This window comes from Acidimicrobiia bacterium (genome assembly GCA_036271555.1).
Lineage (GTDB): Bacteria > Actinomycetota > Acidimicrobiia > IMCC26256 > PALSA-610 > DATBAK01.
In genome coordinates, this window is sequence record DATBAK010000077.1 from 1 (window position 1) to 89,984 (window position 89,984).

The 89,984-nt window shown below is 70.8% G+C and carries 85 protein-coding genes; 58 read left to right on the forward strand and 27 right to left on the reverse strand.

What is annotated here, in order from left to right; all coding sequences use genetic code 11:
* Positions 1-2,434 (reverse strand): choice-of-anchor D domain-containing protein (locus VH914_17395; protein HEX4492984.1); only part of this gene is annotated, 2,434 nt, incomplete at its 3' end.
* Between the two features lie 241 nt (positions 2,435-2,675).
* Here VH914_17395 and VH914_17400 point away from each other — a divergent pair.
* Complete coding sequence (locus tag VH914_17400) at positions 2,676-5,633, forward strand: AAA family ATPase (GenBank protein HEX4492985.1); 2,958 nt, start codon at positions 2,676-2,678, stop codon at positions 5,631-5,633.
* Positions 5,634-5,664: 31 nt separating this feature from the next.
* Here VH914_17400 and VH914_17405 read toward each other — a convergent pair whose 3' ends face one another.
* Positions 5,665-6,501, reverse strand: a complete 837-nt coding sequence (locus tag VH914_17405; GenBank protein HEX4492986.1) for a MerR family transcriptional regulator — start codon at positions 6,499-6,501, stop codon at positions 5,665-5,667.
* A gap of 118 nt (positions 6,502-6,619) precedes the next feature.
* On the opposite strand from VH914_17405, the gene VH914_17410 reads away from it, so the two are divergent.
* The gene (locus VH914_17410; GenBank protein HEX4492987.1) at positions 6,620-7,012 is read left to right on the forward strand and encodes a nuclear transport factor 2 family protein; all 393 of its coding nucleotides are present in this window, start codon (positions 6,620-6,622) and stop codon (positions 7,010-7,012) included.
* Positions 7,009-7,794 carry an oxidoreductase gene (locus tag VH914_17415; GenBank protein HEX4492988.1) on the forward strand — a complete coding sequence of 262 codons (786 nt, stop codon included), beginning with the start codon at positions 7,009-7,011 and terminating at the stop codon, positions 7,792-7,794. The genes VH914_17410 and VH914_17415 overlap by 4 nt, the downstream gene beginning before the upstream one ends.
* A gap of 58 nt (positions 7,795-7,852) precedes the next feature.
* Here the strand turns inward: VH914_17415 and VH914_17420 are convergent, their stop codons facing one another.
* Genes VH914_17420 through VH914_17430 form a run of 3 tightly spaced genes read right to left on the reverse strand, consistent with a single transcriptional unit; the run spans position 7,853 to position 10,568 of the window.
* Complete coding sequence (locus VH914_17420; protein ID HEX4492989.1) at positions 7,853-9,034, reverse strand: lipid-transfer protein; 1,182 nt, start codon at positions 9,032-9,034, stop codon at positions 7,853-7,855.
* Positions 9,031-9,456, reverse strand: a complete 426-nt coding sequence (locus tag VH914_17425; GenBank protein HEX4492990.1) for a Zn-ribbon domain-containing OB-fold protein — start codon at positions 9,454-9,456, stop codon at positions 9,031-9,033. Before VH914_17425 ends, VH914_17420 begins: the two co-directional genes overlap by 4 nt.
* Positions 9,444-10,568, reverse strand: coding sequence for an amidohydrolase family protein (locus tag VH914_17430; protein ID HEX4492991.1), 1,125 nt, complete (start codon positions 10,566-10,568; stop codon positions 9,444-9,446). Before VH914_17430 ends, VH914_17425 begins: the two co-directional genes overlap by 13 nt.
* A 49-nt stretch (positions 10,569-10,617) precedes the next feature.
* Here VH914_17430 and VH914_17435 point away from each other — a divergent pair, with 49 nt between their 5' ends.
* The 4 genes from VH914_17435 (at position 10,618) to VH914_17450 (ending at position 15,798) form a co-directional block, all read left to right on the forward strand.
* Entirely contained in the window at positions 10,618-12,996 is a 2,379-nt protein-coding gene (locus VH914_17435) for a CoA transferase (GenBank protein HEX4492992.1), read from the forward strand.
* Between the two features lie 40 nt (positions 12,997-13,036).
* Positions 13,037-13,684, forward strand: a complete 648-nt coding sequence (locus tag VH914_17440) for a TetR/AcrR family transcriptional regulator (GenBank protein HEX4492993.1) — start codon at positions 13,037-13,039, stop codon at positions 13,682-13,684.
* A 99-nt stretch (positions 13,685-13,783) separates the two neighbouring features.
* A complete protein-coding gene (locus VH914_17445) occupies positions 13,784-15,349 on the forward strand; it encodes an NAD(P)/FAD-dependent oxidoreductase (protein HEX4492994.1) in 1,566 nt (521 codons plus the stop codon).
* Positions 15,346-15,798, forward strand: a complete 453-nt coding sequence (locus tag VH914_17450; GenBank protein ID HEX4492995.1) for an SRPBCC family protein — start codon at positions 15,346-15,348, stop codon at positions 15,796-15,798. The genes VH914_17445 and VH914_17450 overlap by 4 nt, the downstream gene beginning before the upstream one ends.
* A gap of 17 nt (positions 15,799-15,815) precedes the next feature.
* Here VH914_17450 and VH914_17455 read toward each other — a convergent pair whose 3' ends face one another.
* A complete protein-coding gene (locus VH914_17455) occupies positions 15,816-16,910 on the reverse strand; it encodes a HAMP domain-containing sensor histidine kinase (GenBank protein ID HEX4492996.1) in 1,095 nt (364 codons plus the stop codon).
* Positions 16,907-17,584 carry a response regulator transcription factor gene (locus tag VH914_17460; protein ID HEX4492997.1) on the reverse strand — a complete coding sequence of 226 codons (678 nt, stop codon included), beginning with the start codon at positions 17,582-17,584 and terminating at the stop codon, positions 16,907-16,909. The genes VH914_17455 and VH914_17460 overlap by 4 nt, the downstream gene beginning before the upstream one ends.
* A gap of 96 nt (positions 17,585-17,680) precedes the next feature.
* Here VH914_17460 and VH914_17465 point away from each other — a divergent pair, with 96 nt between their 5' ends.
* The 10 genes from VH914_17465 to VH914_17510 all read left to right on the forward strand — a co-directional run bounded on the left by VH914_17465 (position 17,681) and on the right by VH914_17510 (position 26,753).
* Positions 17,681-18,172, forward strand: a complete 492-nt coding sequence (locus VH914_17465) for a M15 family metallopeptidase (GenBank protein ID HEX4492998.1) — start codon at positions 17,681-17,683, stop codon at positions 18,170-18,172.
* Positions 18,169-19,188: an NAD(P)-dependent oxidoreductase gene (locus VH914_17470; GenBank protein ID HEX4492999.1), complete on the forward strand. Its 1,020-nt coding sequence runs from the start codon at positions 18,169-18,171 to the stop codon at positions 19,186-19,188. Before VH914_17465 ends, VH914_17470 begins: the two co-directional genes overlap by 4 nt.
* A complete protein-coding gene (gene vanA, locus VH914_17475; protein ID HEX4493000.1) occupies positions 19,136-20,173 on the forward strand; it encodes a D-alanine--(R)-lactate ligase in 1,038 nt (345 codons plus the stop codon). Before VH914_17470 ends, vanA begins: the two co-directional genes overlap by 53 nt.
* A gap of 1 nt (position 20,174) precedes the next feature.
* Positions 20,175-20,783, forward strand: coding sequence for a D-Ala-D-Ala dipeptidase VanX (vanX, locus tag VH914_17480; protein ID HEX4493001.1), 609 nt, complete (start codon positions 20,175-20,177; stop codon positions 20,781-20,783).
* Between the two features lie 37 nt (positions 20,784-20,820).
* Positions 20,821-21,729 (forward strand): acyl-CoA thioester hydrolase/BAAT C-terminal domain-containing protein, encoded by a 909-nt coding sequence (locus tag VH914_17485; protein HEX4493002.1) that lies wholly within the window; start codon positions 20,821-20,823, stop codon positions 21,727-21,729.
* A gap of 221 nt (positions 21,730-21,950) precedes the next feature.
* Entirely contained in the window at positions 21,951-22,580 is a 630-nt protein-coding gene (locus VH914_17490; protein ID HEX4493003.1) for a hypothetical protein, read from the forward strand.
* A 322-nt stretch (positions 22,581-22,902) separates the two neighbouring features.
* Entirely contained in the window at positions 22,903-24,027 is a 1,125-nt protein-coding gene (locus tag VH914_17495; protein ID HEX4493004.1) for an acyl-CoA dehydrogenase family protein, read from the forward strand.
* Positions 24,024-24,893 (forward strand): PhnD/SsuA/transferrin family substrate-binding protein, encoded by an 870-nt coding sequence (locus tag VH914_17500; GenBank protein HEX4493005.1) that lies wholly within the window; start codon positions 24,024-24,026, stop codon positions 24,891-24,893. The genes VH914_17495 and VH914_17500 overlap by 4 nt, the downstream gene beginning before the upstream one ends.
* Positions 24,859-26,037, forward strand: a complete 1,179-nt coding sequence (locus tag VH914_17505) for a ferritin-like domain-containing protein (GenBank protein HEX4493006.1) — start codon at positions 24,859-24,861, stop codon at positions 26,035-26,037. The genes VH914_17500 and VH914_17505 overlap by 35 nt, the downstream gene beginning before the upstream one ends.
* 59 nt (positions 26,038-26,096) lie before the next feature.
* Positions 26,097-26,753: an HAD family hydrolase gene (locus VH914_17510; GenBank protein HEX4493007.1), complete on the forward strand. Its 657-nt coding sequence runs from the start codon at positions 26,097-26,099 to the stop codon at positions 26,751-26,753.
* A 21-nt stretch (positions 26,754-26,774) separates the two neighbouring features.
* Here the strand turns inward: VH914_17510 and VH914_17515 are convergent, their stop codons facing one another.
* The gene (locus VH914_17515) at positions 26,775-27,077 is read right to left on the reverse strand and encodes a hypothetical protein (protein ID HEX4493008.1); all 303 of its coding nucleotides are present in this window, start codon (positions 27,075-27,077) and stop codon (positions 26,775-26,777) included.
* 23 nt (positions 27,078-27,100) lie between these two features.
* On the opposite strand from VH914_17515, the gene VH914_17520 reads away from it, so the two are divergent.
* Positions 27,101-27,265 (forward strand): hypothetical protein, encoded by a 165-nt coding sequence (locus tag VH914_17520; protein ID HEX4493009.1) that lies wholly within the window; start codon positions 27,101-27,103, stop codon positions 27,263-27,265.
* Between the two features lie 580 nt (positions 27,266-27,845).
* Here VH914_17520 and VH914_17525 read toward each other — a convergent pair.
* Both VH914_17525 and VH914_17530 read right to left on the reverse strand, forming a co-directional pair.
* A complete protein-coding gene (locus VH914_17525; protein HEX4493010.1) occupies positions 27,846-28,310 on the reverse strand; it encodes a hypothetical protein in 465 nt (154 codons plus the stop codon).
* Between the two features lie 203 nt (positions 28,311-28,513).
* Positions 28,514-29,380 (reverse strand): helix-turn-helix transcriptional regulator, encoded by an 867-nt coding sequence (locus tag VH914_17530; GenBank protein ID HEX4493011.1) that lies wholly within the window; start codon positions 29,378-29,380, stop codon positions 28,514-28,516.
* A 100-nt stretch (positions 29,381-29,480) separates the two neighbouring features.
* On the opposite strand from VH914_17530, the gene VH914_17535 reads away from it, so the two are divergent.
* Complete coding sequence (locus tag VH914_17535) at positions 29,481-30,047, forward strand: YceI family protein (protein HEX4493012.1); 567 nt, start codon at positions 29,481-29,483, stop codon at positions 30,045-30,047.
* Between the two features lie 4 nt (positions 30,048-30,051).
* Here VH914_17535 and VH914_17540 read toward each other — a convergent pair whose 3' ends face one another.
* Positions 30,052-31,500: an AMP-binding protein gene (locus VH914_17540; protein ID HEX4493013.1), complete on the reverse strand. Its 1,449-nt coding sequence runs from the start codon at positions 31,498-31,500 to the stop codon at positions 30,052-30,054.
* 186 nt (positions 31,501-31,686) lie between these two features.
* Here VH914_17540 and VH914_17545 point away from each other — a divergent pair, with 186 nt between their 5' ends.
* The 3 genes from VH914_17545 to VH914_17555 all read left to right on the forward strand — a co-directional run bounded on the left by VH914_17545 (position 31,687) and on the right by VH914_17555 (position 34,008).
* A complete protein-coding gene (locus VH914_17545; protein ID HEX4493014.1) occupies positions 31,687-32,436 on the forward strand; it encodes a hypothetical protein in 750 nt (249 codons plus the stop codon).
* A gap of 97 nt (positions 32,437-32,533) precedes the next feature.
* Positions 32,534-33,151, forward strand: a complete 618-nt coding sequence (locus tag VH914_17550) for a GNAT family N-acetyltransferase (GenBank protein ID HEX4493015.1) — start codon at positions 32,534-32,536, stop codon at positions 33,149-33,151.
* 68 nt (positions 33,152-33,219) lie between these two features.
* Positions 33,220-34,008 (forward strand): G1 family glutamic endopeptidase, encoded by a 789-nt coding sequence (locus tag VH914_17555; GenBank protein HEX4493016.1) that lies wholly within the window; start codon positions 33,220-33,222, stop codon positions 34,006-34,008.
* Positions 34,009-34,048: 40 nt separating this feature from the next.
* Here the strand turns inward: VH914_17555 and VH914_17560 are convergent, their stop codons facing one another.
* Positions 34,049-35,248 (reverse strand): cytochrome P450, encoded by a 1,200-nt coding sequence (locus VH914_17560; GenBank protein HEX4493017.1) that lies wholly within the window; start codon positions 35,246-35,248, stop codon positions 34,049-34,051.
* 43 nt (positions 35,249-35,291) lie between these two features.
* Here VH914_17560 and VH914_17565 point away from each other — a divergent pair, with 43 nt between their 5' ends.
* The 3 genes from VH914_17565 (at position 35,292) to VH914_17575 (ending at position 37,955) form a co-directional block, all read left to right on the forward strand.
* Complete coding sequence (locus VH914_17565; GenBank protein HEX4493018.1) at positions 35,292-36,083, forward strand: enoyl-CoA hydratase/isomerase family protein; 792 nt, start codon at positions 35,292-35,294, stop codon at positions 36,081-36,083.
* 2 nt (positions 36,084-36,085) lie between these two features.
* Complete coding sequence (locus tag VH914_17570) at positions 36,086-36,970, forward strand: SDR family oxidoreductase (GenBank protein ID HEX4493019.1); 885 nt, start codon at positions 36,086-36,088, stop codon at positions 36,968-36,970.
* Positions 36,971-37,040: 70 nt separating this feature from the next.
* The gene (locus VH914_17575) at positions 37,041-37,955 is read left to right on the forward strand and encodes a glycosyltransferase (GenBank protein ID HEX4493020.1); all 915 of its coding nucleotides are present in this window, start codon (positions 37,041-37,043) and stop codon (positions 37,953-37,955) included.
* Here VH914_17575 and VH914_17580 read toward each other — a convergent pair.
* Both VH914_17580 and VH914_17585 read right to left on the reverse strand, forming a co-directional pair.
* Complete coding sequence (locus VH914_17580) at positions 37,952-38,632, reverse strand: hypothetical protein (protein HEX4493021.1); 681 nt, start codon at positions 38,630-38,632, stop codon at positions 37,952-37,954. The two genes, VH914_17575 and VH914_17580, sit on opposite strands and share 4 nt — an antisense overlap.
* Positions 38,629-39,405 (reverse strand): GGDEF domain-containing protein, encoded by a 777-nt coding sequence (locus VH914_17585; GenBank protein ID HEX4493022.1) that lies wholly within the window; start codon positions 39,403-39,405, stop codon positions 38,629-38,631. Before VH914_17585 ends, VH914_17580 begins: the two co-directional genes overlap by 4 nt.
* 367 nt (positions 39,406-39,772) lie before the next feature.
* Here VH914_17585 and argS point away from each other — a divergent pair, with 367 nt between their 5' ends.
* From argS to VH914_17610, 5 genes are all read left to right on the forward strand, one after another.
* Positions 39,773-41,428, forward strand: a complete 1,656-nt coding sequence (argS, locus tag VH914_17590; GenBank protein ID HEX4493023.1) for an arginine--tRNA ligase — start codon at positions 39,773-39,775, stop codon at positions 41,426-41,428.
* Positions 41,425-42,738 (forward strand): diaminopimelate decarboxylase, encoded by a 1,314-nt coding sequence (gene lysA, locus VH914_17595; protein ID HEX4493024.1) that lies wholly within the window; start codon positions 41,425-41,427, stop codon positions 42,736-42,738. Before argS ends, lysA begins: the two co-directional genes overlap by 4 nt.
* A 109-nt stretch (positions 42,739-42,847) precedes the next feature.
* Positions 42,848-44,125 carry a homoserine dehydrogenase gene (locus tag VH914_17600; GenBank protein ID HEX4493025.1) on the forward strand — a complete coding sequence of 426 codons (1,278 nt, stop codon included), beginning with the start codon at positions 42,848-42,850 and terminating at the stop codon, positions 44,123-44,125.
* Positions 44,126-44,180: 55 nt separating this feature from the next.
* Positions 44,181-45,233: a threonine synthase gene (gene thrC / locus VH914_17605; protein HEX4493026.1), complete on the forward strand. Its 1,053-nt coding sequence runs from the start codon at positions 44,181-44,183 to the stop codon at positions 45,231-45,233.
* Positions 45,230-46,006 carry an SDR family oxidoreductase gene (locus VH914_17610; protein HEX4493027.1) on the forward strand — a complete coding sequence of 259 codons (777 nt, stop codon included), beginning with the start codon at positions 45,230-45,232 and terminating at the stop codon, positions 46,004-46,006. Before thrC ends, VH914_17610 begins: the two co-directional genes overlap by 4 nt.
* Before the next feature lie 103 nt (positions 46,007-46,109).
* On the opposite strand, the gene VH914_17615 is transcribed toward VH914_17610, so the two are convergent.
* A complete protein-coding gene (locus tag VH914_17615) occupies positions 46,110-47,312 on the reverse strand; it encodes a PQQ-dependent sugar dehydrogenase (protein HEX4493028.1) in 1,203 nt (400 codons plus the stop codon).
* 73 nt (positions 47,313-47,385) lie between these two features.
* On the opposite strand from VH914_17615, the gene apgM reads away from it, so the two are divergent.
* The 8 genes from apgM (at position 47,386) to VH914_17655 (ending at position 54,958) form a co-directional block, all read left to right on the forward strand.
* Entirely contained in the window at positions 47,386-48,570 is a 1,185-nt protein-coding gene (gene apgM, locus VH914_17620) for a 2,3-bisphosphoglycerate-independent phosphoglycerate mutase (GenBank protein ID HEX4493029.1), read from the forward strand.
* Positions 48,571-48,882: 312 nt separating this feature from the next.
* Positions 48,883-50,646, forward strand: a complete 1,764-nt coding sequence (rho, locus tag VH914_17625; GenBank protein HEX4493030.1) for a transcription termination factor Rho — start codon at positions 48,883-48,885, stop codon at positions 50,644-50,646.
* A 33-nt stretch (positions 50,647-50,679) separates the two neighbouring features.
* Positions 50,680-50,931, forward strand: a complete 252-nt coding sequence (gene rpmE / locus VH914_17630) for a 50S ribosomal protein L31 (GenBank protein HEX4493031.1) — start codon at positions 50,680-50,682, stop codon at positions 50,929-50,931.
* Positions 50,932-50,962: 31 nt separating this feature from the next.
* Entirely contained in the window at positions 50,963-52,042 is a 1,080-nt protein-coding gene (locus VH914_17635; GenBank protein HEX4493032.1) for a hypothetical protein, read from the forward strand.
* A 60-nt stretch (positions 52,043-52,102) separates the two neighbouring features.
* Positions 52,103-52,696: a hypothetical protein gene (locus tag VH914_17640; protein HEX4493033.1), complete on the forward strand. Its 594-nt coding sequence runs from the start codon at positions 52,103-52,105 to the stop codon at positions 52,694-52,696.
* 69 nt (positions 52,697-52,765) lie between these two features.
* Positions 52,766-53,830 carry a peptide chain release factor 1 gene (gene prfA / locus VH914_17645; GenBank protein ID HEX4493034.1) on the forward strand — a complete coding sequence of 355 codons (1,065 nt, stop codon included), beginning with the start codon at positions 52,766-52,768 and terminating at the stop codon, positions 53,828-53,830.
* Positions 53,827-54,732, forward strand: coding sequence for a peptide chain release factor N(5)-glutamine methyltransferase (gene prmC, locus VH914_17650; GenBank protein HEX4493035.1), 906 nt, complete (start codon positions 53,827-53,829; stop codon positions 54,730-54,732). The genes prfA and prmC overlap by 4 nt, the downstream gene beginning before the upstream one ends.
* A 10-nt stretch (positions 54,733-54,742) precedes the next feature.
* Complete coding sequence (locus VH914_17655) at positions 54,743-54,958, forward strand: hypothetical protein (GenBank protein ID HEX4493036.1); 216 nt, start codon at positions 54,743-54,745, stop codon at positions 54,956-54,958.
* Between the two features lie 144 nt (positions 54,959-55,102).
* Here VH914_17655 and VH914_17660 read toward each other — a convergent pair whose 3' ends face one another.
* From VH914_17660 to VH914_17675, 4 genes are all read right to left on the reverse strand, one after another.
* Positions 55,103-55,498 carry a DUF983 domain-containing protein gene (locus tag VH914_17660; GenBank protein HEX4493037.1) on the reverse strand — a complete coding sequence of 132 codons (396 nt, stop codon included), beginning with the start codon at positions 55,496-55,498 and terminating at the stop codon, positions 55,103-55,105.
* Between the two features lie 17 nt (positions 55,499-55,515).
* A complete protein-coding gene (locus VH914_17665; GenBank protein HEX4493038.1) occupies positions 55,516-57,021 on the reverse strand; it encodes an acetyl-CoA acetyltransferase in 1,506 nt (501 codons plus the stop codon).
* Positions 57,018-57,827 (reverse strand): PD-(D/E)XK nuclease family protein, encoded by an 810-nt coding sequence (locus tag VH914_17670; protein HEX4493039.1) that lies wholly within the window; start codon positions 57,825-57,827, stop codon positions 57,018-57,020. The genes VH914_17665 and VH914_17670 overlap by 4 nt, the downstream gene beginning before the upstream one ends.
* A 100-nt stretch (positions 57,828-57,927) precedes the next feature.
* Positions 57,928-58,626, reverse strand: a complete 699-nt coding sequence (locus tag VH914_17675; protein HEX4493040.1) for a hypothetical protein — start codon at positions 58,624-58,626, stop codon at positions 57,928-57,930.
* A 78-nt stretch (positions 58,627-58,704) separates the two neighbouring features.
* On the opposite strand from VH914_17675, the gene VH914_17680 reads away from it, so the two are divergent.
* Positions 58,705-60,480 carry a DUF4012 domain-containing protein gene (locus VH914_17680; GenBank protein HEX4493041.1) on the forward strand — a complete coding sequence of 592 codons (1,776 nt, stop codon included), beginning with the start codon at positions 58,705-58,707 and terminating at the stop codon, positions 60,478-60,480.
* Between the two features lie 118 nt (positions 60,481-60,598).
* On the forward strand, positions 60,599-60,895 hold the full coding sequence (locus VH914_17685) for a hypothetical protein (GenBank protein HEX4493042.1): 297 nt from the start codon (positions 60,599-60,601) through the stop codon (positions 60,893-60,895).
* Positions 60,896-61,082: 187 nt separating this feature from the next.
* Here the strand turns inward: VH914_17685 and VH914_17690 are convergent, their stop codons facing one another.
* On the reverse strand, positions 61,083-62,471 hold the full coding sequence (locus VH914_17690) for an exopolysaccharide biosynthesis polyprenyl glycosylphosphotransferase (GenBank protein HEX4493043.1): 1,389 nt from the start codon (positions 62,469-62,471) through the stop codon (positions 61,083-61,085).
* Between the two features lie 380 nt (positions 62,472-62,851).
* Between VH914_17690 and VH914_17695 the strand changes: the two genes are divergently transcribed.
* Positions 62,852-64,717 (forward strand): cellulase family glycosylhydrolase, encoded by a 1,866-nt coding sequence (locus tag VH914_17695; GenBank protein ID HEX4493044.1) that lies wholly within the window; start codon positions 62,852-62,854, stop codon positions 64,715-64,717.
* Positions 64,718-64,807: 90 nt separating this feature from the next.
* Here the strand turns inward: VH914_17695 and VH914_17700 are convergent, their stop codons facing one another.
* From VH914_17700 to VH914_17710, 3 genes are all read right to left on the reverse strand, one after another.
* Positions 64,808-66,565 (reverse strand): glycosyltransferase family 4 protein, encoded by a 1,758-nt coding sequence (locus tag VH914_17700; GenBank protein HEX4493045.1) that lies wholly within the window; start codon positions 66,563-66,565, stop codon positions 64,808-64,810.
* A 5-nt stretch (positions 66,566-66,570) separates the two neighbouring features.
* Complete coding sequence (locus VH914_17705; protein ID HEX4493046.1) at positions 66,571-67,689, reverse strand: glycosyltransferase; 1,119 nt, start codon at positions 67,687-67,689, stop codon at positions 66,571-66,573.
* 118 nt (positions 67,690-67,807) lie between these two features.
* Complete coding sequence (locus tag VH914_17710; GenBank protein HEX4493047.1) at positions 67,808-69,244, reverse strand: Wzz/FepE/Etk N-terminal domain-containing protein; 1,437 nt, start codon at positions 69,242-69,244, stop codon at positions 67,808-67,810.
* 155 nt (positions 69,245-69,399) lie between these two features.
* Here VH914_17710 and VH914_17715 point away from each other — a divergent pair, with 155 nt between their 5' ends.
* Genes VH914_17715 through VH914_17725 form a run of 3 tightly spaced genes read left to right on the forward strand, consistent with a single transcriptional unit; the run spans position 69,400 to position 73,348 of the window.
* Positions 69,400-70,791 carry an O-antigen ligase family protein gene (locus VH914_17715; GenBank protein ID HEX4493048.1) on the forward strand — a complete coding sequence of 464 codons (1,392 nt, stop codon included), beginning with the start codon at positions 69,400-69,402 and terminating at the stop codon, positions 70,789-70,791.
* A complete protein-coding gene (locus tag VH914_17720; GenBank protein ID HEX4493049.1) occupies positions 70,770-71,828 on the forward strand; it encodes a glycosyltransferase family 1 protein in 1,059 nt (352 codons plus the stop codon). The genes VH914_17715 and VH914_17720 overlap by 22 nt, the downstream gene beginning before the upstream one ends.
* The gene (locus VH914_17725) at positions 71,828-73,348 is read left to right on the forward strand and encodes a glycosyltransferase family 39 protein (protein ID HEX4493050.1); all 1,521 of its coding nucleotides are present in this window, start codon (positions 71,828-71,830) and stop codon (positions 73,346-73,348) included. Before VH914_17720 ends, VH914_17725 begins: the two co-directional genes overlap by 1 nt.
* Before the next feature lie 96 nt (positions 73,349-73,444).
* On the opposite strand, the gene VH914_17730 is transcribed toward VH914_17725, so the two are convergent.
* Genes VH914_17730 through wecB form a run of 4 tightly spaced genes read right to left on the reverse strand, consistent with a single transcriptional unit; the run spans position 73,445 to position 77,339 of the window.
* The gene (locus VH914_17730) at positions 73,445-73,996 is read right to left on the reverse strand and encodes a hypothetical protein (protein ID HEX4493051.1); all 552 of its coding nucleotides are present in this window, start codon (positions 73,994-73,996) and stop codon (positions 73,445-73,447) included.
* 3 nt (positions 73,997-73,999) lie between these two features.
* The gene (locus VH914_17735; protein HEX4493052.1) at positions 74,000-74,677 is read right to left on the reverse strand and encodes a class I SAM-dependent methyltransferase; all 678 of its coding nucleotides are present in this window, start codon (positions 74,675-74,677) and stop codon (positions 74,000-74,002) included.
* Entirely contained in the window at positions 74,674-76,233 is a 1,560-nt protein-coding gene (locus VH914_17740) for a hypothetical protein (GenBank protein HEX4493053.1), read from the reverse strand. The genes VH914_17735 and VH914_17740 overlap by 4 nt, the downstream gene beginning before the upstream one ends.
* The gene (wecB, locus tag VH914_17745; protein ID HEX4493054.1) at positions 76,230-77,339 is read right to left on the reverse strand and encodes a UDP-N-acetylglucosamine 2-epimerase (non-hydrolyzing); all 1,110 of its coding nucleotides are present in this window, start codon (positions 77,337-77,339) and stop codon (positions 76,230-76,232) included. Before wecB ends, VH914_17740 begins: the two co-directional genes overlap by 4 nt.
* Positions 77,340-77,663: 324 nt before the next feature.
* On the opposite strand from wecB, the gene VH914_17750 reads away from it, so the two are divergent.
* From VH914_17750 to VH914_17815, 14 genes are all read left to right on the forward strand, one after another.
* Entirely contained in the window at positions 77,664-78,899 is a 1,236-nt protein-coding gene (locus tag VH914_17750) for a DegT/DnrJ/EryC1/StrS family aminotransferase (protein HEX4493055.1), read from the forward strand.
* Positions 78,896-79,942 carry a Gfo/Idh/MocA family oxidoreductase gene (locus tag VH914_17755; protein ID HEX4493056.1) on the forward strand — a complete coding sequence of 349 codons (1,047 nt, stop codon included), beginning with the start codon at positions 78,896-78,898 and terminating at the stop codon, positions 79,940-79,942. Before VH914_17750 ends, VH914_17755 begins: the two co-directional genes overlap by 4 nt.
* Before the next feature lie 99 nt (positions 79,943-80,041).
* A complete protein-coding gene (locus VH914_17760) occupies positions 80,042-80,677 on the forward strand; it encodes an acyltransferase (protein ID HEX4493057.1) in 636 nt (211 codons plus the stop codon).
* A 123-nt stretch (positions 80,678-80,800) separates the two neighbouring features.
* Positions 80,801-82,174: an NAD(P)/FAD-dependent oxidoreductase gene (locus VH914_17765; protein HEX4493058.1), complete on the forward strand. Its 1,374-nt coding sequence runs from the start codon at positions 80,801-80,803 to the stop codon at positions 82,172-82,174.
* A gap of 207 nt (positions 82,175-82,381) precedes the next feature.
* On the forward strand, positions 82,382-83,386 hold the full coding sequence (locus tag VH914_17770; GenBank protein ID HEX4493059.1) for a polysaccharide deacetylase family protein: 1,005 nt from the start codon (positions 82,382-82,384) through the stop codon (positions 83,384-83,386).
* Entirely contained in the window at positions 83,383-84,471 is a 1,089-nt protein-coding gene (locus VH914_17775) for a glycosyltransferase family 2 protein (protein ID HEX4493060.1), read from the forward strand. The genes VH914_17770 and VH914_17775 overlap by 4 nt, the downstream gene beginning before the upstream one ends.
* A 10-nt stretch (positions 84,472-84,481) precedes the next feature.
* On the forward strand, positions 84,482-84,937 hold the full coding sequence (rpiB, locus tag VH914_17780) for a ribose 5-phosphate isomerase B (GenBank protein ID HEX4493061.1): 456 nt from the start codon (positions 84,482-84,484) through the stop codon (positions 84,935-84,937).
* Positions 84,934-86,187: a serine hydroxymethyltransferase gene (glyA, locus tag VH914_17785; GenBank protein HEX4493062.1), complete on the forward strand. Its 1,254-nt coding sequence runs from the start codon at positions 84,934-84,936 to the stop codon at positions 86,185-86,187. Before rpiB ends, glyA begins: the two co-directional genes overlap by 4 nt.
* Positions 86,188-86,265: 78 nt before the next feature.
* On the forward strand, positions 86,266-87,498 hold the full coding sequence (locus VH914_17790) for an MraY family glycosyltransferase (GenBank protein HEX4493063.1): 1,233 nt from the start codon (positions 86,266-86,268) through the stop codon (positions 87,496-87,498).
* Positions 87,499-87,659: 161 nt separating this feature from the next.
* A complete protein-coding gene (locus tag VH914_17795) occupies positions 87,660-88,016 on the forward strand; it encodes an AtpZ/AtpI family protein (protein ID HEX4493064.1) in 357 nt (118 codons plus the stop codon).
* Complete coding sequence (locus tag VH914_17800) at positions 88,004-88,462, forward strand: hypothetical protein (protein ID HEX4493065.1); 459 nt, start codon at positions 88,004-88,006, stop codon at positions 88,460-88,462. The genes VH914_17795 and VH914_17800 overlap by 13 nt, the downstream gene beginning before the upstream one ends.
* A gap of 4 nt (positions 88,463-88,466) precedes the next feature.
* Positions 88,467-89,237, forward strand: coding sequence for a F0F1 ATP synthase subunit A (gene atpB, locus VH914_17805; GenBank protein ID HEX4493066.1), 771 nt, complete (start codon positions 88,467-88,469; stop codon positions 89,235-89,237).
* An 81-nt stretch (positions 89,238-89,318) separates the two neighbouring features.
* Positions 89,319-89,507, forward strand: a complete 189-nt coding sequence (gene atpE, locus VH914_17810) for an ATP synthase F0 subunit C (GenBank protein ID HEX4493067.1) — start codon at positions 89,319-89,321, stop codon at positions 89,505-89,507.
* An 8-nt stretch (positions 89,508-89,515) separates the two neighbouring features.
* Positions 89,516-89,984: ATP synthase F0 subunit B (locus VH914_17815; GenBank protein ID HEX4493068.1), on the forward strand; the 469-nt coding region annotated here is incomplete at its 3' end.

Genomic DNA, 89,984 nt, shown 5'->3' on the forward strand with positions numbered 1-89,984 from the left:
CGCCGCGGGCGGTCGGCGCGAACGTGACCTTCTGGTGGATCACGGCATCGGGATCGAGGGTGAGACCTTCCGACACCGGCGTCGACGTGGAGAACACGCCCGCCGGCGCCTTCGCCTTCGTGAGCGTGATCGGGATGTTGCCGGTATTCGAGATGTCGAACGCCATGGTCTTCGAATCACCGATCGCGACCTTGGCGAACGCGAGCGGGTTCGGCGTGACCTCGAGGTGACCATGGCCCGACAGCGCGCTCCCGGTGAGCGGGATCGTCGCGGCGCCGTGGTTACTCGTCACGACGAGCGAGTCGCTCGACGTTCCCGCGGTCGCGGGGTTGTAGAGGATCGACACCGTCACCGATTGCGCGGGTGTGAGCACCTGCCCGATCGAGGGAAGCCCGGTGACCGAGAACGGTGAACCCGGTGGTGTCGTCGCGGTGATCTTCTCCGGTTTCGTCCACGAATTCGCAATGTTGACCGAGAGCGTCTTCCCCCCGGCGCCGACCGCGATCGTCCCGAAGTCGATCGACGGAGGCGCGGCGAGGAGTCCTTGCGCGGTGCCATAGCCGTGCAGATCGAGCGCGTACGCGCCCGCGTCCGACGCGATCGACAGTTGCGCGGTGGTGTCGCCGGCACTCGCGGGCGCGAAGTGCACCGGTACCTCGAGCGAGTCGCCCGCGTGCAGGAGCACGGGGAGCGAGGGCGGAGTCGCGGTGAACGGCGCCGCGGTCGACACCCCGGTCACCTCGACGTCGCGCGTCGCGGTGACGACCGTGGTGAGCGTCTTGCGCGTCCCCACCTTCACGTCGCCGAACTCGAGCGAGCTGGTTTGCAGCGCGGGGGTCGCCGGTCGGCCGAAGCCGAACACGTGCCCGTCGCGCGTGCCCACGTACACGCGGCCGGAGTCGGTGGCGGGCACCGCGAACTTCGACGCGATCCCGATCGGTGACGACCACAGCAGCTGCAACACGCTGCCGCTCGGAACGGCGGCGTACGCGCGCAGCTGCCCGCCGGTTCCGGACGAGCCGGTCGACGACTCCACCCACACGATCGCGCTGCCGGGCGTCGTGCCGTCGCTCGTCACCACCGGCGAACCCGAGGTGTATCCGAACGTGCCGGCACTCGTCGCGGCCGAGCTCAGTGTCGGTACTCCCGCGCCGTCGACGCCGTAGCGCAACGCGCGCAGATAGCTCGTGTTCTCGACTGTGTAGACCCAGCCGCCTTCGCCGCCGTACACCGCGGGATGACCCCACACGCCCGCGTACGGACCCGACATCGCGAGCATGCCGTCGGTGTGGTGCGGACCCTGTTCGCGGCCACCGAGGTTGTCGCGGTCGAGGAGGAACACCCGCCCGTCCTTGCCCACCTCGACGAGGAGGTTCGGGTGCGCGGCCGTGCCGAAGTACCGCGAGGGCAGCGCAGCCGGGCCGCCGGACCCGAGGTCGGTGTCGTTCTGATCGAGGGTCGGCGCGTCGGCCGGCGAGAAGAAGTCCTTGGCGCTGAGCTTGCCGTTCGCTCCCACGGCGAGGCGCACCACCGACTCCGCGAGCGTCTTCGGTGGCGGCGAACCGGGCGCCGCCGGCGGCGACACACCGTTGCCCGTGGCGAGGATGATCCGTCCCGGACCGTCGGACACGAGCCCACCGCCCGACTGCCAGATCCCGGCCATGGAGCTCGCGTCGGCGCCGGAGCCCGCTTCGGTGCTCCACATCGCGGTGATCGCGTGCTTCGCGGTGCTCACTCCGACGACGTAGCCGCGGTACGGGTTGATGTCGCAATGCGACGCGAAGCCCGCGTACACCACGCCGCCGAGCAACAGCAGCCCCGGGCGCTGCATCGCGGTGAACGGTTGGAACGGGATCCCCGCCGTGTTGTCGGGCTTGCCCGCGATCGTGACGGGGAACCCGGCGCGTTCGCTGCCGTCGGCGACGGAGATCGCGTGCATGAACCACGTCGGCCGATTCGGGTTCTCGCCCGTGACGATCTTCGTCGTGAGATACATCGTGGCGGTCTTCGGGTCGTAGACCGGCGTCGACGTCGATCCGAGATTCGGGGTGAGGTCACCGCAGCCGATGGCCGACGCGGGGAACGGCGTGCCGAAGTCGCGTTCCCAACGGATCGCGCCGCTGATCTTGTCGATGCCGTACGCCTTCGCGTTCTCGGTGGTGACGACGACGAGGTCGCCGATCACGAGGGGCTGCGCGTAGACGGAACCATCGACCGTGGTGGAGAACAGCTGACCGAAGTCGGCGGCACCCACGTCGGCGGGCGCCAGGTTCGGCTCGGCCGGATCCCAACCGGTGCGCACTCGGTCGGCCGACACCGTCGTCTCATTGGCGCGCGCGGTGACCACCGGGGGCAGCGCGGTCACGCCGATCAGCACCGCGACCAGCACCGACAACCGGGTCACGCCGCGACGAGTGCGCCGGATTCGAGTCACCTTCGCCCTCCGCAATCGTCCCCCGCGCGGCCATCCTCGCGCCCGACCGGCGAGCCGAGCCACCGGGACGCTTCGTAGGTAGCCCCGGCGAGAGATCTGAGGAGTTCTTCCGATGCCCCGTCGCGATGGTCGGCAGATCCTGGATCCCGAGGCCGATTCGGCCTTCGATCACGGCCGATCCGTCTCCGTGATCGCGAGGTCGGGAGGGCGCGTGGCCGTCGTGCTGTGGGACGATCAAGTCGTGGACGAAGTGCCCTCCGGGACACTCGCAGGTCGGGACTCGGAGCTCGCGGTGATGGGCGCGCTGCTCGACGGGCTCGAGGCGACGGGCGCGCGGACGCTGCTCGTCGGCGGAGAGGCCGGCATCGGAAAGACCCGGTTCGTCGACGAGCTGCTGCAGCGCGCGCGAGTCGGCGGGCTGCTGACCGCGATCGGTGTCTGCACACCGTCCGAGGGCGGCGGGCTCGCGTACGGACCCATCGTCGGCGTCGTGCGGGACATCTCCCGGCGGCTCGACGCGGCAATCGTGGGGGACGCCCTCGCGTCGGCCCGGCGAGCGCTCGGCCTCGACATCGACACCTCCGATGCCGCGTCGGCCGACGGCGCGAACCGGGTTCATCTCGCCGAAGCGCTCCTCGCGTGTTGCCAATCGCTCGGAGCGCGCGGACGTGCGGTGCTCGTGTTCGAGGATCTCCACTGGGCGGACTCGACGAGCCTCGAGATGATCGACTTCCTCGCCCGGAACCTCGGCTCGAGCCCGATTCTGATCATCGCGACCTACCGCAGCGACGAGACGGACCGCGCCAGCGCGCTCGGCTCGATGCTCACGGAGCTCGTGCGTCACCGCGCGGCCTCGTGTCTCGAGCTGACCGGCCTCGATCGCGACACCACCGCGTCGCTGATGGGCGAGATTCTCGGCTCGCCACCGGAGTGGTCGCTGCTCGATGCCGTGCACGCGCGCAGCGGCGGGAATCCGTTCTACGCCGAAGAGTTGACCGCGGCGCGGGGGAGCCCGTCGCTGCCGGGAACGCTGCTCAACGTCGTGTTGCTGCGCACCGAGCGCCTGAGCGCCGACGCGCGCACGCTCGCGGCAACGGTGGCAACGGCCGGCCTCTCGATCGACCATCGCCTGTTGCCGACCGCGTGCGCGCTCGACGACCATCGGTTGCACGCCGCGACTGCAGAGGCGGTGGCCGGTCACCTCCTCGTCGTCGACGGCGGCACGCGGCTTCGGTTCCGGCACGCGCTGCAACGAGAGGCGATGTACGAATCGCTTTTGCCGACCGAACGAACGCGACTGCATCACCAGCTGGCGGTCGCGCTCAGCGCACTCGACGACCGGCAGGCCGAGGGCTTCGGGCGTGTCGACGGCGAGCTCGCGCACCACTGGTGGGAGTGCGGCGAATGGCCGGCTGCGATGCACACGGCGCTCCGGGCCGCTGATGCGATGGCCGCGCTGCTCGCGATCCCCGAGGCGTACGCGCAGTACGAGCGTGCGCTCGCCGCCTACGACCGCTGTGGCGCGCTCGAGCGCGCCGGCATCGACCGCGTCGACCTGTTGATCAAGGCCTCGGACATGGCGTACATCGCCGGGCAGACCAATCGTGCGCTCGAGCTCGTCGAGTGCGCGATCGACGACGCCGATCCCGACGTCACCCCGGAACGGGTCGCCACCGCGCTGACGATGTTCGCCCGCCAGACATCCGTGGCCGGCGACATCGACGGTGCGGTCGCCGCGCTGGCGCGTGCGGCGGCGCTCCTCCCGGCGGACCTCCCGACGAGCGAGCTCGCGCTCGTGGTCGCGTACGAGGCCGGGCTCCGTATGGTGATGGGACGCCTGGACGCCGCCGCGGAACGCGCGAACGAGGCAATCGCCATCGCGCGTGCGGCGGGCGCGCGTGTCGCGGAATGTCATGCCGAGTGCACGTTGGGCGTGTGCCTGGTCGAGACCGGCGCCGTCGAGGACGGGCTCGGTCACGCTCGTCGCGCGGTCGACCTCGCCGAAGACCTCCAGCTGCCCGTCGCGCTCGACCGTTGCTACGGAAACCTGTCGCACGTCCTCATGACGGCCGGACGTCTCGACGAGACGGCGCTCCTCGTCAAGAGCTCGACCACCGGCGAATGGGTCACGGGAATCCGCCTGTACGCCGCCGGCCAGAACAGCAGCGAGGCGCTCATCCGGTCGGCTCGCTTCGACGACGCGACGGCGGTGCTCGACCGCATGCCGGAACGCGGCACGAGCAGCTGCGTGTACGGCCCGCACGCCCTGCGCGCGCTCCTCGCGCTGCGCCGAGGTCAGCTCGACGACGCGGAGAGCCACCTCGACGCCGCCGACCGGCTCGCCGCCGACCAGCCGGCGTTCGTCGGGGGCGGGACGGCGGACACGCTGCGCGCGGAGTTGCTCCTCGAGCGGAATGCACCCGACGACGCCTACGCCGCGATCGAGCGCGCGCTCACCAACATCGGGGCGACGGAGGATCATTTCCGGCGGTCCGAGATCTGCACACTCGGCGTTCGAGCACTGGCCGACATCGACGACGCCGCACGGCTCAGAGGCCGCACGGTCGATCGCGACAAGCTCCGCCGGCTCGCGGCCGGGCTCGTCGAACAGACGCGCGGCGGTGTCGACACCCTCAGTCGACCCGCGAACCCGGCACCGCCCCGAGTGCGCGCCATGCTCGCACAGTCCGTTGCCGAAGCCACCCGTCTGGACGAGCCCGATCCCGCTCTCTGGCGCGCCGCCGCGGCCGCATGGATCGAGGCGTCCGAGCCGTGGTCGACGACCTATTGCGAGTGGCGCGCGGCGCAGGCCGCCCTCGCAACCCACGCGCGATCCGACGCGATCGCGGCGGTCACGAGCGCGTGGAACCGGGCCCGCGAGATCGGCGCGCAGGCGCTCGTCGTGCACGTCGAGCGCCTGGCGCAGCGGGCGCGCATCACGTTGGTCGACGAGTCGCTACGGGTCGACATTCCGCAGCATGCCGTCGCTCGGGACCTCGGTCTCACCGCGCGCGAGGGCGAGGTTCTGGACCAGCTCGCGCGGGGCCGAACGGACCGTCAGATCGCGGAGATCCTGTTCATCAGCACGAAGACCGCGAGCGTGCACGTGTCGAACATCCTGCGGAAGCTCGACGCCGGAAATCGCGTCGACGCAGGCGAGATCGGTCAACGCGCCGGACTCGGCGCGTCCTCCGACTGACGGCCGCGCGGCGGCCTCGGTCGACACCGGTTCACAGCGACCGCCGACTCGCAGAGGCGGTGCGGAAGATGGGCCATCCGATCTCGGTGCGCCACTGCCTTTCGTCGGTGGTGTCGTAGCGACCGACGAGGTAACGCTCGCGGACGGGTCCGTCGACGCCGATGGCCCGCTCGGCGACGTAGCTCGCGACCGCGCCGTAGGAGCGGTCGATGTCGGTGTGGGAGCCGTGGTGCACGGTGACGGCGAGCTCGGTCGGGGGGAGCAGCTTCGCGGTGACGCGCCCGACGGGTCGGGGCGGGGTGACGCAGGGGACGTAGACGGTGAGCTCGCCGTGCTCGTCGGTGAAGAACGCGTCGGCGACGACGGCGCCGCCGGGGCCCGCGGGTTCGATTCCTTGCGCGGCGAGCGTCGCGCGGAGCTCGCCCATGGCGCCGTCGAACCACGGTGCGAGGTCGGCGAGCTCGACCGCGGCTTCGATCGCGGCGACCGTGGCCGGGGGTTCGCTGCGATGGTCGATCGGCATGGAGGCGGGCGGCCCCTCGAGGAGCTCGCGCAGTGACGCGACGGCGGCTTGGGTCTGCGCGAGCTCGTGTTCGAGTCGCGCGAGGTGGCTCGCGATGAGCTCGGCTCGCGTGTCGGCATCGGGTGCGCGCAGCACGGTGCCGATCTCGTCGAGCGGCATGTCGAGGTCGCGGAAGCGGCGGATGACCTGTGCGACCGGGATCTGCTCGGGGGTGTAGCGGCGGTATCCCGTTGCCGAGTCGATGTCGGCGGGAACGAGCAGCCCGACGTGGTGGTAGTGGTGCAGCGTCTTCACGCTGAGATGCGTGGCCCGGGCGAACGTGCCGATCGTGAGCGTTCCCGTCACCGGCTCAGTATCGACTCTCCCGCGACCGGAGAGTCAAGCGCCCTGATGGGTGTTGACCCTCCGGCATGCGAAGGCTCGAAGGTGGGCGTGAACATCCGTCGAGCCGAAGGGGACCTCCATGACCGTCGAGCTTCCAACCATCGTCAGCGAGCACATCCGCGCCGTCAATGCCGGCGATGTCGATGCCGTCGTGGCCACGTTCACCGACGATGCGCTCGTCAACGACGCGCGTCGCGAGTTTCGTGGCGCGCGGCAGATCCGCGTGTGGATTGCCGAGGAGATCGTCGGCGACCGGGTCACGATGCAGCCGATCGAGGCTGCCGAGCATCACGGGACGACCGTCCTGCGGGCGAGCTACGACGGCGACTTCGACAAGTCGGGTCTGCCCGACCCCGTGATCCTGACGAACTACGTCACGATCCGCGACGGCCGGATCGCGACGCTCATCGTCATCCTCAACGATCCCGCACCCCGGGTACGCGGCCTGCTGCTGGCGGAGGTGCAGGGGTGACCGCGCACGATGCGTGCAGCGTCGCCGGCGCGCGCGTGCTCGTGACCGGCGGCACGCGCGGCATCGGCGCCGCGAGCGCGTCTCTGCTCGCGTCGCGCGGCGCGCGCGTCCTCGTCGCCGCCCGCACCGCGCCCGCGGACGATGCGCAGCGCTTGCCGTTCGTCGCCGCCGACCTCGCCTCCGCGAGCGGGGCCGTGCGCATCGTCGATGCCGTCCGCGACGTGCTCGGAGGCGTCGATGTCGTGGTCCATGCGGTCGGCGCGTCGTTCGCGCGGCCCGGCGGCGTGCTGTCGCTCGGGGACGAAGACTGGATGCGGGTGCTCGACACGAACCTGTTCGCGGCGGTCCGCATCGACCGGCTGCTCGCGCCGCTGATGCTCGAGCAGGGTTCGGGCTCGATCGTGCACGTCTCGTCGTTGCAGTGGAAGCGGCCCCATCCGTCGTCGCACGCGTACGGGCCGGCAAAGGCCGCGCTGACGAGCTACAGCAAACTGCTCGCGACCGAGTGCGCGCCGGCGGGTGTCCGCGTCAACGTCGTCACTCCCGGCTTCATCGCCACGCCCGGTGCGGAACGCCGCCTCGCGCAGATCATGGTCGACGCCCACGTCGACCGCGACCACGCCGAGGCGCTGCTGCTCGAGACGATCGGAGGCGTGCCGCTCGGACGGCCCGGCACCGCGCACGAGGTCGCGGAAGTCGTCGCCTTCCTCGCCTCCGGCGCCGCGTCCTATGTCACCGGGAGCGAGTTCACGATCGACGGCGGCAACAATCGCGTCCTGTGAACCGTGAAGTGATCGAAGTCCCGAAGCGGCCGGAAGGCAGCGATGAGGCGACGGCTCCTCAGCTGCGCGTGAGGATGGCGCCGGTTCGGCTCGCCGAAACGAGGGCGACCTCGACGGCCGGCAGCGGGTTCGCGGCGGTGCCCCGGATCTGGCGCACGGCTTCGGTCACCATGTTGAGGCCGTGGATGTAGCCCTCACCGATCAAGCCGCCATTCGTGTTGCACGGCAGTGATCCGTCCGGCGCGAGGTTGCCGTCGCCGACGAAGTCCTTCGCTTCGCCGGGCCCGCAGAAGCCGAGCGCCTCGAGCTGCATGAAGAGGATCGGCGAGAACGCGTCGTAGATCATCGCGAGGTCGATCTCGTCGCGCCGGAATCCCGCGTCGTCGAACAAGCGTCGTGCGAGCACCGCCGACGACTCCATCACCGACAGGTCCGGGCGATAGTGATCGGACGCGATCTCCTGTTCGAAGCGGGCGGCGCCGGCGACGGCGGCGATCCCGACCGGAGGGTGGGGCATCGCGGCGGCTCGCTCGTGACTCGTGACGACGACCGCGACGGAGCCGTCGGTCTCCTGACAGCAGTCGAACATGCGGATGCACGGTTCTGCGATCCAGCGGGACGCCTGGTGGTCGGCGAGCGCCATGGGTCGCTGATAGCCCCACGCGGCGGGATTCGTCGCCGCGTACGTGCGCAGCTGCACGACGGCGCGTCCGAAGTCTTCGTTGGTCGCGCCGTACTGATGCATGTAGCGGGTCGCGTTGAGCGCGATCCACGAAGCCGGTGTGAGCGCGCCGTGCGGCATGCACCACTGGCTCGCCGTCGTGCCGGCGTGCGTATTCGCGACGTTCACGGCGACCTTGGCGCCTCCGAAACGCGTCGCGCCGGAGCGCGCCCGCACCGCGCGGTAGCAGACCACGATGTCGGCGACACCGCTCGCGACGGCGGCCGCCGCGTGCATGAGCACGCCCATCGAGCCACCACCGCCGTACGGCACGCGCGCCGAGTAGCCGATCTCCTGGAGTCCGACGGTGCGGACGAGCTCGGTCTCCTCGACGGGGTCGATCGTGTAGCTGACGAGCCCGTCGACGTCGGCAACCTCGATCTGCGCGTCCGCGCAGGCCGCGACGATCGCCTCGCTCGCGAGTTGGAGCTCGGTGCGGCCCGCGTGCCGCGAGAACTCGGTCTGGCCGATGCCCGCGATCGCGGCCGCGTCGCGCGGCAGGACGTGCGCGCGCGTCATGCGGGAACGGTGTCGTTCGGGTCCGGGCCGAAGACCGGAACGGCTGCGCCGTCGCTCGTCGCTTCGAAGGCGACGCGGAGCCGCATCCCGATGCGAATGTCTCGGGACTCGATGTCGACGAGGTTGGTGACGATGCGTATGCCTTCGTCGAGGTCGACGAGTGCGACGAGGACCGGATAGTCGAACGCCGGGCTGCGCGGGTGATGCAGGACGGCGTAGCTGTACAGCGATCCGGTCCCGGCGAGCCGTTGCTCGCACCACTCGAGGCTCCGGCAGTGCGGACACATGGGGCGCGGTGGATGCCGCAGCGTGCTGCAGCCGTCGCAGCGTTGCGCAACCAGCTCGTGACGCGCGATCGCATTCCAGTAGACCGCGCTGTCGTCGGTCGGGCGCGGCGCGGGACGCGCGGTCACAGATTCCACACCCGCGCGGCGTTGCCGCTCACGATCAGCTCCCGCTCGTGCGGGTCGGCGCTCGCGAACATGGCGCCGACGATCGCCCTCGAGTTCGGGAAGCTCGTGACCGGATGCGGGTAATCGGACGACCACATCACGTTCTCGAGACCGAGTCGCCCGCGCGCGTGTTCCAGTGCATCCGGTTCGTCGACGAACGTGAGGGAGACGTTCTCGTGGAAGTAGTGGCTCGGCAACTCGGTGATCGCCGGGAACTCGTAGCCCTGTCGAGCCGTGAGATCGTCGGCGACGTACAGCCACCACGACAACCATCCGAGTCCCGGTTCGACGAACACGACCTTCAATCGCGGGAACTTCTCGAAGACACCGCCCATGATCCACATGCCGAGCGCTTCGGCCGCCGACAGCGGAACCATCGGCACGAAGATTCCCTTCTGCGGTGTCGGATCGCGCTGCGCGAGATCGTCGAGCATGGTGTTCATCCCGATGTGGCAGCAGATCGGCAGCTGCGCCTCCTGGATCGCGGCGAACAGCGGCTCGTAGCGCGCGTCCCAGTAGTCGGGAAGGCCGAGCTCGGTCGGGAACACCGGTAGCTGCAGCGACTTGCCGCCGCTCGCGGCCGCCCACTGCACCTCGGTGATCGCGTCGGGGATGTCGTGGATCGGAATCTGGTACGAGATGATCAGGCGGCTCGGATCGACTGACGCGAACTCGGCGAGCGCGGTGTTGAACGCGCGCGTCGACTCGCGGCGACCGTCGCGCACCAGGTAGAGGTAGCGGAACGCCGAGACCTCGCAGTACGTGACCGACGCGTCGACGCCGTCGCGATCCATGTCGGCGAGACGCGCGCGTGGGTCGCGGTGTCCCGCCGCGTCGAAGACGATGTGACTCCGGCCGGTTCCCATACCGACGGGTGACGTCGGCGCGCCGAGGCGTTGCTGGCTCCGCCACCGCTGGTTCGCTTCGACGGATCGGAGGTTCGTCATCGTCGCCGCGAACTCTCGCAACGCGGCGTCGTACGCGTCGTGGTACTTCGTCGCGAGGTGGGTCTTGACCGCGCTGTGGGACAGATCGACGTGATCGTCGGCCGAGATCAGTCGTTCGTGCGGCGCAGTGGTCACGGGCCCTCCGATCTCGCCTTCATCGCAACATAGTAGATACTATGTCGACATGAACGACGCAGGCGACTCGGCCACCGCGGCGCCGGGGCGGGGGATTCTCGATGGCATCGACGTCCTCGACCTCTCGTGGGGCGTCGCGGGACCCATGACCGGCATGCTGTTGTCGGATCACGGCGCGCGCGTGACGCGGATCGAGGCGCCCGCCGGTGATCCCTTCGCCGAGCTGTCCGGCTCGTGCGTGTGGTCGCGCGGCAAGCGCCGCGCGACGCTCGATCTGCGCGCCGACGCCGACCGTGAGGTGTTCCTCGCGCTCGCGCGCCACGCCGACGTCGTGATCGAGAGCTTCGGGCCGGGTGTCGCGGCGAAGCTCGGCATCGACCATCCGACTCTGCTCGCCGCGAATCCGCGCTTGATCCATTGCTCGATCACCGGCTACGGCGAGACCGGCAAGCACGCACATCGCCCCGCGTACGACGCGCTGGTCGCGGCGCGCACGGGTCAGCAGTTCGAGAGCCGCGGTGTCGCGGGCACGACGATCGGGCGTTTGTCGCGCGCGGAGATCCTCGCGGGTCGCGAAGCGCCCGCCGGTCAGGCGATCGGCGCGGCACGACTCGGCCCACTGTTCAGCGGTCTCCCGTGGATCAGCCTCGCGACGTTCTACAACGCTTCGGTCGCGATCAACGCGGCGCTGTTCGCGCGCGAGGTCACCGGCCGCGGCCAGCACGTGCACACGTCGATGCTGCAGGGTGCGCTCGCGACGACCGTCGGCACGTGGCAACGCGTCGAGCGCGCCGACCGCGACGGGTTCAACTCGTGGGTGTTCGACTCGCGCGCGCCGAAGGGGTTCTTCAAGGGCTCCGACGGGCGCTGGACCCACCATTGGGTTGCGGTGCCGCGCTTCATCCTGAGCGCGGGGGAGTTGGACGCGCTCGAAGCGGGACCGGCGCTCAACGCGCGTCGTGACGCTCCGGCGCGCGTGTCGCCGGCGCCGGACGGCATGACGGTGTTGCACGAGCTCCACGACGCGATGCGGGACGCCGTGGCGAAGTTTCCGGCCGAGGATTGGGCTCGGCTCGCGGCGGAGGTCGGGCTACCGGTTCAGCGGGTCCGGTCGCCCGAGGAGGCGTTGTGCGATCCCGAGTTCGAGCGCGACGGCAGCGTTGTCGAAGTCGACGGCATGCGGATGGTCGGTCACGCGTACCGGTTCGAGAAGGTGGCGGCACCGCCGATCCGCGGCACCGCGGCCCGGGGGGCGCACACGGCCGAGGTTCGGGCCGAGGCCGCGCACGCGCGTGAGGCGACGCCGGCCGTCGACGGGACCCGGCGCGCGATCGGATCGCCACTCGAAGGCGTCGTCGTGCTCGACCTCGGTCTGGCCGTTGCCGGCCCGTTCGGCACCCAGCTGCTTGCCGATCTCGGAGCGACGGTGATCGCGGTCAACAGCGCGAACTTCGACGGCTTCTTCCTGCAGACCTGCTTCGGGATGTCGTGCAATCGCGGGAAGCAGAGCATCGCGGTCGACCTGAAGCATCCCGACGGTCTCGCCGTGCTCCACGATCTCGTGCGCGGCGCCGATGTGCTCCAGCACAACATGCGTTACGACGCCGCGGAACGTCTCGGTGTCGACTACGAGTCGCTCCGGCATCTCAATCCGGCACTGATCTACTGCCACACGCGCGGTCACGACTCGAGCCGCATGTTGCTGCCGGGCAACGACCAGACCGCCGCCGCGCTGGCGGGCACTTCGTGGATGGAAGGCGGCGTCGAGTCCGGCAACGCGCCGATCTGGCCCAACACCTCGCTCGGCGACACGGGTAACGGCTACCTGTCGGCGATCGCGATTCTCCAGGCGCTCTCGCACCGCGGGCGCTCGGGGGAAGGCCAGTTCGTGCACACGTCGATCGTGAACGCGCATCTGCTGAACGCGTCGATGACGTGGCTCGCGGTCGACGGGACACCGGCGAAGCGGCCGGTGCTCGACGCGATGCAGACCGGCTGGGGCGATCGGTACCGCCTGCACGAGACCGCGGACGGACGGTTGTGCCTCGCGCTGGTGACCGACGAGCACGTCTCCGAATTCGCGCGCCTGACCGGCGGTGACATGACGACGCGAACTGCGCGCGAATGGTTCGACGCGCTCGACGGCGCGGGCATCCCGTGCGAGATCGCCGACCCCGACTTCGTCGTCTCGCTGTTCGACGATCCGGAGCTCATCGCCAAAGGCTGGGTCACGTCGTACGAGCAAGCGCTCGTCGGTCGCATGGACGTCGCCGGATTGCTCTTCGACCTCGAGGCCACCCCTGGTCGCATCCAGGGCCCGCCGATCGCGGTCGGCCAGGACACGCGCGCCGTCCTTCGGAACATCGGCTACGAACCCGACCGCATCGAAGGGCTCATCGCCGCCGGCGCGGTCAGCACGAGCACGTGATTCATGACGAGCACCGGTCGGATCCGGCATCCTTGACGCGATGAGCGTCGCCGACACCGCCGCCGCGACGCGCGCGATGGTGATCGACGCCACGATCGACTGCATCCTCGAGGAAGGCTTCTACCGCGCGAGCTCGAACCGGATCGCCGAACGCGCCGGAGTGACGTGGGGTGTGATCCAGTACCACTTCGGGACGCGCGAGTCACTCCTCCTCGCGACGTTCCAGCAGGGCATGCTCGAGCTGATCGACACGCTCGATTCCGCGGTGATCACGGGCGACACCTTCGAAGCACGGCTCGAATCGCTTGCCGACGTGATCTGGCGCTTCTACCGGCAGCCCCGGTTCGTCGCGTACGAACAGCTCACGCTGAACCTGCTGCGCGATCCGTCGATCGATGTTGCGACCGTCCGTCTGGTCCGCCGCCAACAGGCGAAGATCGGCACGCGGCTCACCGAGCTCACCACGCAGGTTGCCGGCGCGGAGATCGCCGACGTGCTCCCGCCTCCGGCACTTCTGCACATCCTGCGCGGCCTCGCGATCGGCCTTGCGCTCTCCGATGCGGTGCCGCGTCGCGCGCGTCACGCCCCCGAAGCTGTCACGACGGATCTCGAGCGGCAGGTTCTGCTCGCCGCCCTCGGCGCGCTCGTCCGCGACGCACAACGGCACGGTCGCACTTCCCAGCGGTGACTCGCCGCGGCTCGATGCCGTCGCCACGGAGACGCGCTCGCGCGAGTGCCCTCGACCGCCGGGGATTAGCGAGGCCGGTGCGCGGGCATGGGTGTCGGGTTGAGCACCCCGGACGCCGTCGTCGTCGGCGCGGGCCCGAACGGGCTCGTGGCCGCAAACCTGCTGGCCGAGCGCGGCTGGCACGTCGTCGTGCTCGAGGCGAAGGCGACCCCTGGCGGCTCGGTCCGTTCGACCGAGCTGATCGAGCCGGGCTACGTGAACGACGTCTGCAGCGCGTTCTATCCGCTCGGCGCGGCGTCGCCGGTGCTCGCGCGGCTCGGGCTCGAGCAGTACGGGCTGCGGTGGTTGCACGCGCCGCTGGTCGTCGCGCATCCGGCGCTCGACGGCAGCTGTCCCGTGCTGTCGCGCGACCTCGACACCACCGCGGCGAGCCTCGACGCGTGCCATCCGGGCGACGGTGACGCGTGGCGTGCGCTGTACGCGCGGTGGACCAGGATCGAGCGCGCAATCCTCGCGACGCTGTTCGCGCCGTTCCCGCCGATCGCGGGAACCGCACGACTCGCGACGCGCATTCGACCGCGCGACTACACCGAGTTCATTCGCTTCCTCCTGCTGCCCGTGCGCCGCCTGGGGGAGGAGCACTTCGGAGGCGGCGCGGCGCGGCGACTCGTGGCCGCGAGCGCGCTGCACGCGGATCTCGCGCCCGAAGCCGCGCTCAGCGGGTTCTTCGGCTGGTTGCTGACGTCGCTCGGGCAGCGCGTCGGGTTTCCCGTACCGGCCGGAGGCGCGAGCGGGTTGACCGACGCGCTGGTGCGGCGGCTCGAGCACTTCGGAGGCGAAGTGCTGTGCAACGAGCCGGTCGAACGAGTCGTCGTCCGTCGCGGGCGCGCGGTCGCGGTCCGCACGCGCGACGGGACGGAGATCGGCGCGACGCGCGCGGTGCTCGCCGCGGTGTCGGCGCCCGCGTTGTACCGGCGGATGCTCTGCGCAGACGATCTCCCCGCGGGCTTCCGGTCGCGACTGCAGCAGTTCCAGTGGGACAACGGCACCGTGAAGGTCGACTGGACCCTCGACGGTCCCATCCCGTGGACGGCCGACGCCGCGCGCCGCGCCGGCACCGTGCACCTCGTCGAGAGCGTCGACGCCCTGACCCGCATCGCCGCAGAGACCGTGTGCGGCGACATCACCGACGACCCGTTCCTCATCGTCGGGCAGCAGAGCATGACGGACCCGAGCCGCCAGCCCGCGGGAAAGGAGACCGCGTGGGCGTACACGCACGTGCCCCATCCGGATCGCGCGCCGGCGTCGAAGGACCCGACGGTGATCGCGCGTCTCGTCGAACGGATGGAAGCGACCGTCGAGGCGCACGCGCCGGGCTTCCGGCAGCTCGTACGCGGCCGCCACGTGTTGACGCCGTCGAGCTTCGAGACCGAGAACCCGAGCCTCGAAGGCGGCGCCTTGAACGGCGGCACCGCACAGCTGCATCAGCAGCTCGTGTTCCGGCCGTTCCCGGGGCTCGGCCGTCCGGAGACGCCGGTCGCGAGCCTGTTCCTCGCGTCCGCCGCGGCGCATCCGGGAGGCGGCGTCCACGGTGGTCCGGGTGCGAACGCGGCGCGCGCCGCCGTGTTGCACGACCGGCTCGCACACATCGGGAGGCGCACATGAGCGTGAACCGCATCGACGTCGACGCATCACCGCATGACGTGTTCGCGGTGTTGACCGACCCGGAGGCGTACGTCGACTGGGTGCTCGGCGCCAAGCGGGTGCGCGCCGTCGACCCGGAATGGCCGGCGCCGGGTTCCCGCTTCCACCACGCCGTCGGCGCGCCGGGCGTCGAGCTCAAGGATTCGACGAAGATCCTGCGGATCGAGCCCGATCGCGTGCTCGAGCTCCAAGCTCGTTTTCGTCCGCTCGGCGAAGCACTCGTGAAGCTCGAGCTCGAGCCGCTCGCCGGCGGTCGGCGCACCCGCATCACGATGCGCGAGGAGCCGAAGGGCAAGGTTCCGCAGCCGTTCGGCTTCGTGCTCGACATCGCGACGAGCGCGCGCAACGCGCTCTCGCTGCGCACGCTCGCGCGTCTCGGTCGCGAACGAGCGGCGCGCGCCGCGGGCTGACGCGACCGCAGCGATCGTCAGTCGCTCGCGGTAGGCAGCTGCACCGTCGCGCGCAGGCCGCCGCCGTCGCGCGGCGTGAGCGTGAGGGTGCCGTCGTGTGCCTGCGTGATGCTCTTCACGATCGCCAGACCGAGGCCGACTCCGGCGTGGTCGCCGTGCACGCGTTCGCTGCCGCGCCGAAACGGCTCGGTCAGCGTGGCCACCAGGTCGGGGGTGAGCGGCTCGCCCGTGTTCTCGACGCTGAGCACGGCACTTCCGGCCTGCACGCCGGTCGTGACCCACACGGTGCCGGCTTCGGTCGCGTTGTGGACGATCGCGTTGTGCACGAGGTTCGTCGCCAGCTGGAGCAGGAGCGCGGGTGAACCGGTCGCGACCGTCGTCGGGCCCGAAGTCTCGATGGTGACGCCGCGGCGCTCGGCGAGCGGCAGCAGCGTCTCGGTGGCGTCCTCCGCGACGAGCGAGAGGTCGACGGGCTCGCGCGTGAACGACCGTTGGTCGGCCCGACTGAGCAGGAGCAGCGCTTCGGTGAGGTCGATCGCGCGCGTGTTGACGGCGTCGAGACGTTCGAGGAGCTCGCGCGGGTCGAGGTCCGGATCCCTGCGCGCGACGTCGAGCAGGGTCTGCGTGATCGCGAGCGGCGTGCGCAGCTCGTGCGATGCGTTGGCGGCGAATCGCTGCTGTTCGGCCACGTGCGCTTCGAGCCGCGTGAGCATGGCGTCGAAGGCGTCGGCGAGCTCCCGGAACTCGTCGTTGGGGCCTTCCAACTGGATCCGATGGGAGAGCGATCCGCCCGCGGCGACCCGGGTGGCGTCGGTGATGCGCGTCAACGGCGCGAGCACCCGGCCCGCGAGCAGCCACCCCCCGCCGAGACCGAACACCAACAGGCACGCGAGCGTGACGGCGGCGGCCGGCCCGAAGTCGCGGAGCAGCGCACCGCGGCCGGGCGTGATCAGAACCCGCGCGCCGTGGACGATGACGTCTTGCCCTCGCGGCACGTATCGCAGCAGGAACAACCACACCGCGCCGAGCAGCAGCGCGCCCCCGAGCATGACGAAGCCCGCGTAGCTCAGGGTGAGCTTGAGCCGAACGCTCAATCCCGGCTCTCTCGTCACCGTTGCGTCCCTCCGGACGCGGGCGCGGTATCGATGCGATAACCGACGCCCGCGACGGTGGCGATGACCCAAGGCTCACCGAGTCGCTTGCGCAGTGCGGAGACGGTGATGCGCACCGCGTTGGTGAACGGGTCGGCGTTCTCGTCCCACGCGCGCTCCAACAGCTCTTCGGCGCTCACGACACCGCCTTCCGCCGCGACGAGGACTTCGAGCACGGCGAACTGCTTCCGGGTCAGCGCGATGTACCGGTCGTCGCGGTAGACCTCGCGACGGAACGGGTCCAGCCGCAGCCCCGCGATCTCGCGCACCGGCGGGCGGCTGAACGCGCGCCGTCGATCGAGCGCGCGAAGGCGGAGCACGAGCTCGCGGAGCTCGAACGGCTTCGTGAGGTAGTCGTCGGCGCCGAGCTCGAACCCGCTGGCCTTGTCGTCGAGTCGGTCGGCCGCGGTGAGCATGAGGATCGGCATGCCGCTGCCCGACGCGACGATGCGCGCGGCGATCTCGTCGCCGGTCGGTGCCGGGATGTCGCGGTCGAGGACGGCGATGTCGTAGGCGTTCACGCCCAGCAGCTCGAGCGCGGTGTCGCCGTCGCCGGCAATGTCGGCGGCGATCGCTTCCAGCCGCAGGCCGTCGCGGATTGCTTCCGCCAGATAGGGCTCGTCCTCGACGATCAAGACACGCGTGCCCGGATGCTAACGAGCGGGTGCCTTTCGTCGGCATATCGAAAATCACGTACGGGCCCGCAACGCCACTCGGCGTTGACTCGGCGGGTGACCAGATCCACCACCGACCTCGTGCGCGACGCTCTCGGCGCGGCCGACGGCGTCGTGCCGGCCGGTGTGACGGTCTTCGACGGCGACCACCCCGCCCTCGCCAACCTCGATCCCGCGCTCCTGCGTGCCCTCTGCGCCGCCGCGACGGACGCGGCGGGCGATGGAGTCGGCCTCTTCGTCGAGAGCGGCTGGCGTTCTCCGAAATACCAGCAGCACCTCCTCGACGAAGCGATCTCGAAGTACGGCTCGAGCGACGAAGCGGCGCGATGGGTGGCCTCGCCCGCCACGTCGGCGCACGTTTCCGGGAACGCGGTCGACATCGGTCCCGTCGCGGCGACGGCGTGGCTCTCGGAACACGGCGCGCGGTACGGGTTGTGCCGGATCTACCGCAACGAACCGTGGCACTACGAGCTGCGCCCCGACGCGATCGACCACGGTTGCCCGCCCATGTATGCGGATCCGTCGCACGATCCCCGGATGTGGCCGTGACCCAACTCGGGCTCACCGTCTACGGCTGCGAGCCGGACGAGGCGCGGCTCTTTCTCGAGTTGTCGCCGCGGCTCGGGATCGTTCCGACGATTTCGAGCGACGCGGTCTCGGAGGCGGGCGTCGTCTCGGTGCCGCGAAACCGGTGCGTCAGCGTCGGGCACAAATCCGAGATCTCGGCTCCGATCCTGCGCGCGCTGCAGCACGCGGGCGTCGAGTACGTGTCGACGCGCAGCATCGGCTTCGATCACATCGATCTACCGGCCGCGGAACGCGCGGGCATCGCGGTCGAGAACGTCGTGTACGCGCCCGACGGCGTCGCCGACTTCACCGTGATGCTGATCCTGATGGTCATTCGGAACGTCAAAGCAGTGCTCGGTGCTGCCGAACAACATGACTTCCGGCTCGGCGCCCTCCCCGGCAGAGACCTGCGCGACCTCACGGTCGGCGTCGTGGGCGTCGGGAACATCGGCACCGCCGTGGTCACGCGCCTGCGCGCGTTCGGATGCCGCGTGCTGGCTTGCAACAACGGGCCGACGACCGCGGCCGTCGCGGACTTCGTGTCCCTCGACGAGCTGCTCCGCGAGAGCGACGTCGTCACGCTGCATCTGCCGCTCGATCGCGACACGCATCACATCATCGGACGCGCACAATTCGAAGCGATGAAGCCGGGCGCATCTCTCGTCAACACCGGTCGTGGCGCGCTCGTGGATACCGCCGCGCTGCTCGTCGCGCTCGAGACCGCAAGGCTCGGTGGTGCGGCACTCGATGTGCTCGAAGGGGAAGACGGGGTCTTCTACCGCGATCGCACGACGAGTCCGGTCGACCATCCGTTCCTGCTGCGGCTGCAACAGCTGCCCAACGTGATCGTCACTCCGCACACCGCGTACTACACCGCGCGGATGTTGCGCGACACGGTGGAACAGACGCTCGTGAACTGCCTGCGCTTCGAAAGGAACCAAGCCCATGCATCGACTCAAGGTCGCGATCTTGTTCGGGGGCTGCTCGGAGGAGCATGACGTCTCCGTGAAGTCTGCAACCGAGATCGCGGCGAACATCGACACACGGAGATACGAGCCGCTCTACATCGGCATCACGAAGTGCGGCGTGTGGAAGACGTGCGCCCGGCCGTCCGTCGACTGGGAAGCCGGGGATTGCCGGCCCGCGGTGATCTCGCCCGACCGGGAGACGCACGGGTTGCTCGTCGGCGCGCGTGATGGCTGGCGCGCGGTTCGCATCGACGCGGTGTTTCCGGTCCTGCACGGGAAGTCCGGTGAGGACGGTGCCGTCCAGGGCCTGCTCGAGCTGTCCGGCATTCCGTACGTCGGATGCGGAGTCCAGAGCTCGGCGACCTGCATGGACAAGTCGCTCGCGTACGTGGTCGCGAGCCGCGCGGGGATCGACACTCCCGAGTTCACGATCGTCGACGCGGGCGAGACGCACGTACCCCACGACCTCGCGTACCCCGTGTTCGTCAAGCCCGCGCGTTCGGGCTCGTCGTTCGGCGTGACCAAGGTCGAGGGCGCGGAAGCGCTGGGCGCCGCGCTCGCTGCGGCGCGGCAGTACGACTGCAAGGTTCTGATCGAGCAGGCCGTTTCCGGCACCGAAGTCGGCTGTGCCGTGCTCGGGAGCGGCGCGCACCTGATCGTCGGAGAAGTCGATCAGATCGAGCTCCGCCACGGCTTCTTTCGCATCCATCAGGAGACCGAGCCGGAGCAGGGCTCCGAGAACGCGGTCATGACCGTTCCCGCGGCACTACCCGAACCGCAACGCGACCAGATCCGGCGCGCGGCGAAGCGCATCTATGCCGCGCTCGGCTGCGAAGGCCTGGCGCGCGTCGACATGTTCCTGCAAGCCGACGGCCGCATCGTGCTCAACGAGGTGAACACGATGCCCGGGTTCACGGCCTACAGCCGCTATCCGCGCATGATGGCCGCCGCCGGCATCGAGCTCTCCGAGGTCGTCGACCGCGGCATCGCGATGGCGATGGCGATGGCGCGGTGACGTGGACGCCGGATTCGTCTTCCTCGACGAAGTGCTGCGCGGCGTCCGGTGGGACGCCAAGTACGCGACCTGGGACAACTTCACCGGAACGCCGGTCGACGGATACGAAGTGAACCGGGTCGTGGGTTCGCTCGCCCTCGCGAGCGCGTTGCTCGAGGCGAAGACGCGGGCCGCTGCGATCGGCTTCGGCTTGTTGCTCTGGGACGGGTATCGCCCGCAACGCGCGGTGAACCGGTTCTTGGAGTGGTCGGGACAGCCGGAGGACGGCCGCACGAAGTCGCGTTTCTATCCGAACATCGGGCGGGTCGAGATGTTCGCGAGCGGATACGTCGCGACGAAGTCGGGCCACAGCCGGGGAAGCGCGGTCGACCTCACGCTCTACCGACTCGACACCGGCGACCTCGTGCCCATGGGCGGAGGCCACGACCTGATGGACGCGCGCTCGCGTCACGGCGCGGACGGAGTGTTGGGCAACGAAGCGCGAAATCGTCAGACCTTGTGTTCGGTCATGGAACGCAGCGGCTTCGAACGGTACGAGTGCGAGTGGTGGCACTACGCGCTGAGCGACGAGCCGTATCCCGACACCTACTTCGACTTCCCGATCCTGTAGGTGCGTACCGACCACTCCCGTGTGATCATCTGACGCGATGCCGATGGCGGTCGAGACGACGGAGATCCGCGACGACGGAATCGTCGGTGTGCTCGCGACTCCGACGGGTTCCGATCCGACTCCGGGCGTCCTGCTCCTCGGTGGTTCTGAAGGTGGTCTGCACGCGCGCGACGCCGAAGCGCTCGCGGCCGAAGGTTTCACCGTGCTCGCGTTGGGCTATTTCGGAATGCCCGGCCTGCCGCGCGGCCTCGTCGAGATCCCGCTCGAATACGTCACGCACGCGCTCGGCTGGTTGGGCGCACGCTCGCGTGATCCCGACCGGCTCGGCGTCACGGGCGGTTCACGCGGTGGTGAGCTCGCGCTGCTCGTCGCCGCACACGACGAACACATCGGCGCGGTCGTCAGCGTCGTGGGCAGCGGCGTGCTGACGCCCGGCATCGACTTCGGTCGGGGCGCGCTGCTCGACATCCTCACCCACGCTCCGCCGTCGTGGACGATCGGTGGCTCGCCCCTCCCGTTCCTCGACCATGTCTTCCCCGAGGAGCTGCGCGCCGGCGTCGCGGCGCGCCGGCCCGTGCGGCTCGCGCTCGCGTTCGCGCCACCGCCGAGCGATCCCCTCGAGCTCGAACGGGTGAGCATCCGCGTGGAGAACACCCGCGGCGCCGTGCTGCTCGTCTCCGCGGCCGACGACGGCGGCTGGCCGAGCACGCCCTACAGCCAGGTCGCCGCCGACCGCCTCGCGGCGGCCGGGCATCGGTTCCCGTACGAGCACCGGATCCTCGACGCCGGTCACCTCATCGCGGGACCGCCGGGTGCGCCGATGAAGACCACGACCGGGCCGGGGCCCGGCGTCACCTTCGAGATGGGCGGAACGCCCGCCGCGAACACCGCGGCGCGGGCCGAGGCCTGGCGGCTCACCGTCGACTGGTTCCGCGAGCACCTGTAGCCGGAGTCCGCGCGCCGACCGATCGGTTCCGAAACGGTCGAGAATTCGTGTCCCGGCGCACGTCAGGAGCGCGAGCCGAGCCGGCTTGCGTCCTCGGCGACGAGGGAGAACGCGCCGGCGCCGGGGCGCTCCGGACCGAAATCCGCATCTTTGGCGCAGTTCTCGATAGCGTGCCCGTCGGGCGTAGGCGCTGGCCGCCTCCAGCGCGGGAGGACTGACGCATGAGAACTGTGAAGACTTTGACTGGCCTCGCGATCGTTGCCGTGTCGCTGGCCATCGCGATACCGGCCGGCGCGCACACGTTCGCGGTCACGGGGAGCGCGTCCTGCTCCGACGGATCGCACCTGGTGACGTGGAGTATCACGAATGATCTCCCGCGCAAGGACATGAACGTCAGCGCGACCGCGGAGGCGGCAGGTACTGCGTACGACGTGTCGGTGGTGACGAACCCGGTACCGGGCGGTGGCACCACGTCGGCCACGACGGTGGTCCCCGGCGCGGTCACCGGCGACATCACGATCACGGTCGTCGCGACGTGGCCCGACGAGTTCACGAGGACCGAGACCGCGACCGTCGGACTGCCGACCGCGTGCTCCACGACGACCTCCACCACACCGCCGACGACGGTGACGTCGCCCACGTCGACCGTGCCGCAGTCCGTCGAGGGCGTGTCGACGTCGGTCGTGCCGTCGACGACGACACCTACCGGTGTCGAGGCGGCCGAGTGCGGCCCGGGCGAGCTCGCCTGCACGGGTTCCGACACCGGAACGCCGGTGGCCGTCGGCTTCGGGCTGTTGGTCGTCGGTGCGGCGATGATCGCGATCCGGCGCCGGCCGGTCGAGGACCGCTGAGCGAACACCTTTCGAACGACCGGATCGCGCGTCGGCCTCGGGTCGGCGCGCGATTCGCGTCGCCTGCCGGCGCGATGACCGCCGCGGCACATGATCCTCGTCGATGCCAAGGACTCGTCGCGGCTGCTCGCGCGATCGGGCGGACGTCGTAGTAGACACGCGCCGGATGGTCACCGACTCGCGAGAGGGGGACGCCGTGCCGCGCCGCCGCTGAGCCGCTTGGTGTGTGCATCCGGTCGGATGCAGCCGATCCGGGCTCCGCGGTCGCGTCGAGACGTGCGTGACGGGGGCTCGCTGACTTCACGCACTCGAAGGAGTCCCCATGACGTTCGATGTCGACGCGTTCGAGCGCGTCGTCTCCGATGTTGTCCTCCCGCACGCGCGCACGATCGACGCGAACGGCGAGTGGCCGACGGAAGGTCTGGCCGCGCTGACCGCGGCCGGAGTGCTCGGGCTCACCGTCGCGAGCGATCAGGGCGGCGGCGGGGGGTCGATGGCCGATGCCGCGCTCGTGATCGAGCGCCTCGCGACCGCCTGCGGCTCGACCGCGATGATCGTCCTGATGCACTACGCCGCGACCGCGGTGATCGAGGCGCACGGTCCGGCCGAGGTTCGTTCGGCGATCGGTGCGGGTTCGCATCTGACCACGCTGGCGTTCTCGGAGTTCGGTTCACGCAGCCACTTCTGGGCACCCGCGGGCACCGCGACGATCGCCGGCGACCGAGCACGACTCGATGCGCGCAAGAGCTGGGTCACGAGCGCGCGCGCCGCGACGAGCTACGTGTGGTCGAGTCGCGCGGTTGCGGGCGACGCGGGCATGACGCTGTGGCTCGTGCCGTCCGCCACGCCGGGTTTGGAGTGTGGAAGCGAGTTCGACGGTCTGGGCCTCCGCGGCAACGGCTCGGTGCCCGTCACCGCCACCGGTGCCGCGATCGATCGTGACGCGCAGCTCGGCGACGACGGCGCCGGCCTCGACATCGCGCTCGCGACCGCGCTGCCGTGGTTCCTCGTGCTGAGCGCCGCGTTCTCGCTCGGACTCATGGAGGCGGTCACGAGCGAGACCGGATCGCACTTGTCGTCGACGCGCCTCGAGCATCTCGGTGTGACGCTGATCGAGCAGCCGATCGTGCGCGCCGACTTCGCTCGCATGCGGCTCGCGACCGACGCGACGAGGGCGTTCCTCGCCGACACGCTCGGTGCGCTCGCCGCGGGTCGCGAGGATGCGGTGCTGCGCGTGCTCGAGAGCAAGGCGCTCGCGGCGGAGGCCGCGATCGACGTGACCGACCTCGCGATGAAGGTGTGCGGCGGCGCGGCGTTCCGCAAGGAGCTCGGCATCGAGCGCCGCTTCCGCGACTCGCGCGCCGCGCGGGTGATGGCACCGACCACCGACGCGTTGCTCGACTTCGTCGGGCGCGCGGTCAGCGGCCTGCCGCTGCTCGACGCATGAGCGCCGGTGACCGTGCGCTGCTGCTCGGCGCCGTGGCCTACGACCCGAAGGTGGTGACGATCTGGGACGGCTTCCGCGCGTGGTTCGCGGAGCAGGATCTGCCGTTCGACTTCGTCCTCTACTCGAACTACGAGCGTCAGGTCGACGACCTCATCGCCGGGCGCATCGACGTGGCGTGGAACTCGCCGCTCGCGTGGGTGCGCGCGCGGCGCGCCGCCGTGGCCGCGGGTTGCCGGGTCTCCGCGCCGATCATGCGCGACACCGATCGTGACCTCACTTCGATCGTGATCGCGCGCGCCGGGAGCGGGATCGAGACCACCAATGATCTCCGGGGCAAGGTCGTGGCAACGGGCGCGGTCGACTCCCCGCAGGCGACGCTGCTGCCGCTCGACCGTTTGCGCGGCGACGGCCTCGAGCCCGACACGGACTTCATGGTGCGCCGCTTCGATGTGGGCGTGGGATTGCACGGTGACCACGTTGGTGGCGAGCGCGACGCGGCGCGTGCGCTGGTCGCCGGCGAGGTCGACGCCGCGTGCATCCTCGCCGCGAACCACTTGGTGTTCGCGCGCGAAGGCACGCTCTCGGCGGACGCGATCCGCGTCGTGGCCGAGACCGAGCCGTTCGATCACTGCAACATGACGGTCAACGACGACGTCGCCGACCGCGCCGACATGGCGCGCTTCTGTGAGTTGTTGCTCGGCATGGACTACGGCGACGACCGCGTGCGCCCGTTGCTCGACCTCGAGGGTCTCACCCGCTGGCTTCCCGGACGATTGGATCTGTATCAACCGCTCGAACGCGCGGTCGACCGCGCCCGGTTCTACGACGACGATGGACGCATCACCGCCCGCGACTATCGACCTTGACGACCTCGGTTTCGAGGGCGGCGCGCATCTGCTGATCGATCGCGCGCTGCACCCGCTCGCGCCGGGTGATCGTGTGCGCGTCGTCGGTTCGCACCGCGACCTCGCGCTGCACCTCCGCAGTTGGGCGCGCAGTCAAGGTCACGCGGTCGACGGCGACATCCTCACGAAGGGCACGACCGGCGCGCAGCGCTGGCGCAGCGCGGTTCGCGCCGGCACCGTTGATCGTCCCGCCGACCGCGCCGATCCGACGTGGGGCCTTGCGGCGCGCGGCGCGCTCGTCGAAGGCGGCGGGCCCGCGCTGACGAGCGCCGACCTCGTCGAGCGCGACGTCGTGTGGGCCGACATCGCGGCGAAGCTCTACGCGCAGGCGCTGGCCGGCCAGTGGGATCCGAACACCGCCATCGACTGGCGCAGCGACGACGATCTGCCGCCCGAGGTCGAGGACGCGGTCGTGCAGGTGATGACCTACCTGATCGAGAACGAGCAGGCCGCCTTGGTGGTGCCGGCGCGACACCTCGCGCGGATCCATCCGCAGTTCCGCGAAGTGGTCGCGTTCCTCGCGACGCAGATCGCCGACGAGGCCCGTCACGTCGAGGTGTTCACGCGACGCGCGCTCCTGCACCGGACGACGTTGGGGACGTCGAGCGTCGGTGGTCGGGCTTCGTTGCAGACGCTCGTCGACGAGCCCGACTTCACGCTCGCGTCGTTCCTCTTGAGCGTGCTCGGCGAAGGCACGTTCCTCGACCTGCTGTCGTTCCTCGAGCGCCATGCTCCCGATCCGGTGACCCGCAGGGTCGCGCAGCTCACCCGGCAGGACGAAGCCCGCCACGTCGCGTTCGCGCAGGCACATCTCGAGCACCGCGTCGCGACCGACCCGATGGTTCGCGGCGCGCTGTCGACCGCGATCCAGCGGCGCCACGACGCGCTCCGTCAGAGCACCGGGCTCAATGCCGACGTGCACGATGCGCTCGTGCTGCTCGCGGCCGGCGCGTTCACGCCCGCGGCCGTGCGCGTCGGCTGGGATCGCGTCCACGAGCTCGAGGCCGCGATGCGCGAGGGTCGCCGGCGCCGCCTCGCGCGACTCGGCTTCCTGCCCGACGAAGCCGAGCGGCTCGCGTCACTCCACACCCGCAACTTCATGTGAGATGCGGGGCGGCCCCCGTCGCCGGGTTACGCCCACCCGCGCGCGGGTAGCAGGGGCGGATGCAGGACGCCGCGGTCTTCGTCGACGTCGACGGCACACTGGTCGACAGCAACTTCCATCACGCGATCGCGTGGTCCCGCGCACTGCGCGATCACGGCGAGAACGCGCGGCTCGCGGCGATTCATCGACTCGTCGGCATGGGCGGTTCCGAGCTGCTCGAATCGTTGATCGGACGCGACGACGACGCGATCCGCGCGTCGTGGCGCGAGCACTTCGACCAATTGCTGCCCGAGGTCCTTCCGTTCGAGGGCGCGGCAGAGCTGCTCCGCGCCTTTCATGCGCACGGTGTGACGGTCGTGCTCGCGACGTCGTCGCCCGAGGACCTCCTCGATGTCCTGCGGGCCAAGATCGGCGCCGACGACGCGATCGACGTCGTGGTCACGGCCGGCGATGCCGATCAGGCGAAGCCGCACCCGGACATCTTCGACACCGCGCTCGAGAAGTCGCACGCGGATCCCGGGCGCGTCGTCGTGTTGGGTGACTCGGTGTGGGACGTCGAGGCGGCGAAGCGCGCGCACCTGCCGTGCGTCGGCGTGGAAACCGGCGGCTTCAGTCGGATGGAGCTCGAAGCGAGTGGCGCGGTCGCGGTCTTCCGCGATCCGGCCGATCTGATCGCGCGGATGGCCGAGAGCCCGTTCAACGATCTCTGGACGTGAGCGCGGACGAGGACGAGCTCGTCACTCGCGGCGCAGGCTCTCGGCCGCGCTGATTCGCGCCGCGGCCGCGGCCGGAACCAGTGCGGCGGCGTTGCCGGCGACGAGTGCGGCCGCGGCCACCGCGACGATCGTGCCGACCGGGACGACGTTGTACACGGCGATGCCGAGCCAGTGCGCGGTCAACGACCAGAGCAGTCGCCCCGCGAAGACCCCGGCCGGGATCGCGAAGACGAGCGTCGCGATCAGCGCCGCGACCGCGAGCCCGACTCCGAACGTGGTCGACCGGACCGGGACCGCCGAGTCGCCGCGCCCGGCGTCGAACACGAACCGCAGCCCTGCAGCGACCGATGGCGAGCTCGTGGAGCGGGTCACGTTCTCCGCCCGCCGAACCGGTCGCGCTGCGCGCCGGCGCGGGGCACGACCCGCCGCCGATCGCGTTCTGCCGCGCGACCAACACGAGGATCGCGAGCACCGACCCGGCGACCACGGTGACGTCGACGTCGATCCCCTGATGCGGCTCGAGCGCGCGCATCGGACCGATCGGCATGAGGAGCGAACCGGCGACCGCCGTCACCGTTGCGACGATGCTCGCGACCACGCCGATGCACGCGCCGCGCAACAGACCGACGCGCGCGAGATCGGCGCGCGTCGCACCAAGCGCGCGCAGGATCGGACGTCCCGATGCCTCGAGCCGCTGCTGACGCGTCGCGATCTGCGCAACGACGGCTGCGCCGGCGAGCAACGCGAGCCCCGCGAAGACCCAGAGCGCGACGACGTAGGGGCGCAGTGCGCGTCGCGCGCGCTGCAGCGTGCCGCTCAGCTCCTCGAAGTCGAGGACGTTCCCGCCTGCGACGCGGCGCGCGTCGCGCTCGAACCGCGTGAGCTGCGCGTCGTCGTGCAGCTGCACGCTCATGCCCGAGTAGAACGATCCGAGCGGCGCGATGCGGCGCGCCAGAGTGCGCCAGAGGTAGAGGAACGGCGACCGGCGCGGGTCGTCGGGCGCGCGCGTCGCGTCGTCGAGGGGACGAACGACGGCCGCGACCATCAGGGTCGTCCGGTCCTGCAATTTGGGCGCACCGCCATTCGGATCCGTCACCGCGGTCGCGTCGAAGAAGCCGACGGCGAGCCGGCTCCGACGTGGAGATGGTCGACCTTCTCGGCGGTCTCGTTGATGACGAGCGCGTTGGTGTCGTCGGGCGCCGGCATCCGTCCGGCGGCCACCGCGGCCCGGTCGATGGTGCGCAGCTCCGCGCCGTCAGGGCTGGCGATGATGGCGGTGCCGCGCGCCGACTCGACGAAGCCGAAGTCGGGACGACCGCTCGCGTCGACCGGCACCATTGGCGCGCCGACCTCGATGCTGGACCGTGCGACTTCCGGCAGCCGCGCGAGCTGCCGGTATCTCGATGCGGCGAAGGTGCCGTTGTCGGGATTGGCGAGGACGTCGGCGGCCCGTGTGTCGACGACGACCCGATGCAGCGACGAATCGGTCCGGCGCGCGCCGGCAACGGCCGTCATCACGACGCCCGCGGCGAAGCCGACGAGCACGCCAATCGCCATCCAGGTCGGCCAGCGGGCGCGGCCCGCGGCACGAAGTTGGAACTACGCGGCCGTCACGAGATGGATTGGAGCGCGCGCGGCCTCGGTCACACAATCGTGGCGTCACGGCCGTCGGGCGGGTGGTGGCACGCCCTGTGACCGAGTCGTCGCGTGCGGCGGCGACGCTGCTCGAGCGGGTCGAGGCGCGACCGATCGCAGGCGCGTCAGCGGTTGACGACGACCGACAGGCGCGCCGGGGTCTGGGGCCGGTGTTCGTCGACGAGTGCGGCGAGGCGCGGCGCAGTGATGTCGTCGGCGGCGCGCCACGTGACGAGACGCTGGTCGTCGTCGGCGAGGAGCAGGACCTCGTACGCGATCGCGAGCGCCCCGGCCTCCGGATGCTCGAGCCGCTTCGTGCCCCGCTGCTTCTCGCCGACCGGGTGCGTCGACCAACGCGCGCGGAACTCGTCGAGCGTGAGCAGGTCGTCGAGCAGCACGCGGAACGCGGCGTCGTCGCCCCACCGCGGCTCGGCGGCGCGCAGCCGTGCGACCTGCTCCGCGGCGGCGGCCTCCCAATCGCGGTACACCGAACGCGCTCGCGGATGCGTGAACGCGAAGCGGGCGAGATTCGGCGGAACGTCGTCGAGCAGGCCGAAGCCACCGACGACGCGCGCCCACTGGTCGTTCCAGGCGATCACGTCGCCGATCGGGCCGACGACGAAGGCGGGCGCGTCGAGGCTGTCGAGCAGATGACGCACACCGGCGCCGACGTTGGTCGCGAGCGGTGTCGCTTCGGGGCACAGCTCACGCGAGTTCGTGATTGCGGCGAGCCGTGCGAGATGCGTGCGCTCTTTGTCGTCGAGCTGGAGGGCGGCCGCGAGCGCCGCGATCACCGACGTCGACGGGTTGACGTCGCGACCCTGTTCGAGCCGCGTGAGGTAGTCGATGCTGACGCCCGCGAGCGCCGCGACCTCTTCCCGGCGCAACCCAGGCGTGCGCCGCCGGCCGTGATCGACGAGGCCGACATCGGTGGGCCGCAGCGCCTCGCGGCGGGCCCGCAGGAAGGCGCCGAGATCGGTCGGTCCGCTCACCGCACCAGTGTGACGCACCGCGCCGGGCCCATCCTGGTCCCCGCACTCCCCGGATCGAACCGGCCTTCCTCCGCGGCGCCGGCGGGGTGACGATCGTCGCATGACCACTGGCCCCGCCAAGACCCTGCCCCTCGTCCCCGGCCGTTGGGCCGTGGACCCCGCCCACTCGTCCGTCGGCTTCAGCGTCCGCCACCTCGGCGTGTCGAAGGTCCGCGGCCGCTTCAACGCGTTCGCCGTCGACGTCGTCGTCGGCGCCACGCTCGAGCAGACGTCGGTGACCGCGACCATCGACGTCGCGTCGATCGACACCGGCGTCGCCGACCGGGACGCGCACGTGTTGAGCGCCGACATCGTCGACGTCGCGCGGCGGCCCACGATCGAGTTCCGTTCCACTCACATCACGGAAGCCGGCGACGGCTACGAGCTGCAGGGCGATCTCACGATCGGAGAGATCACGAAGCCGGTCACGCTCGCGTTGGAGCTCGGTGGTGTCGGTGACTTTCCGGGCGGACCGCGTCACGCCGGTTTCGAAGCGACCACGCAGATCCGTCGCAAGGACTTCGGCATCGACGTCGCACTGCCGCCCGGCGTCAGCGCGGTTGCACTCGGCGACGTGATCAAGGTCGAGATCGACGTGCAGCTGCTCGAGCCCGGCGCCGACGCGTGAGTCGCTACGCGAGCCGGTCGGCGCGGAGCTGGCTGCGCCGCACCTTCCCGGCGTCGTCGCGCAACGGCGCGTCGACGAGCTCGAACGTACGCGGCAGCTTGTAGGTCACCAGGCGTTCCGCGAGGAACATGCGGACATCCGCTTCGTCGAACACATCCGTATCCGCCTCGACGATCGCGTGGATGCGGTTGCCCTTGTCGTCGTCGGGCAGACCGATCACCGCGCAGGAACGGACCGCGGGGTGCTCGAGCAATGCCGCCTCGACCTCGGCCGGATACACGTTCGCGCCGCCCGTGAGGATCATGTCGGCGACGCGGTCACCGAGATACAGGTAGCCGTCGTCGTCGAGCCAGCCGTTGTCGCCGAGCGACTCCCACCCTCCCTCGCGCGTGCGCGCGGTCGCGCCCACGTAGCGGTACGACGGCGTGGTCCGCGCCGATTGCATCCACACCTCACCGAGCTCGTTCCTCGGAAGCTCGTTGCCGTCGGCGTCGCAGATCGCGATCGCGCCGCCGGTCGGCTTGCCCACCGAGCCGCGGTGCGCGAGCCATTCCTTCCCCGTGATGATCGTCGCGAGCTGGCCCTCGGTGCCGCCGTAGAGCTCGAAGATCTTCTCGGCACCGAGCCACTCGATCCACGCGTCCTTCAGCCACGCCGGGCAGGGCTCCGCGAGGTGCCACACGACGCGCAGCGACGAGACGTCGTACGCGTCGCGCACGTCGTCGGGCAGCGCCCAGATGCGCTTCATCATCGTGGGTACGAGGTAGACGACCTGCGCGCGATGTGTCGTGATCGCGGCGAGCGTGCTCTCGGCGTCGAAGCGCGGGAGCACGATCACCTCGCCGCCCCAGATCAACGCGTGGCACGACCACACGATCGGACCGTTGTGGTACAGCGGGCCCGGCATCACGAGGCAGTCGTCCTCGCGGAACGCGAGCAGCGGTCCCGCGTCGAGGTCCACGAGTCCGGGATCACCCGCGACGATGAGCTTCGGACGGCCGGTCGATCCTCCGGACGTCGGTGCCTTCCACGCGGGGCTCACCGCGTCGGGCAACGGCGCGCGCTCGACGCGTTCCGTCGGTTGGTAGCCAAGCGGCAGGCACCACCGCGCGCCGAGCGAGCCCGGCTCCGCGCCGATCACCACGGCCGCGTCCGCGAGCTCGACGATCGCCTCCAGCTCGCGACGAGGGAGCCGGCTGCTCAACGGCTGCGGGATCGCGCCGAGCTTCCACGCCGCGACCGTCGCGACGAACCAGTCGACCGAGTTCGGCAATGCGATGCTCACCATCGAGCCGACTTCGACCCCGCCGTCGGCGAGGTCGCGTGCGAGCGCGTCCGCGCGAGCCTCCAGCTCGCGGCGCGTCACGCGCTCGGTGCCGCACGTCACCGCGGGGTGTTCGGGCTCGGCCTCGGCGAGGTCGGTCAACCGGCGGGCGTACGAGACGGTGCGCATGTCGGCGTGCAGTGTGCCTCGCGCGACGCGTCGGTCGCAGAGTGCGCTGATCAGGACCGACGCCCGGCGCGATGTCGCGCGGGCGCGACACGTGCCGGAAATCGCGGCCGGGTTCCGGCGCGGCGATCCGTCGCGCCCTACGGTGGGCGCACCAGCCAACAACCCCCACGGACGGAGGGTACGCGCATGCGGAGCATGTTCCGAAGCGCGAGCGTGGTCGCGCTCGCGATGATCATCGGCACCACGGGAGCGCTCGTCGACGCCGGCGCCGGCGGCGCGAAGGTGCGGTACGCCGCGGGCACCTACACCGCGAGCTTCCCGGACTCGACGGGCAGCACGCTCGTCGTCACCAACGCGACCGGCTCGACGACGTCGGGAACGTTCGAGTTCACCGACTTCGGTGACTTCGGCACCTGGGTCGCGCAGGGCAAGACGGTCGCGTTCCTCGTGTCGGCGTCGAGCGTCGGTCACGAGGGTTCGGTATTGATCGCGAAGCTCTCGGCGACCGGCCTCGCGCCCGGCGAGCTCGGCGCACCGGGCGAGACCGAGCAGCCGTGGAGCGCGACGCGCGTCGAAAGCGTCGCCCCGAGCGCATCCTCGGCCGCGAGTGCGAACGCGATCGCGCGCGCCGCGGCGCCGAAGGGCGTGTACTACGACGCGGTGTTCGACGGCACGGTCGACGACACGTTGACGACGGTGCACTACCAGGGCACCCCGACGTCCGGGATCTTCGGCTTGACGAACCTCCAGGATCTCGGCGTGTGGGCGAAGCTCGGCAAGCAGATCGTCCTGGGCATCACGTACGGCGAGGACGCGGGCATCGTGCTGCTCGGTACGCAGTCGCCGACCGCGATCAGCTCCGTGGGCGCGCCCGGCGTCTACTACCAGGAGAGCACCGGCGTGCATCCCTGGTACGCGACCAAGCGCGCGACCTGACCGAGTGTGACATCCGGTACGTGTGAATCGAGGCCACGGTTTTCGGGCCCCGGCAACGACTCACGCCACCTGGTGCGCGCTGCTTAGTGTGCGGGCAATGCCCGACATCGACATCGATCACATGCGCGGCGACGAGCGCGACGCGGCGGTGCTCGCGCTCGCGCGAGCGTTCCACGACGACCCGCTCTTCAACTTCCTCGTCCCGAACCTGCGCAGCCAGTCGCGCGCGCTCGTCACGTTCATGGGCTCGCTGCTCGCGGACGCGCGTCCGTTCGGTGAGGTATGGGTCGCGCGCGCTGATCGTGCGATTGCGGGTGTCGCGGTGTGGCTGCCGCCGGGCGCGTTCCCGCGCGGCACGCGCCGCGAGGTCGCGGCGTACGCGCGCGAGATGCCGTCGGTGCACCGGCTCGGTCGCCGGCTTCCCGCCGCGCTGCGACTTCAAGCGCTGCTCGACCGCAAGCACCACGAGGTCGCCGAGCCGCACTGGTACCTCAGCCTGCTCGGCACCGACCCGTCGTTCCAGCGTCGCGGTGTCGGCAGCGCGTTGCTCGCGCCCGTGCTCGCGCGCGCACACGAGCAGGGAATTCCCGCATACCTCGAGACGCAGAAGGAAATGAACGTGCCGTATTACCGGCGCCACGGGTTCGAGCTCGTCGAGCAGATCCAGGCGCGCGGGTGTCCACCGATGTGGACGATGTCGCGCGCGGAACCCTGACGCCGAGCGAAGCGCCGGATACGGTACGGCGCGCGTGGGTGGGGAAACCGAAACCGAGGAGATGACGGATGAAGATACGGATGTCGGTGGGTTCGGTAGCCGTCAGCGCGTGCGCGCTCATCTCGATGTCGCTTCCGGTCGCGGCATCGGCGGCATCGGCTGCCCCCGCGGTGCAGGCACCGAACCATCGCGTTGGTCGCGTTGCCGGGTGGCCCGGAAGCACGTCGGGCAACTGGTCCGGCTACGCGGGAGTCGCGAACGGGATCAAGCTCACGTACGCGAGCGCGACGTGGAAGGTTCCGAAGGTGCAGGCGAAGCAGGGCTACTCGTCCAGCTGGGTCGGCATCGACGGCGCGAACAACAACAACCTCATCCAGACCGGGACCGAGCAGGACTACATCAGCGGGCATTTCGTCTACCGCGCGTGGTGGGAGATCCTGCCCGCGGCCGAGACGATCATCCCGTCGCTCACGATCCATCCCGGTGACACGATGACCGGCTCGGTGAAGAACACCGCCGGGAACAAGTGGGTCATCGCGCTGAAGGACGTCACGACCGGGAAGTCGTTCTCGATCAACAAGACGTACACAGGTCCCGGCCAGTCGGCCGAGTGGATCCAGGAAGCTCCGACCGGATCGGGTGGCGTCCTGCCGCTCGCGCACTACTCGCTCACGAAGTTCTCGAAGATCAAGATCGGCGGGAACTTCTCGGCGCCGGTGAACCCGCACCTCGCGTTCCCCGGCATGGCGATCGCGATGGTGCAGAACGGCAAGCAGTTGTCGACGCCATCGAAGCCCAACGCCGCGGGCAACGCGTTCAACGTCGCCTACGGCGCGAAGCAGCCGGCCGCGCCGTAACGATTGCTGTTCACTCCGCTCGCGCGCTCCGGTGCCCGCTTCAGGCGCCCGAGCGCGCGGCCGGCGTGAACGCGACCCGCATCGATTCGTAGCCGCTCACGAAGTTGGCGGGTCGGTGCGCGGGCTCCGTGTCGTCGACGAGGTGCAGATCGGGAAGTCGTTCCAGCAGTTGTTCGAACATCACGCGCAGCTCGATACGAGCCAGTGAGCTGCCGAGGCAGAAGTGGGGACCGAAGCCGAACGCCACGTGGTCGTTCGGGTTGCGCGTGATGTCGAACCGGAACGGGTCGACGAAGTGGTCCTCGTCGCGGTTCGCCGACGGGTACAGCAGCACCAGCTTGTCGCCCGCGTGGATCTGCGCGCCGTGGAAGTCGACGTCGCGCGTCGCGGTGCGCGCCATGTTCTTGATCGGGCTGACCCAGCGCAGCATCTCCTCGACCGCGGGCACCACGAGCGCGCGGTCGGCGAGGAGGCGCTCCCAGTGCGAACGCTCCTGCAAGACCTGGAACGCGCCGCCGCTGATCACGTGGCGCGTCGTCTCGTCGCCGCCGATGAGGATGAGCAGCGAGTCGAAGAGCAGTGCGCCGTCGTCGAGCCGCTCGCCGTCGACCTCCGCGTGCACGAGCGCGCTCATGAGATCGTCGCGCGGGCAGCCGCGGCGGTCCTCGATGACGCGCGCCGCGTACGCGGAATAACCCTCGAACGCCGCGAGCATCTTGCCCACGAGCGCCTCGTCGCTCTGACCCTGACCGCGCAGCAGATCGTCGGACCACGTCATGAGCGTCGGGTGATCCACGGGGTCGACGCCGAGCGCGTCGCCGATCATCACCAGCGGCAGCCACGCCGCGATGTCCCACACGAAGTCGCACTCGCCGGCCTCGCAGACCTGATCGATGAGGCGGTCGACGATCGCGCGCACCTTCGGCTCGAGCGCGCGCACGCGCTTCGGCGTGAAGCCCTCGTTCACGAGCTGCCGGCGGCGCCGGTGCTCCGGATCGTCGAGGTCGATGAGCATCGGGGTCGGGCCGGTGTCCGGGCGGATCCCCTGCGCGTTGGAGAACGTGGCCGCGTCGCCCTCGACCTCCTTCACGTGGTCGAAGCGCGTGATGCCCCACACGCCGCCGCGCTCGTCCCAGTGGACGGGGGAGTGGGCGCGCAGCCACGCGAGCTCCTCGTGCGGGTTGCGGCCCCAGAACTCGCCGCTCGTGAGGTCGATGTCGAGGTCGATGCCGCCGCTCATCCGGCCAGGATACGGTCACGTCCTCGACGGGGAGGCAACCGAGATGACGGGACGCGTGCAGCTCGATATCGAGTCGTTGGACAGCGGCGCGATCGCCACGATCACGAACGACAATCCCGAGAAGCACAACGCGTTCGACGACGACATGGACGCGGAGCTGTTCGACATCCTTGCCCGGCTGCGCGAGATGCCCGACGTGCGCGTGATCGTGTGGCGCGGTGAGGGCACGTCGTTCTCGTCGGGTCGCGACGTCGGTTCGATCGGCGTGCAGAAGACACCGCTGTCGCACCACGAGCTCATGCGCCGCGGCCATCGCGGTATCCAGCAGCTGTGGGAGATCGACGCGCCGGTGATCGTCGCGTGCAAGGGCTGGGTGATGGGCGGTTCGTTCCAGCGCGCGTTGCTCTGCGACGTGCGCATCGCGGCGGAGGGCACGCGCTTCCGACTCCCCGAGCTGACCTACGGCGTGATCCCCGACACCGGTGGCGTCGGCGTGCTCTACGAGATGTGCGGTCCCGGTCTCGTGAGCGACCTCGTGCTCACCGGCCGCGTGATGCCCGTCGACGAGGCGTTGCGGCACGGCGTCGTGAGCCGTGTCGTGCCGGTCGACGACCTCGACACCGTCGTGCACGACGCCGCGCTGCAGATCGCGAAGTCGCCGAAGGTGACCGTGAAGCTGGCGCGCGAGGTGATCCGGCATCTCTCGCTGCCGCAGCTGCGCGCGTCGATGACCGACGAGATGACCTATCAGACGACGATCAACAAGAGCGACGACTTCGCCGAGCTGCGCGCCTCGCGCACGGAGCAGCGACCGCCGCGTTACACGGGGAGCTGACGATGGCCGAGCTCATCGGACTGCCCGCACCGCCGCCCGTCGGCACGACCGCGCTCGCGTCGGACACGTTCGCGGGCACTGCCGTCGTCGTCACCGGCGGCGGTACCGGCCTCGGCAAGGCGATCGCGTCGGAGTTCGCCCGGCTCGGTGCCGCGATCGTCGTGATGAGCCGCAAGCCCGACCACCTCGATGCCGCGCGCGAGGCGATAACCGCGCTCGGGGCCGATGTGCTCGCGGTGACGTGCGACATCCGCGACGCCGAATCGATCGCGGGCGCGTTCGACGCCGCGACCGAGCGCTTCGGACTGCCGGCGGTGCTCGTGAACAACGCGGCCGCGAACTTCCCGGTGCCGTCCGAGGACCTGTCGCCGAACGGTTGGCGTACCGTGGTCGACATCACGTTGAACGGCACGTTCTTCTGTGCGCGCGAGTTCGCGCGCCGTCATCTCGCGGCGGGCACGCCCGCGTCGATCATCAACGTCGGGGCAACGTACGCGTGGACCGGTGGGCCCGGCTTCGCGCACTCGGCCGCGGCGAAGGCGGGGGTGAAGAACCTCACCGAGTCGCTCGCGGTCGAGTGGGGCCCGTACGGGATCCAGGTGAACGGGCTCGTGCCCGGGCTCTTCCCGCACGAGGACATGACCGGCGACATCCAGGAGAACCTCGCGCGCACGAGCGACAAGGACGTCTGCCAGCCCGCGCTGCGCGTCGGTCAGCGGCAGGAGCTCGGTTGGGCCGCGACGTTCCTCGCATCGCCGTACGCGCGCTTCATCTCCGGCCACACGCTCGTCGTCGACGGCGCGAACTGGCAGCGGCGGCTGCTCACCAACCCGCCGGTCGTGACCGTGCGCGACCAGATGGGCAAGGGCGCGTTCACGCCCGAATAGCTACGGAAAGTCGGTGATTGCGCCGGTCGAGGTGTCACGACGCGCGCCCGACGGCTTCTAGGCTCTGCCGATGACGAGCGACGTGCTGGTGCTGTGCACCCGCAACCGTCCCGAGGAGCTCGGGAACTGCCTCGTGAGCGTGCGCATGCAGCACCGCGTGCCGACCCGCGTGCTCGTCGTCGACTCGAGCGACGACGACGCCGTCGCGCGCGTGGTCGTCGACCTCGCGCAGACCTGGGCGCCCGGCTCGGTGCTCGACTACCTCTGGTCCGACCCGGGTCTGGCGCGTCAGCGCGCCGCGGGCATCGACGCGACCGTCGAGGACATCGTGCACTTCGTCGACGACGACACCGTGCTCGAGCGTGATTACTTCGAGGCGATCGTCGCGGTGTTCGAAGACGACACCGAGGGCACCGTCGGCGGCGTCGGCGGGTTCGTCACCGACCAGCCACCGCACCGCTTCACGCGCGTCGACGAGTGGCTCGGGCTCGACACGCGGCGCGAGGGCGTCGTGCTGCCGTCGGGTCGGAACGTGCGCGTGTACACCGCGCCACCCGAGCCGATCGAGGTCGACTGGTTGCCGGGATGCGCGATGTCGTACCGCCGCGCGGTGTTCGTGCGCGAGCGTCCGAACGCCGCGCTCGGCCGCGACCGCAACGGCGAGGACGTCGAGCTCTCGTACCGCGTGCGCCAGCACTGGCGGCTGCTCATCACGCCGTTCGCGCGGCTCGAGCACCACGAGTCACCCGCGGGCCGGCGCTCGGTCGACGAGCTCGTTCGGGTCGAGCTGATCTCGCGCTACGAGCGCGTCGCCGCGGGCACGGGTCGGCTCAGCAAGCCCGCGTTCTGGTTCTCGGCCGTCGGCCAGCTCGGGTGGTACGGCGCGAAAGGCGTCGTGACCTGGAACGACGAGCGACTCGCGATCGCACGCGAGACCGGCGCCGCGATCGGCAAGATCGCGCGCCGTCAGACCAAGAAGTCCTAGATCCGGCTGACCCGGCGATTGAGCGCGTCGAGCGTGGCGCGCGCCGCCGCGTCGATCGGCGTGGCGCCGGACGCGACGCCGTAGAGCACGCGCTCGCCGCCTTCGCCCTCGTCGAGCGCGACCGCGATGAGCGCCTCTTCCTGCGCCGACTCGAGCGCGCGGGCCCAACGCGGCGTGGGTGTGAAGTCGAGCTCGAAGTCGGCGATCGCGGCGAGCGTCGCGTCGAGCGCGGCGACGAGGCCCCGACTCGCGGGCGCGCGTCCGATCGTGCGGCGACCGTCGAGGATGAGGTGCACCTCGAGCTCGTCGGTGTCGGGGAACGACAGCACGGCGAGGAGCCGCAGCCGCTTCGGCTCCGGTTCCGCGGGCGCCGCCGCGGGCATCTCGGTTGGCGCCGGTGCCGGCGCAGGAGCCACGGGTGCCGCGGGTGCCGCGGCGGCCTGACTCTCGCTCGACTCGCGCCACCGCACGACCTCGACCGCGACGGGCCGGTCGGCGTGCCGCGCCGCGATCCGTGTCGCCGCGAGTGGTAGCGACCCTTCGGATGTGACGCCCGGCGCGACGTGCAGCTGCACGATCAGCAGCTCGTCACGCGCGTCGAAGCCCGCGCTGCGCACACCGGGCAGCTTGCGGAGCTCGAGCTCGAGGTCGTCGAGGACGAGGTCGCTCGCGTTCACTCTGCGTCCTTCGTCTGGGTGCGCGCCGCCTTCGCCTCGTACAGCCGCGCGTCCGCGAGCCGGTACAGCGCGTCGAAGCTGTCGGCGTCGTCGGGACACTTCGCGGTGCCGAACGAGAAGTCGGGTGCGGTCGCGATGCCGGCGCCCGCCGCGCGCACGCGGTCGAGGAGCGCGGGCACGGTGTCGGGCTCGGTGTCGGGGAGGATCATGGCGAACTCGTCGCCGCCGATGCGCGCCGCGTTGTCACCGAAGCGCAAGACCCGGCGGAAGCGTTCTCCGAGATCGCGCAGCGCGTCGTCGCCCGCGGCGTGCCCGTCGCGGTCGTTGATCTCCTTGAGGTGATCGAGGTCGAGCATCACGAGCGTGAACGTCCAGCCGTACCGGACGGACCGCGCCACCGCCATCTCGAGCAGGCGGTCGAAGCTGCGGCGGTCGTAGAGCGCCGTGAGCGGGTCGTGCCAGGCGTCGTAGCGCATGACGTCGAGGCGCAACGCGAGCGTGCACAGCGAGAGCACGAGCGCGCGGTCGAGCTCCGGGTCGGCGAGCGGGCGCTCGGTGTAGAGACCGGGCAGCGCCTCGAGCAGTGCCTCGTCCTCGGAGTCGAGCGGCTTGCGTCCGGCGCGGAAGATCTGGCGGCCGAGGCCGGGCTCGTCGAGCACGACCGCGGCGTCGTCGAGCTGGTACTCCGAGACCAGCGCGTCGAGGGTTCGGTAGACGAGCGCGATGCCGGAGTCGTTGGTCGCGAGCTGTGAGGCGATGGCGTCGCTCAGCATCCGCGTCGACCGCGTTGGGTGGTCAGCCCCTTCGGGCGCTGCGGGCTCGGTCGTGGCGAGCACATCCGGCAGGATGGAGGAGAGTCCGCGCCCCAGACCCGATTGTCGCGACGCCACTCGCTGCCTCCGTGTTCCGCCCGGTCGCCACCCCGCGTGGCCGGTCGTGGTCCTGTCATCTTCCAGCCCCTCGCCCGGGGACACCATACAAGAACCACGGCCCGTGGGGAACCCCGACGCGAAGGTCACGGTCCGCGACCAAGGCCGCGTGTACGATTCGCGCCTTCGCGTCGGTAATTCGCGCCGCCCGCGCGTGACCACGATCCGGTGCGAGCCCGTGCCCAGCCCGTCGGCGAGCGAGCCAGCCGTTGTGATCCGCGACCGTCTCACGTCCGCCCTGCGCGCCACTCTCGGATCGCTCGGTCTGCCCGAACCCGCGGCCGGCGTCGCGCTCGAAGTGCCGCGCCGGCGCGACCAGGGCGACTTCTCGACGTCGGTGGCGCTCCAGCTCAAGGGTCCGACCGGGCGACCGTCGCAGGAGCTCGCCACCGAGATCCGCGACGCGTTGCTCGCGCAGTCCCCGCCCCACGTGGTCGCGATCGACGTCGCCGGTCCCGGCTTCCTCAACTTCCGGCTCGACCCGAGTTGGACGCACGACGTGCTCCGCGACGTCGTCGCCTCGGGCGCGCGTTACGGCCACTCCGACGCGCTCGCAGGGCAGCGCATCAACCTCGAGTTCGTGTCGGCGAACCCGACCGGTCCGCTGCACGCCGGTGGCGGCCGTTGGGTCGCGGTAGGCGACGCGATCGCGAACCTGCTTGCGGCGCAGGGTGCCGAGGTGCACCGCGAGTACTACCTGAACGACGCGGGCACGCAGCTCGACAACTTCGGCCTGTCGTTGCTGGCGCGATTGCACGGCACGGAGCTGCCCGAGAACGGCTATCACGGCGAGTACGTCGTGGAGATGGCCGCGCAGATGCGCGCCGAGCTCGGCGACGACGTCTCGCTCGACGACGCACGCGAGTGGGGTTACCACGAGGCGGTGCGGCAGCTGACGCACGACCTCGGTCGCATCGGCGTGCACTTCGACACGTGGTTCTCCGAGCGCCTGCTGCACGAGCGCGGCGATGTCGACGACGTGCTGCGCACGCTCGAAGCCTCGGGTCATGTCTATGAGCACGAGGGCGCGCGCTGGCTGCGCACGACCGACGGCGGCGACACGCGCGATCGCGTCCTCGTGCGGAGCAACGGCACGACGACCTATCTCGCGAACGACCTCGCGTACCACCGCGACAAGTTCCGTCGCGGCTTCACACACCTGATCGACATCTGGGGCGCCGACCACCACGCGCAGGTGAAGTCGCTGCAGGTCGGCCTCGAGATGCTCGGCTTCGGACCGCCGGCCGAGCCCGAGGTGCTGCTCGGTCAGTTCGTGAAGCTCATGCGCGGCGATCAGGAAGTACGGCTGTCGAAGCGCGCCGGCAACATCATCACGCTCGCCGACATCCTCGACGACGTCGATCCCGACGTCGTCCGCATGACCTTCCTCTTGCTCTCGCTCGACTCCACGCAGACGTTCGACCTCGAAGTCGTCACGTCGCAGTCGATGGAGAACCCCGTCTATTACGTGCAGTACGCGCACGCGCGGGTGGCGTCGATCGCGCGGCGCGCGACGGAAGCGGGCGTGACCCGCCGCCCGCTCACGGAGGTCGACCTCGGCCGGCTCGCGCACGAGCGCGAGCTCGAAGTGCTGCGCGTGCTCGACGGTTATCCCGAGGTCGTCGCCGACGCGACCTCGATGCGCGCGCCGCAAAAGGTCACGACGTGGGTGCGAGAGCTCGCGGCGCGCTTCCACAGCTTCTATCGCGAGTGCCGTGTGCTCACCGACGACGCCGAGCTCACGCAGGCGCGCCTCTGGCTCGTCGAGGCGAGCCGGGTCGGGCTCGCGTCCGCGCTCGGGCTGCTCGGTGTGAGCGCGCCGGAGTCGATGGAACGGCTGGCCGACGACGAAGAAGTGGACGAATGAGCGACGCGCCGTTCGACCGGTCGCTGCTACCCCGTTCGGCGGCGGTCGACGACGAGGGCCGCTGCGTGCTCGGCGGCATCCCGCTCGACCAGCTCGCGGAACGCTTCGGCACACCGCTCTACGTCTACGACGAGGCCGAGCTGCGCGGTCGCTGCCGCGAGTACATGGACGCGTTCCCCGGTGGTGTCGCGTACGCGAGCAAGGCGTTCCTCTGCGTCGCGATGGCGAAGCTCGTCGCGAGCGAGGGCCTCGCGATCGACGTGGCGACGGGGGGCGAGCTGCACCTCGCACTGCACGCGGGTATCGACCCCGCAATGATCGTCTTCCACGGCAACAACAAGTCGGAGGCCGAGCTCGAGCGTGCACTGCGCGCCGGCGTCGGGCGCGTCGTCGCCGACTCGTTCGCCGAGCTCGACCGCATCGATGCGCTCGTCGCCGGCGGCCTGCGCGCGCCCGCGGTCATGGTGCGCGTGACGCCGGGTATCGAGGCCCACACGCACGAATACCTCGAGACCGCGGTCGACGACTCGAAGTTCGGCTTCGGCCTCGGCAGCGGCGACGCGCTCGTCGCCGCGCGTCGCGTCATCGAGTCGAACACGACGACGTTCGCGGGCCTGCACTGTCACATCGGCTCGCAGGTGTTCCGCTCCGACTCGTTCGACCGCGCGCTCGACCGCATGGTCGGTCTCATCGCCGAGATCGTCGCGACCACGGGCGCGACCGTCGACGAGCTGAACATGGGCGGCGGGCTCGGCGTGCGGTACGTCGCCGGCGACGATCCGCCGACGATCGCGGAGCACGGCGCGTCGGTGCACGCCTCCCTCGCGAAGGCGGTCGCCGCGCACGGCGTGCTCGACACGCCGCGCCTGTCGACGGAACCCGGTCGTTCGATCGCGGCGCCCGCCGGTATCACGCTCTACCGCGTGGGCACGATCAAGCCGATTCCGAACGTGCGCACGTACGTCGCGGTCGACGGAGGGATGAGCGACAACCTCCGTCCCGTCACCTACGGCGCGCAGTACGAATCGTTCGTACCCGCCCGCGTCGACGCACCGCGCCCCGCGACCGTCACGATCGCGGGCAAGCACTGCGAGCAGGGCGACCTGCTCGTGCGGGACGCGTCCGTGCCCGACGACCTCGCGGTCGGTGAGGTGCTCGCGGTGCCGGTGACGGGCGCATACGGTCACTCGATGGCGTCCAACTACAACCGTGTGACCCGCCCGGCCGTCGTGTTCGTGCGGGACGGCGACGCTCGGGTCGTCGTGCGGCGCGAGACCGAGGCGGACCTGCTCGCCCGCGAGGAAGAATGACGCGATGAGTGCGGGGGCCGAGAGCGAGAGCGGGACGGCGAAGCCGGCCCGCGGCAAGCGGGGCCCGAGCGGCGCGCTTCCGGAGGCCGACGGAGCGGGCGTCGCAGAGATCGGGGTCGGGATCCTCGGGTGCGGAAACGTCGGCGGCTCGCTCGTCGCGCTGATCGACCGACACCGCGACCTGATCGCGGCGCGTGCCGGCGTCGATCTGCGCGTGCGGCGCGTCGCCGTGCGCAACGTGTCGAAGGACCGGCCCGTCGACCTGCCGGAGGGCGTGCTCACGGCCGACGCGGTGTCCGTGGTCGCGGATCCCGATGTCGACATCGTCGTCGAGGTGATCGGTGGCATCGAGCCCGCGCGCGCGTTGATCCTCGACGCGCTCGGGCGGGGCAAGCCGGTCGTGACCGGCAACAAGGAGCTGCTCGCGAACGTCGGCAGCGAGCTGTTCGAAGCCGCGGAGGCCGCGCAGGTCGACCTGCTGTTCGAAGCGTCGGTCGCAGGCGGCATCCCGCTCATCCGCCCGTTGCGCGAGTCGCTCGCGGGCGAGCGCATCCGGCGCGTCACCGGGATCGTCAACGGCACGACGAACTTCATCCTCACGCGCATGAGCGAGGACGGCCTCTCGTTCGCCGACGCGCTCGCCGAGGCGCAGTCGCTCGGCTACGCGGAGAGCGACCCGACCGCCGACGTCGGCGGTTTCGACGCAGCTGCGAAGGCCGCGATCATTGCGTCGATCGCGTTCGACGCGAAGGTCGTCGCCGGCGACGTGTACCGCGAGGGCATCGCCGCGATCACCGCGGCCGACATCGCCGCGGCGCGCGACCTCGGCTTCGTCGTGAAGCTGCTCGCGGTCGCCGAGGAGATCGACGGCTCGATCGCGGTGCGCGTGCACCCCGCGATGATCCCGGCGCAACATCCGCTCGCATCGGTACGCGGGTCGTTCAACGCGGTGTTCATCGAAGGCGCGGCCGTCGGCGAGCTCATGCTCTACGGCCGCGGCGCGGGCGGGGACCCGACCGCGGTCGCGGTGCTCGGCGATCTCGTCGACGCCGCCAAGAACCTGCGTACCGGCGGGCACAACGCCAACTTCGGAGCGCGGCCGCGCGTGCCGATCCACCCGATCGACGAGGTCGAGTCGCAGTTCTACGTGACGGTCGACGTCGCCGACCGACCCGGTGTGCTCGCCGCGATCGCGGGTGTGTTCGCGAAGTTCGACGTGTCGATCCAGTCGATGGAGCAACAGGGACGCGGCGACGAGGCGCACCTCATCTTCGTCACGCACCTCGCGCGCGAGGCCGACCTGCGCGCCACCATGCACGAGGTCGGCGGGCTCGACGCGGTGGAGCGCGTCGGCAGCGTGCTGCGCGTCGTCGGAGGCAGCGGATGACGGGCCCTGTGATGTCGCGCGCGACGCACTCTCACGCGGCCGAAGGAGCGAGCGCATGAGCTGGCCCGGGCTCATCGAGGCGTATCGCGATCGCTTGCCGGTCGACGCGTCGACGCCGGTCGTCACACTGCTCGAGGGCAACACACCGCTCGTGAGCGCGCCGCGCCTCTCGGAGCAGACGCGCGCCGACGTGTACCTCAAGGTCGAAGGCGCGAACCCGACGGGCTCGTTCAAGGACCGCGGCATGACGCTCGCGATCAGCAAGGCACTCGAAGGCGGCGCCAAGGTCGTCGTGTGCGCGTCGACCGGCAACACGTCGGCGGCGGCGGCCGCGTACTCGGCGCGTGCCGGACTCATCGCGGCCGTGCTCATCCCCGACGGTCACGTCGCACTCGGAAAGCTCGCGCAGGCGCTCATCCACGGCGCGCGCGTCGTGCCGATCCGCGGCAGCTTCGACGACGCGCTGCGGATCGTGCGCGAGCTCGGAGAGCGCGGCGGCGTCACGGTCGTGAACTCGATCAACCCGTTCCGCATCGAGGGCCAGAAGACCGCGGCGTTCGAGGTGTGCGACGTGCTCGGCCGCCATCCCGACGTGCACTGCTTGCCGGTCGGGAACGCGGGCAACATCACCGCCTACTGGCGCGGTTACGTCGAGTACGAGCGCGACGCCGTCACGAAGGGCCGGCCCCGCATGCTCGGGTGGCAGGCCGCGGGCGCAGCGCCGCTCGTGTCGGGTGAACCGGTGCCGTATCCCGAGACGATCGCGACCGCGATCCGCATCGGGAACCCTGCGTCGTGGGACGGCGCGATCGCGGCGCGGGACGAGTCCGGTGGCGCGATCGAGTCGGTGACCGACGCCGAGATCCTCGCCGCGTACCGGTCGCTCGCATCGCTCGAAGGCGTGTTCGTCGAGCCCGCCTCGGCGGCCTCGGTGGCGGGCTTGCTGAAGGCGTCGGAAGCCGGACTCATCGAGGCGGGGGAGACCGTGGTGTGCACCGTCACCGGTCACGGGTTGAAGGATCCGAACCGCGCGATCGCCGAAGTCGAGACGGGTGAAGCCGTCGATGCCGACGCCGACCTCGTCCTTCAGGAGTTGGGTCTGTCATGACAACCGCATTGATCACCGGCGCGTCGGCGGGGATCGGCAACGCTTTTGCGAGTCAGCTCGCGGCGCGCGGCAACGATGTCGTCCTCGTCGCGCGCGACGAGGAGCGCCTGCAGAAGCTCGCGGCCGAGCTGCGCGCGCAGCACAACATCGCGGCCGAGGTGCTCGCGGCCGACCTCACCGATACGGGCGCGCTCGCGCGCGTCGAGGCGCGCTTGGCCGACGCGGCGCGACCGATCGACACGCTCGTCAACAACGCGGGGTTCGGCAGCAACGGACTCCTGCACGAGCTCGATGTCGATGACGAGACCCGCGAGATCAACCTCAACGTCGTCGCACTCGTCCGGCTGACACACGCGGCGCTCGGACCGATGGTCGCGCGGCGCGCGGGCGGCATCCTCAACGTGTCGTCGATCGCGGGCATGCAACCGACACCGCGCAACGCGACCTACGGCGCCACGAAGGCGTTCGTCACGAGCTTCACGCAGTCGGTGCACGAGGAGCTGCGCGGCACCGGCGTGCGCGCGACGGTCGTGTGCCCGGGCTTCACCCGCACCGAGTTCCAGGAGCGCGCCGGCATCGACTCGAGTCGCCTGCCGGGCTTCCTCTGGCAGAGCGCCGGCGAGGTCGCGGCCGGTGCCCTCGACGCGCTCGAACGCGGGCGCGCGGTCTACGTGCCGGGGACGATGAACCGCATGACGGCGGGATTCGTCAGCGTGCTGCCCGACTCCGTGACGCGCCGCGCTGCCGCCCTCGTCATCAAGTTCTCCGAATAGATCTGGTCGGGCTCGCAAGCTTCGCCCTCCCTGACGCCTCAGGCTCCGGTCGAGGCCGCGCTGCTCGCTCCGCTCGCGCGCTCTGGCGGGAACGTCGGTCCCTTTACGCCGGGTCGATTCGGAAGACGGAGCCGCCCTCGAGGTCGGCGACGTAGAGCTCGCCGTTGTTGTCCTGGCCGAAGCTCGACACCTCGCCCTGCGCCTGCGCGAGCGGCCGGTGCGCGGTGACGACGCCGTCGTGCTGCTGCAGCCCGATGATCTGCGCCTGGTAGTAGTCGCAGAACACGTACGTGCCGACGAGGTTCGGGATGCGCGTACCGCGGTACACGTAGCCGCCGGTCACCGCGACACCGCCCGACGCGTGCGAGAACTCGTACACCGGGTCGACCTCGCCGGGCGGGCGCGCGCCCTTGTACTTGTGGTCCCCTTCGCGCAGGCTCCAGCCGTAGTTCAACCCGCCCTGGCCCGCCTTCGCGAAGTCGACCTCTTCCCAGTCGCCCTGCCCGACATCGCCGGTCCAGAGGTCACCGGTCTTCTTGTCGAACGAGAAGCGCCACGGGTTGCGCAGTCCCCACTCCCACGTCTCGGGCCGCGAGCTCGCCTGCCCGACCCACGGGTTGTTCGCGGGCACGGAGTACGCACCGGTCGCCGTCGGGTTCGGGTTGATGCGCAGGATCTTGCTGAGGAACGTCGTGCGGTTCTGCCCGTTGTTGTTCGGGTCGCCCTCGCTGCCGCCGTCGCCGAGGCCGATGTACAGCATCCCGTCGGGACCGGTGAGCACCTCGCCGCCGTTGTGGTTCGAGAACGGCTGGTGCACGAGCAGCACGCGCCGGCGCGTCTGCATCTGCGCGACGTCGTGCGCCATCAGGAACTCGTCGACGTTCGTGTCGTCGTTCTTGTCGGTGTAGTCGACGTACAGCTTGTTGCCGTCGGGTGAGAACGTGATTCCGAGCAGACCCTGCTCGCCACCCGACTTCAGCAGACTCCGGATGTCGAGCACCGGCGTCTTCAGCAGTGCTCCGTTCGCGTACGCGCGCACGCGTCCGACCTGCTCCGCGATGTAGAGCGTCGACGTGCCGTGACGGGGCACGATCGCGAGCGGACTGCTGAGTCCCGACGCGATCTCGGTGAGCTTGATGTTCGCCTTCGCGAAGTTCGGCGCCGCGGTCGACGACGGGCTCGCGGACTTCGTCGTCGTGGTCGTCGCCCGCGCGCTCGTCGCGGGAATCGTGGCCGGGCTGCCGCCCGCGCTCGTCGACTTCGAGCTGCCGCACGCCCCGACCGCGAGACAGGCTGCGGCTCCCACGGCAACGCTTCGGACCCACCGGTGCCGGCGCACGGAAGGAGAGCGTAGGCCCTCGTTGCGTACGATCCCGGTCGTGCCCACCGGACGCAGGAAGTACGTCGTGTTCGTGCCCGACGGTTGTGCCGACGTCGCGCTGGCCGAGCTCGGCGGCCGCACGCCGCTCGAAGCCGCGCGCATGCCGAACCTCGCGGCCCTCGCCGCCGAGTCCGAGGTCGGTCGCGCCCGCGTGATCCCGGACGGGCTGCCCCCGGGCAGCGACGTCGGCAACATGGCGATCCTCGGCTACGACCCCGAGCGTTTCCACACGGGCCGCGCGCCGATCGAGGCCGCGGCGATGGGTGTGACGCTCGCGGCCGACGAGGTCGCCTTCCGCTGCAACCTCGTGACGCTCTCGGACGACTCCGACCGCCCGACCATGCTCGACTTCGCGGCCGGCCACATCAGCAGCGAGCAGAGTCATCCGATCGTCGCCGCGCTCGACGACGCGCTCGGCAACGGGCGCGACGGCGTCCGCTTCCATCCCGGTGTCGAGTACCGCCACCTGTGTGTGGTGCCGCGCGACTGGAGTGACGCGCAGTGCACTCCACCGCACGACCTCACCGGTGATCCCGTCGTGTGGCCGTCGGGTCCGGCCGCGCCGAAGCTGCAGGCGTTGATGGACGCGTCGCGCGCGGTCGTCGCGGGCGCGGCGCGCGATGTCGGCTCGGTCGCGACGCAGATCTGGTTGTGGGGCCAGGGCGCGATGCCGTCGTTGCCGCCGTTCGCGCAGACCTATGGCGTCGACGGTCGGCTGACGTCCGCGGTCGATCTCGTGCAGGGCCTCGGTGTGTTGACCGGCATCGAGATCGTCGACGTGCCCGGCGCGTCCGCGGGCTTCGACAACGACTACCGCGCGCAGGCCGATGCGTGCGTCGCGTCGCTCGAGGATCGCGACTTCTTCCTCGTGCACGTCGAGGCCACCGATGAAGCGGGGCATCAGGGACTGAGCGACGTGAAGGTCGACGCGCTCGAGCGTTGGGACGCCGACATCATCGGCCCGGTGTTGAGCGCGCTGCGCGCGACCGGCGATCCCTTCCGCGTGCTGCTCCTGCCCGACCACGCGACGCCGTGCTCGTTGCGCACGCACACGGACCAGCCGGTTCCGTACCTTCTCTTCGACTCCGAGCGCCGCGGCGCCGGCGGCGTCTACACGGAACCCGGCGTCGCGACCGCGCCGCTCGTCGACGCGCACACCCTCATGGCCCGCCTGGTGGGGTGACGCGCCCAACGGCGGGGCGCAGCGCGACGCCCGCGTGGGTTCGGTCCGACCCCTGAGTTCAGGTTCCGGTCTCGAGCGCCGAGAGGTGTAAAGTCGCGCCGATCCTCGAGGGCCCGGCCCGTGTTCCACGCAGGTTCCGCGGGTCGCTCCGCTCCCAACCCCACAGCCCCGGGTGTTGGTCGCGGTCGGATCCGGTCCGAGGTCGATCGCTCGCCGGCGAGGCGCCGTCCCCGGCGAGGATGCGCGTTGGCAACCCCGATGTGACAGGCGGGACCGGCGGCCCCGCGTTCGCGTCCGCCCGAGGAGCAGGTGATGAGCAACGAGACCTTCGAGCGGACCGCGCTCGACGGCAAGGATCGGGAGCAGCTGCAGGCGATCGCCTCGGCGCTCGGTCTGAAGGCGATCAGCCGCCTGAAGAAGGCCGAGCTGGTCGATGCGATCCTCGGCGCGACCGCCGGCGCCAACGGCGGGAAGGGCGCGTCGGGGAACGGCGATCGCGCGACGAAGTCGCGCACGATCCGCTCCACGGGTCCTGCGAAGAGCGACCTCGACGTGCTCGCGGAGGAAGAGGCCGCGATCGCGGCCTCGGCCGCGACGCCGGAGCCCGACCTCATGCCGGCGCGCCGCCGTCCCGCGGCCGCGGCCGAGACCGAGAAGAACGGCCGCGCCGACACCGCGGCGGCGTCCGCACCGGCGTCCGCACCGGCGTCGGCCGCGTCGACCGATGCGCCGCCCGCGACTTCCCGTCAATCCGCGCCGGCCGACGACCACGCCGCGGTCGGTCACCACGACTTCGGAGGCTCGACGCCCGTCGGCGCGCCCGACAACGGCCAGCCCGGAAACGACTACGAGGGCAGCGGCAACAAGCGTCGCCGCCGACGACGCGGGCGTGACCGTGATCGCGAGCGCGGCTTCGAGCCCAAGCCCGAAGAGGCGACCGGCGAGGCGATCGAGGTCGAGGGTCTGCTCGACCTGCGCGACGAGGGTTACGGCTTCCTCCGCACCGGCAGCTACCTCGCGGGACGCGACGACGCGTACGTGTCCGCATCGCAGGTGCGCCGCTTCGCGCTGCGCAAGGGCGACTTCATCAAGGGCGCGACGCGCGCCGCGGCGACCACCGAGAAGTACCCGGCGCTCATGCGCGTCGACGAGATCAACGACATGACGCCCGACGAGGCGCGGCAGCGGCCGCGCTTCGAGGACCTCACGCCGCTCTTCCCCGACGAGCGACTGCGACTCGAGCTCGCCGGCAACCCGGCCGAGATGACCGGCCGGGTCGTCGACCTGATCTCACCGATCGGCAAGGGCCAGCGCGGGATGGTGGTGTCGCCGCCGAAGGCCGGCAAGACCACGATCCTCAAGCAGATCGTGTACTCGATCGAGCGCAACAATCCCGAGGTGCACCTCATGGTGCTGCTCGTCGACGAGCGGCCCGAAGAGGTCACCGACATGAAGCGCCACGTGCAGCGGGGCGAGGTGATCGCGAGCACGTTCGACCGTCCCTCCGACGAGCACACGCAGGTCGCCGAGCTCACGATCGAGCGCGCGAAGCGACTCGTCGAGCTGGGCAAAGACGTCGTGATCATCCTCGACGGCATCACCCGCCTGGCCCGCGCCTACAACCTCGCGGCGCCTGCGTCCGGCCGCATCATGTCGGGCGGTATCGACGCCGGCGCCCTCTATCCACCCAAGAAGTTCTTCGGCGCGGCCCGCAATGTCGAAGAGGGCGGCTCGCTCACGATCATCGCGACCGCGCTCGTCGAGACCAACTCGAAGATGGACGAGCACATCTTCGAGGAGTTCAAGGGCACCGGGAACATGGAGCTGCGCCTCGACCGCCGCACCGCCGACCGCCGCATCTTCCCGGCCATCGACGTCGAGCAGTCGAGCACCCGCCACGAGGAGCTTCTCTTCGACCGGATGGCGCTCCAGCAGGTCTGGAAATTACGGAGGGTCATGAGCGCGTTGGATGGCGGCGCGGGGCTCGAGCTGCTGCTCGACAAGCTCCGCACGACCAAGGGCAACGACGAGTTCCTCGCCCAGATCGCCAAGACGCCCTCGGGCATGGGCGCCTAACCTTCACCCCTCCACGAACGAGACGAGATCGCCATGAAGACCGAGACTCACCCGAACTACATCGAGTGCCAAGTGCACTGCTCCTGTGGGAACGAGTTCACGACCCGCTCGACGCTGCCCTCGCTGCGGGTCGAGCTGTGCTCGGAGTGCCACCCCTTCTACACCGGCAAGCAGAAGCTGGTCGACACCGGTGGTCGCGTGGATCGCTACCAGCGCCGGCTCGCGAAGTCGACGGCCGCGAAGGCCGCGGCGAAGAAGAAGCCGGCCGCCGCCCCTCCGGCGTAGTCGTCCCGGTCTCGGCTCGGCCGGCGACGCGGTGAGCAACCTCCAGACGCACTGGACCGAAGCGGAGCTACTGGCGACGCACGCGGTCGCCGAGCCGGTCGTGATCGAAGGCGTGCATTGTCACGGCGGCTTCGATGACGACGGCAACTACGTGTCGCCCCGCACGAAGTTCCGCGTGCCCGCGACCGCGGCGTGGCAGCAGGCGCATCGCGAGACGTTCGGGACCGACCTCATCGATGCGCCGCTCGCGTCGTGGCCCGCGCCGTACCCGAGCGTCGCGCAGGCCAAGTACCTCTTGTCGGAGGGCGTGCGGGGCCCGGTCGTCACGACGCTCACGCGCATCGGGACCGTCGAGGGCTTCGGCGCGATGATCCGCCACCTCGGGCCCGACGATCTCCAGCCGTTCTTCGTCGAGAGCATCGACGGCACCTGCCTCGCGCACCTGCACCGCGGCCTGTTCGAGGCGCAGGCGCGCGACGAAGCCGGCTTCGAGGACGAAGCCGGTCACCGCGACATGTGGTTCGTCGCGCGCGACGTCGCCTTCGAGGACCCGGTGACTGCCGACGAGAGCCGCCGCATGCTCGGGCGCATGGGCATCCCCGCGTCGGCCGCGGCGGCGGTGCCCGCGTCGCCGACCCGTGCGCCGCAGCTCGTCGACGACCTCGATCCCGACATCGAGGCGATGGCCCGTTTCATGATCGGACTCCTCTTCATCGAGCTCTCCGCGTTCCACACGTTCGCGTGGGCCGAGGCGCTCCTCTCCGACGACGACCTCGTCGCGGGCGACGGGCTCGCCGCACGCGTCGTGTCGTTCATCCGCAGCGACGAGACCCCACACGTCGAGTACTTGAAGACCGCGATCACCGAGATGCGCGACCGCACCTTCGTCGGCGAGTCCGGCCGTCGGCACCCCGGCGCCGACGTCATCGCGCGCATGTGGGACGTCGCGCGCACCGAGTCGCGCACGGTGCGGCGGCCGACGCTGCTGCGCCAGACCCTCGCCGAGGTGGAGTACGCACTGCGCGACCATCGCCGCCGCGCCGACATCCTCGAGCAGTTCCACGCGCTCGGCACGCTGCGGCCGAACGCGCAGGGCGACCTCGCCGAGTAGTTCCTGAGGAATCAGGCCTACACTTCCGCCCCTCGTTGGACTGTGGGAAGTGGGGGCGACATGGGGACTCCTCGTACGGCGAAGCTCTGGATCGGACTCGTGCTCGCGATCGGCCTGGTGGCCGGCGCAGCCGGAAGCGCCGGAGCCAGCGATTTTCTGGTGCGCGACGGCAACTTCGAATACCCGAAGCTCCCAGCCGGCGGTGCCGGCTCCTTCTCCAAGGGCGACACGTTCGGCGCGTGGTCCGTGACCCGGGGCACCGCGCAGCTCTTCACGGCCGTGCCCGGTCAGGCGAAGCCGCGGCAGGGCGCGCAGTTCCTCGCGCTCAACGGCCTGCCCACCGGCAACGGCGCCAAGATCTGCCAGAACCTTCCCGGGCTCATCGAAGGCGGGGACTACACGCTGAGCCTCGCGGCCGCGTCGCTCAACCCGATCTCCTCCTCGACGGACTACAGCACGTTCGATGTGCGAATCAACGACATTCGCATCGGCTTCCTCGACTTGAATGCGGCGCTTCCGGCGAAGTGGACGCACGCGAGCTTCGGGTTCGGCGCGAACCTCCCGCACGAGAAGCTCTGCATCGAGGGCATCGGGAGCAGCACCTTCACCTTCCCGCTCATCGACGCGCTGTCGATCAAGCGCGTCGAGAGCTGACCTCGACCCGCCGCCCGTCCGACGTCGGCGACCACCGGTCGACGCACGAGTAACCCTTATCCTGCGTAGGTGTTCGACCACCTGCCGGAGCTGGAAGCGGAGTTCGACCGGCTCGAGGGGAGCCTCGCCGACATCGCCGCGGCCGGCGATCGACGCGCGACGCGCGACGCGGGGCGTCGCTACGCGGAGCTGAAGCCGGTCGTCGAGACCTGGCGCGCGCTCGCGACGGCGAAGGCCGAGCTCGCCGGCGCCCGCGAGCTGCTGAGCGGCGAGCGCGACTCCGAGATGAAGGCGATGGTCGAGAGCGAGATCGAGACGCTGCTCGCCCGCACCGCCGACCTCGAAGCCGAGCTCAAGGAGCTCCTGCTGCCCCGCGACCCGAACGACGGCCGCAACGCGATCGTCGTCATCCAGGGCACCGAGGGTGGGGAAGAGGCGAACCTCTGGGCCTCCGACCTGTTCCGCATGTACCAGCGTTTCGCCGAGACGCACGGGCTCAAGCTCGAAGTGCTGTCGAGCCAGCCGTCGGACCACGGCGGGTTCCGTGACGTGTCGTTCGTCCTGAAGGGCGCCGAGGCCTGGGCGGCGATCAAGTACGAGGGCGGGCCGCACCGTGTGCAGCGCGTCCCGGAGACGGAGAGCCAGGGGCGCATCCACACGAGCGCGGCGACGGTCGCGGTGTTGCCCGAAGCCGACGACGTCGACGTCGAGATCGACCAGAAGGATCTCGAGATCGACGTCTTCCGCTCGAGCGGGCCCGGTGGGCAGTCGGTGAACACGACCGACTCCGCCGTGCGCATCACACACGTGCCGACCGGCATCGTCGTCAGCTGCCAGAACGAGCGCAGCCAGCTCCAGAACCGCGACAAGGCGATGGCGATCCTGCGCGCACGCCTGCTCCAACTCCAGCAGGAGCAGCAGGACGAAGCGCTCGCCTCGGCGCGCAAGCAGCAGGTGAAGGGCGGCGGTCGCTCCGAGAAGATCCGCACATACAACTACAAGGACAACCGCGTCACCGATCACCGCATCGGGCTCACGGTCTACGCGCTCGACAAGGTGCTCGACGGCGACCTCGACGAGTTCATCGCCGCGCTCAAGGCCGACGAACGGCAGCGGCAGCTCGGCGCGGAGTGACGACGGCTCGCGCGAGCTGGGCGCAGCAGCGCCGCTTCGTGACCGATCGATTGCGTGAGGTCGGCATCGACTCGGCCGACGCCGAGGCGCGGTGGCTCACCGAGACCGCGTCGGGATACGCGGGCGCCGAGTGGCTCGCAGTCGCAGCGAAGCTGCCCAACGACCGCGCGCAGGCGCACCTCGACGCGATGGTCGAGCGCCGCCTCGCGGGTGAGCCGTTGCAGTACGTGCTCGGTTCGTGGAGCTTTCGCGGGCTCGACCTGATGGTCGATCACCGCGTGCTGATCCCGCGACCCGAGACGGAGTGGGTCGTCGAGGTCGCGCTCGAAGAGGCGACGCGCGTCGGCCTGCGGCGCGGCGTGCATCGCGCGCTCGACGCCGAGACGACCGCGGTCGTGGCCGACCTCGGTACCGGCTCGGGCGCGATCGCGCTCGTGCTCGCGGCCGAGCTGACCGACGCGGAGGTGTGGGCGACCGACGTCAGCAGCGACGCGCTCGCCGTCGCGGCGGCCAACATCGCGGGATGCGGCGCGACGCGCGTGCGGCTCGCCGAAGGCTCGTGGTTCGACGCGCTGCCCGGCCCGCTCGCCGGCACGCTCGCGCTCGTCGTCGCGAACCCGCCGTACGTTGCCGCACACGAGCTCGACGGGCTCGCGCCGGAGGTCGCGCAGCACGAACCGCACCGCGCGTTGGTGAGCGGACCGACGGGACTCGAGGCGATCGAGGAGCTGCTCGCGTCGGCGCCGGCCTGGCTCGCGCCCGGTGCGGCGATCGTGCTCGAGATCGCGCCGCACCAAGCGGACGTGGTCACGGCGATCGCGCGCACCGCCGGCTTCGACGACGTGCGCGTGCTCGACGACTTCTCGTTCCGGCCGCGCGTCCTCGTCGCGCGGCGCGGATAGCGTCTCGCGTATGGCCGACGAGCTCGACGTCGACGCGATGCTGACCCGCTTCCGCGATCGCGCGGAGGCCGTGCGGAACCGGCCGCTGCCACCGGTGGCCGGCCCCGATCGACAGCGGTTCGTCGACCAGGCGCAGACCGACTATCAGGACTTCGCGATCGTCGGCGACGCGAGCTGGTCCTTCGACGACGGCGTCCTGACCTTCACGATCGATCTGCGTCCGTAACTACTGGTCGGGCTCGCAAGCTCGCCCTCCTCGACGTCTCAGGCGCCGGTCGCTCCTGCCGGAACGGGCGGTCGTTTCGCGGCCCGTCCGACTCGAGACCTGAGGCGTCAGGAGCGGCGAGCGCAGCGAGTGCGACCGGAAGGCTCAGATCCGGTTGTGGTCGTCGATGCCGGCGCCCTGATCGAGGCCGTGGAGGAACGCGCGGTCGACCGCGACCCAGAGCGTCTTCGAGAACGGGTACCAGAGGATCGGTCCGAGGGCCACGATCGGTACGAAGATCGCCAGCATCAACGGGATCGGCGTATCGGGAACGGTGAGGATCATCGCGACGGTGAAGCCGATCACGAACACCACGCCGACGCAGATGATGTTGATCGCGATCGCGCCCGCCCAGTAACCCTGCTCGCGTTCGAAGTGCAGACCGCAGCGCGGGCAGTCGGGCACCATCGAGAGGTAGTGGCGGAAGAGCTTGCCCGAGCCGCAGCGCGGGCAGCGGCGCGTGAACCCACGGGCGAACACCGTGGCTCGGCTCGTCGGCATGGGGTGAGAGCGTACGGTCAGGCCAGCGTGTTCGCCGTACCGTCGTTGACCACTCGCACGGTGCGGCCTTCCCAACCGGTGCGCGTCAGCTCGAGCATCAGGTCGGGATCACGCGAGTTCGCGAGGGCGCGCCGGCTGTCGGGCAGCAGACCGGCGACGATCGCAACCGCGGGCGTGCCGTCCCGCTCCATCACGACGGATGTCGCCTCGATCGTCATGTCGCCTTCGACGAGCCCGGCCGGCTCGCGGCGGGGGAGCGCGTCGGCCTCGGCCTGCGTGCGCGCAGGATCGACGCGCGCGAACCGCGCGGGCGGCGACGTCGACCACACGCCGGCCGAGTGCTTCGTCGCGTACCAACCGAGCGCGGTCGTCAGCCCGACCGAGCCGGGATCGGCGCGCAGCGCGTCGACCATCGCGGCGATGCCGTGCGTCGGGTAGTTGTTGACGGGACCGCCGGCGAAGCCGAGTCCGCCCGTGACGGTGAGCGGCCGGTCGTCCCCGCCGGCGCGGCCGCGCAACCCGATCGCGTGCATCGCCATCTGCACGGCCGACGGGAAGCACGAGTAGAGGTCGAAACGCGCGACGTCGTCGACGCCGAGGCCCGCCGCGTCGAGCGCGGCGCGCACGGTGATCCCGATCGCCGGCGCCTCCGCGAGCGCGGCCCGCTCGGTGACGAACCAGTGGTCGTGCGCGTCGGCGCCCGCGTGCAGGAACACCATGCGATCCTCGGCGATCCCCATCGAACGCGCCGCCTCGTACGAGCACAGGATGACGGCCGCGCCCTGGTCCACGTCGATGTTGGCGCACATGCGCTTCGTGTACGGGAACACGACCATGCGGTTCTCGGCCGTGGGCGTGACGATCGCTTCGGCTGTGTACGCGACGCGCGACCACGCGTGCGGGTTGCTCGCGGCGACGGCCGCGAACTGCGACCACAGCTCGCCGGTTGCCTGCTGGTGCTCGGCGATCGTGCGGTCGGCGGCCGCGCGCAACGCGGTCTCGAACAGCGGATAGATGTGCGTCGGCGCGACCGCGAAGTGGGCCTGCTCGATCTCGTTCGTGCCGGCACGCGGGTCGCCGATGACGCGCGCGTACGGCGTGCCCTCGTCGACGGCCCAGTCGAGATGCACGCGTGGCTCGCGGCGCGCACCCCAGCGGGCGTGCATCGACTCCGCGCCGCCGATGACGACGACGTCGCACGAGCCCGCCGCGATCTCCGCGGCCATCTCGTTCACGAGCAGTTGCGGGCTGTTGCCGCCGACGGTGCTGACGACCGCGCGGCGCGGCTCGATGCCGAGCTCCGCCGCGACGCGCGCGCCGGGATCCGCGTACGGCCACGACACGATCTGGACCGCGGCGACCGTGTCGACGCGCGCGAGCACGCTGCCGCCTTGCCCGCTGTCGTCGGCCGCGGCGCGCACCGCGTCGGCGAACAGCGCGATCGGCTCACGCGCGTCCGCGGGTGCGACGCGCTGCTCGACCTGTCCGACTCCGACGACCACCGGCGTGCGCGGGTCGGTCACTCGCTCTCCTCGCCGTCGTTGTCGCCGGCGAGCGCGAGCACGGGCCAGTCGGGCTCGCCCGCCGCGGCGCTGTCGACGCAGACCGACCGGAACCGGCACCATTGGCACACGGCCGGGTCGCGCACGCCCTGCCATTCCTCGAGCGACCACCACGTGGCCACCGTCGCGCGCAGCTCCTCCTCGATCGCGTCGAGATCCTCGTCGTCGGGCTCGTACGGCTCGGGATCGTCGTCGACCTCGGCCGCGAGGTGCTCGTAGCGCAGCCGCAGCCGCAGCCCCTGGCGCTGCGCGTGCTGCGCGAGCACGAACGCCTGCACGCGCGCACGCGCGTCGTCGCCGACGCGCTCGTACCAACGCGAGCCGGTCTTGTAGTCGCGTGCGTCGAGGAGCCCATCGTGGATCCAGACCGCGTCGATGCGCGCGGTCGCCATGAACATCGGCGCGGGCGCGCGGTGGAATCGCGCGAGGTCGATCTCGTGCTTCTGGCGGTCGGACTCCGACGGGCAGCGCGCCGCGTGGCGGGCGACCATCCCCGCGAAGTGCGGATCGTCGACGCCATGGCCCGCGAGCACGTCGCGCACGTGGTCTTCGTCGTGGCACGTGCCCTGCTCGTGCACGACTCGCAGCATCTCGTGCAACAGGATTCCGTGGTCGGTCGGCTTGCTCGAGTCGCTCGGCGGCACCCCGAGCAGGTGCTGCAGGAGGAACTCGCGCGGGCAGCGCCTCCAGGTCTCGTACGCGGTCGGCGTGATCGTGACGATGTCGGACAACAGCTTGCGCCGCCCCGCGGCGCGCTCGTTGCTCATGCGGCTTCGTCCGCCACCGCTCGATCCGCACGGTTCGGCGCCGTGGGTGAGCCCTCCGCGGCGGCGGTCTGCGCCTCGCTCGTCTCGGGGGTGGCCGTGCTCACGAGTGTGCCTTGCAGCCGGGCACGAACGCGCAGCCGCGGCAGTCGTCGCCGGCCTTGGGAGTCGGGTCCGCGGCGCGCTCGCGCACGAGCGCGATGCGATCGTCGATCCATGCGCGCGCATCCGACAACGCGCCGGCGACGTCGAGCACGTCCTCCACGAGCGCGCCCGCGAGCAGGTCGACGGCCACGAGCCGCAGCGGCCGCTCGCCGACCCACGCGGCGGCCCGTACGACGAGCGCCCGCCGGTCGGCGTCGTCGATCAACGGGCGGTTGCCCGCGACACCGATGCGCAGCGACCGGATCTCGGGCGTGCCGTCGGCCCGCTCGAGCGCGAGACCGAGCGGCGACACGAGCCGCATGCCGACGTCGGCGAGCTCGGCCTCCCACGGATCGACCGCGACCGCGCGCGCCGGACGGTCGGCGAACAGCGCGACGTAGCCCTCCGCCGCGGCTCGGTAGACGCGCTGCTGCTCGAGGACGAGATCGGTCGGTGGTGGGAAGTCGGAGACGTGCGCGGCGCGCAACTCGGTGTGCGCGACGCGTGCGTCCTCGGTGATGCGATTGTTCACCGCGAAACGCGCCGACGGCCCGCGGTGACCCCGCACGCCGGCGAGGTCGCGCTCGAGCCGCCGGCGGCACATCGTCTCGGCTCGGCGCAGGTGCGTGAGCGTGACGCGCGGCAGCTCGTCGTCCACGAGCGGAGCCTACGGTCCGCCACTGACACCGTCGGGGGTACCCGGCGCGTGCCGGGTGCGCCCCTACGATGCGAAGCAATGGAGACGAGGGCGCGCGGCTCCCGGCGCACCCGCCGACTCGTCCTGCTCGGCGTGTTCATCGTGCTCGTCGCGTGGGGCGCGTTCACCGCGCTGACCCTCGTACGCGCGCGTCACGACACGCGCCTCGGCATCGACGCGCTCGAGTCGGTGCAGGAGAAGCTCACGCCGGGCCAGCTGCTGCGCGGTGAGGGCGTGCCGCAGCTCCGCACCGCGCAGACGGACTTCACGCGCGCCCGAGAACGCGTGCGCTCGCCGTTGCTCGCGCCGTTGCGCATCATCCCGGTGCTCGGTCGCCAGATCGACTCGGTCGACACGCTCACGGGCTCGGCCGCGCACGTCGTCGACATCGGGATCGACGCGGTCGTGCAGTCGCGGCGGGTCGTGAACGCGGGCCATCCGACCGGCGCCGCGCGCGTGCGTCTCGTCGCGCAGCTCGCGACGATCGCCGACCAGTCGTCCTCCCAGCTCCAGACCGTTGACCTCGGACCGACGCACCTCATCGGTCCGCTCGCCAACGCGCGCTCCGAGTTCGCGACTCGCCTGCACGACCTCCGTCACGCGATCGGTCAGCTCCGGGCCGCGTCGCACGGTCTCGCCGCCTTCCTGCGCGGCCCGAGTCGCTATCTCGTGCTCGCGGCGAACAACGCCGAGATGCGGGTGGGATCGGGCACGTTCCTCGAGGTCGGCATGCTCACGGTGAACCAGGGCAGCCTGCGGCTCGACTCGATGAAGTCGGTCGGCTCCTACCCGGTCGCGCCGGGTGCGGTGCCGTTGACCGGTTATGTCGCCGCCCGGTGGGGCTTCCTCCAGCCGAACGTCGAGTGGCGCAACCTCGGCGCCTCGCCCCAGTTCCCGTCGCAGGCCCGGCTCGCGAGTCAGATGTGGCATGCCGCGACCGGCCAGACGGTGAACGGCGTGCTCGCGCTCGACGTCGTCGCGCTGAAGGACCTGCTCCAGGCCACCGGGCCGGTGCACCTCGCCGACGGCACCACGATGACCGCCGACCAGGTGCTCGGCGACGTCATGCTGCACCAGTACCTCGGCCTCGTCGGCTATCCCGACCAGACGACCCGCCGGGACCGGCTCAGCGAGATCGCGCGGGGCGCCCTCGACGACCTCGACCACGGCGGCTGGCACGCGGCCGACCTGGTCGACGACCTCCGCGGCGCCGCGCAGGGCCGGCACCTGCTGGCCTGGTCCCCGAATCAGCAGGAGCAGGCGGGCTGGACCGCGGCCGGCATCGACGGGATCGTGCCCGACGACGGCGTGCTCGTGGGCCTCCACAACCGGGGCGGCAACAAGCTCGACCAGTTCGTCGTCATCCACGGGAAGGTCGGCGTGGGCCGGGCGCCGAAACCGACGGCCGGTGCGGGCTGGAGCGTCCGCCTCACCCTGCAGATGCAGAACGTCACCCCCGCGACCGGGATCCCGCAGTACGTCGAGGGCCCGTATCCAGGCGCGATCGGCGCCGCCGCCGGCCTCTACCAGGGCTACGCGGTCGTCGAGCTCCCGCGCGCGGCCGAATCGATCCATCTGACGGTCGACGGAAAACCGGCGCCGCTCGTCACCGCGGGACCCGACGGCACGAGCCAGGTGGTGGCCGCCTACGTTCAGATTCCGCGCGGAATCTCACGCACAGTGGTCGCCTCGTTCACCCTGCCGACCGCCCAACGGTCGCTGTTCTTCGCGCCCTCCGCGCGAGTCCCGGCGATCGCCTGGACGGCTCCAAGCCTTACGTGGAGCGACGATGTGGGCCGAAGAGTGGCGTGGTGATGCCTCTCCCGGATGGGTACGACGAGTCCGGAGTTGCGCGCGATCGCTTCGTGAACCCTTGTCAATGAGCGAGGGAACCGCTACACTCCGTGGCACAAGACCTGGGAGGGCTACAGCAATGACCACCATTCGCACACGCGTTCTGCGATTCGCCGCAGCCAGCGGAATTGTCGCTGGTGTCGCGATGATGCCGGCTCACGCCTTCGCAGCCTGCAACAACTACGGCGGCGGGAGCTGCGGCTCCGCCAGCAGCGTACCGACTCCGTCGACCGCGGTGAGCGCTCAGACTTCCAACGACGGAAGCCTGCCCTTCACCGGTGGCGACGTCGTCGGACTCTCGCTGATCGGTATCGGTGCTCTCGCCGGCGGTACGGCGTTGGTCCGGTCCGGTCGCCGCAAGGCCGTCGGCGTCTGACGCGACCCCCGCGATCCGCACCTGCGGATCGTCTGCGTCACGACAACGAAGTTCGAATTTCCCCCTGTGATCGTCTGCGAGCGGCGGGCCCGTCGAGGCCCGCCGTTCTCGCGTCCGCGGACGACGTTCGCGCGCTGAGCGCGGCGCACCCCGCGGTGTCGATCGCCGGGCTGCGCGCGGTGCGGGGTTAGTCCCCGCCACCCTCGGCGGCCGGCGGCGGGAACTGCTCCGGTGGCTCCAGCTCGTCCTGCGTCTCGGGCGTCGACATGGTCGTCGGGCCCCGGAAGCCCGCGCTGAGCGTCCGGATCAGGATCACGACGTCGCGCCACAGCGACCAGTGCTCGATGTACTGGTTGTCGAAGCGCACCCGTTCGCGCAGGGACGTGTCGCCCCGGAGCCCGTGCACCTGGGCCCAGCCGGTGAGCCCGACGGGCAGCCGGTGCCGGTCGCGGTAGCCCGACACCGACGTGTTGAACTGCTCGACGAGATAGCCCCGCTCGGGCCGGGGGCCGACCAGGCTCATGTCGCCGCGGAGCACGTTCCAGAGTTGGGGGAGCTCGTCGATGCTGAGGCGGCGGAGCACCTTGCCGACCCGGTTGTAGCGCTCGTCGGCCGCGTTCCAGGAGTCGTCGACGTGGTTCGCCGGGAGGGTCCGGAACTTGAGCACCACGATCTCTTCGCCGTGCTGGCCGATCCGCCGCTGGCGGAACAGCACCGGCCCGGAGCTGCCGAGCTTCACCGCGAGCGCGGAGAAGGCCATGATCGGCGAGGTCAGGACGAGGAGCGCGAGCGACAGCACGACATCGACCGCGCGCTTGACCCGCCAGACCCGGGCGCGCAGCGCGGCCTGCCGCATGCGGTAGATCGGGATGCCCCAGAGGTCGTCGACGTCCGGACCGCGCGGTGCGACACCGACCTCGAAGAAACGGGGCACGACGTGCACCTCGACGTCGCGCAGCACCGCGGTGCGCAGCACGCCGACGAGGTCGGCCTCGCGGGTCGGACCGAACGCCACGAGCACGCGGGTCACGCCGTAGTCGCGCACGACTCGCTCGAGATCGGCGACCTCGCCGAGGAGCGGGCTCGGGAGACCGGGATACGGCGCGCCGACGAAGCCGTTCAGCTCGAGCCCGTACTCGGGGTGATGGAGGATGAGGTTCGCGAGCTCGACGCCGACGTGTCCGGTCCCGGCGACGATCGTCGCTTCCCGCAGCCCGCGCCGGCGCACGCGGCGCAGCAGCGCGTAGCCGAACGAGCGCATCAACACGAGCGCGATGACGGAGAACAACGCCTGCCAGAGCAGGCGTGACTGCGAGGAACCGGCGATGGGTCCGAGCAGCAGGAGCGGCAACGCGGCGACGGTCGCGATGCGCGGCGCCTCGTCGAGCGAGCTGAGGCTGATCCGCAAGCGGTAGGCGCCGGACGAAAGCAGTGCGGCCATCGCGAGCAGCGCGTAGATCGCGTTCACGCCGGTTGCGGGCCGGGTGACGAGCAGCGCCACGCCGAGTCCGATCAGGTCGCCGCCGAAGACGACGGTCGCGGCGATCGCTGCGGGCCGGCGGTCACGTCGGTGCACCGGGACCGGGACGAGTTGGAGCGCGTCGGGACCCGTGGGGGACCCGTCGCCCGTGCGCTGTGGGTTGCCTCCGTGCCGTCGGCCGCTACTCGGCAAGCGACGTTCCGACGCCGAGGCAGTGCTCGCTGGCTTTGCCACGGTGCTCCTGGTGCCTCTCCCACGGAGGCGGCCGTTCCTGTTGCCGTTCCCCACCATCGCTACCCGTACAGGTAACGCCGCGCGTCTTCAACCCTATCGGCCGACTTGCCGGGCGCGTAAAGGTTGCGGCGACACCGCGACTCCCGAGATGAGGGCGATTCGCGCACTCTGCGCGCTCAAGAGGTCGCGTGACGTGGTCGACGGCCAAAGGAGAGACGCACGGACCTCGGGGGAATCGCTTCATGCTCGGACGACGAATCGCGCAGCGAATCGCGGCCGGCGCCGCCATCGTGGTGGCGCTCGGGGGTGTCGCCACCGTGGCGGCCGCGAACACCGGTACGAACGTGGTGACCGTGCCGCCGCCGGCGAGCGGCGCGCAGCTGACGATGGGCTCGACGGTCGGTTTCAACGGCCAGCAGCTCATGTGGGCGAGCGACGCAGTGATGGCGCGCGAGCTCGACGGCGTCGCGGCGACGGGTTCGCGCTGGCTGCGTGTCGACTTCCCGTGGTCGTCGCTCGAGGCGGGCGGACGCGGTCGCTACAACTGGGCGCAGGCCGACCGGCTCGTCACGGCCGCGAACGCGCGCGGCATCCACCTGCTCGCGATGGTCGCGTACACGCCGACGTGGGATCGGCCCGCGAACACGAACGACCACTACCAGCCGACCGACCCGACGGCGTACGCGGAGTTCATGCGCGCCGCGGCGCAGCGGTACGCGCCGCGCGGTCTGCACGCGTGGGAGATCTGGAACGAGCCGAACATGCGCGACTTCTGGCAGCCCGTGCCGAGTCCCGCGCGCTACACGCAGTTGCTGCGGCTCGCGTCCGCGGCCATTCACTCCGTCGACCGGTCGGCGTACGTCGTGAGCGGCGGGGTCGCGCCGGCGCGTGATGTCGCGGGCTACTCGATCGCCCCCAACGAGTTCGTCGCCGCCATCTATGCGAACGGTGGACGCGGTGCGATGCAGGCCGTCGGTCTGCATCCGTACTCGTTCCCTTACGCGCCGATGACGCCCGCATCGTGGAACACCTTCTACATGGCGACGCAGACGCACGCGATCATGGCCGCGCACGGCGACGGCGCACGACCGATCTGGGCGACCGAGATCGGGTGGCCGACGGGGACCGGTCACGGCGCGGTGAGCGAAGCGCAGCAGGCGGTGATGGCCGCGGCCGCGATCACCGCGTGGAACCGCTTCTCGTTCGCCGGCAACTTCTTCTGGTACAACTGGCAGGACACGAGCGCGAACCCGGCGAGCACCTTCGACAACCTCGGGGTGCTCCGCTACAACGGCACCGCCAAGCCTGCGCTCGGGGTGTTCAAGGCGATGCTGGCACGGCCGGCCGCGCACATCGATCACGGACCGCCTGCGTACGGACCGTGGCTCGTCGGCGCGAACGCGCACGTGTTCGCGACCGGCATGAACGCTGCGCCTGCGGCCGGGGGCGCGCGGCTCAACCAGCCGATCACCGGATCGGCGCGCACGCCCAGCGGGCACGGCGTCTGGATGACCGGGAGCGACGGCGGTGTGTTCGCGTACGGCGACGCCGCGTTCTACGGTTCGACCGGCGCACTGCGACTCGCGCAACCCATCGTCGGGATGGCCGCGACGCCTGACGGACACGGCTACTGGCTTGTCGCGAGCGACGGTGGCGTCTTCAGCTTCGGCGACGCCGCGTTCTACGGTTCGACCGGCGCGCGGCGACTCAACCAGCCGATCGTGGGGATGGCCGCGACGCCTGACGGCCGCGGCTACTGGCTCGTCGCGAGCGACGGTGGTGTGTTCAGCTTCGGCGACGCCGCGTTCTACGGGTCGACGGGTGGGCTGCACATCGCGCGCCCGATCGTGGGGCTCGCGCGCTCGGCCACCGGGCGCGGCTACTGGATGGTCGCGAGCGACGGCGGCATCTTCACCTTCGGCGACGCCGCGTTCTACGGCTCGGCCGGTGGTACGTCGGTCGCGACGCCCGTCGTCGGCATCGCCACGACCGCGACCGGCCACGGCTACTGGCTCGCGGAGTCGGGCGGCACCGTCCACAGCTTCGGCGACGCCGGCATCGCCGACCCCGTCGCGGGCGAGACGATCACCGACGTCCTGACGCCGTAGTCAGTCGCGCGCTGGCGAGCCTCGACCCGCACTCCGTTCGCGCCGTCGGCCGCGTGCGAGCGGATCGTTCCGCGCACGCTCGGCGCGGGACTACGAGCGTTCCTGCTGCCTCGCGTAGAGCTCTTGGTAGCGGTCGATGACGGAGGCGAGCCCGTAGGCGGTGACGGCGCGGCGGGCGCCGGCGCCGAGGCGGGCGCGGTGTTCGGGATCGTCGAGCGTGGCCAGCGCGGCCGCGAGGTCGCGTGCGTCGTTGCTCGGCGGCACGATGCCGGATCCGGGGTCGAGGACCTGATCGCCGCCCGCGCTCGGCGGTGCGACACAGGCGAGCCCGCACGCCATCGCCTCGAGCAGGCTGTTCGAGAGGCCCTCGCGATCGGACGGGAGGACGAACACGTCGGCGGCGTGCAGGATCGCGCGTACGTCGGGCACCGCGCCCGCGAAGACGACGCGTTCCTCGAGACCCGAGCGCGCGACCTGCTGGTGCAGCGCGGTGCGGCGATCGTCGAGGTCGGCGCGGCTGTCGCCGACGAGGAAGAGCTTGGCGTCGACGCCCGCGCGCACGCGCATCGAGACCGCCTCGACGAGACGGTCGACGCGCTTCAACGCGCGCAGGTGACCGACGTAGACGATCCCGAGCTGGCCCTCGGTGAGATCGAGCGCGCGCCGGGCGGCGGCGCGTTCGTCGGCGGTGGGCGGACGGAAGGTGTCGAGGTCGATCGGCGTCGGGATCACTGCGACCTTCTCGATCCCGAGACCGGTCAGCTCGTCGCGCAGCGCGGGAGTCAGCGCCACGTGGGTCGCGCGCTGCATGATCCGTCGGCGCACCGCGCGCACGAGCGCGCGAACCGGGCGGCCGGTGGGCTCGAGCACGTCGGTCGCGTCGCCGAGACCGGCCCAGCACATCACGGTGCGGTCGGCGAGGCCCGCGAGCCACGCGCTCACGACGAAGTCGGGATACATGATCACCTGGACGACATCGGTGGCGCGGTGCCGACGGCGCAGCCACCACGCGAGCCGGACGACGAGCAGCTTCATCGCGCCTGGATCGCGGCCCATCGGGCCGAGGCGCTCGACGACGACGGCGCCGCTCCGCTCGATGCGGGGCCAGCTCGCGTCGAGGCGCTGGGTCACGATCGTGACCGATCCGCCGCGTGCGGCGAGGGCCTCGGCCTGGTTGCGACTCTGCCGCGTCGTGCCGCCGGTCGTCGGCTCGAAGTCGGGGACCGCGAAGACGACCGCGCGCCGCGCCGCGTCTCCGCTCGAAGCGGCCGGTGATGGGTTCGTGAGCGCGGTGAGCGCGTCGAGCGCATGATCGGCGCGCTCGGTCGCGCCGTCGTCGCCGACATCGGACACCGCGAGCGCGGCGGCGCGGGCCCCGGCTCGCGTGACGCGACCGGATGTGAGGGCAACGTCGATCGCGGGTGCGACCGCGGCGAGCTGCGCGCGCCCACGCCGTCCGGCGAGCGGCTCGGTCGCGAGCCACGCGACCTTCGGGCGAGGTTCGAGCGTCGTGAGCGCGGCGACCGCGTCGAGGCTGGCGGTCAGTGCCGCGTCGGCACCCGCGATCGCGCGCTGGAGCTCGCGGCGGCCGTGCTCGACTCGCCGGCTCGCGGCTGCGGTGGCGCGCGCCGACTCGGCCCACGGCTCGACGTCGGGGATGGCGACACGCGCCAGACCCGCGCGGGCGACGGCGACCGCCGCGGGTCCGTCCGGCGTCGCGACGCGAACCGACCAACCGCGCGCCGCGGCGCGCGCCGCGACCTCGAGGACCCGCCGGTCGCCGGGGCCGAGGTCGGGGCTTGCGATGACCACGACGATCGCGCCCGCCGGATCTTTCCCGGTTGTCACCGCGCTCACGGCTTGCGGTCGGCGGCGACCTTCGCGACCGCGTCCTGCACCGCGGCCGCGAAGCTCATCCGGAAGCGCTCGGGCGCGAACTGCTCCGCGTGGGCGCGGATCGCCGCACCGTCGAAGGCGGCGTCGTCGAACTCCCCGAGCACCCGGGCCAGCGTGTCCACATGTTCTGTATCGGTCGCGGCGCCGTAGAGGACACCGGTTGTTCCGGGCACGACCGTGTCGAGCACGCCTCCCACCGCGCGGGCGATCACGGGGGCGCCGCAGGCCTGGGCTTCGACGGGCATGATCCCGAAGTCTTCCTCGCCGGGGAAGAGCAGCGCCCGGCACCCCCGGTAGAGGTCGCGCATCGCGTCGTCGTCGACCCGCCCGATGAGCTCGACGGTGGGTCCGGCGGCCGCCTCGACCGCGCCCCGAGCGCGCCCGTCGCCGGCCACGATCAGCCGGACGCCGGCCCGACTCGCCGCCGCGACCGCGAGCTCGGGCCGCTTGTAGGGGACGAGCCGGCCGGCGACGAGGAAGTAGTCGCCGCGCGCCGCGGTGCCGGGTGTGTAGAAGTCGGTGTCGACCGGCGGCGCGATCACGTTCGCATCGCGACCCCACCAACGCCGGATCCGATCGCGCACGTAGTTCGAGTTCGCGACGAGCTCGGTCATGCGGCGCGCGGCGCGGCCGTCGGCGCGTCGTTGGGTCGCGGCGAACGCGCCGAGCACGCCACGCCCGACGTGACCGCCGATCTCGTGCCGGCGCGTGTTCGCTTCCCACATCCACCGCGCGGGCGTGTGCACGTACGACACGCTCGGCACGCCGTCGGGCACGCGCACGCGGTTCGCGAACGCGTGGTGACTCGTGACGACGAGGTCGAAGCCTTCGAGATCGATCCGTCGCATCCCGTACGGGAGCAACGGCAGCAGGTGCGCGTAGTGATCGCCGCCGCGGTAGAACTTCTGCAACTTCGACGGGCGCACGTCGGCGTCCTGCAACACCGGGCCGAGCGCGTCGGGGTCGCAGACGTTCGTGAAGATCGGCGCGTCGGGCCAGAGCAGGTGCAGCTGGTCGACGACGCGTTCGGAGCCCGCGTACACGGTGAACTTCTCGTGGACGATCGCGATTCTCATGCGCTCGCTACTTCACCCGCTCCCCTCCGGGTCGCGGGTTCGGACGCTCGCGGGCGAGCTTCGACGCTCGCTCCGCTCACGCCTTCGGCCGCGTCGGAAGGCTGAGCGGCCTCATTGCTCAACCGCGCTCGTACGTGTCGCGGCGGTTGACCTGCGCGTTGTTCACGACGACGCCGATGAGCGTCGCGCCGGTGCGCTCGAGCGAGTCGATGAGCGTGCGCGCGGCCCGCCGGCGCGTCGACTTGGAGTCGAGGACGAGCAGCGTCGCGTCGCACTGTGCGGCGACGGCGAGCGCGTCGGCGTACACCGCGCCCGGAGGCGTGTCGACGACCACGAGCTCGGCCGAGTCGAGCGAGTCGAGGACGTGGCGGAAGGCCCGCCCTCCGAGCACGCCGACGGTGTCGTTCACGGCCGAGCCGCTCGGGAGGAGCTTGAGGTTCGGGATGCCGTCGACCCGGTGCAGCGTGGACTGCAGGTCGGCGCCGCGCAGCGCGTTGCTCAGGCCGGGCTCGCGGTCGGAGCGCAGGCGGGAGTGCAGGACGGGGCGGCGCAGGTCGGCGTCGATGAGCACGACCGTCGCGTCGACCGCGACGGCGGACTCGGCGAGGTGCACCGCCGAGAACGACTTGCCGGCGCCGGGGTTCGGGCTGACGATCGCGATCGTCCGCGGCCGGCCCGCGCCCTCGAGGAACATGAGGTTCGTCCGCAGGGTCCGGAACGCCTCGACGACGTCGGGCCCGCGGCCCCTCGGCACCATCGCGAGCACGGGCAGGCCGGTGAAGCTCGTGATCTGCTCGACGTCGTTGGTGCGGGCGAAGCGGTCGCCGAAGGCCCGGAACACGACGATGCCCTCGCCGACGAGCACCAGCGCGACGAGGAAGCCGAGCAGACCCGCCTTCTTCGGCCGCGGCGACACCGGGCCGTTGGACGCGATCGGCACGGTGAGGCCCTGCACCTGGAAGCCCGACGGTTGGAGGTCGAGCAGCGATTGCTGCGCGGTCAGCAGCGCCTGGTTGACGAAGTTCGTGAGGCTGACGCTCTGCTTCACCGCGGCGGTGTCGAGCGCGCTTTGGTAGCTCGCGATCTGGCTCTGAAGGTCTTTCCGTCGGCCGTTCAGCTCGGATTGCTGTTGGGCGGTGATGAAGCCCTTGAGCGCGCTCGACGTGCCCGTGGCGATCTTCACGGCCTCCGCCGGATTGCGGCCGTCGGCGCGCACTTCCATGATCCCGGTCGTGTCCGTGACCGTGACATGGATGTCGGATTGGACCGCGTCGACGCTGAGGTCCTTGAGGTTCTGGCTCTTCTGTACCTGCGCCGCGATCGCGGGCGTGTTGGCGACGGCCGCGTAGAAGGACGCGCGGAAGTCGATCTGATCGGTGTCGACGACCGTGTTCGACGTGGCGTCCACGCTCGCGACGCTCAGCAGCTGGTTGGCCTGGTACACGTTCGGCCGCGTCGCGCTGAAGCCGTACGCGATCGCACCGACGATGATCGCGGCGATCAAGACCTTCCACCAGTTGGCGCGCAGAACGCGCAGGTGATCGGTCAGATCCACGGCGGGTGAGTGTAAGCGGCGCCTTCGCGCATTCGGTGCACACCACAACGGACGGACCGAGCGCGCGCTGAGTGACGCGGCGCGGCACGGTCCGCGCCGAGCGCGAGGAGGCATGCGACCGAATGCGGCACCCGCGGCGGTACCGTGTGGCCGCGATGCTCGTGCCGACGCTTCCGAAGCAGGCGGTCACGCGTCGGCAGGTGTGGGCGATCGGCTTCGCCGCCGGGCTCGTCGGCGTCTATATCGTCGGCGCGCTCATCTTGCCGGGCACGCTGTTCGACCCCGCGATGGACGCGTTCATCAGCGGCGCGCCGATCCTGCTCGTCGTCCTCGCGGCCGCGCCGGTCGGTCTCTGGATCGCGCAACGGCCGCAACGGGGCGTGCTGCTGCTCGTCGCGACGGTGCCGTACTGGGGGCTCGACGTCATCCTGCCCATCCCGTCGGGATGGAAGGAGACACTCGCGCTCTACACGTTGCTGTGGACGCTGCTCAGCATCGTCTTCAAGCCCCGCCCGCGCTATCCGCTCCCCAAGGTCGTCCAGGCGTTCCTCGGCTATTTCGGCATCGCGCTCGTCAGCGCCCTGCTCGTGCGCGGCACGCAGGCGGAGGTCGGCCTGAAGGTCGGGTTCTTCTGGGCCCTCATGGCGGTGATGGTGTGGCTGCGCCCGCTCGACGCGCGCGAGCGCGACCACGTGGTCACGATCATGATGGTGAACGCGTTGATCACCGCGCTCGTGGGCCTCGCACAACAGGTCATCGGCGCAGGCCGCCTCGTGAGCCTCGGCTACGACTACAACACGACCGTCCGGTTCACCGGTCACTTCCTGCGCTCGTTCTCGACGTTCAAGCTGCCGTTCGACTTCGGCTTCTATCTCGCGCTCGTGATCGTGATCGGCACGTCGGTCTCGCTGCGCGAGCCGCGCCGGCTGCGCAGCATCTTCTTCTTCGCGAGCCTGCCGATCATCACGCTCGGTCTGCTGTTCACGTTCGTGCGCGGTGCGTATCTCGTCGTCGGCATCGGCCTGCTGTACCTCGCGATCACGCGCTTCCGCTGGCTGTTCCTCGGCGTGCCGCTCGCGTTGCTGCTCCTCTTACTGGTGCCGGGGCAGTACGCGACACCGACGCTCGGCGCGACGAGCCTCGGGCAGCGTTCCCAGAGCTGGACCGACCACATCTCCACGATCTTCGACCCCACCGGTCACGGCATCGGGCTGACGGGATCGGCGGGGGAGAAGGTCGAGAAGCTGCTGAAGCTCAACGGGGACGTGTACCAACCCGACAACCAGTACTTCAAGACGATCTACGAGCTCGGGGTGCTGGGCCTCTTCTTCTTCGTCCTCCTGCTGCTCTCGTCGTTCTGGACGGCGCGCGCCGCCGTGCCTCGATTACACGGGCGCGATCAGGCCCTCGCGGAAGGGCTGACCGCGCACATCCTCGGGGTCATCGCGGCGTGCTTCGTCGCGACCTACTTCGAGATCTTCCCGATGGACTTCTTCTTCTGGCTCCTCCTGTCGATCGTGGTGACGTGCGACCGAACATCGTCCTGAGCGCGCTCGCGCTGCATGCGGACGGAAGTGGAGTGCAGACGTACTGCCGGGAGCTGCTGCGCGCGCTGCCGGGGGCCGTCGATGCCGACCTCGTCGCGGTCGTGCAGGACCGCGCGCGCGGTGAGCTCCACGACGGCGTACGCGCGTCGGTGCGCGCCGACTGCGACGGGATCCGCCGCACGGTCGAAGGCCTACGCGGCGTCGGGCACGCGGACGTCGTGCACGGGCTCGACGTCGACCTGCCGTTGCGGCCGGGCGCGCCGGCGGTCACGACGGTGCACGATCTCTCACTGTTCGACGAGCCGAGCGCCTTCGGCTGGTCGCGTCGCGTCGGCAAGCAGGTGACGACGCGCGCGTCGATCCGGCGCGCCGACGCGGTGATTGCGGTGTCGTCGTTCACCGCGGAGCGCGTGCGCGCGCGGTTCGGTCGCGAGTCGCACGTCGTGTTGGAAGCGCCGGGACCGGGGTTCGCGCCGCCGAGCGCCGGCGACATCGCCTCCGTGCGCGCGCGGTATCCGTTGCCGCAGCAGTTCGTGTTGCACGTCGGCAACCTCGAGCCGCGCAAGGACGTGCCGACGCTCGCGCGCGCGGCCGCGGCGGCCGACCTGCCGCTCGTGCTCGCCGGTGGACACATCGTCACGGTGGACGCGCCGGCCGGCGCGATCCTGCTCGGCCAGGTCGCGGCCGCTGACCTCCCCGCGCTCTACGGCGCCGCGACCGTCGTCGCGTACGTCTCGCGGTACGAGGGGTTCGGCCTGCCGCCCATCGAGGCGATGGCATGCGGCGCGACCGTGATGGCGACGCGCTGCGGCGCGCTGCCCGACGTCGCGGGCGACGGCATCGAGTTCGTCGCCGCGGGCGACGCCGACGCGCAGGCGCGCGCACTGCGCGACCTCGTCCACGACCCCGCGCGTCGCGAGGCACGCGCGCGCGCCGGGCGGGCCGCGGCGGGGCTCCTGTCGTGGGAGGCGACCGCGCGCGCGACCGTCGACGTGTACCGGTCGCTCGGTGTCGTGATGCCTAGGATCACGAGCTGATGCGCGACGACGTGTCGGCCCCGCCGGCCGTCGCTTCCCCGGACGCCACGGAATCGGCGACGCCGGCGGCCACGCCCCGGGTTCGGCTCGCGGTCGCGGGCTGCACCGTGCTTGCGTTCGTCCTCGGCTCGTGGCACCTGCAACACCGGAGCCTCTCGCACGAAGAAGCCTTCACGTGGGCCGTCGTCGACCAGAGCTTCCCGGCGCTGGTGAGCGCCCTGGTTCGCCACGAGGGCTACCAGATGCTGCACGCGCTGGTGCTGTGGCCGCTCAACCGCGTGTCGAGCACCGTCGGTGTGCTGCGCCTGCCGTCGGTCGTCGCGTTCGCAGCGGCGGTGCCGGCCGTGTGGCTCGCCGGTCGCAAGCTGTTCGACGATCGCGTCGCGCTCCTCGCGGCGTTGCTGTTCGCGCTGAACGGCTTCGCGCTCGACTACGGGCAGGAGGCGCGCGGCTACATGCTCGCGACCGCGTTGTGCGCGTGGTCGGCGGCGTTCCTCGCCGTGTACGCGCTCGGGTCCGAGCGGCGCGGCGCGCGCGTCGGCTGGATCGCGTTCGGCGCGCTCGCGATCTACGCGCACGGCTTCGCGGTGCTCGCCGTCGGCGCGCAGGTCCTCGCGCTGTGGTTCCTACCTGCGGAACGCCGGCGTGAGCTGCACTGGATCCGCAACGGTGCGTTGATCGCGCTGTGCGCGGCGCCCGCGATCCTCGCGCCGATGCTGCAGGTGAACTCGACGTCGTTGGGCACGAACTCGCGGTTCGGGATGAACGAGCTCAAGGGTCTCGTCTGGGCGCTGGCCGGCCGCACCGCGACCGCGGTGCCGTCGATCGGGCTCGGTGTGGTGATCGCGCTGGTCGTCGCGCTCGGAGTGGCGCGGCGCGGTCTGCACTCGACGGACGCCTTCCGGTTCGCGCTCGTGATTCTCTGGGCACTGCTGCCGACGGTCGTCCTCGCGTCGTGGTCGTTCTTCTATCCGGTCTGGCTCGAGCGTTACGTGATCTGGAGCGTGACCGCGGTCGTGCTGCTCGCGGCGTACGGCCTCACTCGCATCGCGCCGGCGGGATCGAAGCTCGCGGTGGTGGTCGTCGTGCTCGCGGCGGCGCTCTCGGTGCGCGGCGTCGTGAAGTGGTACAGCGCGCCGCCCGATCAGGACTGGCGCTCGGCGATGGTCGACGTCACCACGCGGGCGCGCCCCGGTGACTCCATCATCTTCTCGCCCGACGAAGTGCGGCTCTCGGCCGACTTCTTCCTGCGCAGCCGTTCCGACGTCGATCGCCTCACCCCCGCGTTCCCGTCGCAGCCGTGGGGTCACTTCCACACCGGTGACGAGAAGATCAAGCCCGTGCCGCAGTCGGTGATCGACGCGCTGCTCGCGCACCCGACCGGACGCGTGTGGTTCGTCACCTACACGATGCCCACCGTCAACACCGCGCGCGTGAACGAGCTGCTCGCGCGTTACGAGGTCGTCAGCGACCGTGAGTACGTCGGTCCGGTCGAAGTGAAGCTGCTCACGCCTCGTTGACCGGTCGGGCTCGCACGCTTCGCCCTTTTCGACGCCTCAGCCACGGCTCGTGGCCGCGCGGCTCGCTGTGCTCACGCGTTCGTGCGGGAACATCGGTCAGCGCGTGGCGGCCTCTTGCAGCAGCGCGCGAGCGATCGCCGTGGTGACCGGTTGGGGTGAATACCGCGCCGGCCACGACCCGACGAGCTGTACGTACCAGAGTCGTCCGCGGCGCGTGGCGAAGAGCGTGCGCGACTCCGGGTCGTAGAGCGCTTCGTCGCCGACGCCGTCGACACCGCGTTCGTGGTCGAGGAGCGTCGCCGTCTCGTGGAGCCGGTAGCCGTCGCCTTCGACGATGCCGACGACGACCTCTGAGACCACATCGGCGGGCACCCCGGCGAACCCGAAGTTCCACTGGCACTGTCGGTCGTCGATCCGTTTCGTGCGCCACGCGTCGGAGATCTCGTCGCCGACCGTGGCGTCCAAGGGCGGACAGGCGCGCGAGAGCAGCTCCAACTCGTGCCGGGTCCCGGTCGTCAGATTCGCCGCGGAGCTCGTCGCGACCCCGACCAGATCGCGTTGACCGTCGAGCGTCTGGGTGCCGTGCTGCTCGCCGCAGGCGGCGAGCAGCAGGATCGCGCCGACGACGAGGGCAGCGCGGCGCGACATCGGTCAGCGCGCCAACGGCGTCGCGACGAGCACGCGGTACAGCGGCAGCAGCTTCCGTCCGACGAGCGGGGGCAGCGTGCGTACGTCGAGGATGCGCGCGCGGCGCTCGATCGCGGGCACGACGAGCGCGCGTCGACCCTGGAACGTGTCCTCGGCACGCTCGCCGGAGAGCAGGCGGAGGCCGAGGTCGAGCAGTGCCGATTGTCCGGGCGTGACGATGACGAGTCGGCCGCCGGACGCGGTCACGCGCACGAGCTCGGCGACCGCGGCGTCGACGTCGGGCACGAACTCGAGCGTGCTCACCGTGACGACGGTGTCGAACGCACCCGTGCGGTAGGGCAACGCGCCGGCTCCCGCGCGCAGCAGCTCTGCGGGCGCGCCGTGCCGCTCGAGCGTCGCGTGCACCGCGGCGCCCGCGGGGTGCACGTCGGCGCCGAAGCGCGCGTCGGCGGAACGCGCGAGCTCGGGTTGGAAGATGCCGCTGCCGTAGCCGACCTCGAGCAGCCGCGCCGCACGCGGTGCGCCGTCGAGCACCGACGCGACGCACCGCAGTCGGAGGCGCTGAATCCAACCGAGCACGGGCCGGAAGTTCCAGTCGGCCTGGTCGAGCGGGTTCGTCTTCACGAGCGCGTCGCGCGGCAGGAGATGGAGGTCGCGCTCGCGGATCATCGTGCTCGTCATGGCCGGGTCTCGCGACACTCGTCGCTCGTGCGTAATGCGTACCACGCACCATCGGCGACGGGATGCACCTTGCAATAGAGCTGCGAGATCAACGTCAGCGTCTCGTGCGAGCGCTTCCGCATGATGTCGAGGGAGAAGTCGTCGACCCAGAGATAGACGGGTTGCGCGGCGCGTAGCTCGGCGCGCGTCCACCCCCACAGCCGCGCGTCCGACTGCTCGGGTGCCCACCCGTGTTCGCGCAACGCGTACGGCCGGTTGGAGAGGTACTGGATCAACGGGTTGCCCTCGACGTGGATCGCGCCCGGCGTGCGCCCTGGTGCGTTCACCCACGCGACGGCCTCGCGCGCGTCCCGGTAGTACGGCTCGAAGTCGGCGTCGTACGCGTGACGGCCGTTCGCACTCAGGGTGAGGTCGTCCTGCGCCAGCGCCTTCACCTTGTGCACGGCCTGCACGGCGGGGTAGCCCGCGAGCGCGACGACGACCACGCCGACGAGTGCGAGCACGCGCCGCGTCCGCTGCGCGTTCCATGCACCGACCGCGTGATCGAGGCCGAAGACCGCGAGCAACCCGAGCGGCGTGAGCGGCAGCACGAACTGGTAGCCCCACTGGTTCTGGATCAGCACGGTGCCCCAGCCGACGACGAACCAGATCACGAGTCCCACGACGAGCGGATCGCGCGGCCTCCGCGCGCGTGCGAGTTGTGCGCGCAGCCCGATCACCGCGAGCGGGACGAGCCACACGAACGACTTCACGAAGTACTCCACGCCGTCGCGCAGGCGCGAGAACGGCGGGGGGTCGATCGAGCTCACGATGCGCGGGGGATAGGTGACGTACGTCCACCACATCGTGCCGAGCAGGTGCTCGGCGAGGAAGTACGCGAGCAGGGGCAGGAGCGGGACGACGAGGCCGCCGAGCAGGAGCGCGCTCTCGCTCGTGGTCGCGCGCTCGTGCTCGCGCCGTCGCCAGCGGACGAGCAGCGCGAGCCAGAAGATCAACGGAATCAGCACGTACACGAGCTTGAAGTAGACGACGACTGCGGCCGCCAGCCCCGAAAGGAGCAGGCGCAACGCGCGCGCCCGTGAATGCGGCGGGGCGGCGTCGGCCGCGGCCGCGCTCCAGATCGTGAGCAGGAGCGGGAACGCGACGAGGTCCTCGATCTGCGTGAGATCCCAGGCGCGCGCGGTCGCGAGGAACGCACCGACGGTGAAGAGCGGTGCGACGTCGGCGACCCAACGGTGTTGCACGCGGTCGCGCAGCATCCGTTGCGTCGCGGCCGCGAACGCGACCGCCCAGATCAGCTCGCCGATGTGGATGCCGGCTTCGTGGAAGCCGAAGAGGCTGCCGCTGACGAGGTACCAGAGGTAGATGCCGGGTTGCTTGTAGTCCCAGAAGTCGACGTACAGCCGGTCGCCGTGGCGCATCCCGTGCGCGGCGTACGCGAACAGTGCCTGGTCGCCCCAGAAGGGCATCGGCAGCTGCACGAGCGCGGCCGCGACGATGACGAGCAGCACGATCCACCGCAGCGCCCCACCGGCGCGTGGACCGCGCGATGTCACCAAGTCGTGAGCAACCGTTCCATCGCGGCGACGGTGAGCTCGGACGCGCGGCCGTCGCCGTAGGGGCTCGGCAGCGCGGCGAGCTGCGCGTGCACTGCGGGCAGGTCGGCGATCCACGCGCGCGCGGTGTCGGCGATCGCGGGGCCGGGCGCGACCAGTCGCGAGAACGTGCCGAGCACCTCCGGACGCTCGGTCGAACGGCGCACGACGACCACCGGTCGCTTCACCACGCTCGACTCTTCCTGCACGCCGCCGGAGTCGGAGACGATCAGCGCCGACGCGCCCATGAGGCCGAGGAACTCGCGGTAGCCGACGGGCGGCGCGACGAGCACCTTCTCGAGCAGCGGGTCGAGGCCGGCGTCGGCCGCGCGCCCCGCGGTGCGGGGATGCAGCGGCAGCACGACCGGGATCGGCAGCGCGGCGAGCTCGCTCAAGATCGCGGCGAGCACCTCGGGGTCGTCGACGTTCTCGGGGCGGTGAAACGTCGCGAGCACGAACCCGTCGGGCTCGACGCCGTGGGTCGCCAGGATCTTCGCGGTCGCCGCGGGGTCGGGCCGGAGCTCGAGCACCGCCTCGACGACCGTGTTCCCGGTCACCACGACGCGGTCGGCGCCGATGTTCTCCGCCGCGAGGTTCGCCGCGCTCGTCGCGGTCGGCGCGCAGCAGAGGTCGGCGAGGTGGTCGACGACGACGCGGTTGTGCTCCTCGGGCATCGCGCGGTCGTGCGAGCGGAGCCCCGCTTCGACGTGCACGAGCGGCAGGCCGCTGACGTTCGCCGCGAGCGCGCCCGTCATCGCCGTGTTCGTGTCGCCCTGCACGACCACCGCCGCGAACCGCTCCTTCGCGAAGATCGACTCGAGGCCGACCGTGGCGGTCGCGATCTGGCGCCCCCGCGTGCCACCGCCGATCGCGAGCCGGTGGTCGGGGGGCGGGAAGCCGATGCCCTCCTCGAACGCGGCCGCCATCTCGGGGTCGTAGTGCTGGCCGGTGTGGATCGCGCAGGCCTCGCATCCGAGGCGCGCGATGACGCCCCGCAGCTTCACGGCTTCGGGACGCGTGCCGTAGACGACCGCGATCCGGTGGCGAGCCGTCTGCTCCTGTCCCACACCCGTCCCTTCGCTCGGGCACCGCCCGACCCCACCGGCGCGGCGCCGGGGGACGGGCCGGGGGACCGGACCGAGCCTAGCGACCGCTCCGAGCGGGCCCGCGGCGCGTGCCACCGGTTTTCCGCACCTTCGCGGTCCTTCATCGGCAGCGCGAACGTGCCGATAGAGACCCCCGAGAGAAGGTTGGAAACGGGCGTTCGGAGCGGCTGCTCCGGACCCCCGCGGCTACGCTCGGTGGCCGTTCCAGGGACGCGCAGCAACGTGGGCCGTGTGGGGCCGACGAGCGGATACCGAGCTCGAGAGGGACTGGGAAACGAGCCACGCATGACTGATCTGCGCGAATCGCTCGCGCTCGAGCTGCCGAACGACCAGGACGCATCGGGGCGCACCCTCGGGGCCGAAGAGCTCGCGCTGGTCCGGGACGCGATCGAGAGCGGCACGCTGACGAGCACCAAGGGTTCGCACGTGAAGGCGCTCGAGGCGCGCTTCGCCGAGATGCTCGGTGCCAACGTCGCCGTCGCGTGTGCGTCCGGCACCGCCGCGGTGCACGTCGCCGTCGCCGCGATCGACCCGGAGCCCGGGGACGAGGTCGTCACCACCGCGATCACCGACATGGGCGCGCTGGCGCCGATCCTCTATCAGGGCGCGGTCCCGATGTTCGCCGACGTCGACCCGGTCACGATGAACGTGACGGCCGAGTCGGTCGAGGCGGCGATGTCGGACCGTACGAAGGCGATCATCGCCACGCACCTCTTCGGACTGCCCTGCGACCTGGCCGGCATCGAGGCCGTCGCCAAGAAGCACGGCGTCCCGCTGATCGAGGACTGCGCGCAGGCCTGGGCGGCCCGCAGCGGCCAGCACCCGGTCGGCACCGTCGGGCGGGTCGGCACGTTCAGCCTCCAGCAGGGCAAGCACATCACGACCGGCGAAGGCGGCCTCGTCGTCACCGACGACGTCGAGCTCGGCCACCACATGCGCCGCTACGTGAACAAGGCCTGGGACTACTGGTCCTCGCCGACCGACCACGACTTCCTCGCCCTCAACTACCGGCTCACCGAGCTCCAGGGTGCGGTCGGGTGCGCCCAGCTCGCGAAGCTCGAGGACGGCGTGAAGGTGCGGATCTCGAACGCCACGCACCTCAACGCGATGCTCGAGGACGTGCCCGGGCTCACGGTCCCGCTGCCCGCTTCCGGCGACGTCCACACCTTCTGGCGTTACGCGCTGCACGTCGACCCCGACGTGATCCCCGGTGGTCCGGGCGCGCTCGCGGCCGAGCTCAAGCTCGGCGGCATCGCGTCGGCGCCCCGCTACATCCAGAAGCCGGCGTTCCGCTGCGGCGTCTTCGTCAATCAGAAGACGTTCGGCGAGAGCCGCTGGCCGTTCACGCTCGCCCGTCCCGAGGCCGTCGACTACTCGGCCGAGCGCTTCCCCGGCACGTTCCGGGCGCTCGAGACCGTGCTCGTGCTGCCGTGGAACGAGCGCTACACGCACGACGACGTGCAGGCGCTCGGTGAGCGCATCGTCGACGCGGTCACGCGCGTTCGTGGGGAGGCCGCATGAACACCCCTCTTCGGTTCGGGCTCGTCGGTGCCGGTGGCATCGCGCAGGCGTACGTGCAGGTGCTCGCCGATCTCGACGAGGCCGAGGTCGTCGGTGTCGCCGACACGCGCAAGGAAGCCGCCGACGCCGCGGCGGCGACGCTCGCGTGCAAGAGCTACTCCGACGTCGAGGCGCTCGCGAGCGGCAACCAGCTCGACGGCGTGATCCTGTGCACGCCGCCGGCGACCCACGTCGCGCTGGCCGAGTACTTCGTCCGGCTCGGTGTGCCGGTGCTGTGCGAGAAGCCGTTCGCGGTGACACCCGGCGAGGCCCGCCGGCTCATTGCCGTGGCCGACGCCGCGTCGGTGACGGTCACGATGGCCGCCAAGTTCCGCTACGTCGACGACGTGCACCGTGCGCGCGACATCGTCGAGTCGGGGATGCTCGGCGACCCGATCCTCTTCGAGAACACCTTCGCCTCGCGCGTCGCGATGGCCGACCGCTGGAACGCGAACCCGCAGGTCTCCGGCGGTGGCGTGCTGATCGACAACGGCACGCACTCCGTCGACATCGCGCGGTTCTTCCTCGGTCGCATCTCCGAGGTGCACGCCGTCGAAGGCCGGCGCGAGCAGGGCCTCGAGGTCGAGGACACCGCGCAGATGTTCCTGCGCACCGAGCAGGACGTGCTCGGCACGGTCGACCTGTCGTGGAGCATCGACAAGTCGGTCGACCACTTCGTCCGCATCTGCTGCAGCGAAGGCGTGATCGAGGTCGGCTGGCGCGCGTCGCGCTACCGCAAGGCCGGGGCGACGGAGTGGACGGTCTTCGGGCCGGGCTACGACAAGGTCGCCGCGATGCGGGCCGAGATCCTGAACTTCGCCCGCTCGCTGAACGGCTCCGAGAAGCTGCTCATCACCGCCGACGACGCGATCGCGTCGGTCGACGTGATCGCCGCGGCGTACCGCTCGATCACCCGGCGCCAGTGGGTGACGGTCGCCTCGCCGCCGGTGCGCGTGCTGGGGTCGGTGTCCGCGTCGACGGGAGCGGCGGCCGACGTCGCCTGACGGCCGCCACGCGAAGCCGTGAACGATCCGTCGGAGCACGCGAGTGTTCAGCGGAGCTCGGCGCCGGCCCACCGTGCCGCGACGAGCGAGGATGCGACCATGAGTGCCGACCCACGGATCCATCCGACCGCCCAGGTCGAGGACGGCGTCGAGATCGGCGCGCGCTCGGCCGTCTGGGCCGACGCTCACGCGCGCCGCGGTGCGCGCATCGGTCGCGACTGCATCATCGGGGAGAAGACGTACCTCGGTCCCGACGCGGTCATCGGCAATCTGGTCAAGCTCAACGCGATGGTCTACGTGCCGACCGGCGTCACGATCGAGGACGGCGTGATGATCGGCGCGGGCACGATCTTCACGAACGACCGCTACCCGCGCGGCACGAACACCGCGCTCACCGAGCTGCGTGACTCCGGGCCCGACGAGCACACGCTCGAGACGCGCGTCGAAGCGGGCGCAAGCGTCGGCGCGGGCGCGACGATCGGCTGTGGCCTCACGCTCGGTCGGTGGAGCATGGTCGGCATGGGCAGCGTCGTGACGCGCGACGTCCCGCCCTTCCATCTCGTCGTCGGCAGCCCCGCACGCGCGATCGCGATCGTGTGTCGCTGCGGCGAGCCGGTGTGGCGTTTCCCGCACGCCGACGCGCCGAAGAACGCCGAGGGCCACTGCACGGCATGTGGTCTCGCGTATCGCGTCGAGAAGGGCGAGGTCGTCGAGCTCGACCCGCCGGCCTCGTGACCGCGCACTGCAAGCTCAGCGCGCGCATCCCCACGCGGCCGAAGGCGCGAGCGAAGCGAGCGAGGCTCGCCAGCGGGCGTGCGAGTCGGCGACCCGAAGGGGAGCCGGCGAAGGAGCGAGCGCATGAGCAACGGTGAGCGCATGAGCAACGGCGAGCGCATGAACATCGCCGTCGTCGGCGGGGGCATGCTCGGGCTGACGCTCGCGCATCGGCTCGCGCAGCAAGGGCGCGCGGTCACGCTCTATGAAGCCGCGCCGTCGCTCGGCGGCCTCGCGAGCGCGTGGAGCGTGCCCGTCGAGGGCGAGGCGCCGGTCGTGTGGGACCGGCACTATCACGTCACGCTGCTCTCCGACGCGCACACGCGCGGCATCCTCGCCGAGCTCGGCCTCGACGACGAGATGCAGTTCGTGAAGACGCGCACCGGTTACTACAGCGACGGTCAGATGTCGTCGGTGTCGAACGCGCTCGAGTTCCTGCGCCTCCCCGCGCTGAACCTCGTCGACAAGGTCCGGCTGGGCGCGACGATCTGGTACGGCTCGCGCCTGAAGGACTGGCGCAAGCTCGAGCAGGTCGACGTCGAGACGTGGCTGCGCCGGATCTCCGGTGCGCGCGCGTTCGACCGTTTCTGGCTGCCGCAGCTGCGCGCCAAGCTCGGCGACGCGTACCAGGAGACGTCGGCCGCGTTCCTCTGGGCGACGATCCAGCGGCTCTACGCCGCGCGGCGGTCGGGGCTGAAGGAAGAGCTGTTCGGCTACGTGCCCGGCGGCTACGCGCGCGTGCTCGAGCGCTTCGGCGCGTTGCTGCGCGACGAGGGCGTGCGGGTCGAGTTGAGCGCGCCGGTCGCGCGCGTCGAGTCGGTGAACGGGCGCGTCGAGGTGACGCGTGCCGGCGGCGCGGTCGACACGTTCGACGACGTCGTCATCACCGCGGCGGCGCCACTCGCGGCGCGCCTGTGCCCGGGGCTCGCGCCGGCAGAGGCCGCGCGCCTCGCGCGCACGCGATACCAGGGCATCGTGTGCGCGTCGCTCGTGCTGAAGAAGCCCGTGGCGGGCTACTACCTCACGTACATCGCCGACGACGTTCCGTTCACGACCGTCATCGAGATGTCGACGCTCGTCGACCCCAAGCAGTTCGGCGGCCACACCCTCGTGTACCTGCCGAAGTACCTCGCGCCCGACGACCCGTTCTTCGGCGCCGACGACGACGCCGTGCGCGAGCGCTTCCTGCCCGCGTTCTTCCGCCTGTATCCGCACCTCACCGAGGACGACGTGCTCGCGTTCCGTGTGTCGCGCGTCCGGCACGTCTTCGCGCTCTCGACGATCGCCTACTCGGAGCGGGTCCCGCCGCTGCACACCAGCCAGCCCGGCATCCATCTCTGCGGGAGCGCCCAGATCGTCAACGGGACCCTGAACGTCGACGAGGCCATTGCCCTCGCCGAGCGGGCCGCCCGCAGGCTGACGGAGACGCCGGCGCGGCCCGCCCTGCAACCCGCGTAGGGCCGGCCTTGGTCCGGCACGGCGCGGGGACGTGCGACGTCCCATCCCGCGTCCGGAGCGGGAGCGCCCCGACGGGCGGTGGCCCGTATCCCGCCGCCGAGCGGGTGCGACCAGTGGTGCAGCCCAAATCCGGGGGGCCGAGGCGCCGAAGAAGAAGGGGTCGCTACGCGCCGTTCTCCGGCGCGGCCTGATTAGCCTGAAGGTGCCATGAAGCCGCTGGCCAGCCTGTCGCTCGACCTCGACAACGAGTGGTCGTACCTCAAGACCCACGGCGACCCGGCTTGGGAGGCGCTGCCGTCGTACCTCGACGTCGCGGTGCCCCGAGCGCTCGACCTCCTCGCGTCGCACGATCTGACCATCACGTTCTTCGTCGTCGGCCAGGACGCCGCGCTCGAGAAGAACCACGAGGCGATCGCCGCGCTCGCACGCGCGGGCCACGAGATCGGCAACCACTCGTTCCGGCACGAGCCCTGGATGCACAAGTACTCCGAGGCCGAGGTGCGCGACGAGCTCGGCCGCACCGAGGAGGCACTCTCGGCGATCACCGGCTCGACGCCGGTCGGCTTCCGCGGCCCCGGTTACTGCCTCTCGCCGACCGTGCTCAAGGTGCTCGCCGACACCGGCTACGCGTACGACGCGTCGACGTTGCCGACGATCATCGGTCCGCTGGCGCGTGCCTTCTACTTCCGCTCCGCGAAGCTCGACGCGAGCCAGCGCGAGGAGCGCGGTGAGCTGTTCGGCAACGCGAGTGAGGCGCTGCGCCCGCTCGCTCCGTACCGCTGGGACGTCGGCACCGACGGCCTCATCGAGATCCCGGTCACGACGATGCCCGCGTTCCGCGTGCCGTTCCACTTCTCGTACCTGCTCTACCTCGCGGGTCGCTCGCCTGCGGCCGCGCGCGCGTACTTCCGGACCGCGCTCTTGATGTGCCGCGGCGCGCGCGTCGCACCGTCGATCCTGCTGCACCCGCTCGACGTCATCGGTGCCGACGACGTCTCCTCACTGTCGTTCTTCCCAGGCATGGCGATGACGGGCAAGGTGAAGCGCGAGCTGATCTCGGGCTTCCTCGCGCTGCTCGCCGAGCGCTTCGAGATCTGCACGATGGGGGAGCACGCCGCGTCGATCACGGGCACCAATTTGAAGGTGATCGCGCCCGGTCAGCGCCGCCCGACCCGCCAGCCCGCGACCGCGGGGAGCGGGAGCCGATCGTGAGCAGCCTGTCGCCGCAGAGCGACTCCGGCGTCGTCGTGCCGTACCCGGTGCCGGCGACGAAGCCGTCGGTGTCGGTCATCGTGCCCGCGTTCAACGAGTCGGCGATCATCCTCGAGACGCTGCACACGCTCGTCGACTACATGCACGGCCTCGACGAGCGGTTCCGCTGGGAGATCGTCGTCGTCGACGACGGCAGCACCGACGGCACCGGCTACCTCGCGCAGCAGGCCGCGACGAAGAACCCGCAGATCCGCGTGCTCCGGCACCGCGTGAACTTCATGCTCGGGCAGGCGCTGCGCACCGCGTTCAACAGCTGCACGACCGATTACCTCGTCGTCATCGACTGCGACCTCAGCTACAGCGCCGATCACATCGGCCGGCTCCTCGACACGATCGAGGAGACGCAGGCGCGTGTCGTGATCGCGTCTCCGTACATGCCGGGCGGTCGCACGACCGCGGTGCCCGCGCTGCGCAACCTCGCGTCGCGCACCGCGAACCAGATCCTCTCGGTCGCCGCGAGCGGGCGCATCCGCACGCTCACCGGCATGGTGCGCGCGTACGACCGGCGCTTCATCGCCTCGCTGAACCTCAAGGCGATGGGCACGGAGGTGAACACCGAGATCATCTACAAGGCGCAGTTGCTGCGCGCGCGCATCGAGGAGATCCCGGGTCACCTCGACTGGACGGTGATCGGCCAGCTGCCGCGCCGCTCGACCGTGCGGCTCGCGAACGGCACGATCCGCTCGCTCATCTCCGCCTTCTTCTTCAAGCCGTTCGCGTTCTTCATCGCGCCCGGTCTCGTTACGAGCGTCGCCGCGTTGATCACGCTGTCGTTCGCGCTCGGCCAGCCGTTCGAGCACGCCCGCGTCACCTACATGCTGGGGATCTTCCTCGCGGCGGGCGCGATCATGCTGCTCAGCGTGGGCATGCTGGCGCTCCAGGCGAAGCGATATTTCGAGGAGCTGTTCTCGCTCGGCACGCGCGTCCTGCGCGAGGTGCGCGGCGAGTCGCCGACGCCGTCGAACTTCCTCGAGGACCCCGCGCGCTCACCCGCGCCCCCGCCGGTGCGGGGCCCGGCCTCCTAGACTCCGGGCCGTGCGGATCGCGATCGGCTCCGACCACGCCGGCTTCGCGCTGAAGTCCCACCTCGTCGAGGTCCTCACCACTCAGGGCCACACGGTCACCGACCTCGGCACCGACTCGGAAGCGCCGGTCGACTACCCGAAGTACTGCGCGGCGGTGGGACGCGAGGTCGCGAGCGGTGCCGCGGAGCGTGGCATCGTGCTCGGCGGCAGCGGCCAGGGCGAGCAGATCTCGGCCAACAAGGTGCACGGCGTCCGCGCCGCGCTCTGCAACGACCTCTACACCGCGCGGCTCAGCCGCGCCCACAACGACGCCAACGTGCTCTCGATGGGCGCCCGGATCGTGGCCTTCCAGCTGGCCGAGGAGATCCTCGGGATCTGGCTGACGACGCCGTTCGACGGCGGCCGGCACGAGCAGCGCCTCGAGCAGATCGCGGCCATCGAGCAGGAGGAGCAGAACCCCCGATGACGACCCCCCACCCGCTCGCCGACACCGACCCCGCGATCGCCGACATCATCCACCGCGAGGTCGAGCGCCAGAACACCACGATCCAGCTGATCGCGTCGGAGAACTTCACGTCGCGCGCGGTGATCGAGGCGCAGGGCTCGGTGCTCACGAACAAGTACTCGGAGGGCTACCCCGGCAAGCGCTACTACGGCGGCAACTTCGTGGTCGACGAGGCCGAGGAGCTGGCGCGTACGCGCGCCTGCGAGCTGTTCGGCGCCGAGCACGCCAACGTGCAGCCGCACTCCGGTGCGAACGCGAACCAGGCCGCGTTCTCCGCACTGCTCGACCCCGGCGACCGCGTGATGGGCATGCGGCTCGACCAGGGCGGTCATCTCACGCACGGCTCGCCCGTGAACTTCAGCGGCAAGCTGTACGACTTCGTCGCGTACGGGGTCGACGACGAGTCCGAGATGCTCGACTACGACGTGATTCGCGACCTCGCGAAGGAGACGCGTCCGAAGCTGATCATCGCGGGTGCCACCGCGTACTCGCGCGTGATCGACTTCGCCGCCTTCCGCTCGATCGCCGACGACGTGGGCGCGCTGCTGATGGTCGACGCCGCGCACATCGCGGGGCTCGTCGCCGGCCGCGCGCATCCGTCGCCGGTGCCGGTCGCCGACGTCGTGACGTTCACGACGCACAAGACGCTCCGCGGCCCACGCGGCGGCGCGGTGCTGTGCCGTTCCGATCGCGCGCAGGCGATCGACAAGACCGTGTTCCCTGGTCTGCAGGGCGGGCCGCTCATGCACGTGATCGCGGCGAAGGCGGTCGCGTTCCTGGAGGCGCAGCAGCCCGCGTTCCGCGACTACTCGGCGGGCATCGTGCGCAACGCGCGGGCGCTCGCCGAAGGTCTCGCGTCGGAGGGTCTGCGCATCGTCTCGGGCGGAACCGACAACCACCTCATGCTCGTCGACGTGCGCCCGTTCGGCGTCACCGGCAAGGCCGCGCAGGAAGCCCTCGACACCGCGGGGATCACCACGAACAAGAACGCGATCCCCAACGATCCGGAGAAGCCGTTCGTCACGAGCGGCCTGCGCCTCGGGACCGCGGCGGTCACGACCGCGGGGATGGGACCGGGCGAGATGGCGGAGGTCGCGACGCTGATCGCGACCGTGCTGCGCGCGATCGACGACGCCGGAGTCGCGGCCGATGTGCGCGACCAGGCCGCACGCCTCTGCTCGAAGTTCGAGCCGTACCCGGGTCTCTCGTAGTCACCGCATGAACGGAGCAGGCGCAGCAGCCGTGATCAGCGCGCGACACGATCGTGAAGCGCATGCGGATGCGACCGTATGAAGGGCTACGCGGTCGTCCTCGCCGTCGCCGCGGGGACGACGTTCCTGCTGACGCCGCTCGTGATGCTGCTGGCGCGGCGCTTCGGTGCGGTCGTCGAGCCGGGCGCGCGTCGACAGCACACGCAGCCGATCGCAACGCTCGGCGGCGCGGCGATGTTCGTCGGCTTCCTCGCCGCGATCTCGGTCGCGTCGCGCATGTCGCAGTTCCACCAGATGTTCCGCGACAACTCCGAGCCGTTCGGCGTCGTGCTCGCCGCGGGAGTGATGTTCCTCGTCGGCGCGCTCGACGACATGCGCGACGTGTCGCCGCCCGCGAAGGTCGCGGGTCAGGTCTTCAGCGGCGGCATGCTCGCGCTGTTCGGCGTGACGATGTTCTACTTCCGCGTCCCGTTCAACCTGTTCCACGCCGACGTCGTCGTGCTCTCGCAGAACCTCGCGCCGCTCGTCACGGTGCTCTGGGTCGTGCTGCTCACGCAGGCGATCAACCTCATCGACGGGCTCGACGGGCTCGCGGCGGGCATCGTCGCGATCGGCGGCAGCGCGCTGTTCCTCTTCGCCGATCGCCTCTTCAAGGCCGGTTTCCTCGACGGATCGAACATCGGCCCGCTCATCGCGATCATCGCGGTCGGGATGTGCGTGGGCTTCCTGCCCTTCAACTTCAACCCCGCGAAGATCATCATGGGCGACGCCGGCGCGCTGCTGCTCGGTCTCATGCTCGCGGTGCCGACGATCACGGTCGGCGGGCGCACCGACGTGCAGTTCAGCGGCAACACCTACTTCTTCTTCGCGCCCCTGGTGATCCCGCTGATCATCCTCGGTGTGCCCGTCGTCGACACCGTGTTCTCCTTCGTCCGTCGCGTCGCGCGCGGTCGTTCGTTCTCCGAGGCCGACACCGATCACCTGCACCACCGGCTCGTGCGCCTCGGCCACGGTCCCCGGCGCGCGGTGATGATCCTCTGGGCGTGGACCGCGTTGCTCTCGTGCGTCGCGCTCCTGCCGACGTACACGAACCGCGGCAACGCGCTCGTGCCGTTCCTGCTCGCGGCGCTCGCGCTCGTCCTCTTCATCCTCTTCCACCCCGGTGTTCGCCGGGGTCGGAACCGCGCCGGCCGCTCCCGGCACCCCGCGGCGACACTCCGGACGGGCGCGGAGGAAGAAATTCAGGCAGACTCCCCGGCCGGGCTCGAGACCGTCGTGGACCTCGAGCACCACCGGCGCAAGCGGGCCTGACGGATCGAGCCCGCGAGCTCCACCAGCCGCACCAGCCAGAGCAGTCAGCCATCCGTCGCGCGGGCCAATTTGCCCGCCTGACCGTTCTTTATTAGATTGCGAAATAATTCACAAGCGTCTTCCAGGCCCGGGAGGACGCAGGGGGATCGAGCAGGGTTTCGGTGGTAGAGCCAGCAGCGGATCAGCTTCGCGAGCGCCCGGCGAGCCGGGTTCGCGACCACATCAAGCGGCCTCTCGGCCTCCGGCACATCGCCGCGGCGCCGTCCGACCCGCCGCTCGCGGACCGGCAGGCCCTCTACACCGGGTTCGGCAACGCCCTCGGCCAGGCCGTCGAGTTCGTGGCCACGCCGTTCCTCTTCTTCCTCGCCGGCCTGTGGCTCGACCACGTGTTCGGGACGGGCTCGATCCTGCGGGTCACGTTCTTCGCGCTCGCCCTCACGGGCGTGGTCGTGAGCGCGTTCTACAAGTACCGCGCCGCGATGGACGAGGCCGAGGAGGGCAAGCCGTGGAAACGGTGATGTCTACGGCGCCGGAGACCTCCACGGCCTACGAGCGCGACATCGCGTTCGACCTCCTACGCCACGGCTTGCTCGTCGCGCCGCTCGGCGTCGCGATCGGCGCGCTGACCGCGGGATGGGCCGGCGCGGTGGGTGTGGCGCTCGGCGTCGCCGTGGTGTGCTTCAACTTCCTCGTCGCCGGCGGGCTGCAGAGCTGGGCGGCGACGAAGGGCTCGCCCGGGCTGCTCGGCGGCACCGTGCTCGCGAGCCTCATCCTGCGGTTCGTCGTCGTGATCGTCGCGCTCGTGCTCGCCGGTCACGCGTCGTTCCTGAACCTCACCTGTTTCGGTCTCGCGCTCGTCGTGAGCCACCTCGGACTCCTGATCTGGGAAGCGAAGTCGGTACGGCTGCAACTGGCCTTCCCTGGCCTCAAGCCGCGCCCGCACGCTCTCGGCGGAAAGGACTGAGCCAGTGCTGCTCGGACTCGACGTTCCCCCGATCTCGAACCTGACCAACTGGCCGGCGTTCGCGTTCAAGAACTCGTCGCTGTTCGCACTCAACAAGGTCGGACTGATCTATCTCATCGCGACGGCGTTGACGCTGCTGCTGTTCCTGGTCGGTGCCCGGCAGAAGAAGGCCGTGCCGACCGGCGTGCAGGCGATGTCGGAGATGGGCGTCGAGTTCGTGCGCGACCAGGTCCTCATGCAGACGATCGGTCCGGAGGGCCTGCCGTTCCTGCCCTACCTCACCGCGCTGTTCTTCTTCCTGTTCTTCAGCAACATCTTCGAGATCATCCCGTACTTCCAGTTCCCCGCGAACGCGCGGTTCGCGATGCCGCTCGTGCTCGCGCTCGTGACGTGGGTGATCTTCAACGTCGTCGGCGTCGTGAAGCAGGGACCGCTGCACTACGTGAAGAACTCGCTCGTGCCGTCGGGCGTGCCGAAGGCGCTGTTGGTCATCGTCATCCCGATCGAGTTCGTCTCCCACTTCCTCGTGAAGCCGTTCTCGCTGATGGTGCGGCTCTTCGCGAACATGCTCGCCGGTCACCTCATCCTCGCGACGTTCTCGGTGATCTGCACCGCGGTCTTCAAGAAGAGCCTGCTGCTCGTCATCCTGCCGTTCAGCTTCGTCCTGCTCTTCGCGCTCACGGGCTTCGAAGTCCTCGTGAGCTTCCTGCAGGCGTTCATCTTCACCATCCTCACGGCCGTCTACATCGGCGGCACCATGCATCCCGAGCACTAGGGAGGAACCTTGCTCCACGTACTGGCAGCTGCCGCCACCTCCGGCGTCACCGACAAGGGTCTCGCGTCGGTCGGTCGCGGCATCGTCTACGGCGCCGCGGCCATCGGCCCCGGCATCGGCATCGGCCTCGTGGTCGGCAACGCCATCACCGCGATGGCGCGCCAGCCCGAATCGGCCGGCACCGTCCGCACGACGATGTTCCTCGGCATCGCGTTCACCGAGGCGCTCGCGCTGTTCGGCTTCGTCCTCGCGTTCATCATCTCCGGGTAGGGGGAATCGTGCGTAAGCACCTTCGTGCACTGATCGCAGCAGTCGGCATCGCGGTCGCGGTGTTCGCCGTCGCCGCGCCTGCATACGCGCAGGAGTCGACGCCGAAGTACGCGAACGAGGCGGCCGAGCATTGCGCCGGGCTCCTCGCCAAGGGCGGCTCGATCGACGACTGCCAGAAGGCACCGTCGCCGCTCAAGCCGGGCAACAACGAGATCCTGTGGGGCTCGGCTGCGTTCGTAGTCCTGTTGCTCGCGATGTGGAAGTTCGGCGTGCCGGCCGTGAAGAACATGGAGAAGGCACGCGAGGACCGCATCCGGGGCGACCTCGAGGGCGCGGAGTCGGCGAAGGCCGAAGCCGAGGCCGAGAAGGCGCAGTACCTGGCGCAGATCGCCGACGCCAAGAACGAGGCCGGACGCCTGATCGAAGAGGCCCGCCAAGCCGCCGAGACGGTGCGAGCCGATCTCGTGGCGCGCGCCG

Excerpts from the sequence above, each read along its gene's own strand:
- VH914_17570 (HEX4493019.1), top strand. The coding sequence starts at position 36,086 with ATGGCCGAGCTCATCGGACTGCCCGCACCGCCGCCCGTCGGCACGACC.
- VH914_17500 (HEX4493005.1), top strand. The coding sequence starts at position 24,024 with ATGAGCGCCGGTGACCGTGCGCTGCTGCTCGGCGCCGTGGCCTACGAC.
- VH914_17565 (HEX4493018.1), top strand. The coding sequence starts at position 35,292 with ATGACGGGACGCGTGCAGCTCGATATCGAGTCGTTGGACAGCGGCGCG.
- VH914_17610 (HEX4493027.1), top strand. The coding sequence starts at position 45,230 with ATGACAACCGCATTGATCACCGGCGCGTCGGCGGGGATCGGCAACGCT.
- VH914_17550 (HEX4493015.1), top strand. The coding sequence starts at position 32,534 with ATGCCCGACATCGACATCGATCACATGCGCGGCGACGAGCGCGACGCG.
- VH914_17640 (HEX4493033.1), top strand. The coding sequence starts at position 52,103 with ATGGGGACTCCTCGTACGGCGAAGCTCTGGATCGGACTCGTGCTCGCG.
- VH914_17695 (HEX4493044.1), top strand. The coding sequence starts at position 62,852 with ATGCTCGGACGACGAATCGCGCAGCGAATCGCGGCCGGCGCCGCCATC.
- VH914_17770 (HEX4493059.1), top strand. The coding sequence starts at position 82,382 with ATGAAGCCGCTGGCCAGCCTGTCGCTCGACCTCGACAACGAGTGGTCG.
- VH914_17790 (HEX4493063.1), top strand. The coding sequence starts at position 86,266 with ATGAAGGGCTACGCGGTCGTCCTCGCCGTCGCCGCGGGGACGACGTTC.
- VH914_17485 (HEX4493002.1), top strand. The coding sequence starts at position 20,821 with ATGCCGATGGCGGTCGAGACGACGGAGATCCGCGACGACGGAATCGTC.
- VH914_17660 (HEX4493037.1), bottom strand. The coding sequence starts at position 55,498 with ATGCCGACGAGCCGAGCCACGGTGTTCGCCCGTGGGTTCACGCGCCGC.
- VH914_17575 (HEX4493020.1), top strand. The coding sequence starts at position 37,041 with ATGACGAGCGACGTGCTGGTGCTGTGCACCCGCAACCGTCCCGAGGAG.
- VH914_17680 (HEX4493041.1), top strand. The coding sequence starts at position 58,705 with ATGGAGACGAGGGCGCGCGGCTCCCGGCGCACCCGCCGACTCGTCCTG.
- VH914_17490 (HEX4493003.1), top strand. The coding sequence starts at position 21,951 with ATGAGAACTGTGAAGACTTTGACTGGCCTCGCGATCGTTGCCGTGTCG.
- lysA (HEX4493024.1), top strand. The coding sequence starts at position 41,425 with ATGAGCGACGCGCCGTTCGACCGGTCGCTGCTACCCCGTTCGGCGGCG.
- VH914_17730 (HEX4493051.1), bottom strand. The coding sequence starts at position 73,996 with ATGTCGCGCCGCGCTGCCCTCGTCGTCGGCGCGATCCTGCTGCTCGCC.
- VH914_17440 (HEX4492993.1), top strand. The coding sequence starts at position 13,037 with ATGAGCGTCGCCGACACCGCCGCCGCGACGCGCGCGATGGTGATCGAC.
- VH914_17450 (HEX4492995.1), top strand. The coding sequence starts at position 15,346 with ATGAGCGTGAACCGCATCGACGTCGACGCATCACCGCATGACGTGTTC.
- VH914_17410 (HEX4492987.1), top strand. The coding sequence starts at position 6,620 with ATGACCGTCGAGCTTCCAACCATCGTCAGCGAGCACATCCGCGCCGTC.
- VH914_17520 (HEX4493009.1), top strand. The coding sequence starts at position 27,101 with ATGGCGAGCTCGTGGAGCGGGTCACGTTCTCCGCCCGCCGAACCGGTC.
- VH914_17735 (HEX4493052.1), bottom strand. The coding sequence starts at position 74,677 with ATGACGAGCACGATGATCCGCGAGCGCGACCTCCATCTCCTGCCGCGC.
- VH914_17560 (HEX4493017.1), bottom strand. The coding sequence starts at position 35,248 with ATGAGCGGCGGCATCGACCTCGACATCGACCTCACGAGCGGCGAGTTC.
- VH914_17535 (HEX4493012.1), top strand. The coding sequence starts at position 29,481 with ATGACCACTGGCCCCGCCAAGACCCTGCCCCTCGTCCCCGGCCGTTGG.
- VH914_17715 (HEX4493048.1), top strand. The coding sequence starts at position 69,400 with ATGCTCGTGCCGACGCTTCCGAAGCAGGCGGTCACGCGTCGGCAGGTG.
- VH914_17655 (HEX4493036.1), top strand. The coding sequence starts at position 54,743 with ATGGCCGACGAGCTCGACGTCGACGCGATGCTGACCCGCTTCCGCGAT.
- VH914_17435 (HEX4492992.1), top strand. The coding sequence starts at position 10,618 with ATGAACGACGCAGGCGACTCGGCCACCGCGGCGCCGGGGCGGGGGATT.
- VH914_17685 (HEX4493042.1), top strand. The coding sequence starts at position 60,599 with ATGACCACCATTCGCACACGCGTTCTGCGATTCGCCGCAGCCAGCGGA.
- VH914_17760 (HEX4493057.1), top strand. The coding sequence starts at position 80,042 with ATGAGTGCCGACCCACGGATCCATCCGACCGCCCAGGTCGAGGACGGC.
- VH914_17525 (HEX4493010.1), bottom strand. The coding sequence starts at position 28,310 with ATGGCGATTGGCGTGCTCGTCGGCTTCGCCGCGGGCGTCGTGATGACG.
- VH914_17670 (HEX4493039.1), bottom strand. The coding sequence starts at position 57,827 with ATGAGCAACGAGCGCGCCGCGGGGCGGCGCAAGCTGTTGTCCGACATC.
- rpmE (HEX4493031.1), top strand. The coding sequence starts at position 50,680 with ATGAAGACCGAGACTCACCCGAACTACATCGAGTGCCAAGTGCACTGC.
- VH914_17765 (HEX4493058.1), top strand. The coding sequence starts at position 80,801 with ATGAGCAACGGTGAGCGCATGAGCAACGGCGAGCGCATGAACATCGCC.
- VH914_17505 (HEX4493006.1), top strand. The coding sequence starts at position 24,859 with ATGGACGCATCACCGCCCGCGACTATCGACCTTGACGACCTCGGTTTC.
- VH914_17750 (HEX4493055.1), top strand. The coding sequence starts at position 77,664 with ATGACTGATCTGCGCGAATCGCTCGCGCTCGAGCTGCCGAACGACCAG.
- VH914_17705 (HEX4493046.1), bottom strand. The coding sequence starts at position 67,689 with ATGAGAATCGCGATCGTCCACGAGAAGTTCACCGTGTACGCGGGCTCC.
- VH914_17495 (HEX4493004.1), top strand. The coding sequence starts at position 22,903 with ATGACGTTCGATGTCGACGCGTTCGAGCGCGTCGTCTCCGATGTTGTC.
- VH914_17545 (HEX4493014.1), top strand. The coding sequence starts at position 31,687 with ATGCGGAGCATGTTCCGAAGCGCGAGCGTGGTCGCGCTCGCGATGATC.
- VH914_17755 (HEX4493056.1), top strand. The coding sequence starts at position 78,896 with ATGAACACCCCTCTTCGGTTCGGGCTCGTCGGTGCCGGTGGCATCGCG.
- VH914_17510 (HEX4493007.1), top strand. The coding sequence starts at position 26,097 with ATGCAGGACGCCGCGGTCTTCGTCGACGTCGACGGCACACTGGTCGAC.
- VH914_17585 (HEX4493022.1), bottom strand. The coding sequence starts at position 39,405 with ATGCTGAGCGACGCCATCGCCTCACAGCTCGCGACCAACGACTCCGGC.
- VH914_17540 (HEX4493013.1), bottom strand. The coding sequence starts at position 31,500 with ATGCGCACCGTCTCGTACGCCCGCCGGTTGACCGACCTCGCCGAGGCC.
- rho (HEX4493030.1), top strand. The coding sequence starts at position 48,883 with ATGAGCAACGAGACCTTCGAGCGGACCGCGCTCGACGGCAAGGATCGG.
- VH914_17555 (HEX4493016.1), top strand. The coding sequence starts at position 33,220 with ATGAAGATACGGATGTCGGTGGGTTCGGTAGCCGTCAGCGCGTGCGCG.
- VH914_17725 (HEX4493050.1), top strand. The coding sequence starts at position 71,828 with ATGCGCGACGACGTGTCGGCCCCGCCGGCCGTCGCTTCCCCGGACGCC.
- glyA (HEX4493062.1), top strand. The coding sequence starts at position 84,934 with ATGACGACCCCCCACCCGCTCGCCGACACCGACCCCGCGATCGCCGAC.
- thrC (HEX4493026.1), top strand. The coding sequence starts at position 44,181 with ATGAGCTGGCCCGGGCTCATCGAGGCGTATCGCGATCGCTTGCCGGTC.
- vanA (HEX4493000.1), top strand. The coding sequence starts at position 19,136 with ATGCATCGACTCAAGGTCGCGATCTTGTTCGGGGGCTGCTCGGAGGAG.
- VH914_17420 (HEX4492989.1), bottom strand. The coding sequence starts at position 9,034 with ATGACGCGCGCGCACGTCCTGCCGCGCGACGCGGCCGCGATCGCGGGC.